The organism is Bacteroides sp. NGMCC 1.200775 (assembly GCF_040798045.1).
Taxonomy (GTDB): domain Bacteria; phylum Bacteroidota; class Bacteroidia; order Bacteroidales; family Bacteroidaceae; genus Bacteroides; species Bacteroides hominis.
The window spans coordinates 461,374-576,716 of sequence record NZ_JASCQK010000003.1; the positions used below are offsets into that span (position 1 = coordinate 461,374).

Genomic DNA, 115,343 nt, shown 5'->3' on the forward strand with positions numbered 1-115,343 from the left:
TCGGAAGCAAATACGGTGATTTATGAGAAAGATTAACGAGATTTTTTATAGTTTACAGGGAGAGGGGTATCATACAGGTACCCCTGCTGTTTTCATACGTTTCTCAGGGTGTAATCTGAAGTGTGACTTTTGTGATACCCGGCATGAAATCGGTGAAATGATGACAGACGAAGAAATTGTAAATGAAGTAAAGAAGTATCCGGCTGTCATGGTGATTCTTACTGGGGGAGAGCCTTCACTTTGGATTGACGATGCCTTTATCGATTTGTTGCACGGGGCGGGCAAGTATGTGTGTATCGAAACCAATGGAACGAAACCTTTGCCTGCTGCTATCGACTGGGTAACTTGTTCGCCTAAGCAGGGTGTCAAATTAGCTTTAAACCGGATGGATGAAGTTAAAGTTGTTTACGAAGGACAAAATATTGACGTTTATGAACAGCTTCCTGCCGAACATTTCTTCCTTCAGCCTTGTTCTTGTAATAACACCGCAGAAACGGTGGATTGCGTGATGCGACATCCCAGATGGAGACTTAGCCTGCAAACGCACAAACTGATAAATATTTTGTGAGCTACGGAAGCTGATACGAGGGCTGCATGTCATAAGCTGCGCATTATGAGTGGCTTTGCTGTCCCCGTACGTATTTCATTGTTGATAACTCGTGGCTTATGACTCGTGACTTGTAACTAATTAATGATATATTATGAAAGTAGGTTTGTTTATCCCCTGTTATATCAATGCCATCTATCCGCAGGTAGGGGTGGCATCATATAAATTACTGAAGAGCTTAGGGGTGGATGTCGATTATCCTCTTGATCAGACTTGTTGCGGACAGCCCATGGCAAACGCCGGTTTTCAAGATGAATCTTTAAAGATGGCTATCCGTTTCAATGATTTATTTCAGAAGTATGATTACATTGTAGGCCCGTCTGCCAGTTGCGTGGCTTTTGTGAAAGAAAACCATCCCGGTATTTTGGCTAAAGAGGGTCATCAATGCCAGAGTGCAGATAAGATTTACGACCTCTGTGCCTTTATTCACGATGTGATAAAACCTACGAAAATCCCTGCTCGTTTTCCCCATAAAGTCAGTATTCATAACAGCTGTCACGGTGTACGTGAACTTTTTCTATCTGCTCCGAGTGAATTGAACATACCTTATTTCAATAAATTGCGCGATTTGCTCCAGATGGTCGAGGGGATTGAAGTGTTTGAACCCAGCCACGTGGACGAATGTTGTGGTTTCGGCGGTATGTTTGCAGTCGAAGAGCAGGCTGTATCCGTCTGCATGGGACGTGATAAGATACGGCATCACATGGAGACTGGTGCCGAATACATAACCGGAGCCGATAGCTCCTGTCTGATGCATATGCAGGGTATCATTGAGCGTGAACACCTGCCTATCCGAATTATTCATGTTGTAGAAATATTAGCATCACAATTATGAGTACCAAGCATGCAAAAGCTGCCGAGAAGTTTCTGGAAAATCCGGTGATGGCAGCATGGCACAATGAGACCCTTTGGATGGTCCGTGCCAAAAGAGACAAGATGAGCAAGGAAGTACCCGAGTGGGAAGAATTGCGTGACAAGGCATGTGCGTTGAAACTTTATTCCAACAGCCACCTTGAGGAACTCTTGCTGGAATTTGAGAAAAACGCCACAGCCAACGGAGCCATCGTTCATTGGGCAAAGGATGCGGAAGAGTATCGTGCCATTGTTTATGAAATATTGAGCAGTCATGGAGTGAAACATTTTGTGAAAAGCAAATCGATGTTGGCGGAAGAGTGTGAACTAAACCCGTTCCTGATAGAGAAAGGAATAGACGTTGTGGAGTCCGATCTCGGAGAGCGTATTCTTCAGTTGATGAATCTGGCGCCAAGTCATATTGTGCTTCCGGCTATTCACATCAAGCGTGAACAGGTGGGAGAGCTGTTTGAAAAGGAAATGGGAACGGAGAAAGGTAATTTTGATCCTACTTATCTGACCCATGCCGCCCGAAAAAGCTTGCGGAACATCTTTCTGAATGCGGAAGCTGCTATGACGGGAGCCAACTTTGCCGTAGCATCCACTGGAGATATAGTGGTTTGCACGAACGAAGGAAATGCTGATATGGGGACATCGTGCCCGACACTGAATATTGCTGCTTTCGGTATGGAGAAGATCGTGCCGGATATGGAGGCTTTGGGAGTGTTTACCCGTTTGTTGGCGCGTTCGGCAACAGGGCAACCTATCACTACCTATACCTCTCAATATCGCAATCCCCGTGAAGGAGGCGAATATCATATTATCATTGTAGATAACGGACGAAGCGCTTTGCTTGCCCATCCCGATCATATCAAGACTTTGAATTGCATCCGATGCGGTGCTTGTATGAATACTTGTCCGGTGTATCGCCGGAGCGGGGGATATTCCTACACCTACTTTATTCCCGGTCCTATCGGTATCAATCTGGGTATGGCACATGATCCGGAAAAGTATTATGATAACCTGTCAGCCTGTTCGCTGTGTATGTCTTGTTCGGATGTTTGTCCGGCAAAGGTAGACCTGGCTGAACAGATTTATAAATGGCGGCAGGATCTGGATAAGATTGGAAAAGCTAATACGGGTAAAAAAATAATGTCCGGTGGCATGAAAGTATTGATGGACCATCCGGCTCTATTCAATGCGGCTCTTTGGGCTGCTCCGGCAGTTAATTATCTGCCGCGTTTTATCAAATACAATGACTTGGATGCTTGGGGTAAGGGTCGCGAACTGCCTGAGTTTGCCAGCGAATCGTTCAACGAGATGTGGAAGAAAAATAAAGTGCAAGGAAAGGAGGAAAACAAATGAGTAGTAAAGAAGAGATATTGGCGAGTATCCGTAAAAATACGAAGAACCGTTATGAATACCCTGATTGGCAAATCAAAACCACTACTTATCCGGATGTGGTTGCCAAATTCTGCGAGATGAGTTTTGCTGTCGGAGGTGAAGCTATTGTATTGGGGGAGGGAGAAGATATCAATGCTGTCATCCGTCGTACTTACCCTGATGCTGCCAGTATTGCTTCCGATCTGGAGGAAATCACCTGCGCTACATTCAATCCTGATTTGCTGACTCGCGCACAAGATCTGGATGGAACCGATATAGCTGTTGTTAAAGGCGAAATTGGGGTGGCCGAGAATGCAGCTGTCTGGATTCCCCAAACGGTGAAGTACAAAGCGCTCTATTTTATAGCCGAAAAACTGGTGATTGTTTTGGACAAGAACCGTATTGTGAGCAATATGCATCAGGCTTACGAGCTGATAAAAGATGAAAAATATAAATTTGGTACATTTATCTCCGGCCCTTCAAAAACTGCTGATATAGAGCAAGCGTTGGTGATGGGAGCGCACGGTGCGAGAGATGTATTGGTAATATTGAAGTGATGAGGGAATGTTTATCTGTGGTGAAACAGATTTCTGCAATATCCTCTTATACAAATATATGTTTGCAAATAAAGTAAAGAAAGTGGCTGCCATTCACGACCTTTCCGGTATGGGAAGGGTTTCTCTGACAGTCGTAATTCCTATTCTGTCGTCTATGGGGTTTCAGGTATGTCCGTTGCCTACGGCCATCCTTTCTAATCACACGCAATATCCGCATTTCACTTTTCTTGATCTGACGGATGAAATGCCTCGTATTATTGCCGAGTGGAAACGTTTGGAGGTGGAGTTCGATGCTATCTATACCGGTTATTTAGGATCACCCAGGCAGATTCAGATTGTATCTGACTTTATCCGTGATTTTCGCCGGAAAGATAGCTTGACGGTGATAGATCCTGTCTTGGGAGACAATGGTAAACTCTATTCAAATTTTGATGAAGCGATGGTGGCAGAGATGCAGCAGTTAATCACACATGCCGATGTGATAACCCCCAATCTGACGGAACTTTTCTATCTGCTCGGCCGTCCGTATAAAGAGACCAATACCGATCAGGAATTAAAGGATTATCTGCATAGCCTGTCGGAAAAAGGGCCTGAGGTGGTGATCATAACCAGTGTGCCTGTGTTGGATGAACCTCACAAAACTTCGGTTTATGCTTATAACCGGACAGGAAATCGCTATTGGAAAATCACTTGCCCTTATCTGCCTGCCCATTATCCGGGTACGGGAGATACATTTACGAGTGTCATTACCGGAGCTTTGCTGCAGGGAGACAGCCTTCCCATTGCTTTGGATCGTGCTACCCAGTTTATCCTGCAGGGAATTCGTGCCACTTTCGGTTATGAGTATGATAACCGTGAAGGTATTCTGTTAGAAAAGATACTCCATAATCTTGATATGCCAATTCAGAGTAGCAGTTACGAGCTGATTTAAATGTTTTCCGGAGTACATCTATTCATAAAAAAGCACTGCTCCAAAAATGAAACAGTGCTTTTTGCCCTTTAAAGATGCATCTTTATTTTACTTCTTCACCTTTTTCGTTCATTACTACAGTTGTCTCTGTACCGTCTTTCTGTGTAACGACTACTTTGTAGAGTTTGCCGTCTTCTTTAGCTGTTACTGATGCTTCTTTGATAGTCGATTCAGGATAAGCTTTTCCGAGGGCTTCGGTTACTGCTGCAGGGAGATCTTTTACTTCAATCTTTGTATACTCGTCTTGTGGAGCCTGTGCAGTCGTTACTACTGCGTTAGCGTTTTCTACGTTCTGTGCGAATGCTACTGAGCTACCTAATCCCATAACCAATGCTATTGCTACTAATACCTTTTTCATAATTGTAAGTTTTGAGTTAATAAATGAGGTTTGTTTTTCTGTAAGCCGTTTGCTTACGATAATAGTAGTGCAAGCGGTGTGCCAGAATAAAGGTATATGTATTATTCTGCTGATTATTAGATTGTTATATTCAAAGGTCTAAACCTCAATCTGTGGAAATTGGGGTTTTGGGGTGTGGATAACGTGGAAAACTTCCACAGTATCAGATACCTTTGGCAGTTTCTGCGAGCCGTATAAATTCTCTTTTATATCCCTTTTCGTCGTTTTCCAAGCCGGTCTTTGCCAAAGAAATCACTTTGTCATAATTGGCATTTCCCTTGAATTCAGAATCTCTCAGCAGTTGTCCGAACATGGCTACTGCGGCTGCGAAACGAAAATCGGCGGAAACCCGGTTGTTTTTAGAGTCAGTCAACGCCTGTTCTATCTTTTTGCTGGTATTGCCGTCCGGTGTTTTGTAGCGTAGTTTGACGGTTAGTAATTCATTAGAGTCGTTGACAGAGGTGGCAGTCTTTTGTTTCTTCTGATATTTCAAATCGTCCACTTTTCCGGTAAAATCACTTTTTACCCCTACAGGAATCACTTCATAGAAAGCTGTGACTGTATGTCCGGCTCCCATTTCTCCTGCATCTTTTGTGTCGTTGTTGAAGTCTTCATCTGCCAGCAAACGACTTTCATAGCCAATCAACCGATAGGCTTGTACCTGTGTCGGGTTAAACTCCACTTGTAGTTTTACGTCTTTGGCGACCGTATGTAAAGTTGCTCCGAACTCGTTCACCAATACCCGGTTGGCTTCTTGCAGATTGTCGATATAGGCATGATTGCCGTTTCCCTTTTCGGCAAGAGTCTGCATCTTGCTGTCTTTATAGTTTCCCATCCCATATCCTAATACGGTGAGGAATACACCGCTCTTACGTTTTTGCTCAATCAGTTTCTCCAGTTCCTGATCCGATGATACGCCCACATTGAAATCACCATCGGTACAGAGGATGATGCGGTTATTGCCACCGGTTATAAAATTTTTTCGGGCAATTTTATAAGCCAGTTTAATTCCTTCTCCTCCCGCTGTAGAGCCTCCTGCTTCCAGTTCGTCAATGGCTTCGCGTATTTTTTGTTTATCGCTTCCCGGTGTGGATGCCAGTTTCTCTCCGGCAGCGCCCGAATATACCACGATTGCTACTTTATCTTTATCTCTCAGATTGTTAACTAATAACTTTAATGATGATTTTACCAGATCCAGACGTTCGGGACCATACATCGAACCGGATACATCGATCAGGAAGATTAGGTTCGAAGCAGGTAAGTTTTCGGTAGGAATTTCTTTTGCTTTCAATCCGATGCGGACTAACCGATGCTGTTCGTTCCAAGGACAAGTACCTATTTCTGATGTGATTCTTACCGGATCGTTCCCTGTTGGTTGTGCATAATTGTAAGAGAAGTAGTTTATTAATTCTTCTGTACGGATGGCATCAGCCGGAGGTAGCTCTCCTTTATTAAGGAATCGGCGCATATTGCTATATGAAGCTACATCCACATCGATCGAGAAAGTAGATAGCGGATTATCCCACACTTTCTTAAATCCATTTTCCTGTATTGCTTTATATTCTTCGGCAGACATCCCTACGTTGTATAACAGGCTGTGATTCATTGCGATGGGGGTAGCACCGCAAATCATTTTTTGTGTTTCTACCCCATAACCTATCACTACGCATTCTTCCAACTGTTGTGTATCCGTTTCCAAGGCGACATCTAAACGGACAGAAGTCACTTTTATTTTTTGAGTGCGATATCCTATGAAAGAGAATACTAAGGTTGCTCCTTTGTTTGCACGAATGGAATAGGTACCGTCTGTGCCGGTAATGGTTCCGTTCTGTGTACCGTTTATTACAACGGAGCAACCGGCCACCGCTTCTCCGCTTTCAGCGTCTGTAACTATACCTTTTACTATGAAAGGCTGTGCACTGACTGCTCCCCATGAAATTACTGTCATTAGCAGTATAAGCATCAAAGCTCTGAATTGATTCGTTTTCATACTTTTATTGTTTTAAGTGGATAAATTTGATTCCTTGTTTTACTCAATAGATGCAATTCTCTTATAGATTCCATAAATAGATTCCTCTTTTTTTTAACTTTGCAAAAAAAATCCTGTTTTTCAGAAGAAACATATCGGAACAGACGGACGAGGAACTATTGCAGCATTATATGAAGTCCGGTGAAACAGAGTATTTCGGTGAACTTTATAACCGTTATATTCCGTTGTTGTATGGCGTGTGTCTGAAGTATCTCAAAGATGAAGCCCGGGCTCAGGATGCGGTGATGGAACTTTTTGAAGATTTGCTTCCTAAAGTCACCCATTATGAAATAAAAACTTTCCGGACCTGGATATACCGGGTAGTAAAGAATCATTGCTTGCAAATATTACGGAAAGACTCTAAAGAGATTTCATTGGATTATACTGTTCATATTGTGGAATCCGATGAATTTTTGCATCTTTTATGTGAAGAGGAAAGTAATGCGGACCAATTGGAAGCTTTGCATCATTGTCTGAAGAAACTTTCTGAACCCCAACGCGTCAGCATACGGCATTTCTTTATAGAAGAAATGTCTTATGCCGATATAGTTGCGCAAACCGGTTTTACGCTGAATAACGTAAAGAGCTATATCCAGAACGGAAAACGTAATTTGAAGATTTGTATTAAAAATCAGCTTAAGGAATGAAACTATTAGACTACATACGGGGAGCCCGCAAAGGAAAAGAGGCGCATCGGCTGGAGAAAGAGGCTATGCGTGATCCTTTTCTGGCCGACGCGCTCGAAGGTTACAGCCGTGTAGGGAATGGAGCCGACGAGCAGATTGAGGAGTTGCGCCGTCGGATTAGAGCCCGTGCTGTGCGAAAGCGTAACCATGCTGTGGTCTGGAGTATCGCCGCCAGCCTGCTGATTGGAGTTTGTATCGGCTCTTATTTCCTTTTTCAGGAGAAACCTTTGTCGGATGAAGCACGGATGGCAATGGAACAAGCGGTTCATCCGAAACCCTTGTCGGTATATGAGGAAGAGAAGAAAGATGAGTTGGCTGAGGCGGTAATAAAGGATTCGGCAGGCCCGTCGAAGAAATTGATTTCAGAGAGTAAGAAGAAAAAAATGCTTGCACCTTCATCTGAGGTTCCTCAAATAATGACTCAGGAATTGATGGAAGAAGCGCTGGAAGCCACCATTGACGACGAACCTTCGGCTATGGACAAAAAAATGGTTATGAGAGCTTCGGTGGCTAATGATAGTAGTTTTAACGCTAAAGTGGCTGTTGTTGGTAAGGTGCGTGGTAAAGTGACCGATCCCAGTGGTGAACCTCTTGTTGGTGCCACAGTCAGGGTGAAAGGGACTAATCAGGGGACTATCTCAGATGAAAATGGTGATTTTACTTTAAAGACAGATGGGAATCGGGAACTTTCAGTCGATTATATCGGTTATGAATCTGTTGTCCTTCCTGTTGATACGACTAAAGATTTATTGATAGCTATGAACGTAGATGATGCTACACTTGACGAGGTTGTAGTGGTAGGATACGGTTCGCAGCCGAAGAGTAGCGTTACAGGTGCTATAATGAGCTTAAAGATGTCAGGTACACCGCAACCGTCTATAGGGCGAAAAGCTTTTCGGAGGTATCTGAAAGAGAATCTGGTGCATCCTTCCGACAAAGAGTGTGCACGTGCCAAGGGAAAAGTGATTCTTACTTTCCGGGTAGATAAGGATGGACGTCCGGAATCCATTAGTGTTAAAAAGGGACTTTGTGCTTCGGCCGATAAAGAGGCCATTCGTCTGATTGAAGAGGGACCTGACTGGACTATTGGTGATGAACCGGTAGAGGTGAGTATCCGTTTCTGATAAACGAAAATCCCGCTTAGGTCACCTGACTTAAGCGGGATTTTTTTTGCACGGGAGGAGAGGCTCGAACTCCCGACACCCGGTTTTGGAGACCGGTGCTCTACCAACTGAGCTACTCCCGTGTTTGCGGCTGCAAAGGTAGAATAAACTTCTGAATTGGCAAGCTTTTATGCAAAGAAGTTGCTAATTATTTTAATTTTTCCCATTCTTCGGGTTTGAAGCCTACCAATACGAAATGGTCTGTTACTACTAATGGCCGTTTCACCAGTTTGCCGTTAGTGGCCAAAAGAGCGATCTGTTCTTCTTCGGTCATTGTCGGGAGCTTGCTGCTGAGCTTCAGCTCTTTATATACTACTCCGCTGGTGTTGAAAAACTTCTTAACGGGTAGTCCGCTCAATGGAATCCAGGCTTTCAACTCCTCTGTCGTGGGATTATCTTCCACTATAAGGCGGTTGGTATACTCAATTTTGTTTTCCGTCAGCCACTTTTTGGCTTTTTGGCAAGTACTGCATGCAGGATATTGCAAAAAAAGAGGTTTCATATTTATTCTATATTAAGCATTTGTAAATCTTGATACATGACACGGTAAGCTGCCGCTTTTTTATCCAGTGCCAATGGGTATGCCCGTGAAGAAGAAGGCATCCGGTATAGTCGCATCGGACGTCCTTCAAAAACAAATTCAGAGAAATCTCCCACTTTGGGTTCTCTCACTTCGAATTGTGTCCGGAGAGTGTCTGTTGCCTTTTGTCCTGTTGTGACGATGGCTTTGCATTCCGGAATTAACCTGAGGAGCCGGCTTATGTCAGTGGGCTGCACCACTTCCAGAAACTTATCGGAAGCATTGTCCTGTAATCGTCGGATGGATGATGCGGTATCGAACAGTGCTATTCCTTTGTCGTTAAGGAAGTCTGTTATCCGTTCACGACAAAAGGCCTTCCTGTTTTCGTTCAGAAAATAATCCTTGTTGTTGAAGAATAAAAGTCCGACGATTCTCCACATATCATTGTTCAGGTTCGGGTAATAAAAGTCCATTGACCATCGCTTTTTCTGGGGTGGAAAACTTCCCAGCATCAGCAATCGGGCATTGGCCGGGAGAAAAGGTTCTAACGGGTGGTTTTCTATTTCTATGTCCATTATTCGCTATTTGATTGGGAACAAAAATAGTGATAATATCTATTTTATAGAAACGTACTCCCACGATTTTTAATTACTTTTGCGCCTTAATTCAAAAAACATTCAACATGAGAAGAACCGCTATTGCTATTTTCTGTCTGTTTATCTTGTCTGTCGGCGTCGGGTTAAAGGCACAGAACATCCAGTTGCATTATGATTTTGGACGTTCTTTGTATGATAAAGATTTAAAAGGTCGTCCTGTACTAACCTCTACTGTGGAGAAGTTTCATCCCGACAAGTGGGGAAGCACTTATTTCTTTGTCGATATGGATTATACCTCGGACGGAGTGGCTGCCGCTTATTGGGAAATAGCACGTGAATTGAAATTCTGGAAGAATCCATTTTCGGTACATGTGGAATATAACGGTGGACTTGCCAAAGGTTTTTCTTATAATAACGCCTATTTGGGTGGTGCAACATATACTTATAATAATGCTTCTTTTTCACGTGGATTTTCATTGTCGGTCCTGTATAAGTATATTCAGAAACATCGTTCTCCCCATAACTTCCAGTTGACCGGGACCTGGTACATGAATTTCAGCAGGAACCTGCTTACTTTCTCCGGATTTGCTGATTGGTGGCGCGAAGAGACAGCTTATGGCAAAACGATTTTTCTTACCGAACCTCAGTTTTGGGTGAATCTGAACCGTATAAAAGGTATCAGTGACAAGTTTAATCTGAGTGTAGGTTCAGAAGTTGAGCTGAGTAATAATTTCGGTGGACGCGATGGTTTTTATGTCATCCCTACACTGGCGCTAAAATGGACAATAAACTAAAAAACTGATGAAAACTGATTTGATATACGGTATTGAGGACCGTCCGCCGTTTAAAGATGCTTTATTTGCGGCATTGCAACATCTGCTTGCTATTTTTGTAGCTATTATTACTCCTCCGTTGATTATTGCCAGTGCTCTGAAACTGGATGTAGAGAAAACCGGATTTTTGGTATCGATGTCTCTTTTTGCTTCGGGAGTGTCTACTTTTATCCAGTGCCGACGTTTTGGCCCTATCGGGGCGAGACTGCTTTGTATACAAGGCACGAGTTTTTCGTTTATTGGTCCCATCATTGCTACGGGGCTTGTAGGCGGACTTCCTCTTATTTTTGGTGTCTGTATGGCGGCAGCTCCCATTGAAATGGTTATTAGTCGTACCTTCAAATATATGCGCAATATCATCACTCCGCTGGTTTCGGGTATTGTGGTATTACTTATCGGGTTGAGTCTGATAAAGGTAGGCATTGTTTCTTGTGGAGGTGGTTATGCTGCGATGGATAATGGAACATTTGCTTCTTGGGAGAACCTTTCGATTGCAGGTGTGGTTTTGCTCAGCGTTTTGTTTTTCAATCGTTGCAAAAATAAATATTTGCGTATGAGTTCTATTGTGCTGGGACTTTGTTTAGGATATGGGCTCGCTTTTGCTTTAGGAAAAGTGGATATGAGTGCTTTGAATGTAGAGATGTTGATGAGTTTTAATATTCCTCAACCATTTAAATACGGACTTGATTTTAATGTGTCTTCTTTTATCGCTATCGGGCTGGTGTATATGATTACAGCTATTGAGGCGACCGGAGATGTGACGGCGAATTCAATGATTTCAGGTTTGAAGATTGAAGGTGATGACTACCTGAAACGGGTTTCGGGTGGTGTGATGGCCGATGGTTTTAATTCTTTCCTGGCAGGTATTTTCAACTCTTTCCCGAACTCTATTTTTGCGCAGAATAATGGAATTATTCAGCTGACAGGAGTAGCCAGTCGGTATGTGGGTTACTATATAGCGGCAATGCTGATTCTTTTAGGATTATTCCCGATTGTAGGAGCTGTTTTTTCGTTGATGCCGGACCCGGTGTTGGGCGGAGCTACTTTGCTGATGTTCGGAACAGTGGCAGCAGCCGGAATCCGCATCGTTTCGTCACAAAACATCGGACGTAAGGAGACATTGGTGCTGGCTGTCAGTCTTTCATTAGGGCTGGGAGTGGAATTGATGCCTGATGTATTGAGTCAGGCTCCCGAAGCTATCCGCAGTATCTTTTCGTCAGGCATCACTACCGGTGGCTTGACTGCGATTATAGCAAATATCGTAATTCGGGTGAAAGAGGAAGAAGAACGATGAATGATGAACGGGACTGTGTCAAAACTCACCACAGAGTACACAGAGTAACATAGAGACGATTTTAGGTTGTTGATTATCAATAAAAAGACTCTGTGATACTCTGTGTTACTCCGTGGTGAAAGAAGTTTCGACACACCCTCGTTTATCGTTTATAATACTTCCAGATTACTCATCCGGTCTGTTGTGTGGAATTCAAATTCCGGATATTCATATAGTTTGAAGCGGGGCTCTGTTTCTCCTTCCGTATAGCTCCAGATGCTGGCATAGTCTTCCGGATCTTCCCCCATTTTGCTTAATTGCCTTAAATAAGCTGCGAGCGATTTATTTTCCACGATATATATTTTCCCCAACTTGTCAATAATAGAACTGTGGCGTCGGGTACTGTCATGGTCAAAGCGAAGGATGCGTTTACCTTCTTCGGTGATTCCCACCAGGTTGAATGTCATGCTCTTGCCGATAGCAGGCAGATTGAGTACGCTTCGGTCTGTAGCCATGAACGGTAGATGGTGTTTCTTCATGAAACGGCGTATACGGGCGGCTGTGTCTTCACCTGTTTCGAGAAGAGAATATAGTTCGTCAGCTTGTTCCGGAGTTAGTTTACCAAATGTTTTTTCCTCATGCTGTTCCTGCATCGACCGGCTGTTAGGTGTGAATACAGCATAATTTTCATTGAATCCTTTGACAGAGAAGGTATAGTAACAGACCACTCCCAGCGAGTTGAGCACTTGGCGTAGCCTTGTGGTATGTCCTCGTCGGGATGCTGCCACGGTATATACGAGCTGATTAGTGATAAGCCATCCGGCGGAAAGGATTTTCCGGATGGCTTCCCGGGTTTGTGGTGTCACCTCCAACGGGCTCTGGAAGTGGGTTTGAATTATAAATTGCTTCATTCCGATGGCAGAGGCTTTTTCTTTGAATTCTCTCAGAATCTCTATCAGTTCGTCATTGATGCGCATAGGCAGGTAAGCCAGTAATCTCGATCCTAAACGGACACGCTGTAATTCAGCGTATTTTTCTCCTTCCGGACGTTCTTGGTTTGCTTTCCGTTTTCGTGCGGCCATGCGATATACGGCTTCAAGAATGTTTCGCAAAGTCTTGTTCTGACTCATCAGAGCATCTCCTCCGGTAATCAATATATCTCGTAACTGGGTGTCTTCTTCAAAATAAGTCATCAACCTGCGTAGTTTCTTATCCCAACTTTCTTTAGGGCGGAGCGCGTCGAATTCAAAATTCAGTCGTTCGCTTTGGAAGTCGTACATACGTTGACATGAAGCGCACAGTCCTCCGCAGGCACGTCCCATTGTATCGGGAATCAGGATAGCTACTTCCGGATAGCGACGGTGAATGTTATGCCCGTCCGGTAATAGCCATCCCGCAGCGTTCGGTTTTCCGGCTTCTACAATATCTTCGCGCTCCCAGGCACGGATATTGCCGTAGGTTTCCACCAAACGGGGTGAATAGAGGATGTAGCTTCGGATAGCTTCGTCATTGTATCCTTCACCGTTGGTGTTGAGCAAAGAAAGATAATAGGGCGTGGCGAAGAAAGGCATCCCTTTTTTACGGGCTCTGGACAATAAATACATTGTTTCGCTGGAAAGAGAATTTCCGAGGAAGCGGTTGAGTTCGGCAGGAGTTTTGATAGCCATCGAAAGGTGGAAGCGGAAATCATCCCACCACCGGCAGACCTGATGGTATTTCTCCTCATAACTCAATCCTTCTTCAAAGTGGAACCGGGAGGATGGCTTTGATTTCCGGTTCTCTATTTTCTGTATCAGCAGATGCAGCATTCGTTCTTTGTTTTCGGTGCGTAGCTCTATCACGTCTTCGTCCAGTCCGGTGGCCCAGCGTTCGGTTCTGTTTTTGATTCGTTGCGGAGAGGGTAGGGGCATTTCCGGGTCCTCCAGTCTTTTGAAGAGGTTATACAGATCCAGGAACAAGTCAGTAGGCATTTCTGCATTTTCCAGATTCCCGGTCAAGAAGCGTCGGAGAAGGGATAAGGTCTGTATTTGCATATCCTGTTCGTTAGACAATTCATGAACTGTCTTTCCGTCGTAGTTGATAAGGAGTCGAATTTGCTCACCCGCTTTGTTCCCTCCGGATATGTGAGAAGCAAGGAACTCTTGCAGGTGGCTTTTAAAGTCTGTGTCATCAAGACTTTGCCGGGCCATTGCTGTGAGTTCGGGTAACTCCTGACAGTATAGTTGATGGATTTGGGAAAGTGTGAGTGAAAGCATTTTCTTTTGTTTCATACGCGATTGTTTTTAAGTTGTTAAAATTGAAATATTTGCATAAATATAATAAAAAAAGCGGAGGTTTTCTACCTCCGCTTTGCTATTCGTGCTATTCTTTACGATTCTTTTTTGTTTAATAACATTCAGCTTTTCATTTTGTTTTTGCTTCTTCGTCCTTGTGTTTAGGCTCCTTTTTAGCCAACAAGACAATGTTATAAACGTACTCTGACATCCATTGTTCCGAGAATCCGAGACGTTCTTTGTATTGACGTACAGCCGCTGCCGTTTTGTGTACGTCATCTGCTTTCCATACCGTTTTGGTACATACATCATGTACTGTTTTTTCTGTCATGGAGCGCAGGGCCTTTTTAAATATGGCCGGCATACGGAATTTCCATTGCATCAGGTTGCCCATCAGCATCATCAGGTCGCTTGAGAATCCCTGATACATGAAAAGGTATGCTTGTACATCGTTTTGCGTACGGCAGTTTTTTTTGATAGATGTGTCTATCTCTTTAAAGAATGATTCACTGATGCCGTAATCCTGCATCAGCATCTTGCGGGATGCCGATTTCTCGGCTAATCCTAACTTACCTCCTTGCGTGGCTACTTTGAACAAACGTTTGAAGTTGGCTACATCCGGCAGGAAGCGGATATTTGTGATACCCAAATTTACTGCAATTACAGATTGAAAATATACACGTGTCAGTGATACGAAGTCTTCGACATTGCCCACTACTTTTGCGTCAGCGTCGGCTTGTTTTTTGAATAAGTTAGCGAATATGCTCATAAGTCATTTGGTCAATTTATAGATTGAGGCTGCAAATTTACTAAATAACTTGTTAAATTGCTACAGATTATATGGATAACATCTATTCTTTTTGAGGTACTTTACCAACATTCGATGTCCTGCTCTATGTCTTTCATTTTGTTTTTGGTGAATACCGGACTTTGGATGCCCGCTTTCTTCTGTTCACGATAGTCCTGCAATAAGCGGAAAGCATATTTTCCGAGGAAGGAAATTGCTATCAGGTTGCAGACAGCCATTAATCCCATGGTAATATCTGCCAGTCCCCATACGAAGTCGAGTGTGGACATGGCACCTACCCATACCATGGCGCCTACCAATATCCGGTAGAGGTATACCACCCATCTCCTGTGGGTAAGATAGCGGATGTTTGCTTCACCGTAATAATAATTTCCAATGATACTGCTGAACGCAAAAAAGAAGAGAGCGATTGCCACAAAAATACCTCCGAGGCTCCCTATTTCATTGTTCAGTGCATGCTGGGTAAGTTGCACTCCATTGGTCGAACCGTCGAGCGGAGCACCACTGAAAAGAATGATAAATGCCGTACACGAACAGATGATAAGTGTATCTGTAAAAACTCCTAAAGTCTGGATCAGGCCCTGCTTGACGGGATGTGACACGTATGCTGTGGCGGCTGCATTGGGTGCGGAACCCATACCGGCTTCATTGCTGAACAGGCCCCGTTTGATGCCTTGCATCAGAGCAGCTCCCATACCGCCTCCCAAAGCTTGTTGCCAACCAAAAGCATGACTGATGATGGTTTCGATAACACCTGGCAGATGCGTGATGTTCAGGAGTACAATGGCCAGTGCCAGCCCTACATATCCCAGTGCCATAATGGGGACAATGATGCTGCTTACTTTGGCGATGCGCTGGATGCCTCCGAAGATGATCAATAAAGTGAGTCCGGTCAGGATGATTCCCATCGGTATGTGGTTGATGCCGAATGCATGCTCTACGGCCGCACAAATGGTATTACTCTGTACCGAATTGAAAGCGAAACCGAAAGTAATGGTAATTAGTATGGCAAAAAGAATTCCCATCCATGGCTTCTTCAATCCCTTCTTCATGTAATAAGCAGGACCTCCTATAAATGATTCCTTTCCTTTTTCTTTATATAACTGTGCAAGGGTAGATTCGACAAAAGCACTTGATGCTCCTAACAAGGCAATGACCCACATCCAGAATATCGCACCCGGTCCGCCTACGGCAATAGCTGTAGCTACGCCTGCAAGATTTCCTGTCCCGACACGACTTGCCAGTGATATGGCGAAAGCCTGGAATGAAGAAATATGTTTTTCTCCGTTCTCCTCTTTTCCGCCGGAATCTTTCAGAAGACGTAACATTTCGCCAATCATCCGGAATTGTACGAAACGGGTTTTAAGCGTGAACCAAACGGCGCACCCCAACAGCATTGCAATAAGGATGTAGGTCCATAATATATCGTTAATCAGATCCATATCTTTGTTAATTAAACCATCGGTGCATTGTTCTATGGTTCATCCGGCCGATACGTAGTTGAACCATCGTTTTAATAATGTTGATAATCAGTAGATTATATTTACCTGCTTTTTTCTCGGTATGTAAATCCATTTACTTCGGCGTGTAAAAGCATTTACCTCGGCATGTAAATCCATTTACCTCGGTATGTAAAAGCATTTACCTCGGCATGTAAATGGAACTGGCATTCAAGGCAGCAGATGCTCTCCCTTAGGGTGCGCGTCAAAACACCGTATTCTCCGGCCCCCCCTTCTATTTCAGTCGGAAGTAGAATTTGTGGTTTTCGAATATTGGTTCCACAATGTCGAACCGGATTAACTTAGCCAATAAATGCTCTGCGGCCCGTCGGGAAATACCTGCTTGCCGGCAATAGCGATTCAGTGAGAGTGAGGTGTTTTTTTCCAGTAAGTCGAGTAATAACTGTTCTCGCTCGGTATATTGGATCAGTTCACCTGCCGGATTTCCGCTTTGCTGCCAAATGCGCAGATGTACCGGAGTAGCCAGGATATTCTCGTCTTTAATGCGGATATATGCCAGTGGTTTACCGGTTTCATCCTTGGCATAAACAGGCTTGTTCTCACTTTCCTCTATTTGTACGACTAATACAGAACGTCCCTCGACGTGAAATGTTTGCATGGAATAATGCACTTTCGGCTGACAGTAAAGTTGGGCAGCTGCTTCTATCATGTATTTTTCTTCGTCCGAACGTACACCGGCAATTTTCCCATTGTCTTTTACTCCGATCAACAACCGTCCTCCATCGGTGTTGGCAAAGGCCGACAGTGTTTTGGCAATCTTGCGGGCATCGGATATTTCAAATTTAAAGTCTTGTTGCTGATGCTCCCCTTCGGCTATCAATGCGTGTATGTAATCAGTATCTGTAAGCGGTTTCATGCTTGCAAAAGTAGATAAAAAAGACTAAACCTCATTTTTTTGCCGATTTTTAGCCGATAATTTCAAAAAAAATATCGTTTTTATGCGTTTATTTCGGGAAAGGATGTATTTTTGCCCATCATTATTAACGAAGAAATAAATAAGGATTATGAAAGAATTAGTAGAAAAGATTGCTACTTTGGTAGCTGAGTTCAACAAAGATGCAAATGCTCAGATCGAAAATGGTAACAAAGCTGCAGGAACTCGTGCCCGTAAAGCTTCATTGGAAATCGAAAAAGCAATGAAAGAATTCCGTAAAGTATCTTTAGAAGAATCAAAGAAGTAATCTTACGAATAGAAGAAAATGAAAAGCCGGTCTCAGTTTTGTGACCGGCTTTTTTATTTTACAGAAACTAAGCTTGTATCTATTGGCAGAAATAGTAAATTAGCAGGTATCCTCTTTTTTTGCAGATACTGTTTCCTCTTTTATTTCTGAGGTAAAAGTTTCAAGTATTCTCCATATCCTTCTTCCTGCATTTTCTCTTTGGGGATGAAGCGTAAGGATGCACTGTTGATACAATAGCGCAATCCTCCTTTGTCTTTGGGACCATCGGTGAAAACATGTCCCAGATGTGCGTCTCCCGTTTTACTCCGTACCTCCGTCCGCACCATTCCGTGTGATGTATCCGTCTTTTCTTTCACTGACTCTTTTTCGATCGGTTTGGTGAAGCTGGGCCAACCACATCCGGAATCGAACTTATCTGTTGAAATAAAAAGGGGCTCTCCGGTGGTGATATCTACGTAGATGCCATCTCGTTTTTCATTCCAGTATTCGTTATGGAAGGCTGGTTCGGTTGCATTCTTTTGTGTGACGGCATATTGTTCGGCTGTCAGCTTGTTGCGAAGTGTGGCATCATCCGGCTTTTTATAACTTGCCTGTGGTGTTTCGGCACCCTGTGCATTGGCCTTCTTTGCCAATTCAAAGAGTGCCGGATTTATGTGGCAGTATCCTCCGGGATTCTTATCCAGATAATCCTGATGGTATTCCTCTGCTTTATAGAAATTGGACAAAGGCTTCACTTCCACTATAATAGGTTTAGAGTATTCTTTGGCCAATTCACCGATGGCGCTCCGGATTGCAGGCAGATCTGCTTCGTCCGTATAATAGATACCGGTGCGGTATTGTGTTCCACGGTCATTTCCCTGCCGGTTCAGGCTTGTGGGATCAATCGTTTTAAAAAACAGGTCAATCAGAAGTTTCAGTGACACTTCTTGTGGGTTATAGTCCACTTTAACGGTTTCCGCAAAATTGGTTTTCCCTGTACATACCTGTTGGTAGGTTGGGTTGGCAATGTTTCCATTGGCATATCCGGTCTGGGTTGACTTTACTCCTCTGATTTGTTTCAGGAAATGTTCAGTTCCCCAAAAGCAGCCGCCCGCAAAATATATCTCACTCTGATTTTTCATACTTTTTTTCTCCTGTTTTTGTTGATAAATCCATTGTACGCCTTGTGCATAGCCGGTATAAATGATACCTGCCAACAGCACGACAAATATAGTGAACTTCTTTTTCATAATCCTTGGTCTCTTTTATAAATAACAAATGAACATCAATTTCTGATTATTAAGAACTGTTGTATCCTTCCATAAAGTGGTTAAAAAGAGATTATCTTTTGTTCTTTCAAGGGATTGTGCTTACTTTTGGCATAAACATTCTCTTGCTTTGCAGCAGAAAAAGAGTTCAGTATGGCAAAACAACAATTCAATAAACTAATTTGGCTGGTGGATACGATCTTTCGGAACGGACCTGTGACATTCGCCGAAATCAACCGTCGCTGGCGGGCGGGAGACGGTAGCCGTGTGGATATTCCTTTGCGGACTTTCCACAACCATCGACAAGCTATCGAGGAGATGTTCGACATCAACATTGAATGCGATAAGCGGGATAATACCTATTATATAGCAGATGCCGAGGGTATGTTGGGCGATAAGTTGAAGATGTGGTTACTGAATAGTTTTTCATTAAACAATGTACTGCAAGAAAATGTAGATATGAAGAACCGGATTGTGTTTGAAGAAGTTCCTTCAGGAATACAATTTATGGATACCATTATCAATGCTATGCGTAGCGGGAATGTGCTTGTTATGGAATATCAGGCATATAATTGGGAGCAATCCAAGAGTGTATTGCTTGAACCTTATTTCCTGAAACTTTTTCGGCACCGTTGGTACCTGGTAGGAGTGAATCGGGAATATAAGGCTTTCCGTTCTTATTCTCTCGACCGGGTCAGGGAGATCAGCCTTTCAGAAGATACTTTCAGTTTTCCGCGTAAATTCACTCCCCAAGATCATTTCCGCAATAGTTTTGGTATCATTCGAGATGAGAGTCTGGTTCCTCAGCGCACAGTACTTAGGGCCACAATTTCGCAGGCACCATATCTGAGAAACCTTCCTTTACACTCCAGTCAGAAGGAAATTGCTGTTACCGAGAATTACGTTGATTTTGAGTTGTATATATCACATACGTATGATTTTGTACAGGAGTTGTTGTCTAAGGGAGCGGCATTGGAGGTGTTGGAGCCCCGGTCATTAAGGGATACGATAAAAGATGAGATAAGAAATATGCAAACCCTTTATCACTTATGAATGCGAATGTACTTGAAAAACTGAAGATACTGGCAGAGTCGGCCAAGTATGATGTTTCTTGTGCTTCCAGTGGTACGGTGCGCTCCAACAAACCCGGCATGTTGGGCAATACTGTGGGAGGCTGGGGCATCTGCCATAGTTTTGCGGAAGACGGTCGCTGCATTTCGCTATTAAAGGTGATGCTCACCAACTATTGTATATATGATTGTGCTTATTGCATCAATCGGAGAAGTAACGACTTGCCCAGAGCTACGCTTTCCGTATCCGAGCTGGTAGATCTGACGATTGAGTTTTATCGCCGGAATTATATTGAAGGACTGTTTTTAAGCTCTGGTGTGGTGCGTAACCCTGACTATACCATGGAGCGTCTGGTACGTGTGGCAAAAGATTTGCGTGAAGTGCACCGTTTTAATGGATATATCCACTTGAAAAGCATTCCCGGAGCCAGCCGTGAACTGGTGAATGAAGCCGGGCGTTATGCCGACCGCCTGAGTGTGAATGTGGAGATACCTAAAGAAGAGAATCTGAAACTGCTGGCTCCGGAAAAAGATCATAAGAGCGTGTTTGCACCGATGCTTTATATCCAGCAAGGGGTACTGGAGAGTAGTGAAGAACGGAAAAAGTTTCGCTATGCTCCTCGTTTTGCTCCGGCAGGGCAGAGTACACAAATGATTGTCGGTGCCACAGCCGAAACTGATAAGGATATCCTTTTTCTCTCTTCGGCTCTTTACCAACGCCCTACGATGAAACGGGTTTATTACTCCGGTTATGTATCAGTGAATACATACGATACCCGTTTGCCGGCACTTAAGCAACCTCCTCTGGTACGCGAAAACCGCCTTTATCAGGCGGATTGGCTGATGCGTTTTTATCAGTTTAAGGTTGATGAAATTGTGGATGACGCTTATCCCGATCTTGATTTGGAGATAGATCCCAAGTTGTCTTGGGCGTTGCGTCATCCGGAACAGTTTCCTGTCGATATCAATAGAGCGGATTATGAAATGATACTCCGTGTTCCGGGAATAGGAGTGAAATCAGCTAAATTGATTGTTGCTTCTCGCCGCTACTCAAAGTTGGGATATTATCAACTTAAAAAGATAGGTGTGGTCATGAAAAAAGCACAATACTTTATTACTTGCAGTGAATTGCCTGTACGGACAGTGAATGAGATGACGCCACAGACCGTACGCAGCCTGTTGCTGCCTAAGCCTGTTAGGAAAAAGACGGATGAAAATCAGTTGTCGTTTGTTTTTTCCGATTGAGATTGTTATGACTCTTTTTATTTACGATAAAACGCTTGATGGCTTGTTGACAGCAGTATTTGATGCTTATTACCGCAAGACTTTCCCCGATGTTTTACTTACGGATGGGGAGGCGTTGCCACTTTTTTATGATGAAGTTTTTACGGTTATTACCGATGACGAAAAGGCAGGACGTGTCTGGCGGGGATTGCAAAAAAAAGTATCGGCGTCTGCACTTTCGGCCATTACCTGGTGTTGGCTGTCGGAATTGCCCGAGGTGGGTTTACTCCTGTTCCGGTACATCCGTAAAGCCATTGATTCCCCTGTATCCATTGAAACGAATTTTGGTGATCCGGATGTACTTGCCCTTTCCAGGATATGGAAACGAGTGGATTGGGAGCGGCTGCGTATGTTGCAGTTCGTACGCTTTCAGAAAGCAGCGGATGGCACTTTCTTTGCTGCTTTTGAACCTCAGCACAACGCATTACCATTGACGGTTGCTCACTTTAAAGATCGGTTTGCCGATCAGCGGTGGCTGATTTATGATATGAAACGGCGTTATGGGTTTTATTATGACCTGCATACAGTGGAAGAGGTGACGTTTGATCAGGATACCCCAGCCGCCCACCTGGTTACCGGTATGCTCGACGAAAGTCTGATGGATAAAGACGAAAAACTGTTTCAGCAGCTTTGGAAGACTTATTTTAAATCTATCACGATCAGAGAGAGGCTGAATCCCCGGAAACACAAGCAAGATATGCCGGTACGTTATTGGAAGTATATCACTGAGAAACAGAAATGACCTTATTCAATCCGTTCTACTGTCACCTCGGGAAACTCCTGTATCAATGATAATAAATGACCTTCGTCATTGTTCCGTTTGGACTTAATGACCATAGTCACCTGATAAGTTTCTATTCCTCCGTGTTCTTGCTTATCCATCTGATACGACACTATCAGATAATCCTTGGAGTTAAAACGGTCCGCTATTCCTTTCAATACTTGTTTATTGTCGGTGGAGAATGTAATCATTGAACTTTTCATCCCTATACTTTTGAACAAGTAGCTTAATACTTCAAGACCCACGAGAGTCAGTACCATGGCGGCAATGCCTATAACGTACATGCCCGCACCTACTGCCAGGCCGATTCCCGCTGTCGCCCAGATACCGGCCGCTGTGGTCAGTCCCCGCACTATCTGCTTTTGGAAGATAATTGTTCCGGCACCGATGAAGCCAATGCCACTTACTACCTGCGCCGCTACACGACTTGGGTCGAGTGTAACACTATCCTCTTTTATTATCTCTTGAAAGCCATATTGGGAAACGATCATTATCAGTGCACTTCCCAGTGAAACCAGGAAGTGTGTGCGATAGCCGGCTTCCTTGGCACGGTATTCTCTATCCAGACCGATGACAGCACCCAAGATGCCGGCAACCAATAATCTTAATACAAAATCGAAGTTCAACATTATACGAAAATCTCCTTTCTGTCTTTATTCCAATAATTTATTCGTAACCTAAAGATACGATTGTTTTTAGAAATAACGTATATTCGCAGCTAAAAGATTATTTCTTTCGGAAAGACTATATATTCAGTACTGCATAAAACTTAAAACACACAATGAATAAAAGACTTTTTTATTTGATTGGCTTTGCCATAATATTGGCAGTTGAAATCATAATCGGTATGTATGTTCACGATCGTTTTGTACGTCCTTATATGGGTGATGCATTGGTTGTTGTGTTGATTTATTGCTTTATACGGATTTTTATTCCGAAAGGTTTATCTCAATTACCTTTCTATGTATTTGCTTTTGCCTGTTTTATTGAGGTTCTTCAGTACTTCCAGTTAGTCGATGTGTTGGGAATAACGAACCCTGTGACCCGTATTATACTTGGGTCTACTTTCGATTTGAAAGATATAGTCAGTTATGCCGGTGGATATGTATTTGTTCTGTTGGTGGAACGTTTTTGGGGTAAGAAAGGAAAATAAGAACAGTTTTTCTGCTTGTTTTGTAAATTCTTTGAAATAAGTAGGCTTCGTTTATAAATTATTATGTAATTTTGCTGCATGTTATTGTTTGAATGTGAACTAATTAATCTTGTTTGTCATGAGTCAAGAGAATCCTTCTTCCAAATTGGATGTGGAGTTTATTTATTTGCCTGTCGTCAATTATTCCATGCAGCAAAACCGGATACCTGTTGTACGGTTGTTTTCTATCAAAAATAATACGGAACATCCACTTGCGGATTTAAAGGTATCTTTGATTTTTGAGCCTGAGTTTGCAGCAGCTTCACCTGTGATGGTAGAAAGGTTATCTCCCGGTGAAATGATCAAAATAACCACATTGAACCTACTTTTGGATCCTTCTTTTTTCATTCGGCAAACCGAACGTTTTTCCGGTGCTATCGGACTGATTGTTTCTTGTGATGAAGAAGTAGTCTTCCAAAGTAAATATCCCATTGATATATTGGCCTTCGATCAGTGGGGAGGTATTCAGGTGTTGCCCGAACTTTTGTCGGCGTTTGTGGTCCCCAATCATCCCATACTTACAGGAATTATTTCTCGTACAGCATCCATTCTGAAAGAGTGGTCAGGTAGCTCCTCGTTGGATGCTTATCAGAGTTGTAATCCTAATAGGGTAAAGATACAATTAGCTGCTTTGTACGAGGCTGTTAAGGAGCAGCACATTGCTTATTGTACACCTCCTGCCAGTTTTGGAGATGCCGGGCAGAGAATCAGACTTTCGGATAATGTGCTTTCCGGCAAATTGGGAACTTGCCTGGATATGTCCTTATTGTATGCTTCGTGTGCCGAAGCTATGGGATTGCATCCATTACTGGTGGTTATTCAGGGACATGCTTTAGTGGGATGCTGGCTGATTGACGGAACATTTCCTGATGCGGTGAATGATGATCCTTCGCTGTTGACAAAACGAACTGCAGACGGGATCAACGAAATTATTTTACTGGAAGCTACCTGCATGAACGATGGAAAAAATGTGACTTTCGATGCAGCAGTCGGATTGGCTAATGGTAAAATGTTAGCGGTGAACGATTTTATTTGTTTTATTGATGTGGCACGTAGCCGTTTTGCCCATATCCTGCCTTTGCCTCAGAGGATAATGCATGGGAAAGCATGGATCGTAAATCCGGAGATGATTCAGACACCGGAAGACGAGTCGCACGTCAGTTACAGCAATGCCCCGGAAGAGATTAAGCAATATGATTGGGGAAATCAGGACTGTTACGTGGAAGTCACCAAACAACTTTTATGGGAGAGAAAGTTATTGGACTTGAGTCTCCGTAATAATTTTCTGAACCTTCGCATTACCCGAAATGCTCTTCAGGTGATTTCGGCGGATGTGGATAAGATGGAGGATGCTTTTTCTGACGGAACGGAATTTCAGATCTTGGGCAAACCCTCTGACTGGGATAATCCATTGTATGATTTCGGACTTTATGGAGCTTTGACGGAATCTGATCCGATGCTCGGTTTGATTAAGCAGGAATTGACACAGAAAAGATTGAGAACCTATTTGAACGAACAGGATCTGAAAAAGTCGCTTACTTATTTATACCGTTCTTCCAGAGTAGCTCTGGAGGAGAATGGGGCAAACACCTTATATCTTGCTCTGGGCTTGTTGAGATGGTATGAAACCGAACATAGTGAGCGTCCCCGCTATGCACCTATCTTGCTGCTTCCTGTTGAGATGATTCGCAAGTCTGTGTCCAAAGGGTACATCATCCGTGCCCGTGAAGAAGAGAGTATGCTCAATATCACTCTGTTGGAGATGCTGAGACAAAACTTCGGCATTACTATTTCCGGACTCGAATCGTTGCCGAAAGATGAGAATGGTGCCGATGTGAAACGTGTCTTTTCTATTTTCAGGAAGGCAGTGATGAATGAGAAACGCTGGGATGTGGAAGAACAGGCTATTTTGGGTACTTTTTCGTTCAGTAAGTTCATTATGTGGAATGACATTCATTCAAATGCTGAAGAGTTAAGTAAAAATAAGATAGTCGGGAGCCTGATGAGTGGTAAAATGGAGTGGGAAGTTGCAGATGTCGATGCCAGTGCCATAGAGCTGGACCACACTTTGACGCCTGCTGATATTGCTCTGCCTGTCAGTGCGGATTCATCGCAGCTTGAAGCGGTTTATGAAGCTGTGAGTGAAAAGAGTTTCATTTTACACGGCCCCCCCGGAACCGGTAAGTCGCAAACCATTACGAACATTATAGCCAATGCATTGTATCAAGGCAAACGGGTGTTGTTTGTGGCCGAAAAGATGGCTGCACTTTCTGTGGTACAAAAAAGGCTTACAAATATTGGCTTGGCTCCTTTTTGTCTGGAATTACATTCCAATAAAGCACGTAAAACAGATGTGCTCAGACAGTTAAAAGAGTCAACAGAGATTTTCCGGTATAAAGAACCGGAAGAGTTTAAGGAAGAGTCGGAGAGACTGTTTAAAATGCGTCAGCAGATCAATGGATATGTAGAGGCGCTGCACCGGGTATATCCTTGCGGTATTTCCGTTTATGAAGCGGTCACACGTTACAGTTCTATTGACGAAAAAGAAGAAATAATGATACCCGCTTTTCTGCTTACCACATTGACCAAAGAACAGTTGAACGAGTGGAACCATGCTGTGGAAGAATTGGTGGGAGTTGGAAAAGTAAGCGGACATTCTTATCATCATCCCCTCACCGGAATTAATATAAAGGAGTACTCTTCGCAACTGAAAGAGGAAACGGATAAGCTTTTGAAAGAGTATATAACTCTTTTACAGGTGATGGAGAAAAAGGTGGGAAAGTGCTTTTCAATATATGGAATAGGTAATAAATATACGGAGAAGTTGTTGGAGAGTCTGGTTCGGTTTATTCGTATCTTAATGCAACTTCCGGGGATGACTGCCAATTTGGTATTGATGACCGAGCCAAATGAGAATGTTGAGAAGATACGCCGTATCATTGAACATGGGCGAAAAAGGGATGCTGTCTACAGTTTGCTGAAACAATCGTTTGAAGATGCTTTTTTTACTTTTCCAGCACAGCAAAAGTTGGCGGAGTGGAAAGAGATTACACAAAGTTGGTTCCTTCCCCGTTGGCTGAAGCAACGTAAGTTCTGTAAAGAGATGTCTCTCTTTTCGTTGCAAGGGCGTATAGGCAAAGAACAGGTACTTCCGGTATTGCAGCAATTGCTTTCTTATCAGCAAGAAAAGCAGGAAGTGGACAGCAAAAGCAGTTGGCTGCAGAATTTGTTTGGTGCTAAGGCCCATTCAGGCGAAGAGCAGTGGGCTGATATAGAAGCGATGAGTGAGGGACTGCTTCAGTTGAACAGATTGTTGATGGGATTAGCCGAAGATGCGTCATCAGTACGCTTGGTTAAGGAGAAGTTGGCAGAACAGCTTTCAGAAGGCTATTCTTCATTCCGGCAAATGAACAAGGAACAACTTGAGGGAGTGGTACAGGACTGGGAACGTGAAAAGCAATTGGAGGAATCGATGCTGCAACTGCTGGGTATTTCCAAAGAGGTGCTTCATGTCAGTGAAGACAATTGGCTGGCGGGAGCGTTACATCAGTGTGAAATTTGGGCAAAGAACACGGATAAATTGAAGGACTGGTATCGTTGGCTGAATGTGTCCCGTCGGTTCGAAGCTTGTGGCTTGGAGTCTGTATTTACAGCGTATACGGAGTGTAACCTGCCTACCGAACGGATGATGAATATTTACTTGAAAGGATTTTATCGTAGTTTTACGGAATATGCCATTGGTACGGAACAGGTACTGCAGTTCTTTAGTGGAGAGTTGTTCAATGACAGCATTCTCCGTTTTCGTGAACTGAATGAACAGTATCAGGAATTGATAAAGAAAGAACTTTATGCAAAATTGGCTTCTAACATTCCATCGTTTGTGTATGCGGCTGCCCAAAGTTCGGAAGTGGGAATTTTGCAGAAGTGTATCCGTAGTAATGGGCGTGGGGTACCTATCCGTAAACTGTTTGATTCTATCCCTAATTTATTGCCACGCATGTGCCCATGTATGCTGATGAGTCCTATGTCTGTAGCGCAATATATCGATGTGAACCATGATAAGTTCGATTTGGTTGTATTTGATGAAGCTTCCCAAATGCCTACATGCGAAGCTGTTGGTGCCATTGCCCGTGGAAACCATGTGGTCGTTGTAGGTGACCCGAAGCAGATGCCGCCAACCAGTTTCTTCACCAGCAACTCTGTAGATGAAGAGCATATCGAGATGGAAGATCTGGAAAGTATCCTGGATGATTGTCTGGCTTTGTCTATGCCTTCCAAATATTTGTTATGGCATTATCGCAGTAAACATGAGAGCCTGATTGCTTTTAGTAATTCACAGTATTATGATAATAAATTGTTGACTTTTCCGTCTCCTGACGATCTGGCTGCAAAAGTTACGCTGGTATCTGTTGAGGGATATTATGATAAAGGAAAAAGCCGGCAGAATCAAGCTGAGGCACAGGCTGTAGTCGACGAGATTGTTCGTAGGCTTTCCGATCCGAAGCTGAGTCGTCAAAGTATTGGAGTGGTAACATTCAGTTCTGTACAGCAGACTCTGATTGAAGATATGTTGTCGGATGTTGTTATGCAAAATGCCGATTTGGAGAATCTTGCTTTTAACCGTGAAGAACCTGTTTTCATTAAGAATCTGGAGAATGTACAGGGAGATGAACGGGATGTCATTTTGTTTTCAGTAGGTTATGGTCCGGATATCAACGGACGGGTCAGCCTTAATTTTGGTCCGCTGAACCGTGATGGTGGTGAACGTCGTTTGAATGTAGCGGTATCTCGTGCCCGGTATGAGATGAAAGTCTTTTCTACATTAAAGGCTGATCAGATTGACCTGAAAAAAACATCTTCCGTAGGAGTGGCAGGTTTGAAATACTTCCTCGAATATGCCGGTAAAGGCACCGGTGTTTTGAATCACTCTAATGCAATGGCGTCCGAGAGTATTGATATCGGTACACTGGTGGCCTCAAAGCTTCGTGAGAGGGGGTATCAGGTAAAAACTAAAATCGGATGTTCCGGATTCCGGGTAGATGTAGGTGTTGTCGATCCGGATAATTCTTCCCGTTATTTGCTCGGAATTTTGTGTGACGGTGAAAATTATCGGGCTGCGAAAACTGCCCGGGATCGGGAAATTGTGCAAAGCAGTGTCTTGAAGATGCTGGGATGGAATATCTGTAAGGTATGGACAATGGACTGGTGGGAAAATTCTCAAAAAGTGATTGACCGTATAGAGGGAGAATTGGAGAAAGCACGTTGCAGTAAATCGGAGATTCCGGCATCGGTTTCTCTTCCTGTTCCTGTATTGAATCAAGGACAGAAAGCCGGATTGCTATGTAGTGCACAACCTTGTTTGGTAAACGTTCCGGAACAGGTGATTCGGGAGGGAGTAAAGTCTGTGGAATCGGAGATCTATGAAACAGCTTCTTTGGTTTCAGTGAATCTTTCTTCCTGGGACTTTATGATGCCTCGACGAGAACCCCGTATCAGAAAACAGTTGGATGAAATTATGCATACAGAAGCGCCTATCAGTCGTTCATTGTTGAGTAACAGAATTTTCAGTGCTTATGGAATTCTTCGTAAAACAGCCCGTTTGATTGCCTGGATGGATGATATATTGAGTAGAACCCCTTATTACAAGCAAGAAGTTGACGGACTGACTTTTTATTGGAATACGAAAGAGGAAGCAGAGGCATATACTAAATTTCGTATTGATTCCAAACGTGAGGTGGCAGATTTACCTCCACGTGAGGTGGCCAATGCAGCTCTGAGTATATTGGAACAACAAATAGCTTTACCTTTGACTGACTTAATGAAAATAACTGCCCAGTTATTAGGTTATGCTCGTTTCGGACTGAATGTGGAGACTGCTATGCGTAGGGGAGTCCAGATGTTGTTGGACAGGGAAGAGGCTAAAATTGAAGGTGACAAGATACTTATGAAGTAGTCCGGCGCGGTTCGTTAGTCTGGGATTCTTGTTGGGGTGTTTCTTCGTTTTTTAGTTTATGTCCGCAATATTTACAATATGTTGCATTCTCTTCATGCCCCGTTTTGTGACAGTTGGGACATTGCAAATCTTTAAGTTTTTTGTACTCTTTCATCATAGATACAGAGACGATACCTGTGGGTACGGCAATAATAGTGTAGCCGATCAGCATAACGCAGGCGGATAGGAATTTGCCGAGGGCGGTAGCGGGGGTAATGTCTCCATAACCGACGGTGGTCATGGTGACGATGGCCCAGTAAATACTGTTCGGGATATTATTGAATTGTGTATTGGGCTGAGTTCCCTCGATCATGTACATCAGCGTACCGATGGCGACGACGAGGATGACGACAAAGAGAAAAAAAACGGCTATCTTTTTACTACTTTCTTTGAGTGAGGTGAGCAATCGTTCGCCTTCAAGCCAGAAGTTAAAGAGCTTGAAGATACGGAATACCCGTATGATGCGGAAAGCACGGATGATAAGCAAGTAACGCGCACCGGGCAGAAAGAAGGCAAGATAGAGCGGTAACGTAGCGAGCAGGTCGATGATACCGAAAAAACTGAAGATGTATTTCTGTGGTTGAGGCGAACAGTAAATACGGGTGACGTATTCAAAAGTGAAGAAAGCCGTAAAAAGGTATTCGAGTACGATGAACGGAGTCGAAAGCCAGGAAGGAAGACCTTGCAGGCTTTCGATAATGGCGAGCAGAATACTCAATAGGATACATATGATAAGGGCTACATCGAATGCCTTCCCTGCGGGTGTGTCGGATTCGAAAATAATGACGTACAACTTACGCTTCAGAGCCTGGTTGTGCAGAAAACGATAGAGCCAAGAATCACTTTTCAATGTGTTAATATGTTAATGTAACTGCCAGAGTCAATTATTAATCAATTACCCATTTCCGTTCGTATGGAACGGTCTTTTTCGGGTCATAATTCATACCTTCTTGTGTGGGTATATGGATAACGTATTTCTTTCCGGTTTTGTTTTTCAGTGAAGAGCCGCGTAACCAGGGATTAGCGTCACGTAATTGGGCATAGGTGATGCCTTGTTTCTGTGCAAAGTCGCTCAGGTCACTGATTTCGGTATTTACCGTCACTTCTTTGTAAGGAATGACGGGATAGAGATGCTCCCGTTTCAACAAGAAGCCAAAGCGTTGCGGGTTGCCGAATACCTCTTTCACGGCCAGCAGGCGGAACATATAGCGGGAAGTCTCTTCTACCAGCCAGAGGTCCATGGCATGATCAGCCAGCTGCTTGTCCAGTTGCGAAGAAATGCGTCCCTGTCCGGCATTATAGGCAGCGGAAACGGCCATCCAGTCACCATATTTGGCATAAGCCTGCTTAAAATAGCGACAGGCGGCTGCAGTGGCTTTCTCGATGTGGTAGCGTTCGTCTACGTTATCGTTGACTTCGAGACCGAATTCGCGGGCGGTGGCGGGCATAAATTGCCACAGGCCGGCGGCACCTGCCGGGGAGCGTGCGATAGGGTTGAGACTGCTTTCTATCACCATCAGATATTTGAAGTCGTCGGGGATACCGTTGGCTTTCAATAGTGGTTCGATGATGGGGAAGTAGCGGTTGGCGCGTTTCAACATCAGCATGGTGGTGGAGTGCATATAAGTGAACGACATCATTTCACGGTCCATGCGTTCACGTCGGTCGTAACGACGGAGGTCGATGGTGTCGCCATCGAAGATTGCTTGTTCGGGGACGGTAGGCGGAGTGACACAGTATGGTACTTCCGATTGTACAGAATGTTGCTCGCTGAGGCAAGTGCTCCCCACGAGGACAGGAATACTGATACCGGCGCCCAAGGCGAGGGCAGTAGTGAAGATATAGTTGATAGATATATGTTTCATGACAGTTTTTTTATTAGTTGGTGGGGTAAAGATAACCAAAAGGATTAAACCAAAAAGGATATTCATACGTTAATTATATGTAACGGGGCTCGAAAGTGTCCATCCCGATACTTATTTTCGCAACCTCAAAAACGCGCATGAAGAAGTTCATATTAATCATCCTTACGTTATTATATGCTGTGGTGTCATCAGGCATTACAGTCAACGTTCATTACTGCATGGGCCGTATGGCAGATGTGGAATGGGGGAGTGCATCTGCTTGCACCATGTGTGGACAGAAGAAGACTTCGGATTGTTGTAAGGATGAGGCACATTACATCAAGCTGGCGGTAGATCAGGACGTGAACCATGTGGTGGTGACGAACCTGGTACCTGTGGTGACAGAACTGTTACCGGTGCTCTATGCAGGGTTTCTGTCGTTGGAGGTGGAAGATACCTGCCAGAGTTTTATTGCTTTTGATTCTCCACCCAAGCAAACGGGAGTTCCTCTGTTTGTTTATCATTGTACTTATTTGATTTAGTATTCACTTTACTTCCTTTCCGGAGAGAAGAAAAGAAGTTATTCCCCTCTGATTTTCAATGTGGGACAGGAATTGGTATACCCTTTTGATGCATTTCATTAGGGAATATCCTATTCTCTGGGACATTCTGTCAGGGATTCCCATATCCTTTTGGGCATTCCAAGTGTTTACTATTATACAATAAATATCTTTCTATATGATCAACAAAATAATCCGTTATTTCCTCGAAAACAGGGTAATAACCATGCTCCTGCTGGCGCTGGTCGTGGTCTGGGGAGTCTCTACCGCACCCTTCAACTGGCATGGGGGCATCGTGCCGAGAAACCCGATCCCGGTGGATGCCATCCCCGACATCGGTGATAACCAGCAGATTGTGGCCACGGAATGGATGGGACGTTCGCCCAAGGACATCCAAGACCAGATTACATACCCGCTTACCACCTCGCTGCTGGGCATACCGGGGGTGAAAACCATCCGTAGCTCGTCCATGTTCGGGATGTCGTTTATCTACATCATCTTTGAGGATGATATCGAGTTCTACTGGAGCCGTTCGCGCATCCTGGAGAAACTGAATTCGTTGCCGCCGGGCACGCTGCCCGAGGACGTGCAGCCTACGCTGGGCCCGGACGCTACGGCGCTGGGGCAAATCTACTGGTACACGCTGGAGGGGCGCGACCCGAAAACGGGACGACCCACCGGAGGCTGGAACGCCGAGGAACTGCGGACGATACAGGACTTTTATGTGAAGTACTCCCTGTCCGCCGCCGCGGGCGTGTCCGAAGTAGCATCCGCGGGCGGGTTTGTCAAGGAGTACCAGATAGAGCTGAACCCAGACGCGATGTACTCGTTCAACGTGTCGGTGATGGACGTGATGAACGCCGTGAAGAAGAGCAACCTCGACATCGGCGCCGAGACGATGGAGGTGAACAAGGTGGAATACCTGATCCGTGGGCTGGGTTACGTGAAGAATGTGGCGGACATCGAGAACACCGTCGTCACCGTCCGGGAGGGGGTGCCGGTGCGCATTTCCGATATCGCTTTCGTGAACATCGGGCCGGGCACGAGGCGCGGCGGACTGGACAAGGAAGGTGTGGAGGCCGTGGGCGGCGTGGTGATTGCCCGCTACGGGTCGAACCCACTGGAAGTGATCGACAACGTGAAGGAGAAGATTCGTGAGATGGATGCCGGTCTGCCGCAAAAGACGCTGGCGGACGGGACGGTATCGAAGGTGACCGTCGTCCCCTTCTACGACCGGACGGGACTGATCAAGGAGACGATCGGCACGCTGGAGTCGAGCCTTTCGCACGAGATACTGATCTGTATCATCGTGATTATCGTGCTGGTGCTCAACCTGCGGGCGTCGGTGGTGATTGCGAGCATGCTGCCCATCGCGGTGCTGGCTACATTTATATTGATGCGGTACACGGGGATTGAGGCGAACATCGTGGCTCTGTCCGGTATCGCCATCGCCATCGGGGTGATGGTGGACGTGGGGGTGGTGTTCGTCGAGAGCATCATCCGGTATATGGAGATGCCGGAGAACCGGGGGATTACGAAGGGGAAGGCGCTGGCTGGACTGATATACAAGGCGGTGAGCGAGGTGTCGGGGGCAATCGCTACGGCGATGATTACGACGATTGTCAGTTTCCTGCCCGTGTTTGCCATGCAGGCGCAGGAGGGGAAGATGTTTTCGCCGTTGGCTTACACCAAGACGTACGCGCTGGCTTCGGCTTTCGTGCTGGGGCTGATCCTGTTGCCGACACTGGCTTATTTCCTCTTCTCGGTGCGGATCGACTCGAAGATGATCCGGCGGGGGATGAATTACGTGCTGATCGGGATGGGCGTTGCGCTGTGCTCTATCTACGGCAGCATCCCCGCGCTGGGGCTGACGGCGGTAGGGGTGAACAATCTGCTGGCGGGGCGCTGGAAGAATCCGAAGATAGCCAACTACGTCAACATCGCCATCGCCCTGCTCGTGGCGCTCTTCTACCTCTCCGAAGAGTGGTTGCCTATGGGACCGGGGCGGGGGCTGACGGTGAACGTGCTCTTCGTGGCCGGTTGCGTGGCTATCATCCTGGCGATGCTCTGGGCGCTGGTCATCTTCTACGAACGCATCCTGCGCTGGTGCCTGGCCAACCGTTGGAAGTTTATGATGATCCCCGTGGCGACAGTTGTCTGCGGGTTCTTCATCTGGCGGGGCGTCGGGCAGGAGTTCATGCCGAGCCTGAACGAAGGCTCTTTCCTGCTGATGCCTACCAGCATGCCGCATGCGGGCATCGAGCAGAACCTGGACTATGTGGAGAAACTCGACAAGCGCCTGGCCGCCATCCCGGAGGTGGAGACGGCCATCGGCAAGTGGGGGCGGGTGAACTCCGCCCTCGACCCGGCGCCGGTGCAGATGTTCGAGAATACGATCAACTACCGTCCCGAATATATCCTCGACGAGGACGGGCGGCGGGCACGTTTCCGGGTGGACGGGGACGGGGCGTTCGTGTTGAAGGACGGGGGCACGTATAATCCTGCCGACGGTTTCCGCCTCTTGCCTGCCGACAGCCTGGTGGCCGACCCCCGGGGCGACTATTTCCGCCAGTGGCGGCCGGAGATCAAGAACGCCAACGACATCTGGCAACAGATTGTCAACGTCACCCACCTGCCGGGGCTGACTTCGGCGCCGAAGCTACAACCCATCGAGGCGCGGCTCGTGATGCTCTCCACAGGCATGCGGGCGCCGATGGGGGTGAAGGTGTATGGCCCCACGCTGGAGGACATCGAGCAGGGGGGTAAGCTGATCGAACAGGCATTGAAGTCGTCTCCGTCCGTCATCCCCTCGTCCGTGTTCTACGACCGGGCGGTGGGCGCTCCTTACCTCGAGATTAAGCTCAACCGGGAGTCAATGGCACGCTACGGTGTAGCGGTAGGTGACCTGCAAGAGGTGCTCGGAGCTGCCGTGGGAGGGATGGCGCTCACCCGCACGGTGGAAGGCCGCGAGCGTTTCCCCATCCGGCTGCGCTATGCCCGTGAGCTGCGCGACAGTCCGGAGGCGCTCTCGATGCTGCTCGTTCCCACCGCCACCGGGGCGCAAGTGCCGCTCAAGGAGTTGGCGGACATCGAATATTCGCGCGGCGCGCAGATGATCCAGAGCGAAAACACGTTCCTGGTGGGCTACGTCATCTTCGACAAGCTCTCCGGCCGTGCCGAGGTGGACGTGGTGCACGAGGCGGGGGCGATGCTCGACGCCAAGGTGAAGAGCGGCGAACTGGTGCTGCCCAAGGGCGTCTCGTATAAGTTTGCCGGGAACTACGAGCAGCAGCAGCGTGCTACGGACAGGCTGATGATTGTCGTCCCGCTGGCGCTGCTCATCGTGTTGCTGGTGCTCTACTTCCAGTTCCGCACGGTGACGGCTTCGCTGATCCATTTCTCCGGCGTGTTTGTCGCCTTCGCGGGCGGGTTCATCTTGCTGTGGCTCTACGGGCAACCGTGGTTCATGAATTTCAGCATCGCCGGTGAGAACATGCGGGATCTCTTCCAGATGCACCCCATCAACCTCAGCGTGGCGGTCTGGGTGGGCTTCATCGCCCTCTTCGGCGTGGCTACGGACGACGGGGTGCTGATGGGGACGTACATCCATCACGTCTTTCTGGAGCGTGACCCGAGGACCCGACACGATATCCGTGAGGCGGTGGTCGAGGCCGGATTGAAGCGTGTCCGCCCTGCGGCGATGACAACGGCGACGACGCTGATCGCGCTGCTTCCCGTGCTGACATCCACCGGAAAAGGGGCGGATATCATGGTTCCGATGGCTATCCCGACGTTTGGGGGGATGCTGATACAGTCGATGACGATGTTTGTGGTTCCGGTGCTGCAATGCTGGTGGCGTGAGGCGGTGGAGCGTAGACGGGAGAAGAAACGGAAAGGAGCATACGGTGAGTAGTATCCCCCCATAATATATAGGGGCTGAGTACCCCTCGCATATGGGGTCCGTATACTCCCCACATATGGGGGCTATATACCCCCCGGGTAAGTCTCACCTTTTTGCATAATAGTATTTCATAAGTAAACGATCATATAATAATGAACAGAAAATATAAATATCCATTGGTCATAGCAATTAATATTTTGCTTTGTCCCGCTGTTATTCCCGTTTCTGCGCGGCAATCCGCTTCACCTACCGAAGGACAGCAACCGGTCGACAGCTTGTCGGTTTATCTGGAACAGGCTGCCCGCAATAATCCGCAAGTAAATGCGGACTTCATGCTCTATAAAGCTTCATTGGAGAAGATTCCTCAGGCAGGTGCCTTTTCCGATCCCGAATTAGAGATCGGCCTTTTTATCAAACCCATGGAAACCTTGATGGGTAAACAGGTGGCCGACTTCACCTTGATGCAAATGTTCCCTTGGTTCGGTACCCGTAAAGCAGCCCGTGGTGAGGCTTCCGAGATGGCACGTATGGCCTATGAACAGTTTCGTGATACTCGCAACAACCTTTGGTATGAGGTCAAAGCCCAGTGGTATCAGCTCTGTAACCTCAATGAGCAATATCGCACGATGAAGACTAATATTCATCTTCTCTGTCAGCTTGAACAATTGGCGCTGAATCGTTTTTCTGCTTCGTCGGCACAGGCAACCTCTTTGTCTGTCTCATCTTCTTCTGCTTCTGCTGCTAAATCGATTTCCTCGATGCCACTTGCGTCAGCTTCCGGTAACGACATGGCCGGTATGGGAGGAATGGGAAATGCGGCGTCTGCCATCGCTTCTGGAACTTCAATCGGTACTTCTTCCGGTGGTATGTCTGGTATGGGTGGAGGATCGATGGGGAGTGCTGCTACCGGTAGCATGTCCGATGTTCTTCGTATCCAGATGGAACGTGCAGAACTGGAAGATAACCTTGCCACTCTTCAGTCCGCCCGTCTGACTGCTGAGGCTCGCTTTAATGCCCTGCTCAACCGGCCGTCTGATGTTCCTGTCCATGTACCTGACTCTTTGACACAGCGTTTCTACCGCATAGATGAGCATATTCTGATCGACAGCATTCTTACACATAATCCTATGATTACTATGCTTGAGGCAGAAGGTGAAGCTTTTCGTGCCAAAGCAAAAATGGAGCGTCGTATGAGTTATCCTATGATCGGTATCGGACTGCAATACTCTTTGGTCAACAAGGTGGCCGATCCCATGGGGATGCCCGACATGAATGGTAAGGATATGGTAATGCCGATGTTAAAAATCAGCCTTCCTTTGTTCCGACGTAAATACAATGCACAACAACGGGAGAGCCATAATTACCGCGTGGCAAGTGAATTGAAGCGTGACAATATACAAAACCAGTTGCAGGCCGAATATATAAATGTCCGTCAGCAACTTGATGATGCTGCCCGTAAAGTGTTGCTCTACGAACAGCAGTACTCTTTGTCACTTTCCACGTGGCAGCTGATGGTACGTGAATTTTCCGCCGGGCGTCAGTCGCTGACTGACGTCATCCAGGTGGAACGCCAGATGCTTGATTATAAACTGAAAAAAAGTGAAGCTATAGCGGCTTATAATACTATGGTAGCGGCTATGGAAAAGCTAATAGCCCGCTGATAATATAGATATAGAACCACTAAAAACGATAACCATATGAAAAAGATATCAGATATTCTTCGTAAAAAGCAAGTACTTTATCCATTGATAGCCTTTGCCGGCTTTATCTTGGGGTGGCTTTTGTTCAGTCCTTCCTCTTCATCGGGAACTACCGAAGGGATACTGTCTGAACCTCCTATTCACGACACTCACGGATCATCCCATGACCTTGTACAGGACGAATCCGCTGTCTGGACCTGTTCCATGCATCCTCAGATCCGTCAGGATAAACCGGGTAAATGTCCTATCTGCGGTATGGATCTGATCCCTCTCAAGAAGAATGTAGCCTCCGGAAGTGATGACGCTATCGATCCCAATGCCATTCGGATGTCCGAAGAAGCTATGGCACTTGCTGATGTCCAGACCACCCGTGTCAGCCGGAGTAATCCTGTGAAACAGGTTCGTTTGTACGGTAAGATTATTCCTGACGAACGTAGTCTTCAGTCACAGACTGCTTATGTTGGCGGGCGTATCGAGCGACTTAATATTGAGTTTACCGGTGAGACTGTACGTGCAGGACAAACCCTTGCAACTCTCTATTCGCCTGAGTTATTTACTGCCCAGCAGGAATTACTTGAGGCCATCCACATGCAGCAACCTGCCCTTGTGCAGGCTGCGCGTGAGAAACTTCGTCTTTGGAATCTGACAGATGCCCAGATCGATGCCATCCGCGATTCCGGTCAGGCATCTCCTATGGTAGAAATCAAATCTAATACGAGTGGTATCGTCATAGCCAAGCGTATCAATCAGGGGGACTATGTTTCACAAGGCAGTGTACTTTTTGACATAGCTAATCTCTCCCATGTATGGGCTGTTTTCGATGCTTTTGAGGCAGACCTTCCGTTCCTTACCAAGGGGGACCTCGTGGAATTCACTCTTTCTGCTTTTCCCGGTAAGAAGTTTTCCGGTCGCATCTCCTTCATAGATCCTATCATCAATGCTACCACCCGTACTGCCCGTGTTCGCGTGGATGTAGCTAATTCCGCTCAGGAGATGAAACCTGAAATGTATGCCACTGCCCGGGTTTCTGCCCCTTTGAAAGGTTATAAAGATCAGATTATTGTTCCCCAAACTGCCATTCTCTGGACTGGTAAGCGTGCTGTGGTCTATGTACGTCAGCCTGGTACGGATATTCCCACCTTCCTGATGCGTGAGATAACTCTTGGTCCTTCCCTTGGTGGAGCTTATGTGGTTCTCGATGGACTTTCTGATGGTGAAGAGATTGTTACTAACGGAGTTTTCTCTATTGATGCCAGTGCGCAGCTTGAGGGCAAACGCTCCATGATGAATGAGAACGGTTCGGGTACTGCTCCGATGGTCGGACATGGAGGACATAATATGTCTGGTACGCATGACAGTCATGCCGGCTCTCAGAACAATGAGCATACTATGTTCACTGTTCATGGTTCCTGCGGTATGTGCAAGGAGCGTATTGAAACAGCTGCTAAACGTGTTCCCGGTGTCCGGACCGCATACTGGAATCAGGAAAAACAAATGATTCACTTACAGTTTGATCCATCTAAAACCTCTGCAGATGCCGTAGCCAAAGCTATTGCTAAAGTTGGTCATGATACCGATAAATACAAAGCCGATAAGGCTGTTTATGATACCTTGCCCGGTTGCTGTAAATACCGGGATAAGTGATACTCTCTTAAAGTAAAGAACGGATGGGGCTGTGTCGAAAGTCTTTTCACCACAGATTGCACGGATTTTCACAGATTATCAATATGGATAATTAATGACTTGAAATTCACTCTGTGTCATTCTGTGGTGAGTTTCGACACACACCCATTCTTTTTATAGGATGCTTTTAACTTAATATATGCCGAACTTTTTCTTTTCCCAATTGTTGTAATCCAGCAAACATCTTCCAGATGTAGTACTATGCAATTGATCGGATAATAGACCTATATAATAGATTTAATTATAAAACAACTCAAAACCATCTTATTCATAATCATTACGGAATGACGAAAAAACATCGGAAAGAGAGCCTTGATGCCCTTTTTAGGGAGAAGGTATTACTGGAAATGCTGAAAGTGGCAGGGGTCGGTATGTGGACGTACAGTACCGAAACGGGGAAATTGCGTTACATTGGATTTGCCGATACGATACACCGGCACGACGAATTGCAGTATGTGGATCCATTGGATTATCTGAAACTGATGAATGGGGAAGATGCACAAATAGTCACTCAATTTATGGCTGCCCTCCATGCCGGACGTCCTCCTCAGGAGGGTATTCGCTATAAGGTGCATGGTAATGGAGAGGACTTCTATCTCGAAAATCATGTCGTGACCTGCCAACCGCTCGGCAACGGGTTTTATTACCTCAAAGGATATGTCAAGAATATTACCGCACAGGTGATGGAGATGAATCGACTGCATATCGGGAAAGAACGTACCGAACAGGCGGATCGGTTGCGTTCCGCTTTTTTTTCCCATGTCAGCCGGGAACTTCGGGGACCTCTTCAGGCGATGGAAGAGCTTGCGTCGCGGATGGTGAATGCCGGAAGCCGGGAAGAACGGGAAGAGTGCTTCCGACAGATACAGGAGAGTAAACGGGCGGCTATGAAGATGGCCGATGCGTTGCATACGGTATCACAACTTCCCGCCAGTACGTATGAACCTTATCATTCACCTATGCGGCTCTGCCTGATGTATCGCGACTTGCTGGCGGAAAACGGTTGTATCCACAACTCCGAAGACGGGGAGCAGGAGGCTAACTTTCTGTCGTTGCTCTTCTCGTAATGAAAAGGACACAAAAAGCTTTGGAGAATGAAGGACTGACTTCTTTTCAGGGTTGTTCTGAACTTTTTTTACCACAGAGTAACATAGAGTCTCACAAAGAAACTTTTCTTTCTTACATATCCGGATAAGTAGTAAATTAGAATTCTGTGCCTTCTGTTGTGAAATCGTATTGCTTGACTCCCCACAGGGTACATAGAGGCTTTCTTTCTCTTGCTTGACTATATTGGTTAAAACTCTGTGAGATTCCGTGTTACTCTATGGTGAATTGGATTCTAATCGTTGGGATATAAAAAGTCTTGGAGAATGAAACGCAAACTTCCTTTTAGGGTTGCTCTGCTTCTTACAGACTAATCGTATAAATCACTCCCGGCTGGAAAGTGCCGGAAGTGGGCTTCACCAGGTACGTCCGTTTTAGCAGCGAAAGCAATAGGACGACTTCCACCTTATAACTTGCCACGCCGGCAGGAACCATCACGGCATCGGTCACTGACCCCAATAGAGGAATAGTCAGTGCAATGTCTGTTACGGAGCTGTCATAAGTGACACCTCCGCTGCCGATGTTAAGCGTTCCTTTATTGGATACCCCTACCAGTTTGATGCTGGACAGCGAACCCAGAAGGGAAGTGTTCAGCCGGAGCTGGGTCAGCACATGGTTGAACGTGAGGCTGACGGGCGAAGTGCTGGTGCTTCCCGTGGGAGTGCTGACGGCATACATCACATCCTCCGCTCCTGTCAGTGTGAAATGGTAGGTGGGGGCGATGCCGTTGTCCGGTGCGATGATGTAATTGTTGCCGGTGGTTGCCGTTGTGCGGGGATAGTAACCGTAGAAGATGACCCGCTTTCCTCCCAACGGATAATAAAGCTTGGGATTGAAGGAGATCTGGTTGCCGCTGATGCCACTGGGTGTCAGGTTTAAGGCGAAAGGAGTGGGTGTCCAGGGATATTGCCCGGCAGTACTTCCTTCCCTGACTGCGTAAATGCCGACACTCGACAGGTTGGAAGCGTCTATCGTGGTGACAGGTGCCCGTGTGGGCAGTTTTTCTTCCGCGATTGCCATCCGTATGGGCACGGGTTCTTCAGGTGGCAGACAGTCGTCTGCTACTCCGTAGCTGCACCCTTGCGAGAGCAGCATCCAACCCATCAGAGTGAGGATAGCCCGTTTCATCGTCCTTTCTTTTTTGGCGTGGCACAGATTGCGCAGATAAGTAAACTTCACAGTCACTTGCGTAGATTCCTATATCCTGCAAGGCTTTGGCTGTACCGTTCAGGCATGTTCCACAGTCTCCTGCGTAAACCTTATACTGTGCAATCTGCGTATTATGAAAGTATATTACTGTAACGAGGATGATCCTTGTCCTCCTACCTGCCAGGCTGTTACGCTGATGGCGGCTGTGATTTCTTTAGGCGTGAAGGTCAGCGTAATCAGGTGCGACTTTCCGGCCTCGGTGGTTATGGAGATGGTAGTTTCGGGATAGGTCACTCCGTCGTTTGTGGTAACGACAACTGACAGGGCTTCACCGCTTTTCACCATCGGATAATTGCTTACCGTTGCCCCGGCCGTTGTGATGGGGAAGGTTCCCGAAAGCGTAAGATCTTTGGTGGTGTACGTCATGGCGGCCGTATTCAACGTGGCAGGTGCCTTCTGTTGTTTGATTACGAGGCTGGTCACGTTGACGCCCGATGCGGGATATCCCGTGCCGGATACGAACTTGAACTGCAATTGCGTCAGCAGGTGGTTGAAGATGAACGACAAGGGGGTGGCAGTCGCTTTTGTTCCGGAAGCCTGGGCGGTGATCATCACATCCTCTGTTCCGTCGGCTGCGAGTGTCACGCTCTTTCCTGCGAGTGTCCCTGCCGGATAGTAACCTTTGATATAGATGGTCGAACTATTCACCGGGTAATAACGTGCCGGACTGAAAGAGAGCGCAGACGTCGGTGTGGGGGAGGCTACGAATGTCACGGTAGAGTTCCATGCGTTCGTCGTATAGTCTCCATCGGTGGTGGATGCCACGAACGAGGCTGTAATGTTATCATTCGTCGACACCGGTGCACGGGTTGCCACGCCCAGGATGCCGGCATTTAATTTGATCTCCGTGGCATTTTCTTCAGGCTGGGGATTTACGGTGGTGCAGTCATCCTCCGAGGAGCAGCCCGACAGGGCCATCGCGCAAGCTATTACAGCAAACATTAACTTTTTCATACTTCTGTTGTTTTAGGTTATCACACATTAGAATTTACTATTTAGAAATTAAACATCTAAGATAATGCGGTAATAACAAAAGAGGTAGGGGTTGGTTCTCGAAATTGGCACAAGATAATTGAAGACAGGCCGGAAAGGTATATATCCGGTTCATCGCTCTTAGCGTCCGGAGCGATGCGGGTATGAATCCGATTGTTTATCGTTGGGTCAGATACACCGATCCATCCAGATTCTTGTACTTTGCGTCTTTGTAGATCTCTTCCAGCCATGCGGCATATTTTTGGATTACCGCATTCGATTCTTCAGACAGGTTCGCTCCTAAAACGCCGCTCCCCAATACGCCCGGGTTGCTCTCTGCGATGTCTTCCTTTATCATCTTCAGGGTCAGTTCTACTCCCGTCGCGTTTCTGATATTCGCTTCCGGTAAGCTTTGGGCGATTAATTCCTCCAGATGCCGTTTATCCTTCAACGTTATGTAGCCGTACCAAAGGAAACATCGCATCCCTGCCTTGGCTGCTTCTATGAACACATCCAGATAAGTACGGTCGTTTCTGCCGGGTTTGTCTATCTCGTAAGGATCGATGTGGAGGAACGATGATGCGGGGAGGGAAGAAAGCAGTTCAAGAGTCCCCTCGATGGAATCACGATTGAACAAGGTTATGCATTCTTTCAATCCTTTTGTGGCGGCATACTGGCTTACGTTCTCCAAGGGAGCCGATTCGATATCGAAGAAAATATAGCGTGCCGTATCTCCTAAGATATTCATTGCCAGTCCGGGTGAGCCGATGTAGCGGTTTGCCTGCATTGCTTCGCTCTCCTGCTGATAATAGGCCGATCGGCGGAGCGCCCCTTTGGGGTGATGGTATTCAGCACGCTCGGGCATACATTCTTTTTCTGCGGCTCCGGCTTTCTTCAGAAAGTGGTAGATGCCGTACTCCTGTTCGGGCGTTCTTTCCAAGGCGTATTGCGCGCAGGCAGCATTGGTTTCTACGTAGACCTGCGGCTTTTCGATGCGTAGCAGTTCACATAAAAGGAGATGTTTCAGCACATCCGCCTGCTTTCCGAAGTGTGTATAAGTCATGTCTTTCTCGTTAAGAGGTTATTCATAAGTTCGGTTGCAATATTCGTTAAATGTGGGGAGAAATGCAAGCCTTTGACCGTTTATTCGTTTTATAAGCGTATTTTTGCAGGGATTAAAAAAAAGAGAGACATGCAGGAGATAAAAGTGATCGCATTCGATGCGGACGATACGTTATGGGACAACCAGGTGTTTTACGACGAGGTGGAGAGTGAGTTCTGCCGGTTGCTGAGTGAATATGGAACGGCGGAAGAGGTCTCCTCCCGCCTGTTCGACATAGAGATGGAGAATATGGATATCTATAAATATGGCGCTAAGCCGTTTACCCTTTCGATGGTGGAGGCAGCCGTGACGATCAGCCGCAACCGGGTGCCGGCCGAAGTGATCGGACGCATTGTGGAGATGGGAAAAGAGCTGTTGGAGATGCCCATCCGTCTGCTCGGCGGGGTGACGGAAGCGCTCGAAACCTTGAAAGACGATTATAAACTGGTCGTGGCAACCAAAGGCGATCTGCTCGATCAGGAACGGAAACTACAGCGTTCGGGCATTGCCCATTACTTTGACCATACGGAGATTATGACCGACAAAGCACCGGAGGATTATCAGCGGTTGATCTCTTCACTGGACGTCGCTCCGCAATCCTTCCTGATGGTGGGCAATTCGTTGAAATCGGATGTGCTCCCGGTACTGTCATTGGGTGGGCAGGCCATCCACGTACCGGCTGAGGCGATGTGGAAACACGAGGAGATTCATCCGTCGGGGAAGGAGTATCTGATGATCCGTTCGCTGGCGGAATTGCCGGAGGTGCTGAGGGGATGAACTTCCCCCTCAATGCGAAACCATCTTCAGCCCGATTATTGAACTGATCAGCATCACTATAAAGAAGAGCCTCCAAAAACTGGCGGGTTCCCTGAACACAAGGATACCTACGAGCACCGTACCCACAGCGCCTATCCCTGTCCACACGGCATAAGCTGTGCCGATGGGCAGATTCTGGGTGGCTTTCACCAGTAGTAGCATACTTATAAAAGTTGCGATCAGGAATCCGGTGAACCACAGGTACATTTCCGTTCCGGTTGTTTCTTTCACTTTCCCCATGCAGAAAGTGAACAGCACCTCAAAGCATCCGGCAATCGTTAGGATAATCCAATTCATATCGTTTGTTTTTTGATGGCAAAGATCGCTAATAATCGGGAAGAAACGCTTAACAATTGATAAAAAAAGACTTAACCGTGCTACGCCGTAGATGAAACAAGGATCTGTTGTGTTGTTCAATTGATATTTTTATGTCTCGTTTGTGGCCGGCGTTACATTCTGTGGACGGGATAAAAGTTCTCGCCTCTTCGTTCATGGAATACCGGGTAGATGCCTACAATTCGGGCTATGGCTTTGAAGTGCTTTCTATATATTGGTTCACGATCTGCTTGGTATGCTCTATCAGTTCGGTTCCGCCATAGTCGCCATGTCCGGGCACGACGTAGCGGGCCGAGGGGAACTTGGCTTTTACCTTATCGAGAGTTTTCGGCCATGCCGTCACGTCCGCGTCCGAGATGTTGCCGATGCTTGTCGCCTGGTTGTCTTTAAGCATACATCCGCCAAAAAGGATATTCTCTGTCGGCAGCCAAACCACGATATTGTCGGTCGCATGTCCGCCTCCTAAATAATAACATTGGAGAGGCATGCCGTCCAAGCTGACGGTCAGTGAATCGGTGAATCCATGTTCCGGTACGGGCAACCCTTTTTCCTTGGCGAGGTCTATCGTCATCTGGTTTGCATATGATTGGACACCTTTCTTTTGCAGGTAACCCAGTCCGCCAATACAATCGCCGTGCCAGTGGTTCGGGATAAACGTGGTGACTTTGGCATGCAAAGAGTCCGCTACCCAGTTGACCAGCGTTTCCGTTTGTGCGTCATTGATCGGTGTGTCCAGCAACGCTGCCTGATGGTTGTTGATAACAATCATTCCGTTGGAAGGTACCATACCCCATCCTTCGATTTCGGCGAGGGATACATAAGTGTACACTTTGTCCGAGAGTTGGGTGATACTGATATCATCGGATATTTTTACGCTTTTCTGTGCCATAACTGCGACAGGGAAAAGCATGGAGATAAGGATAAATACTGTTTTCATTTTATTCTTTTATATGCTGTATTCAAACTAACATTTATATTTTATAGTTGTTTTTCCGATGTTGGGAAAGTTTAGTAATGATACTTCTTTTTATAAGTTCGTGTGCCGTCTGGATACTGTTTCTTTTTCTTTCTTTTATGATCTCTAAGCATTATCCGGCCACAGCCGCAAGCCCCTCTATATCTCCTTTCATAATGGCAGGTAGGGCTTGGCGGATCTTCTCAACTTCCCAGTCCCACCATCGTAAGCTTTGCAACCGGAGGATGGTCTCCCGGTCGAAACGCGGACGTATTTCTTTTGCCGGAGTGCCGCCTACAATTGTATAAGGAGGCACGTCTTTGGTTACGACTGCCCGGGAAGCGATGATGGCTCCGTCTCCGATGTGTACGCCTGCCATGATGACGGCTTCGTAACCGATCCAGACATCGTTGCCGATGACGATGTCCCCCTTGTTGTCCCAGGCGGAAGCGACATCTTTCTTGTCCAAATTCCACTCCTCGAAGAAGAGGGGAAAGGTGTAGCCCGACAATGATTTCAGACTGTGGTTAGCACTGTTGAAAAGGAACTTAGCTCCACAGGCGATGGAACAAAACTTGCCGATTATCAGGCGGTCTCCGTTGATCGGGTAGTGATACAGCACATTGTTCTTTTCGAACAGGGTAGGGTCGTTGACAAAATCGTTATATATGGTATAGTCCCCAACCGTGATGTTAGGATTCCGGATGACCGTATTCAGATAGATTGTCTGGGAGTCATTGGTACGTGGATAAGTTTTTGCGTTCATGATTTTAGTTCTGATTTGTATTCCATAGGTGTAAACCGGATGCCGTTCTCGGTTTTCTCTCCGGTGACGGCGGTGAAGCCCAGCTTGTGATAAATCCCGACGGCATAGGGAGAAGAGTTGACGGTAATCGTCTCTGCGTGCCCGCTTCGTATCGCAGTCTCGAACAGCCGCTTGCCGATGCCTCGCTGCTGATACGTTTTGCGCACAAAAAAGAGGGAAATGTGACTGCCGGAACTGCGGAGAGCGATCATTCCCGCAAGTATGTTGCCATCGAAAGCACCGTATACTTCCATTTCTCCCACCATTTCTGTGTTGTCGATAAAACTTCGGAAATGATCTGTCCCTTCCTGCGGATAGTCCGGTCCTTCAAATTCGATAAATACTTCCCAGGCAAGGTCCATCGCCATCCTTTTTTCTGATTGAGCTAACTTTCTGATTTCCATTTCTTTTGTGCTTTGTAAAGTCAAGGTGCAACAAAAGTACAAATAAATCCGTGATTCGAAAGAACTTCTTTACTTTTGTGCCGTACAACAAGAATACATCCATAAAACAAACCCTGCTCCCCGCACAAAGGATATGAAAGAAGAAATAAGAAAGTTACTTGCCGGAAAAATACTTATGGTAAAACCAAGCGGGAATATGATACGGTGGATTGTAACCGATGCCGGACCATTTGTCCCATGCGACTGTTAAAAGATCCACCAGAGCAGGAGTGCCAGTACTGCCAACACAGCCAGAAAGATCAGTGTGGAGCGGAGATAGTATTGCGTTTCCGCCTTTTCTTTTTCCCGGGTGGCTTTTTCTATCTTTTCCAGCTCCTCAACAGTAATATTCGGATTCTGAAGCGTTCCTTTCCGGTACATTTTACCTTGGAGGTCCTTCATCCGTTCCCGGCGCAAAGTAAGCAGATCCCTGTTTTCCTTATTGCGCCTGATCATATCAAAAACAAATCCCGAGAAGCTCATATACAGCAGTTTTTATTAGTGAATTAGCATTACGAATACAAAAATAGAAAATAATTCGGGATTCTCTTTGCTTATTCGTAACCTATTGCTTTTTAGCCCTTTTAAAATTTTACTGTCTTTTTTAAATCTTGCTGTCTTTTTAAGGATTGGCTGTCTTTTAGCCCTATTACCTTTTTAATTTAAGCTCTCTTGCTTTTTAAATCTCCTGCTTCTACTGCTTATCATTCTTTAATACCCAAATCTCTGTTGTCTCCTGTCATTTCTCCGCCCATTCCAGAATGGTCGGACTCTTTACATTCACCCCGAACAGGTGTGCTTTGGCGAGAATATTCCGTGCCAATTGCGCTTTATATTCTTCGGGTGCATACCTGAAATAAGTTTCTGCCGCACGTACATGCGCAGCGTCATGGATAGGAAACTCCCTCAACTCAGGAATACCGAACTCAGAAGTATCTAACTCTTTACGTTCATTGCTCGTCAGCTTATCGGACGGCTTTCGGATGAAATCGGACATAATAATAAGGATTTGATGTTAAACTTAGAGATAGTAACAAAAAAGAGAGGATTATGATTACATAGAGGTCGGGATTTACGGTTAATTTACTATGTCTGCAACCGTTAACTCTGAAAATCACTATCTTTGCGGTTCTTTATTAGACTTCATTATGGACAAAGCGAAAAAGATCAGATACGTCTTCTCTGCCTTCATGGTTATTCTGATGGTAGGTCTGGCGGAATGGGCAGGGGAGAAAGAAATTATTTTTCCGGAGATGGCAGCACTCACTATAGGTATGTGGGTGATTGATAAGAGAGTTTGGAAAGTCAGGCGTTGGCAAATGATATGGATGATGACGGCAGGAGCCGTTGCAGGAGTTTGTATCGTGCGTTATTCTCCTTTGCCGTTGCTCTGCAATTTATGTATGGCTTTTACCTTTGCTGCCTGTTGCCTGATGTTCAGCCGGACCACATTGATCCCATTGATTTCGGCTTGCATGCTGCCTGTGTTGCTGCATACTGAGACATGGATCTATCCGACAGCCGTATTTTTCCTTACCGTGATTCTTGTCAGCGGGCAGAGACTTATGGAAAAAGCTGGTTTGCGTAAAGAAACCAATTATGCCGTACCGGAGCGTGAGTGGAAAAAAGAGAGTTGTCGTTGGGGAGCTTTGCTATTTTTTGTTTCTCTGGTCGCTGCCTTTTCGCTTTTCTGCGGATATGCTTATTTCATTATTCCTCCGTTGATTGTCACCTTTACCGAGATTGTCAATTCTAAAGCGGGCTTCAGAAACCGTCCCATGCAGGTGTTTCTGTTTTTGGTGACCGGAGCCAGTCTGGGTACTGCCTTTCAGATCGTCGGACACTCTTATTTGCATTTGCCTGAAACGATTGTCGCCTTGTCTGTCATCTGTTGTTTGTTTGCCATCTTCGAATGGACCGGAAAGTATTTTGCTCCTGCCGGTGCGTTGGCACTGATACCGTTGATTATCCCACAGGAAGGAATACGTTGGTTACCTTTGCAGGCTGCCATAGGTGCCGCTTTGTTCATTACTATTGGCATGCTTGTTTTTCAGCAATGTTATAAATGGAGCAAGGCTCAGTTAGTGTTTTGCTTTACACCTACCCTGTTGCGGAGGTATCTGAACCGTAGAAGGAAGGAATGATGGGGGTATTGCAGGCCCGGTACGGATCATTATCGCCCCATCTTGTCACGGCGGCAAGCCAGCATTTCGGCAAAACGACGCATATGTTGCTGGTTAGTGCCGCAGCAGCCCCCGCAGATTTTTAGCGGGAAATCCCACAAAAGTGTCATCAGCCTGTCTGCCAGTTCTTCCGGTGGAGAGGAAATCAGATGCTCACACCCGTTCAGTTCTTCCGGACTGAGGTTGGCCGCATTGGCCTGGATACCTTGGAAGCGCTGACGCACCAGAGGAGTGTCATTCCGGGGATGGAGCAATGCCTGATGCAGGATATCGGGGTGTATACAGTTGGCCATATAACATAGAGGCCGGGTGGAAGTCTCCTTTTCGATAGCATCAATGGCGTCATGGATAAAGGTTCCGTCTATCAGGCGTCCGTCACGGCATACCATAAAACTGATAATATAAGGTAACCCGGTTGCCGCCATGGCATTCGCCATTCCGATGGCTTCTGTCAGCTGAGGCATGATGCCGGCAAACAGATAGTCTACTCCTGACTCCGCCATCGTGCGGACTGCCGGAAAATGAAATTCCATCGCTTCTTCAACGGACAGGCAATAACGTCCGTCGTACGCGTCGCCGCGGCATCCGGCTAACCCACCGATGTAAACCGGAATGGAAGTTCCGGTGCGGAACCTGGAAAGGAAAGATACGTTATCTGCCAATACATTCTTATGCCGGTAGTCCGATTCTGCGATTTGTTCCATATTGGCTCTGCGGGTAGGAGTCATCAGCATTAGCGGCAGGCGGAAGTCTGCGGCAATTTGCACATACTGGCGATAGATTTCCGCCAGTATCTCACGGTAAGAGTCATTGTAAATCAGGGCGGCATGGACGATATGTTTGTCCAACGGGATCTGGAATTCGTGACGCAAACGTTCTACAATAGCGCCTTCGGTGAGAATGAAAGGAGAAGTCCGGAATGATTCTACAAAAGATAGCTGATCCATAAGAATGACTTTAGAAGTTTTACTTTACATCCGGAGACAAATATAGGATTAATCAGCTCATTCCGGTTATCTGTTCCTGCTGTGTTCACATCCTTTTGTAATCTTTCAGAAAAACAAGAGACTCGGCTTTATTTATAGTCCTTTATAAACCCTTCCATCAACCATTTGGCAAGTGCCTGCCGATTGGAAGGGATCACCAGACGACGCTGGTCGAGAGTATTCTGGATGTTACCCAGTTCAACGAATACAGAGGCGGGTGTGGTGTGTGCCAGAACATACAGGTTGCGTCCGCTTACGGTGCCCGAGAAGCCACGGTTGGGCTGGTGCTTGCCGTATTTGGATTCGAAAGTTGCTTTCATATTCCTGGCGAGACGTTTGCTTTCGGCCTTGCGGTTGGAGTGATAGAAAAAGACGTCGGTTTGGGTGCCTTTGCTGCGGCTGTCTACATGGATGAAGATGGCCCGGCAGTACTTGAATTTCTTGCGATCCTTCCGGTAGAGGGTGTTGATTTTATCGCAACGCTGCTGAAGGCGTTGTACCTGGTTCAGAGGGATGGGAGAGCCCATGCAGGTTTCCCGTTTGCTGTTGGACAGGTAGGCCTCGTCGCGGATACCGTCTTTGGCATCCTGAATGATGATGCGTACCTCGGCACCTTCCTGCATCAGGTTGCGTGCCAGGCGCAGGGCGATGTCATAGGCATATTCGTCTTCGTGAAGTTCGTGTTTACCAACACGGCCTATGGCACCGGGGTCGGGGCCGCCGTGTCCGCTGACCACATAGAAACAGGCACCGGCAAGGCGGTCGGAGGTTACCTTGACATTAGCCAGCCATTTCCCGAACAGCGGTTCGTTGACTTCCGTACGTTTGGACCGGTGTGCAGACCCCGTTTCGGATTCTTTCTCAGGGGTGGTGTCCGATGCCTTTTTGACGGGAGGAATCAGATAAGTGACACCCATCTTCAGAGTTCTGCTTTTGCCTAATCGGGTTTTGTTGAGTTCGATAAAGTCATCATAATATTTCTTTGGAGCACGGTTGTGGCGCAGGAGGAAGGAAGAGATTCCCTCACCGGATTTAGGAGTGGCTTTCTGCTGTGCCCATAAAGCAGGGGCAGTAAATAAGGAACAGAAGAACAGGAGAAGACAGAGTTTCCTTTTCATATTGCTACGTATAAAAGATGCAGGCTTGGCTGCTGTACCTAATTGTTTGACTTCTATGGTGAATTTTTGCTTTTTCGCCCGCAAAGATAGCCTTTTAAACCAATAATTTTCTCTACTTTTGCGTCGATATAACTTTTTTAAGGCAATATAATCGTAAACTCAATAACATTATGGCAAAACAATTCAAGCCCGAAACCCTGTGTGTACAAGCAGGATGGACTCCGAAAAAGGGCGAGCCGCGCGTGCTGCCCATCTATCAAAGTACTACTTTTAAATACGAAACCAGTGAGCAGATGGCCCGTCTGTTCGATCTTGAAGAGAGCGGTTACTTCTATACCCGCCTGCAAAATCCGACGAACGATGCCGTAGCTGCCAAGATTGCCGCCCTTGAAGGAGGTGTGGGAGCCATGCTGACTTCCAGCGGCCAGGCTGCCAATTTCTATGCCATATTCAATATCTGCCAGGCAGGCGATCACTTCGTCTGTTCGTCGGCCATCTATGGCGGAACGTTCAACCTCTTTGGGGTGACAATGAAAAAACTGGGCATCGACGTCACATTCGTTAGCCCCGATGCCGATGAAGAAGAGATTTCGGCTGCTTTCCGCCCGAACACGAAAGCGCTGTTTGGTGAGACAATCTCCAATCCGTCGCTCGAAGTGCTCGACATTGAGAAGTTTGCCCGCATTGCCCACAGCCACGGAGTGCCCCTGATCGTTGATAATACCTTCCCGACACCGATCAACTGCCGTCCGTTCGAATGGGGAGCGGATATCGTGGTGCACTCTACCACCAAGTATATGGACGGACACGCCACCAGCGTAGGCGGCTGTATCGTGGACAGCGGAAACTTTGATTGGGAAGCCCATGCCGATAAGTTCCCGGGACTTTGCACACCGGATGAATCGTATCACGGACTGACTTATACAAAGGCTTTCGGCAAGGGTGCCTACATGACTAAGGCAACTGCTCAACTGATGCGTGACCTGGGCAGTATCCAGAGTCCGCAGAATGCCTTCTTGCTGAATTTAGGTCTGGAGACATTGCACCTGCGTATGCCCCAGCACTGCGGCAATGCACAGAAGGTGGCCGAATACCTTGCACAGAACGATAAGGTGGCTTGGGTGAACTATTGCGGTCTTCCGGGTAATAAATACTACGAACTGGCGCAGAAGTACATGCCGAATGGTTCTTGCGGTGTAATCTCTTTCGGGTTGAAAGGCGGACGCGAGTTGTCCATCAAGTTCATGGACTCGTTGAAACTGGCCGCCATCGTCACCCACGTGGCCGATGCGCGTACCTGTGTGCTCCATCCCGCCAGCCATACGCACCGGCAGCTGACAGACGAGCAGTTGATCGAAGCCGGTGTCCGTCCGGACCTGATCCGTCTGTCCGTAGGAATCGAAAATGCGGATGACATTATAGCGGACATCGAACAGGCACTGAACGCATAACCCCTTTCCCTCGTCTTTTTTTACATCCTGTTTTATCCCTGTCCGATGAAGCAGGATGTTTTTGTTTCTTCTTCTCTTTCCTTTTCCTTTTTACTGCTTTCTCACTTTCTTTATCGGGTCTTTACAAACATTCTTATCTCGGGACAACGGTACTGAGATGAAAATGTTTGCAAAGGGAGTATAAAGAAAAGAGGGTTTACCACAAAATGGCACAGAGTAGCACAGAGTGGATGTCAAGTCGTTGGTTATCGGCTTGACTCCCTCTGTGTTACGCTGTGTTACTCTGTGGTGAGTTCCTCTTCTTAACTTCTCTCTCTTCCTCCCCCCAATGCCTGATACAAGGTGATGACCCCCTGGATTTCAGTAAACCGGTTGGCCACTTGCGAGAGTTGCGCATTGAGCAACGTCTGCTGTGCGGTGAGCACTTCCAGATAAGTCGTGTTGCCATGCTTCATCAGCAGTTGTGTGCTGCGGGCGGCGTTTTCGAGGGAAGCCACCTGCTTCTCGAAGTAGTTTGCCTTGTCCCGTGCCGTCTGATATTGCACCAGGGCATTGTTGACCTCGCTTCCGGCGTTGAGCAACGTCTGTTCGAAGCTGAGGCGTGCCTCCTCCTGTTGCGCTTTGGCTATGCGGAGCTGGGCGATGTTCGCTCCCCGGTTGAACAAAGGCTGCGTCAGCGAGGCCACGGCGGTGGCAAGGAACTTGCCCGGGTTGACGATCATCGCACCTGCCGAGTTTGTCCAGCCGGCGCTGCCGCTCAGCGTGATCGAGGGGTAGAAGGCGGAACGGGCGGCATTGGTAGTGTAGAATGCCTGTGCCAACGACTGTTCGGCACTGCGCACGTCGGGGCGGTTGGCAAGCATCTGCAAGGGCACGCCCACCGAAAGGTTCTCCGGCAGGCGCTGCTCGGCGAGGCGTCCGCGGGGAAGGGTGCGGGGGACGTCGGCAAGGAGGAGCGAAAGGGCGTTCTCCACCTGGTTGAGCTGTTCGCGCAGGTCGAGCAGGGTGGTACATATATTGTAGTATGTGGCCTCAGTCTGCGAGAGGGCGGCTTCGGTCACCATTCCGGCAGCTTTCATGGCGCGGGTGGTGGCGACGCTCTCTTTCCAGGCGGCTTCGGTGGCGGTGGAGATCTCGATCTGGGCGTCGAGCATCAGCAACGTATAGTAGTTGTTGGCGACGGCGGCAATCAGTTGCGTCTGTACCGCCTGTTCATAATCACGGCTCTGCGCCACGACAGCTTGTGCACGCCGCTTGGCGTTCGTCAGCCGGCCGAAGATGTCGATCTCCCAACTGGCGCTGACGGGCAGTGAGTAGGTTTGCGAGGCTTTCCCGCCGTCGAAGCTGCTGGCCGTTCCCTGCGGAGAGAGGGAGAAGGCGGGCAGATAGGAGAGTCGGGCGGAGAGCAAGGTGGCTTCGGCCTCTTTCACGCGGAGGTGGGCCGTACGCAGGTCGGTGTTGCGCACGAGGGCGGTGTCGATCAGCGTGCGGAGGCAAGGATCGGTGAAGACCTCCTGCCAGGGGAGGCTGCCGAGGTTGGAGGCGGAGTCGGAAGGATTCACGCCTTCTTGGCCGTAAAGGCCGTCGGGAACCTCGGTAGCGGATTTGTATTTGGAGTAAATGCCGCAACTGCTGAGTGCCAGCGTGGCGGCAAGGGATATGATTAACTTTTTCATGATTGCTTGTTTTATGGGAGCCTCCCTCCCCCGGGTTCCTCCGGTGGAAGAGGAGGGGAGGGGGCTGCTAATGATAAATAGGGTTGAACGGGGGAAGAACTCTTTTCACCACTCCATATCACAGAGTGATATGGAGTGGTACGGAGTCATACAGAGCGATACGAAGTAAAGTATCGCGGAGTAGTACAGAGTATCACCGGGTAGAGTATCACCGGGTGAATCTTGCTCTTTTGATCATTCATACCAATAACCTGTCTTCCTCTGTGTCACTCTGTGTTCCTCTGTGGTGAAAAGAACCCTTTATTCCTTCAAAGCCCCTCCTTTCGCTTCCTTCTTTTCCCGGTCGCTCACTGCGATCTCTTCCTCGATCTGCCAGTCGTGCGTCGGTTCGGCCTGTACCGGACGAATGCGTTCCTGCAACCACTGGAAAGCGATGAAGAGCGACGGCACGATGAACAGCAGTGCCAGCGTACCGATGACCATACCGCCCACGGCGCCCGTTCCCAACGAACGGTTACCGTTTGCCCCTACGCCACTCGCCACCATCAGCGGGAACAACCCGAAGATCATCGTCAGTGCCGTCATCAATATCGGGCGCAGACGGGCTTTTGCGGCGCTCAGCGCGGAGGCTATCAGCCCCATGCCCGCTTTGCGGCGTTCGGCGGCATACTCGGTGAGCAGGATGGCCGTCTTGGCCAGCAGACCGATCAGCATAATCAGTCCCGTTTGCAGGTAGATGTTGTTCTCCAGACCGAACAGGCGGGCGAAGAGGAACGAACCCATCAGTCCGCACGGCACGCTCAGGAGCACCGCGAAGGGGATCAGGAAGCTCTCGTAGAGCGCGCTCAGAATCAGGTAGATCATCAGGAAGCAGATGCCGAAGATGATCGCCGTCGTGCCGCTCTGCTCCGTCTCCTCACGGGTGATGCCTCCGTAGTCGTAGCCGTAGCCCTTGGGCAGGGCGGTGGAGGCTGTCTCCTGTACGGCACGGATGGCGTCACCCGTACTGTAACCGTCCGCCGGCATGGCGTTCACGGCGATGGAGTTGTACATGTTGAAGCGGCTCAGCGACTCGGCTCCGTACGTGCGGGTCAGCGTCACGAACTGGCTCAGAGGCGCCATCTCGCCGTTCGACATCCGCACGAAGGTGTTGCCCAGCGAAGCTTCGTCGAGGCGGTATTGCGGGTCGGATTGGATCATCACCTTATATACTTTCGAGAAGCGGTTGAAGTTGGACACGTACTGCCCGCCGTAGTAGCCCGAGAGGGTGCTCAACACCTGGTCGGGGGTGATGCCCGAGCGCTTGCATTTCGACGGATCTATCTCAACCAGCCATTGCGGGTAGCGGACGTCGAACGTGGAGTAGGCCATGGCGATCTCCGGACGCTGGTTCAGCGCGCCCAGATACTGCTGCGTGGTCTGGAAGAAGGTGTTCACGTCGCCTCCCGTCTTGTCCTGCATGTGCAGTTCGAGGGCGTTACCCATACCGTATCCGGGGATCATTCCCGGTGAGATGGCAAATACGGTGGCGTCCTTGATGTCGCCCGTCCGTCCGTATACCTGGCCGATGACCGACTGCACGTTGTCTTCCTTTCCGGGGCGTTCGTCCCACGGTTTCAGTTTCAGGATCAACATACCGAACGAGCTTCCCTGGCCCGCCAGCAGTCCGTAGCCCGCCACTTTCTGCACGTGTTCCACTTGCGGGATCTGTTCCATGCGCTGCTCGATGCGCTTCATCACCTCGTCCGTCGTGCGCAGCGAACTGCCGGCGGCGGTGCTGACGTTGACAAACACCACGCCCTGGTCTTCGTCGGGCACGAGGCTGGTCTTCGTCGTATTCATCAGCACCACCAGCAGGGCGATACTTGCCACGAGGAGTCCGCCCGTCAGCCAACGGTGCTTGATGAAGAAGAGCACGATGCCCTTGTAACGGTCTATCACCACGTCGAACGCCGCGTTGAACGCTTTGCGGAAGCGGGCGGCGAAGTTCTGCTTCTGCGTGCCGTCCTCGTTGATGTACGGTTTCAGCAGCAGCGCGCAGAGGGCGGGGCTCAGTGTCAGGGCGTTCACGGCGGAGATGCCTACCGCTACGGCCATCGTCAGTCCGAACTGCGTGTAGAACGTCCCCGATGTGCCGGACATGAACGATACGGGGATGAACACCGCCATGAATACCAGCGACGAGGTGATGACGGCGTTCGAAATGCCTTTCATGGCGTCGATGCTCGCCATGTAGGACGATTTGTAGCCCACGTCGAACCGTGCCTGCACGGCCTCGACCACCACGATGGCGTCGTCCACCACCGTACCGATGACCAGTACCAGCGCGAACAGCGTGATCAGGTTGATACTGAATCCCGCCATCGCCATGAAGGCGAACGTACCGACGAGCGACACGATGATGCCCACCAGCGGGATCAGCGTCGAGCGGATGTCCTGCAAGAAGATGTATACGACGAGGATCACGAGCAGGATGGCTTCGAGCAGCGTCTTCACCACCTCGTGGATGGAGGCGTAGAGGAAGTCGTTGCTGGACATCAGTTGCGTCAGTTCCACTCCGCGGGGGAGGTCTTTGCGCGCCTCTTCAAGGAAGTCGTTGATGCGGTTGTTCACCTCCGTAGCGTTGGAGCCTGCAGTCTGGAAGAGCATGCACGAGATACCGTTGTGCCCGTCCGTCGTTCCGCTGTAGGCGTAGCTTTCCTGTCCTAACTCGATGGTGGCGATGTCCTTCAGTTTCAGCACCTGCCCGTCGTCGGTGGAGCGGATCACGATCTCGCCGAACTCCTCCGGGGTGATGCGGCGGCCTTTGTACTTCATGGTGTATTGGTACGTCTCGTCGGAGTTCTCGCCGAACGATCCGGTGGCAGACTCGATGTTCTGTTCCGCCAGCACCGCCGAAACGTCCGAGGGGATCAGGCGGTATTGCGCCATCACGTCCGGTTTCATCCAGATGCGCAGGCTGTAGTCGCCTCCCATGATCATCATGTCGCCCACGCCCGAGATGCGGAGAATCTCCGGCTTGAGGTTGATACTGATGTAGTTGGCCAGGAAAGCCTCGTCGTAAGAGTCGTCCGGGCTGTGGAGCGAGAACATTTGCAGGATACTCGTCTGCCGCTTCGAGGTGGTGACACCCACCTGGTTCACCTCCGAGGGGAGCTGTCCCGTGGCTTTGGAGACCCGGTTCTGCACGTTCACCGCCGCCATGTCCGGGTCGGTTCCCTGTTTAAAGTAGACAGTGATGGAGACCGTTCCGGCGTTGGTGGCGCTGGAGGTCATATACGTCATGTCCTCCACTCCGTTGATGGCCTCTTCGAGCGGGGCGATGACACTCTTTTGCAACGTCTCCGCGCTGGCTCCGAAGTAGCTGGTGGAGACCATGATGGTTGGCGGGGCGATATCCGGGTATTGTTCGACGGGCAACGTAAACAGCCCGATGATCCCGACCACGACGATGGTGATGGAGATAACGGCCGATAGGACGGGCCGTTCGATGAATGTTCGTAAGTTCATAATTATAGGGTTATATGTTTCCTTTGTGCCACTCTGTAGTGAGCCTTGTTCTTTGTTTTATTGCATACGATGAGCGTTCACCGTTCCTCGTTCACCGCTTTGATCTCCGTTCCTTCCCGGAGCAGTCCGACGCCTTCGGCCACGATCACGTCACCGGTCTGTAGCCCGCTCTCCACGATGTACTCCTGTCCGCCGTTGACGCGCGTCACCTGTACCGGAGCCGATTGCGCCTTGCCGTCCACTACCTTATATACAAATACCTTGTCCTGTACTTCGAATGTGGCCGCTTGCGGAATCACCAGCGCTCCCGTCTTCTCCGTCGGCACGATCACGTTTCCGGCGCCGCCGCTATGCAGCAGCCCTTCCCGGTTGGGAAACACCGCCCGCAGGCTCACCGTTCCCGTCGTGCGGTCTATCACCCCGCTGATCGTCTCGATCCGTCCCGCCTGCGGATAGTCCGAACGGTCGTTCAGTTGCAGGCCGATTTCCGGCATCTGTTTCAAGGCTTCCTCCTTCGATCCGTAACGGCGGATCAGTCCTAAGAGCTGGTTCTCCGTCATTGAGAAGTAGACGTACATGTCCGAGTTGTCCGAAACGGTAGTCAGCGGTTCCGGCAGGCTGGCGCTCACCAGTGCTCCCACCCGGTAGGGCAGCGTGCCCACTACTCCGTCCACCGGACTCTTCACCAGCGTATACGATAAGTTGTTGCGTGCGTTCACCTCCTGTGCCTTCATCTGCGCCAGTTGCGCCTGCGCTGCCAGGAGAGAGTTCTTTGCCGTGCTCAGGTCGAAGGCGGACACTACGTTCTGCCTGTACAATTCCTGCTTGCTGTCATACGTCAGTTGTGCTGTGGCCAGCGACGCCTTTGCCGCCTCCACGTTTGCCAGGGCAGTCTGCAAGGCAGCCTCGTAAGGCACTTGGTCGATGACGAACAGCGACTGTCCCCGTTTCACCCGTTCCCCCTCGCTGACACACACCTGCGTCAGCGTGCCGCCTACCTGCGGATAGATCTCGATGTCTTGTCGTCCGCGTATCGTTGCCGAATACGTACTCGATAGCGTCCGGTCGGCAGGCGCGAGGGTCATCACTTTGTATCCCGACTCCACGTTTGCCTGCGGTGCTTGCTTGCATCCCCCGACGGCCAGACAGCAGGCCAGTATCACGGCCTGTTTCACTTTACTTACCTTTTCAATCATAGTTCCTATTTAATTTTGTCGCGGCAAAGGTAGAGCGTTTTCCCCTTCGGCAGCTTTTCATACCCGCCCCACTATTGTTCATAATCGGAACAACTTTTCGCCTAATTCACTAAAAAGACCTACCTTTGCAGGCGAAATAAAGAACACGATATGGAAAAAAGTAATCCGCTCACTCTCACTCTCGACCAGCCCTTCGTGGCAGGAACCGACGACTTCGCCCCTTTCTACAACCGGTTGCACAAGCTCAACTGTGCCATCATTCTCTACTGCCGCAGCGGTCATGCCACGCTTGCCATCGACCTGAAGAAATACGAGATCACCCCCAATACCCAGGTTGTCCTCCTGCCCGGCTCCGTCATCACCCTTGAAGAGAAGAGCGAAGACCTGCAGATCTCCTTTTTCGCCTCCCACATCGAGATGTTCCGTGAAGCCTGCATCCGCTTCGAACCCTCCTTCTTCCGCTTCCTCAAGGAGAAGCCCTGCTATACGCTCCCTCCCGAATTTACCGCCCCCATCAATGGTCTTCTGCACGCCACCGGCGCCATCTTCGCCGACACCGACCACCGCTTCCGCAACCAGATAGCCCGCAACCACCTGCAAAGCTTCCTGCTCGATGTATACGACAAAGTGCACCGCCTTTTCACCCATAAAGAGATCGAAGGCGGCAACCGTCCGAACGAGCTTTTTCATAAGTTCGTCACCTTGGTGCACGAGCATTGTTGTTCGCAGCGCGACGTTGTGTTCTACGCTGACCGTCTCTGCATTTCTACCAAATACCTGACGAGCATCTGCCGCTCCCTTATGGGCGGCTCAGCCAAAAAAGTGATTGATGATTTCACGGCCTTGGAGATCAAAGTCCTCCTCCAGTCCACCGATCTCAGTATCCAGGAGATAGCCGACCGCCTGAGCTTCCCCGACCAATCTTATCTTGGCCGGTATTTCAAACGTCACGAAGGGGTTTCGCCGATGGAGTACAGGGCGAGGTTGGCGGGTATAAAATAGGAGTTCTCTGGGAAATGCGTAGTTGCGACATCCGTCCCGGTAATCTTGATAATCAGCAGATTGTATTTACCTATATTTTTCTTTCAATGTAAAACCGTTTACCCCGGCACGTAAAGCCATTTACCCCGGCACGTAAAACCGGTTATCCCGGCACGTAAATGAAGTCGGCATTTAAGGTAACAGATGTCCCCCTGTAGGATGCGTATCCAAACGACGCATTCTCCGGATGGAACCGAAGTATCCGGCTCTTGTGTGTGATTGAATAAAAACAGGAAAGGCGGTTGCTTATGTATACCAGATCTCGTTATACACAGGCCTTGTCCGGCTTTCTGCCGGAGTCGCCTTCCATGCCTGTGAAGAGGTATCTCCACATCCTTTTTCAATTGGCGACTGTTCCAACAGAGTCGATTCCAGAACAACTTTTCTGCCCGGTGTGCTGTTGATAATGACTTCGGAATGACTGAAACTGAAATTCCGTGTAGTTTTCATTCCGGAGAATGCTTTCATTTCTTGTGACATAAGCGGTAGTTATTTATAGTATGGTAATGAATAACACCGGAGGTACGAAAGTGTTTGCTAAATGGCGTTGTTTTCTGTTAATTTAAAAGCAGGGATGCCGGTTTCGGATTAAATCTATAAGGAAAGCATGACGTAGTCCGGTTTGTATTACCTTTGCCGGTGAACTAAAGAAATCAGGCTATGTCTGTATTGTCAGAACCTTTGGGCATATCCGATGCCGCCTTGCAGCAATATGCCGGCCAACTCCGGAAAGAGGGACATACGTTTGAGACTTATCAATAATATCCGTGCCTGAATGGACGGACGGCAGAAGAATAGGATGCTGTGAAGGGATAATTGAAAAAAATACCCCTGTCCCTGTCACATAATTAAAAAGAAAGATGTAATTTTGCATGCCAAAAAACAACTTATCTTATGGCAGTTTACGTAGAAGAAGTATCAAGAACTTTCGGTGAATATTTACTTATTCCCGGTCTTACCACCAAACAGTGTGTACCTTCCAATGTATCTTTACGCACCCCGCTGGTGAAACATGCGGCAGGCACACAAGCAGCAATCGAATTGAACATTCCTTTCGTTTCGGCAATCATGCAGTCGGTTTCCGGTCCCGAACTGGCTATCGAGCTGGCACGCAACGGAGGACTCTCGTTTATCTTCGGCTCGCAACCCATCGCCAGTCAGGCGGAAATGGTGCGGAAAGTGAAGAAATTTAAAGCCGGTTTCGTGACCAGTGACTCGAACCTGACACCGGAACATACGTTGGATGATGTACTTCGCCTGCTTCGTCAGACCGGACACTCTACCATCGGAATCACGGATGACGGCACACCGAACGGACATCTTCTGGGATTGGTAACCAGCCGCGACTATCGCCTTTCCAGAGATCCGCTGGACAAAAAGATCAAAGACTTCATGACCCCTTTCGACAAGCTGATTGTAGGCGAAGTGGGACTGACACTGAGCGAAGCGAACCAGATTATCTGGGACCACAAACTCAACACTCTTCCCATCATCGACAAGGACGGCCGTCTGGCTTATTTCGTTTTCCGCAAAGATTACGACAGCCACAAGGAAAACCCTAACGAGGTGTCAAGCCCCGATAAGAAATTGCTGGTGGGTGCCGGTATCAATACCCGTGACTATCAGGAACGTGTACCTGCTCTGGTAGAAGCAGGAGTGGATGTGCTTTGCATCGATTCTTCGGACGGCTATTCGGAATGGCAATATGAGACTCTGCAATGGATCAAGCAGCAGTATGGGGATAAAGTACTGGTAGGTGCCGGTAACGTGGTAGATAAAGAAGGCTTCCTCTATCTGGCGGAAGCCGGTGCGGACTTCGTGAAAGTGGGCATTGGCGGTGGATCTATCTGCATCACCCGTGAACAGAAAGGTATCGGACGCGGACAGGCGACTGCCTTGCAGGACGTGGCTCGTGCCCGTGACGAATATCAGGCACGCACAGGCATCTATGTGCCTATTTGCAGCGACGGCGGACTGGTGCACGACTATCATATGGTGCTTGCCCTTGCCATGGGGGCCGATTTCCTGATGATGGGCCGTTACTTTGCCCGTTTCGACGAATCGCCTACAAAGAAGCTCTGCATCAAGAACAATTATGTGAAAGAGTACTGGGGAGAAGGTTCGAACCGTGCCCAGAACTGGCAGCGCTATGATATGGGCGGAACGGAATCTTTGAAGTTCGAAGAGGGAGTCGATAGTTACGTGCCTTATGCCGGTAAGATGAAAGATAATCTGGCTGCCACACTGAGCAAGATCAAAGCTACGATGTGCAGTTGCGGTGCCGTTACCATTCCCGATTTGCAGCAAAACGCCAAGATTACATTGGTTTCGTCTACCAGTATCGTAGAAGGCGGGGCACACGACGTGATTCTGAAGGAAAAAGGATAATAAACTTTTCATTATCCGCACACAGGCCATCCAATAAGTGCGAATAATATAGGACAGGCGGACGGATACGGGGTTTGAGATGACTGTATAGTTGTTGAAACTCGTTTCGGTCCGCCTGTTTCGTAGGTTTGACCTTATTTCTCTGCGTTCCGGAACTTCTGTGGGGTCATCCCCACTTGCTTCTTGAAAAACTTATTGAAGAACGCCGCGTTGTTGAATCCCAGGTTCAAGGCAATGTCTTTCACCGGAGTGGGTGTGGTTCGCAGCAGGGTTCGGGCAGCCAGGATCAGGATACTGTTGATGATTTCCATTGCTGTCTGTCCGCCCGATTCTTTCTTTATGATGTGGCAGAGGGTAGTTGATTTCATTCCCATTTCGGCCGCATAAAACTGTACCTGATGTTGGCGGGCATGATTCTCCTGTACCAGTCGGACAAACTGGCGAAAGACGGCGGAATGTTTGTTGGCGGGCGCTACCTGCGACAACGCTTTTCGCTGACTGAGCTCTGTGAACCCCTGTAGGAGTGCTTCAAGCATAGACTTCAGTGTGGCATGACTGAAAAGGAACGGAGCGTCTTTATGGATGTGTGTCAAAAGCGCGAAAGTCTGGACGTAGATGCCGAAAATTTTCGGGGACAATGGGAGCAAGGGGTGTTCGTTGATGATGTAGAACGTATGGATGATCGATCTGTCCAAGTGGGTTTCGTGGATGAACGCAAGTGAAAAGAGTACCGCATGCAGCTGCACATCGTCCGATGTCTTCAGCACTTGTACGAAACTTTCTGAGGGGATAGCGATCATCGTACCGGGACCGATATTGTATTGCACCAGGTTGATCATTGCCTTGACACGCCCCCGTATGCAGAGGGCAAATATGACGGCTTTTGTCTTTTTGAGTTCGGCACAATATGCCCACAGTGTTTCGCTGCTGATGCGGTCGGCAGTGGTGAAATTGGCCGATATATTTAATTCTGGAGTAAGCATGTTCTTTTGTTTGCTATAACGCTGAGATCCCTTTTTGGTTGCAAAAGTCATTATATTACGGTCTAATATAGTTAATGACTTGTTAATTCTGTACGGGGCTTTTCCTGTCATAGTTAAAAGTGGTCAATCCGTACACGATGGAATATTTTGTGAGAATAATAGAATATTATTTCCAACCCGATCCGTTGCCGATAACTGATATTAGTACGATCTTTGTGCCTTGACACAACTGAATTTATATGAACCGATCTTCATTCAACACCTTTGTTTTTCCTGTCTTTTTTTCTTCTTTGGCCATTGGGGACAATAGTCTGATTACGGTTATTGTTTTGCTGCTTATTGTCGTGTTTGCCTTGTGTGTGGCGGTGAAGTGCCTCTACGGGCAGAGGCGGGCGCTCAAAAAGGCGCTGGTGGGAGATGCCGTATGCAGGCAACTGTTTGATGTGTGGCCGCTGAGCATTCTTGTCCTCGGCGCTGACGGGAAGATAGAACGGATGAACAAGTTGTTGCTGGAAGAACTGCAACTGGATTTGAGGCAGGTTGCCGGGCGGCAGGCAGTTGACATCATCGAACTGATCCAGGACAAGGAGAACCTTTTGCCCCGGTTTCTGGAAGAGATACAGAGCGGAAAGCGCAACATTTTGTTTTCTACCAATTGCTTCATTCGCGAACCCCGTTCCAATATCAGCTTCCTGATTCAAGGCGGCATTGTGGGGATTTATGAAAGCGGGCGCTTGATCAAGATGATCGTCTACCTGCGCAATGTGCTTGAAGAACGGACGCAACGGCATGTGCTGAATATCGCCCTGAGCAAAACACATATCTTTTCCTGGTCGTTCGACATGGAGCGGAACCTGATGGTGATTGACCCGCGTTATTTCGACTACCTGAAGATTCCGACTCAAGATTATACACTGACCATGGAACAGTTTTCCGACTTGGTGCATCCCGATGACCGGAAGGTACTTTTCGATGCCCTTGCCGGGCAGTTGACGGGAAACTTGTACGAGGCACCCGTACCTTATCGTCTGCGCCGGGGAGACGGGGGCTGGGAGTGGTTCGAGGGGCAGTCTACTTATGTGGGGCAACTGTCAGATCTGCCGTTCCGTATTGTAGGTATCTGCATGAGTACGCAGCGGCATAAAGATATAGAGGACAGGCTGAACGATGCCCTCCGGAAGGCACAGCGGAGCGACCGGTTGAAGAGTGCTTTCCTGGCCAATATGAGTCACGAGATCCGTACTCCGCTGAATGCCATCGTGGGTTTTTCCACACTGCTGGTGAGCGAGCAGTCCGATTTAAGGCCGGAGGACATCGAGGAGTATGCTGCGTTGATAGAGAAGAACGGGCAGTTGCTGATGTTCCTGATTTCGGATATTCTGGATCTTTCGAAGATTGAATCGAACACCATGGAGTTTAACGTTTCGGTTTTCTCACTGAACAAGATGTTTGCCGACATAGCCCGCATGCAGCGTCTGAACGTGAAGCCCGGTGTAGAACTGATTGCGGATCTGCCCGCAGAGGATGTGTCGATTACTGCGGACCCGGTAAGGCTGGAGCAGGTGGTGAACAATCTGATCAATAACGCGATAAAGTTTACGAGCCGGGGCAGCATCCGGATAGGCTATCGCCGGAGGGGGGAGAAGGACGTAGAGCTGTTTGTCGAAGACACCGGGAAGGGAATGTCGGAGGAGGTGATCGCGCATGTTTTTGAGCGCTTTTATAAAGGAGATTCTTTTGTTCAAGGAACGGGGTTGGGACTTGCCATCTGCAAGACGATTGTGGAACATTTCGGCGGAGAGATTCGTGCGGAGTCCGAAGCGGGTGAGGGGGCGAGGTTTGAAGTCTGCCTGCCGGTAGGAGGAAAATAGAAACGGGGAGGACCCGAATGAAACGGGGAAAGTCACGTTGCGCGTTGTCCCATAACCGCTTGTGATTTCCCCGTTTCTGTGTTTATTTTAAGAATGCCCTCGGGCATGGAGTCAATACACGCTTGCCCCCTTAATCACGATCTTTTCCAGCAATTCCTGCATCTTTCCGATCACCGGTTCCGCTTCCAGCCCGTATTCGGCCGCCATCACCTGCATCTGTGGGAAAGTGGCCCATACACTGCCGTTCTTATCCTCCCAAACGGAGATCTTCAGCGGCAATTCGATCGAGATGCTCGGATTGTCCTGCATCAGCTTTGTGCCCACTTTCGGCGAACCGAAGACGATCACTTGGTTCGGGCGAAGCGTCAAGCCTACCTCTTCTGCGTTCTTTCCGTGGTCGAATTTGGCGAAGACAGGGATTCCCATTGCCCGGAGCGTCTGCTCGATGCGTCCCATGGTCTCGTCTACGCTGAACTGGCTCTCGTAGGTGTACAGTAGGTTGTCGTTGGCTCCCGTGCCCATCTTGGCGCTGTCGAAAGCGGCGGCAATGCGGCGTCCCAGGTTCGTCAGGTCCACTCCCTCTTTATTGGCGAGCAGGGTGACGCATACCAGTTCCGAAGCGTCGGTGAAACGGCTCAGGAAAGCCGAATGTCCCGATACGTCGCCTTTGATGTCCATCAGCCCGTTGTGGTTATAGAACTGCCAGCCTGCCATGGCGGGGACCACCTTGCCGTTGGCCAGCCGGGTGGGCTTGTACACGATGTCACGGTTTTCCGGTTTCTCGATCAAGGCGCTTCCCGCCAGTCCGATGTCCCAATGGGAAACGTTCTCTGCCGATGCCCAGATGTCGGAGAAACCTTTCAGTGCCGTAGGGCTGACAGCAGGCGCTGCGACGAGCCGGCCGTCTTTTTCAACGTATCCGGTCGTTGTTTCCGAGGGGTTGATATAGTCCCGGTCCTTCTTGAATGTTTGGTGCACGTTGCCCGTAGTGGTCACGTCCTCCTGTTTTACTTTCGCCAGGTCTTCTCCGAAGAAAGTCTGCCGCAGTCCCAGGTAGTCAATCTGATACTTCTTCACGAAATCGTGGTAAGGCATTTTGCCCGCCTTCTCGATGATGGAAGTCAGCAGCAGGAAGTTCGTGGCGCTCTGCTTCACATCCGTTCCCGGTTCGAAGGCCAGTGGCAGTGCGGCTACGGTCTCGATCAACTGTTCCGGACGATAATCGGCAGAGACGTCGAAACCCTTCTGCGCGCGGTAGTCGGCGATGCCCGAGCTGTGCTGCATCAACTGGAGGATGCTGACCGGTTTCCAGCTTTCCGGCACATCCTTCAGGTACTTGCCGACGGGGTCGTTCAGGTCGAGTTTGCCCCGTTCGTAGAGTTGCATCACCGCCACGGCAGCATATCCTTGCGAGATAGGGCCGATGGGCCAAAGCGTCTTGGCGGCGGCGAGGTTTCCTTTCGTGAAATCAGTCACTCCGTAGCCCACCACCCGGGGGATGTAAGGCGCCTGTACGATGGCAAGCGTCATGCCCGGTATTCCCTGTTCTTCCATAAAATCGTAAATCATCTGGTCGATGGCCTTGCCTTGGTAGGCAACGTGCACATTTCCCCTGCCGGCTTGCGGCAATTGGTTCTCATACTTCTTCATAATGGTTCCTCCGTTCTGTGCCGAGATCGTTGCCGAAGTCAGCAGTGCGACTAAAATTAATAAATTCTTTTTCATAACGTTCGCGGGATTGTTTTAGTTGTTTAAATCTGATGTTGCAAAGATCGGTGCTTATCGCTGCTCGGGAAAGAGCGATATCACACATTGAATAGGCAATTGTTCCCGAAGGCGGGGAAGAGTGGCGTTTCCACTCTCTAAAACCTGTTTGTTATAAGACTTTTATATATAAATAGGTATCTCCGTTTCCTCTTCTGATCCATTTTCTTTCCTCATAGGGTAAGATAGCATGATTTTCTTCTTATTCGGGAAGAATTGCTAACTTATCCGGCCATATGGCCCTTTCCTGTCCTGTGTGGAATGCCGATCTTTGCAAAGTCGGAAAACAAGCGGTACACCGACGCCGCACCCTGAGCTAAAAGGAGTATAAACGTCTAAAAACAAAAAAAGATTATGGAAGGTATCAACACCCCGTTCGTCATCGACGGACACACAGCGATTGTAATGACAGACCCGCAGAACGATTTCCTGAGCGAGAACGGTCTGGGCTGGGGCGCTTTCGGAGAGAATATACAGAAGAATGGCACGGTGGAAAACCTCCGCCGCATCTTCGAGGTGGCAGCCGCAAAAGGCATGCTGGTATTCATCTCCCCGCACTATTACTATAAGCATGATCACCAATGGCTTTTCGAAGGTCCCATCGAGAAATTGATGCACGACACGGGCATGTTCGAACGCCGGGGACAGTTGACCGGCGAGGGTTTCGAAGGTTCGGGTGCCGACTGGCTGGAACTCTACAAACCCTATATCGACGGGGGCACGAATATCATCGTCACGGCACCCCACAAACTGTACGGGCCGGAAAACAATGACCTGATTCTTCAACTCCGCAAGCGTGGGGTGAACAAGGTAGTGGTGTGCGGCATGTCCGGCAACCTCTGCGCGGAGTCCCATCTGCGCGAGTTGCAGGAACGCGGATTCGAGGCAGCCGTCGTCTTTGACGCCACGGCCTCTGCCAAGCTCCCCGGACTGGACGCCGATACGGCAGCGTTCATCAACTTCACCCTGCTGGCAGAGAAGGTCTACACCACCGACGAGTTCGTGGCAGAGATGCGGGAGCGGTGAGCGCGGGGTTATATAGACCGTTAATCGGGGGGGCTCTCTGAACGGAGTTCCTGAAAGGATAATCATCCCGAAAACGGCCTTCCGATAGACGGAAGATTCCCTTATCTCAACTTTCTCAATGGATGGGAAAAGCTGGGATAAGGGAATTCTTAGTATAAGTAATGACGGATTATGAACCGAATCTTACATTGGATAAACGATGACCCTGCTGTTGGGCAGGTCCGGAATATACATCGTTCCGGAGGCTACCGTGATATCTGCCGGGCCGGACAGCGGTTTCTCTGGGTTAATGTCGAGTGGCGTGATCTTTCGGGTATTCATGTCGACGGCACAAACTTGTGCGGGTGTCCAGTTGGTGATGTACATCGTTTTCTTGTCGGCAGAGAGGGCGATACCGTCATATTGTCCCGGGGTGGTGATGAACTTCTCCGGAACGGGTTTGCTCAGGTCGGTAATCTGATAGATGACATTGTTGTCCGTTGTCTTCCCGTCAGCGGGATAAGAGGCGACGTACATGGTTCCGTTTTCGATAATTAGCCCGTTAGGTCCGGCGATGCTCACCCATTCGGCAGGAATCCCTACTGCGCCCGGGTCACTGATGTCGATGCTGAAGATTTTTCCTGTATTGGTGACAGAAGCATAAAGTGTATTCCCTTCCGCCACGAGGTCGTTTACGAAAAGGTTGCCTTCGGGCAGCAGGACGACTTGCGGTGCTTTCTCCGGTGCTTGTAGGTTGTAGACTACGATTTTGTTGATGTCGCAGATGAACAGGTGCTCGTCACGAACAAACATTCCTTTCGGTCCGGAGAGGTTGCCGTCGGCAGGAATCAGGATTTCCGTCCGGTTATCTTTATGGTAGGCGATGTATCCCCTGCCTTCCGTGTTGAGTGGATTGAGCTGCTCCGTTCCGAAGTTGGCGATCAGGATACCTCCCTGATAGGGGTACGTGCTTTCGCAGAAACGAATGCTGTCACTGATGATCGTTGTTTCCGGTTGCTGTGCCTTTTCCGTCGGCTGGTTTTGTTTTTTGCTTTGGCAACACAGAGCGGTAGCCGAGAAGGTGATCAATAGGATGGGAGTAAAGAATTTAGTTTTCATAAGCTGATCTTGTATTTCATAAGATGAATTTCATGCAGCAAAGATACAGGCAAATAGAGAACGGGTTGTTGCCCGTTTGGTTCAGTCTCCGGTCTGTTTGGTTCAGGGTACGTTTACGAATGCTTCGTTCCGGCAGCTTCCCACACCTTATATATAGGTCTTCGATCATCTCCATTTCTCACTTCTCGTCCATCGTTCATCGCTTTTCGCCCATCATTCATCATTCCTCCCCCTATATTCAGTAGGTGTCATCTGATATTGCTCTTTAAAGAGCCGGGCAAAGTGTGCCGCACTTACAAATCCGCTCGCGTCCGTTACTTCTTCGATCGTTTTGTCCGACGTGTCGAGCAGATAAGCAGCGCGTTCCAGTTTTTTTCTGCGTATCCATCCGCGGGGAGCTTCACCATATTCCTGGGCAAATTCCCGCTTAAAGCTCGACAGGCTTCTGCCGGAAAGCATAGCCAGTTCGTTGACGGTGGCTGGGGAATACAAATGCCGGTCGAGCACGGCTGACAGTGCCGGGCTTTCGCTTCGTGCCGCATCCAGGAGGAAGGAAGCTATTAGTTGCCGGTAAGGACTGTCCAGAAGCAGGTATACCAGTTCGGTAAATTTCAGCCGGATCAGTTCGCACATAAACGGACTCTTACTCTTGCTGTATTCCTCCAACGAAGAAAACAGTTTCTCTATTTCCCGGTTGTGGGGAATGATCTTTATGGCTTCTCTTTTTGTCGGCATCCTTTCCGATATACGTTCCGGCAAACATCCGCTCAGTTGTTCGGCCAGTCCTTGCGCAACCCGTTTGCTGAAAAACAACATCAGGCTGCGGAACCCATGTTCGCCGGTAATGTATTCCGACATCACGTACTCTCCCCTTGGTATCAGAAACAGTTCTCCGGGGCGGATGTCAAACTGATTGCTCCCTACCTTGATCTGCTTCACCCCGGAGAGGATGTATACCAGGGCATGGTGCGTCAGGAAAGCGTCGAAGTTTTCCTGTGTGGTAGAGTTGACGTATTGGAGCAGGCGTATGTTCTTGTTTTCACCCGGCTGTGCCGGACGGAGAATGTCATCGGGGACGAAAAGGCGCTTAGTGGGCATAAGATGAAAGGTTTTGGAGTTAGCTGACGCAAATATAGGATAAAACTTCCTGAAAAATGCGGGGAGACGGGCGAAATCTTGTTCCGGTCGCCTTGCCCCGCGCATATACCCTCTCTCTGCTTGGTCCGCCTGCTGTGCCTACAGCGGCATGTTTCCGTGTTTCTTCGGCGGATTCGTCTGCATTTTGTTTTCCGTCATCTCCAATGCCTGTATCAAGCGTTTACGGGTTTGCTTCGGCAGGATGATCTCGTCGATGAATCCCAGTTCGGCAGCCTGGTATGGAGTGGCAAACTTCTCTTTGTAGGCATCCAGTTCTTTAGCTTTGCTCTCTGCGTCCGCCTTGCGGAACAGGATGTTTACGGCTCCCTCGGCACCCATCACGGCAATTTCCGCACTCGGGTAGGCAAAGTTCACGTCCGCCCCCGTCTGCTTGGAGTTCATCACGATGTAAGCGCCACCATAGGCCTTGCGGGTGATCACAGTCAGCTTGGGCACTGTGGCCTCGGCAAAGGCATACACTATTTTGGCACCGTGGCGGATGATGCCGTTGTTCTCCTGCGTATATCCCGGCAGGAAGCCCGGAACGTCTTCGAACGTAATCAGAGGAATGTTGAAACAGTCGCAGAAGCGGATGAAACGGCTTGCCTTGTCGCTGGCATCGATGTCGAGCACACCCGCCAGGTATGCCGGCTGGTTGGCCACGATACCTACCGAGCGTCCGGCTAAGCGGGCAAAACCGATGATGATGTTTTTGGCAAAGTTCTGCATCACTTCAAAGAAGTAGCCCTCGTCAACAACCCGTTCGATGATCTCTTTCATATCATACGGTATGTTCGGGTCGGCGGGGATAATGCTGCCGAGTGATGCATCTTCGCGGTTGATGTCATCGGTGCAGTTCTGCTTGCGCGTTTCGTCCATATTGTTTTGCGGGAGGAAGGAGAGCAGCTCGCGGATCGACATCAGCAATTCTTCCTCGGTGTTTGCTATGAAATGCGTTACACCACTCTTGCTGCTGTGCGTCATGGCACCGCCCAGTTCTTCTTTGCTGACTTCTTCGTGGATCACCGTCTTTACCACATCCGGTCCGGTGACGAACATATGGCTTTTCTCCTTCACCATAAAGATGAAATCCGTCAGTGCCGGAGAGTAGCAGGCACCTCCGGCGCATGGACCGAGGATAGCCGAAATCTGCGGGATCACGCCGCTTGCCATCGTGTTCTGGTAAAAGATGTCGGCATAGCCCGACAGGCTTTCGATTCCTTCCTGGATACGTGCACCGCCCGAGTCGTTCAGTGCGATGATCGGCGCGCCATTCTTCAAAGCCAGTTGTTGTACCTTGACTATCTTCTTGGCATTCGATGCCGAGAGTGAACCACCGTAAACGGTGAAGTCGTAAGCGTAGACAAACACTTGACGGCCGTCGATCTTTCCGTAACCCGACACCACACCGTCGCCCGGAACCTTGTTACGGTCCATGCCATAGTTGGTGCAGCGGTGCACCATCAGCTTGTCAAGTTCCACAAATGTTCCCTTGTCCAGTAACATATCGATGCGTTCGCGGGCAGTCATCTTTCCGCTCGCATGTTGTATTTCAATCTTGGCAGCGCCTCCGCCTTGGGAAGCGATACGGTCACGCTCTTCGAACGTGGCATAGGCTTTATTTACTTCTTCCATTGTCTTTCTATTATTCGTTATTCTAACGTTATCAGCGTCTGGTCTCCGGCGATATTATCACCTTCCTGTACCAGAATCTCTTTAATCCGGCAGTCCGAAGTCACCTTGTAGTTACTCTGCATCTTCATCGCTTCGATGACGATGACAGTTTCTCCGGCTTTCATCTCCTGTCCCACACTGACGGGGATTTTCACTACCTTGCCCGGCATGGGCGAAATGATGCGGTCGTTCTGTGTTTCTTCACCTTTCTTGCGCATCCGCAGATATTTTGCCTGACTGTCCACAATCTCGACATTGAAACTGCTGTAGTGTGTATTCACTTTGTAACTCTTTCCGTTCTCTTTGCGAATCAGTTGGGCGTTGGAGCTGCGTCCGTCCATCAGGATGTTGCAATTCCCGTTCTCTGCCATGACAACGTCCGCTTCGAACGTTTTTCCGTCGATGGTGAGTACCACTTTGTTATCTTCTTTGCTGACCAGTTCTATCTCGGCCACGCGATTCCCTATATGTATTTCCATACTCTTCTATATTCTTAATACCCCTTTGTGCAGTCCGAATTCTTTCCATTTGCTGATCGGGCGGTTGTCCGCAGCCAGTCCGCTGTTATTCTCCTCCAGGTTCATCAGGTAATCCATGTAAGCGGCGATCAGTGCGATGTTCTCTGCACGTTCGCTGGTACGGGTGATGCAGTGTTGGAGCACTTCCCCGTTTTTGCTGATGAATCCCGTATCGTAATGCCCTTCCACAAAGTCGGGAGTATCCATGATGGCGCGCAGATAACTGATGTTGTTCTTTACTCCTGTCAGCTTATATTCGTGGAGTACACGGCGCATTCGTTCGATGGCGTATTCGCGTGTGGTTGCCCATACAATCAGCTTGCCGATCATCGGGTCATAATAAATCGGAATCTCGTAACCTTCGTATACATAGCTGTCGATGCGCACCCCGATGCCGTTTGGCTCCGTAATCTGCTTGATGACACCCGGGCTGGGCATGAAGTTCATTTCTGTATCTTCTGCGCAGATGCGGCATTCGATGGCATGTCCGCGTTGCTGGATATCTTCCTGTTTCAGTTGCAACACCTGTCCTTCGGCCACTTTAATCTGCTCTTTCACTAAATCTACGCCGACTACCTCTTCGGTAATCGGATGTTCCACTTGCAGGCGCGTGTTCATTTCCAGGAAGTAATAGTTGCGGTGCTTGTCCACCAGAAATTCGATGGTTCCCGCTCCGACATAGTTCACGGCTTTGGCGGCGGCCACTGCTTTTTCTCCCATATCCCGGCGTAGTTCAGGAGTGACGAACACCGAAGGGCTCTCTTCCACAATCTTCTGGTTGCGGCGTTGCACCGAACATTCACGTTCGCACAGATGAATCACGTTGCCATGCTTGTCGCCCAGAATCTGGAACTCAATGTGATGCGGTTCTTCTACAAATTTCTCCAGGTAAACCGTGTCGTCGCCGAATGACGAAAGTGATTCGCTCTTGGCGGTTGTGTAGGCCTCTTCCACTTCATCTGCACGATGAATCAGCCGCATACCCTTTCCACCACCTCCCATCGAGGCTTTCAGCATTACCGGATAACCGATTTGATTGCAGAGTTCTACCGCTTCTTCAAGGCTCTTCAGGTTTTCTTGAGTACCCGGAACCACCGGTACACCGGCTTCTATCATCTTGATACGTGCCGAAATCTTATCTCCCATCGCCTCCATGGTTTCCGGGTCCGGACCGATGAAGATGATCCCCTCTTCACGACAACGACGGGCAAAGGTTGCATTTTCGGACAAGAACCCGTATCCCGGGTGGATGGCGTCTGCGCGGCACGACTTTGCCACTTCGATAATCTTTTCTATATTCAGATAACTCTCTTTCGATGCTGCCGGGCCGATGCAGTAAGCTTCGTCGGCATAGAGCACATGCTTCGCTGTTCGGTCCGCTTCCGAGAAAACGGCAATGCTCGTTATTTCCATCTCCCGGCAGGAGCGCATCACCCTCACGGCTATTTCGCCGCGGTTGGCGACTAAGATTCTTTTAATCATATTCATTTCTCAATTAAATGGAATACACATATTCATGCTTTCCACCCTGCGGACATGAGTCCACCCGATGAAAACACAGTATTTCTACGATTTGGGGCTTAACAACGATGCTTTCTTTCCTAACCCACGAGGTAAAAAAGCTCTTATTCATTGAATGGCAGGTCTTCTGACTGACTCTACATCTTATCGGACCTTCCCGACGTTTCTTTTTCCGTCAGTGGTTTGTAATTGGTTTATTGATAAGATGTTATATAGAGCTTCACAGCAGCGGGACTGTCCGGGATTTACACCCGATTCCCTTTTAATCTTCGTCCGTTGACCACGGATTCCGAACCAATTCGGGGACAAATATAGAGAAATATTGGATAGAGTGGATACTTTTTGCACGAAAAGTTCAATTTTGTGCAATGACCAACGGCGCTTTGTTTCAAAATAAATGTCATATAGACGAAACACAAATAGACTGTCGATTGTTCTTTTTTACAAATAAAAGAGCATAAACGGAATGAATTACTAACGAAATATACATGCCATGTCACACTTACCTACCTTAATTGCCGACCTTGCCCTAATACTGATGTCCGCAAGTATCATTACTCTTTTGTTCAAATGGTTGAAACAACCCTTGGTACTGGGATATATCGTCGCCGGATTATTGGCGGGACCTTACGTGCAGATTTTCCCGACTGTAGGTGATATTGAGAACATCAATATCTGGGCTGAGATAGGAGTTGTTTTTTTACTTTTCGCCCTTGGGTTGGAGTTTAGTTTTAAGAAATTAATAAATGTCGGGTCAGCTGCCTTTATCACGGCAACCACCGAAGTTATCAGCATGTTGCTGATCGGTTATATGGTAGGACATCTGCTAGGCTGGAGCACAATGAATTCTATTTTTCTGGGGGGGATGTTGTCCATGTCGTCAACAACGATTATTATCAAAGCGTTTGATGATCTCGGCTTACGTAACCAACGCTTCACGGGTGTTGTATTCGGGACATTGGTAGTTGAAGATCTGATCGCTATCCTGATGATGGTCATCCTTTCTACAATGGCAGTGAGTAAGGAGTTTGTAGGTGAAGAGCTGTTGATGAGTGTGTTGAAGGTTGTTTTCTTTCTGATCCTATGGTTCCTGATTGGGATATTTATCCTTCCGTTCTTTTTGAAAAAAGCAAAACGGCTGATGAATAACGAAACCTTACTGATCGTTTCGCTGGGACTTTGTCTGGGAATGGTTGTGTTGGCTACCCGTACAGGATTCTCGGCTGCACTGGGTGCTTTCATTATGGGATCTATCCTTGCCGAGACGGTTGAGGCCGAACACATAGAACATATCATCCAGCCGGTGAAAGATCTTTTCGGAGCTATTTTCTTTGTCTCTGTCGGTATGTTGGTCAATCCGGCTGTCTTGGTGCAGTATGGCTGGCCGGTGGTCATCATTACTTTGGTAACTCTTGTGGGTAAATCCATATTTTCTTCATTGGGAGTTTTATTATCCGGTGAACCGTTGAAGGTTTCCGTCAAGTCAGGATTCAGCCTTGCCCAGATAGGAGAGTTCGCTTTCATTATCGCAGGGCTGGGGGCTTCACTCAAAGTACTGGATAGTTTTATCCCTCCGATTATTGTTGCGGTATCGGTGATTACTACATTCACAACTCCTTATTTCATCCGGTTGGCAAATCCGTTTGCCGAATGGCTTTATAAAATACTTCCGCCTAAAACCAGGAAAAGTCTGGATCGCTATGCTTCCGGTAAGAAGACGGTCAATCATGACAGCGATTGGAAGCGGTTGTTGAAGACGATTGTCGGAAGAGTGATTATCTATAGTGTCCTTCTCACGGCGATTTGGTTATTGTCTGTGCAAACCGTTTATCCCACGATAAACGAGATGTTCGATGCTCCCGGGCGATGGGTAAACATAGGGATGTGTCTGGTCACACTTCTGTTGATGACACCTTTCCTGTGGGCACTTGTTTCAGATAAGTATAATTCCCCGGATGTATTTTTAAAGTTGTGGAATGATGATAATTACAATCACGGACGGTTGGTCGCGCTGATTTTGTTTCGTGTGTCGGTTGCCGTCTTTTTCATTGCAGGGGTCGTTATCAGTTACTTCAGCCTCAATTATGGGATAGGCATTGTGATAGCCGTTGCCGTATTGGCATTGATTCTTATTTTCAGGGAGAACCTCACGCAATATTCGCATCTGGAAACACACTTCCTGACCAATCTGAACGGAAGGGAAGAAGCTGCCCGCAAACGTTATCCTCTGAAAAGTCGTTTTAACAGTGAGTTTAATGACAAAGATGTTGAGCTGACTTCCGTTTGGGTGTCTCCTTATTCGTCTTATATCGGTCAGTCATTGGATGAACTCCCTTTCAGGCGGGAGTTTGGTGTCAATATAGTAAGTATTGTCAGAGGGGAGCGGAGAATATACATTCCACAAAGTTCCGAACGAATTTATCCGCAGGATAAGTTAGTAGTGGTCGGAACAGGCGGACAGCTGCAAGAGTTCCGGACGGAACTTGAGAACAGACAGGATTTGCCGGATGAAAAGAACATAAAACAAGATGTGACGCTTCATTCATTCACGGTAGATGAAGATTTTCCGTTTCTGAACAAAAGCATTGCCCAGTCCCGGTTAGGAAAAAGATATGATAGTCTCGTCGTAGCCCTTGAACGAGAGGGTGAATTGGTTCCGGTGAATCAGGCTATAGTTTTCCAATTGGGAGATTTGGTTTGGGTGGTAGGAGACAGGGAGAAGATCAGGCAGTTTTTGGTGCGGAAGAAGTAAGAGTGGTAAAGAGCAGAGGAAAGGAAAACGGCTGAGGCGAAAATTTGCATTTTGACAGATACACAATGAAGTATCATTCTGTATTTTCAATACGGTCTGTATTCGTTTCTTTCCGGCCTCGTTTGCGACTGCTTCCGAAAAGACTCTTATTTTCCCATCAGACAGAATCAAAATGATGTGATTTTACCTTTTTATCAAGCATATGGTTGGTGATCCTTGTTTTTAGACATCTTCTGTCGTTGTAGGTCGGATTGAACCTTTAAAATGATAGTTGACACATATCCCTTCTGAAGCCTCCGATAATTTCAGGAAACTTGTATTTTACGCCTTCTTTTTGCGTTATTAACTTCTTTCGGACAAAAGATTAGCTTCTTCCGAACAAAAGACTAACTTCTTTTCGGGAAAACACTTACTTCTTTTTGGAAAAGAGTAAGGTCTTTTGTTATATGAAATAGCATATTTACTCAATATGATGCAACTTTCTGTATGTAAATGTCATATCTATGCGTTGTATTCTTCTGCTGCACCGGTTTTTAATATAAAGTGTGTTGTTCAAAAAGGGAAAATAGTTTCTTTTTGATATTAAAATAGAGATATATGCATCTGTTTGTTTTTAGGCTTTTAAAACTCTGACTTTCTATGAAAAGTTAGTAGATACTATAATATTATTATTAAGTATAAAAGTTAAGATGCCGGTTGTTGATTTCTACTTTCATTGGCTATATTTGTGTATGTCTAAAATATAAAGTACTATGAAGTCCATTTTATTATCTGTTATTTCATTCTTATTAGTCATGAATGTCTGTGGTAAGAATGATGTGGATATGAGAACTTATTTGAAAAAAGTTCTAAGTAATCTTGATAAGGTAGAATCAGCTTCTTATCATGAACAATCTCAGTCCTGGCAACCCGGTGATACGACTGCTATAACTAATTCTTTTCGGTTTATTAAAGAATACACTAATCCTTCTGATTCGACTATCGGTGCAAGTTATGTGGCTCTTAACGCCAAAGATACGACGCGATTTGAATTTGGTTATGATGGAAAAGTGAAAATGATAAGTTTTCATGAGCATAAAGGGATTATGATCGATGATTTCACGACCAGAAAACTTCCTTTCAGGTTGGTGGGTCCTCCGTTTTTCTGTTACAGCCGGAATATCATCGGATATGCTTTGAGTACGGGGGATAGCATCACAACCGAATGGAAGGATTTAGGAGAAGCGTATTACTTCAAGTTGGTGATACATGAAGACAGACAGGTTGAATTTTTTGGAAAAGCGTACTACATACCGAAGCCTCCTTTTGACTTGGGGGACCCGACCTCGATTTACGAACTGTGGATTAATAAATCGGATGATTTGCCTTATAAAGTCCGCAGGGAAATGTCGCATCAGATTTCTGCCAATATATGTTCGGATATAGTGTTGAATCAATTGTCGATAGCCGATTTTAACTTATATGATTATTTGCCCCAAGACTATGAAATCCGCAAGTATGGTGAGAAAGGAAAGACTACCCAACTTTCGGCAAGAGAACTTATAGGGAAGAAAGCTCCCGACTGGATGTTGAAAGATATGTACGAGAATCCGGTGTCATTATCTAATCTTAAGAGTAAAGTGCTTTTAGTGAATCTGACCGGTATCGGATGCGGTGCTTGTCATGCATCCATTCCCTTTCTGAACGGGCTGAAAGAGAAGTTCAATGCCGATGAATTTGAAGTGGTTTCTATAGAAACCTGGGGACGCAAACCTCATTCGCTGTGGACTTATGCGGATAAGAACCAGATAAACTATAGATTCTTATGTGGTGATGAAGGCATTGTCAAGTCATACCGGACATATGGCGCAGCACCTTTCTTCTTTATATTAGATCAGGACCGCGTGGTCAGAAAAGTCATTCAGGGATATGGAATGGAGAAAACCGATAAAGAGATAACGGACGCTATCAAAGCATTGTTATGATGAAATGTATTTGCGGTTGGAGTTTATTCCAGCCGCAAATCGTATAAACAGGCACGTACCTCTTCCGGGCTGCCGATATGTTTCCCTATGTCATCTGATAGCTTCACGCATTCGCGCCATTCCTGATTCAGGTTCATCTTGCACTGCGATAGCTTCATGACGATGTTTGATGGCTTGAATCCGGTATCATTAGTCAGGTTTGTGCCGATACCGAATGAACAGCGGATTTTTCCCCGGCAATACTCCTGAATGTCCAGTGCTTTGTCAAAGTCCAGTGCATTGCTGAATACGATTGTCTTGGTAGTCGAGTCAATGCCTAACTCTTTGTAACGGGCAGTCAATCGGTCGATAAACCTGAATTCATCGCCTGAGTCACATCTTACACCATCAAACAATTTGGCTTGTTTACGACTCAGGTTGCTTAAAAAGATGGCAGATGTATAGGTGTCGGACAAGGCGATGCCGAGGTCCCCGTCGTATACATTTACCCAATTTTCAAGAGCCATGTAATTGGCGTGTTTATAACCGAATTGTGCTCCATGAAACATGAACCATTCATGCGGATGTGTACCCATGGGTTTCATGCCGTATTTCATGGCGAAATGGCAGTTGGAGGTGCCGATGCAATAGCGGGCTGTTTGTCTCAGGTGTCCGATGACTTGATCCTGCACGTCGAATGAGAAGCGTCTCCGTGTTCCGAATTCAGAGAAAAACAGTTGATGCTTGTTAGACAGTTCTGCCTTTTCGGATAGTTTACACAAGATATCTCCCATACTGGCGATATTGCCGGATGATTGATTCTTTATCTCGGAAACGATGGCAAGTAAAGGTACTTCATAAAGCGTTGCCTTATAAAGGTAATCACTGATCTCTATGTGGAGGTGTCGATTTTCGTCCAAACGGACTTCTATTTTTTCCGGTTGGAAACGGAAAGAAGAGAGCCATTCCCAATAGACTCTGGGGAGGAAACGGCAGTTCTTCACCATGTACTCCAGTTCTTCTCCAGTCAGTGCTACATGCGATAAGCGACTGATTTCAGTTTTCAGTCTTTCTACAAACTCGTCGCTGTATTCAGTTTCATCCCTGTCTTTGAAACTGAAAGTGCCCATCGCATACGGGAATAGTTTAATGTAAGCATACGAGGTAGTGAATTTGTAAAGGTCTGTATCGAGTATGGTACGAATAATCATTGGATTCTTTTAATTGGTAAAACGATATTTCAGATTTAAAATGTAGGGCGAAGATACTAACAATTGTCCAAAGGTTTAGGTTTTATAAAAGGAAGTTTTTAGGGCATCAGCACTTCATGAAGATTTTTTCTTGGCGAGTAGGGCATTGGACTGCTATATCCCATACGGAGTAAAACACACGGTATTTCAGTTTTTTTATTGTTTAGCAGTTCTCTTTGCATTTGTTCAGAGAGGATTTCCACTTCGCATGGCTGATTGATAAAAGCGGTGGACACACCGATTTCCGTTGTTTTCAGCAGAAAGCACTCTAAAGATCTTCCCAGATTAATCCAATCTTTCGGAGTATCTTTCTCGGCACAGAACAGCATGATGTGTGAAGACGATCGGAGCTTTTTTTCATCACTTTTATTTTGTATGTTGGGAGTCAGACAAGCATTCATGATGCGGCGAGATAACCATTGTGGTAAGTTAGGTGCACCAAAAACGGCATAACTTAAACCATCTTTAGTCGATTCTGCATGCTTCTTATTGAATCTCATCCAGTTTTTCAACTCATTCTTGAAGTGGAAGTCGGTCATCTGGATTGTATTTCCCCTCAGAACATAGTAACGAACTTTGTCGAACTCAGGCGTTCCGATTTTCCAGCAATGGAGGTGTACTGTTGCTGCTTTCGGTATTGAAAGCAACTTGTGTATCATTTCTTCCGGAATCAGTTGTCCTGTATATATACTTCTGTTGGTTTGCCGCTTGCCAATTTGTACAATGATAGAAGAAGGGGTAATTACGCCTGCATTGGGCTGGAGTTTTACTGTGATATTTCCATTATCTGCAATGTTTACTTGGGCTGAATATCCTTTAGTTTGTGCAGCCAGGCACAAATTTTCAGTTGCACATCCCAGGGAGATGAACATTTCACGCCGGTTTCCATCTACAATTGATAGTGTTTTAGTTTTATCCGGATGAATCTCAATACCTGCTTCTACGATACGAAATAACCAAGGTTGGGTGTTATGTCCCGAAGGAGCTTTAGTGGCTTGTTCTATCATGAATAGATAGTCATCTGTTATTGTTTCCATAATTAATAGGTCGATCTGAGATCATTATTGCTGTATTCTATTATATCTTTATTGCATCCGTTGAGTAATATTGCCAGTATGCAAATTCCAATCGTTATCATCTTTTTCATTTTTTGTTATTGCTTTTCTAACCATAGGTCCACTAATATGTTGATTCCGTCTTCCAGTTCTTTCCAACCGCTCTCTTCCTGAAGTTTGAGACCATTGAAGGTAGAACAGTTTTCTTCCAGCAACGTGAGATAACTGATGGCTGCTGTAATGATAGTGGCAAGGGCTGCTATTTCTTTTTGCGGGTGTTTTGACAGTTTGCTTACAGCATCTATCAGCCAAATGCCTTTGGCTTCTCTTTTCTCGCGGAGGTCTTTTATAAAATTGTTGTCTGACGTGAGTTCCCATCTGTATAGCCGTTTCAAAGTGTAGCTTTTTCGCATTATTATGATTTGTTTCCGGAACATCTCTTTGATGAATTCACCAAGGTGGTTTTTATCCGGTAGTGCTCCGTCAAAGTTAATCCAATAATCATGTTGGCCGATATATGCTGCTATCAGACCTTCTAAAGAGTTGAAATAACGGTAGATCAACATTTTTGATACTCCTGCTTTTGCTGCTACTGCATTGATGCCTAATCCTTCGAAACCTTTCTCTTCGATTAATTCGTCTACTGCTTTGATGAGGATTAGCTCTGTTACCTGTCTGTTTTTGATAAACTCTTTTTCCATGGCTTTATATTATTGTTACTGATCGGTCACAAAAATATGTTTCTTATCGGTAACATCGAGAGGAAAAGAGAAATATTTTTCCCAAACAGCATTTTTCTACTGTTTGGGATATAATATGTTTGGGGTAAAAGGAGAATCTTTTATGCCAGGTTTACCGTTGGATTGTGTATGGTCAGCCCGCCGTCTACTACTATTGTTTGCCCGGTAATGTATCGTGCGTCTTCGGAAGCCAGAAAAGCAATTGTTGCGGCGATGTCTTGCGGTTCTCCTAAATATGGTGTCGCACATTGTCCGAGAAATACGTTCCGTATATCTTCATTCAGGTTGTTTAATGCTGCAGGTGTGAGAATCAGTCCCGGGGCTACAGCATTGCATCGTATGTTTTTCTTTCCTGTTTGTGTCGCAATGTATTTGGTCAGATTGATGACTCCTGCTTTGCTTGCTCCATAAAGAGTGCCGTTCGCATCAGCTGTAATTCCACTGACTGAGGCTACGTTCACAATATTGCCACCGCCATGTGCGTTCATTATGGGGATAACCAGTTGGGACAGGTACATGGTACAAGATAAATTAAGATGGAAAGCTTCGTCGAAGTAATCCATGTCCAGTGTCTCAATGTCGGTATCCCGTTTAGGATTTGTACCTCCTACGTTGTTTACCAATACATCTACCTGCCCGTATTCTTTTATGGCAAAGGCGATCAACTCTTTGCAACTCTGCAATTCTGTTGCAGAAAAATAGATCGGGCGTACATCTGCTCCTAAAGCATTGAGTTCGGTAGCAAGTTGTTCTGCTCTTTCTTTTGAATGGTCGGCTATAACAACTTTCCCACCTTCGGATACAATGCGGCGTGTGGTTGCTTCGCCAATTCCACCGGCAGCGCCCGTGATAACAGCTGTTTTATTTTCAAATCTGTTCATATAGGAGTGTTTTTGAAGATTATTATCCTCAAAAACAGTTTATTGGGGAATTTGTTATCCGAATAAACCCTCTTTAGCACCATTTGCCTGACTTTAGCATCTATGTATCTTCTATTTCGCTAAATCTTTATAAGTCTGTTAAATGTTAACAAAAGAAAGGCTAAATGTTAACATCATGGCTCTTCTATTAAACCATGTTATAAGATATCCTGTTTTGCTTTGCAAATTTGCAAAATTACCAGAAGTCCGTATCTTTGCAATGTGTTTTTCATAGTATTAGATTTAAGGTTAACAAAAGATTGGCTGTCTGGGATAGATAGCCTTTTTTTATTGCCATATAGAAGTGGTTAGCATTAAAATACTTATTATTAAATTATTGGTGAATAGGGAATTAACCGGGTAAAAGGCAGGGATAAACAAAATAGTGGATAACCTCTATTCTAATGTAAGCTGTTATGTAGGCAAAAATTAGCCTACATAAGTTTTGGTACAATCTCAAACTATCGTTACTAATAAGGATTAATTGCTTTTTATCGGCTTCTATTTGCCCGATGCAGCATACATAGCTGCCTGAATGATAGATTGTTGCAATTTAATCGGTAGAAAAGTTGTTTTTGAGACCTCTGAGACTTGTTTTTGAGGCTGTTTTACACTCTTTTCTTAATGAATCAGAACCATGAGGAAGTTTTGCATCCTCAATGAAGCTCACCTATCTTCTATCCGACTACAAAGGTATAAAATTCCGTGATGTTTTCGCCAAGAATGTCAACTAAATGCAAGATATTCTCATGGATAATGTTTGCTGACCAAAAGAGTAAAAATTGGTTGAAGCCTTTTCCCTTTTCTTCCCTTTGCTTGACTTAACTTTATTGCCCGTGTATATTATAACGGTCATTAAAGTCAAGTTGCTGGTGTGAAGTCATATCTTTTTCTTTTGGCAAGCAAAATAGTTCTTTGATATGATGAGTGTATGAGTAATAATTTGCATCTATATTACGAATAATATATTGTTTGTAGATAGGTGTATATAGCACTTACAAACCAAATTATGACATTTAGTCTTTGGAGTTTCTGCTCAAAAAGAGTTATGTGCATGGTTAATTATTTAATGACGTGCATTTTCTATGTACAACACATCATTAAATAAATAAAAAGTATTACTTTTGCATATTATATGATAGGTTGATTATGACAAAGTCATCGACATAGTCGTTTTGTACCTTAAAATAGATAACAAAATATGTCAAAGAATACAATGGGAACCAAACTTCCCCGAAAATTGGAGCAAAAGATGCAGATTGTAGGCGAGCAGATTAAGCTAGCTCGTTTACGTAGGAATCTGAGTGTGGCTCAGGTTGCTGAACGTGCCACCTGTTCACCGCTTACTGTGTCCCGAATAGAAAAAGGGATTCCTACTGTTGCAATAGGGATCTATCTACGTGTTTTGTACGCATTGCAACTTGACGATGATATTCTATTGCTTGCCAAAGAAGATAAAATGGGAAAAGCTTTGCAAGATTTGAGTTTGAAAACAAGAGAACGTGCATCCAAGAAAGGATAATCTATGAAAAAGTTGTATGTATATGCCGATTTCGATTGGCTCAAAGAAATGGAACTCATTGGCGAACTAGGCTATGAGTCTCTTCGTGGTGCGGACAGCTATAGTTTTACGTTCAATAATGAATGGTTAAGGCAGCACAGCGATTTGTTTTTGAGTGACGACCTAAATAATTACCCGGGACAACAATATACACAACCGGACAAGGATATATTCGGATGTTTTTCCGATGCTTTACCGGATCGTTGGGGACGTACTTTGTTGTTGCGTCGTGAGCAAATTGCAGCTGCGGAAGAAAAACGACTAGTACGGAGATTGTCATCCTTCGATTTCTTGACTGGTATCGATGATTTCTCCCGAATGGGTGGATTCCGTTTTAAGGAAGACCTCAATGGCGAATTTATCAATGTGAGTGAATCATTGAAAATTCCACCTTTGACGGATATTCGGGAACTGATTGCGGCCAGTGCCGAGATAGAGAAATGTGAAGAAAACAATATGCTCCCTGATAGGAAATGGATTGCACAACTTGTGCAACCGGGAACGTCATTAGGAGGTGCAAGGCCTAAAGCCAATGTTGTAGATACAGATAAGGTTCTTTATGTGGCCAAGTTTCCATCGCGCAAGGATGACTATGATGTTGGGCTTTGGGAGCATTTCAGTCATTTGCTTGCCACAAAAGCAGGGATAAACGCTGCAAAAACCAAAGTGCTGGCAACTGGAGAGAAATATCATACATTGCTGTCACAACGCTTCGATAGAACCCAAGAAGGAAAACGCATTCATTTTGCATCTGCCATGACCTTATTGGGGCTGAGTGATGGTGACAATGCAACTACCGGGCATGGCTATCTGGATATAGTCGACTTTATTATTCAGAGCTGTACCGATGTGGAACGAAACCTACAGGAACTATACCGTCGTGTGGCTTTCAATATATGCATAGGCAATAGTGACGACCATTTCCGCAATCATGGTTTCCTTTTGACTGCAAAAGGTTGGACACTTTCTCCTGCATACGACATGAACCCCACTTTGAATGAGTATCAAAGTCTGCTGGTTTCATCAACCTCTAATAAAGCAGAGCTGAGTATTTTGCTGGATGCTTGCGAAGGCTACATGCTAAACCGTAAAACAGCAGAAAAGATTCTTTCGGAGGTGATTGAAGCTGTAAAAGGATGGCGCGAATTGGCAACACGATTAGGAATTTCCAAGAGAGAGATGGATGTGTTTGCCGGAGTGTTGGATGCAAGGTGGAACGATTGCGTTTGATTTACAGGAATAGAATATTGTTGGTAAACTGTTGCTGTCCATGCTTTTATAGGGCGGTGATGGATAAATTTTATTTATATGAAAAAATCAGATATATTTTGGCAGACATATTTGAGTCTCGAAAAAGAGTTCATTAATGTTTCTAATTTCATATTTATAACGGATGAAATTACAACTCATGAGAATGGTAAAGAAATTACTAAACCATGTAATTCCCAATTGGAGACGTTTTCACCCCATATAGCAGATTTACTTATACGATGCTGTGTCCAAATAGAAGCAATTTCTAAGGAACTGTATTATGACAATGGCGGGTCAAAACCACGTGGAGATAAAAGCTTGTTTTTTGATGAGGATTGCTTAAAACTTATTGATATAAAATGGGCGATACATGATAAACGAGTTTTGGTTGTTGCTCCATTCTTCAATTTGACCAAAGAAGAAAATCTAGTTCTAAGACCATTAAAGAATGCCCATAAAAGAGCTGGTACATTTTGGGAAAAAGCATATCAAGCTGTAAAACATGATAGATTTGCTTCTCTCAAAGATGGCAATATAAAAGCTCTTTTACATTCGATGGCTGCGCTTTATCTATTAAACTTATACTATAGAAATGACTCTTGGATTGTTAAATATCAAGAATTATCCAAGAGTGATTTTAGTATGGGGTCTTCAATCTTTGCAGTGAAACAACCAGAGGTTGGTCAATTATGGTATGGCAATACCCCAACCATAAGTGAAAGCCCTTATGTCGTAAGATACCAAGCAGAAGATTACAAACGAATTGAGGCAATGCAAAAAGCCGATAATGAAGCATTAAATCATTATTGGCAGCAACAGCCAGAAATCAGGGAGCCTGAGTTTTTGGCAATACTTGCATCAGAAAGGAAAAAACAAGAATTGGATCCTACTCATAGAATCTTATATCTTTGGGAGTTGGGTATTTATCGATTAAAAAAAATGTTACCCACAAATCTGCCGTTTGAGGAAAGAAAAGAAAAATTTATCAAGAGCGAGGCTTGGAATTGTTGGGTAAATCAACATAACATTCATTTAAATCCTGAAGAAATAACGGAAAATAATATTGATGAGGAGATTAAGAATGTCGGTAGGCGATGGGGCATGGATATAGAAAAGCAGTATAATACCATGAGTTGGATTCATTTAGCGATGAATGGTGCTATATGTAAAGTATATATACCATGATTCATTTTAAATTGAACGCTACATGTTAAAGTTCCTGTGTCGTGAGTTGTCGACATTGGGTGTTAAAGAACCGCAATACCATTTCGTTGCCTTTATCATGAAAGCAATTGTTTGCGTGAAGGTTTTGGAGAAGGGACAAGAAACTAACATTCCGACCAAAAGAGATCAGCAAACGACCAGTTAGGGCATGACAATGGCATAACTGGGGCGCAATAGGGGCATAACAAGATACTTTCTCTATAGCAGAAAACCCTCATTAGTATTTCTACATTAGCGAAGCAATGCGAAGTTTCGGAGAAAGCAATGAGGGTAACACTGGAGCGCATGAAAGTAGGGAATGTTATAAAACGAGTTGTGGTAAGTTTTTTGGGACATTGGGAAATCCTTTTATCAACATCTAAGGAAACAAAATAATATGAATTATGGCAAAGAAAGCAACAAATAGGAAAGATGGCAACACGATTTGGAATTTCCAAGAGAGATGAATCTTTTGCCGGAGTGTTGGAGGGGCGATGTAAGGTGGAATAATTGTTTTGGTGTGCCAAATCACCAAGTAAAAATGCGCCAAATTGCCAAGCGACACGAGGTAGAGGGTTGATTTATATGTAGTTGAGCTATAGGGTGTGGGCGAACTTTGTATTATGCTGTGCGAACATAATGTTTGTGCAGCATAATTTTTTTTGAAAGGTGAAATTCATTGATGGAACGGATAAAAACGATACATGTGTTCTTTTGCATATCTTTATGCCAACTGTAGTCATTCCTTTAAACGATGTTTTTGTTGCTTATCTACTTGGTTATATGGGAAATTAAATGTATCTTTGTTTGCAATATAACGAGTATAATTTGAATACTGATGTCGAACAATCAACAAATAATGATGAATAGGATTAAGGCAGTACTGGCTGAAAGGCAACGAACCAATAGATGGTTGGCAACTCAAATGGGCAAATCAGAGAACACAATTTCAAGATGGTGTTCCAATAAGTCGCAGCCCTCTATTGCCCAACTGCAAGAGATAGCAAAATGGTTGGATGTTGACGTCAGAACACTAATCACACCCACTAAAGAACAGTAAGAGAATATGGAACAAGCTCAATATAATCAGCTATTTTCTTTCATCTGGAATATTGCGACAGATGTACTTGTGTATGCCTTTGATAAAGGCGAATACAAGAAAATCATTATGCCAATGATGGTGTTGCGTCGTATCGATGTGCTTCTTGAACCAACAAAGGCAATCTTATTGGCTCAAAAGAAAATGCTTGATGATAATAAAATTGCCAATCAAGATCCAATATTGTTTAACACCACAGGATATCCTTTCTACAATACTTCACTTTTTACAATGAAGACCTTGAAGGGGGAGACCGATCCATTACGGCTAAAGATGAATTTTAATGATTATCTTAACGGTTTCAGTAAAGATGTTCAGGATATTCTTGATAAGTTTCATCTCCGTCAAATGGTTGATAACCTTACGGAGGCAGAACGTTTAGGGAGTATAATTGAAAAATTTACAGATGATAAGATAAATCTTAGCAATAAGCCTGTTCTTGATGATAATGGTAATGTGAAATCTCCTGCTCTTGATAATCATACAATGGGTACGATGTTCGAGGAACTACTCAGAAGATTTAATGAAGAAAACAATGTAACGGAGGCCGGTGAACATTTCACGCCTCGTGATTATGTAAAACTGCTTGCAGATTTGGCTGTTATACCAGTTGCAGACAAAATTAAAGACAATACATACACGGTGTATGATGGTGCTTGTGGAACAGGTGGTATTCTTACTATTGCACAAGATCGCATTAAAGAAGTTGCTAACGAAAGAGGCAAGAATGTTCAAGTGCTGATATATGGGCAAGAGCTTCAACCTGAAACTTTTGCGACCTGTAAAGCAGACCTGATGATTTCAGGCGATATTCAGGCATTTCAGTATGTACATGGTACAGAGATGCGTGAATACATAGCGTTCGATAGTACCATTTCACGAGATGGACATCCTGGCGAAACTTATGACTTTTGTATCTCTAATCCTCCATTTGGTACTCCTTGGAAGGAGGATCTCAAAAAGCGAGGATTAACTGAGACTGAGAAGAAAAAGTTTACTGACAGTCGCTTTACATTGATTGGGGAAGATGACATGGGAATATCATTTATCCCTGATATTGGCGATTGTCAAATGATGTTTCTTGCCAATAATCTTTCACGAATGAAAAATGCCACAGAGTTAGGTACTCGTATCGTGGAGGTTCATAACGGCTCTTCTCTCTTTACAGGCGATGCTGGTAGTGGTGCAAGTAACCTTCGTCAATATATTATTGAAAATGACCTGTTGGAAGCAATTGTGGCTATGCCAGAAAAAGACTTCTACAATACAGGTATTGGTACATTTATATGGATTGTAACAAACCGCAAGGAAGAACGCCGTCGCGGTTATGTTCAACTGATTGATGCAACTGATATTAAGTCTCCGTTGCGTAAGAATTTGGGAGAGAAAAATTGTGAAACAACCGAATCCGACCGACAGCAGATTGTAAAATTGCTTACCGACTTTGCAGAAACACCGCAAAGCAAGATTTTCCCGAACAATGAGTTTGGCTATTGGAGTGTGAAGGTATGCCGTCCTCTACGCCTTTGTTTTGAGTATAATGAGGAGCGTGAGGCTGAAATGTGCCGCAAGGAGAAGGATGCTGCTATTTGTTGCGAAGTAATGACCTTTGTCAAGCAATATGACCATTCGTCTGATTATGATTTCAATACTTTGCAAGAACTATTAAAGGTTGCAGTAAAAGGAATGAAGAGTAAACCTAAGAAAAAGCATGTTGATTTACTCCAGAAGTACTACACAACGACTTGTCTGGACGCAGAAATCGTTCTTGATTCAGATGGTCGCCAAGTTGCAGATAAAGCATTGGAAGATACTGAGATAGTTCCATTCCGTTATAAGGGCGGTATTGATGAATTTTTGCAGAATGAGATATTGCCATATACTCACGATGCTTGGATTGATGAAAAGTCTATACAAGTTGGATATGAACTCTCATTTACAAAATACTTTTATAAGCCAAAGGCGTTACGTTCCATTGAGGATATAACACGAGATATTCGTGCTGTTGAGGAACGCACCAATGGTATGTTGGATGATATTTTGGGTAAGGTATGAGACGGTACGATGAATATAAAGATACAGGTATAGGATGGTTGCCAAAGTTGCCAAGTCATTGGAAAAAACGAAAATTAAAATACTGCTTTTCTGAACGTTCAGAGAAAAACCATCCAGAAGAGCAAATGTTGTGTGCAACACAGTCTCATGGTGTGATTCCACAATCAATGTATCAGAATCGAGTTGTGGTCGTAAACAAAGGCTTTGAAGGTCTTAAGCTTGTAAAAGTGGGTGATTTTGTAATTAGTCTTCGCTCTTTTGAAGGGGGAATAGAATATGCGTATTATCAAGGTATAATAAGTGCTGCATATACTATCCTTGCACCAATAGAAGAACAATTTACAGATTATTTCAAAGTATTATTCAAAAGCTTGCCGTTTATACAGTTATTGCAGACATGTGTAACTGGAATACGAGAGGGACAAAATATTAATTATCCCTTATTAGGACGGAAATTTATACCTATTCCACCTCCTACTGAGCAAGAGAAAATCGTGAGTTATCTTGAAAGTAAAATCCTATGTGTAGATGCGTATGTTCGAGAGAGAGAGAGAGTTACAGCTGCTTAATGAACTAAAAGAGGCTGAAATTGCTAATGTCATCACACGAGGTTTGAATCCCGATGTGAGGATGAAGGATAGTGGTATTCCATGGATTGGCTTGATTCCTGAACATTGGGAGATAAAACAACTTCGTAGTTATCTGAAGATGATAACTATTAAGAATAAACCTAACGAACAACTTTTATCTGTTGTGCGTGAAAAGGGTGTAATTATTCGAGATATAGAATCAAAAGAAGAAAATCATAATTATATCCCTGACGACTTGAGTGGTTATAAATATGTTTCTGTGGGGCAATTTGTTATTAATAAAATGAAAGCATGGCAAGGCTCTTATGCAGTTTCAAAATATAATGGCATTGTTAGTCCTGCATACTATGTTTGCGAATTAAATTTTCCACATAAAGAATTTTTTAACATAGCAATTAGAAGTAAATTCTATGTTCCATTTTTTATTCAGTACTCTAAAGGTATCAGGGTCGGACAATGGGATTTGTCTCCTATTGGTCTAAAAAGTATTCCTTTTTTTGAACCTCCACACGAAGAACAGCAAGCTATTGTTGCCTATATCGAAGATAAGTGTAATAAGATCAACTCCCTTATTGGAGAACTTGAAGCAGAAATAGAATACTTGAAAGAATATAAACAGAAACTTATTGCAGATTGTGTAACAGGCCAAATAAATGTGCAATCTGAAATATAAATAGATGAAGTTATGGTAACTGATACATCAGAGAAAAATCTTGAAACTATCCTTGTGAGCTATTTGTGCGATTCGCAGGGTTATGAAAAGGGTATTTCAGAGGATTATAGCAAGGACTATGCGCTCGATACTGAACGTGTAAAGCGATTTATTCTCTCTACACAGAAAAAGAAGGCTGAGAATACGGCCTGTTTTGTGAGCGAAGTATCAGAACGCAAGTTTTTTGCCGAGTTGAATAAACAACTTGCTTCTCGTGGTATTACTGATGTGTTGAGAAAAGGATTTCGTTACATATCGGAGCTCTTCGATATGTACTATCCATTGCCGTCTGAGTTGAATCCTACAGCTCAGGAAATGTATGCAAAAAATATTTTTTGTGTAACAAGACAATTGTTCTATAGCAGGGACAATTCGAATAGTATTGATGTAATGGTTTCGTTGAATGGAATGCCAGTGATGACAATGGAACTGAAAAACCATTACACCAATCAAACCGTTGAGAACGCCATAAGACAATATCAAACTGACCGTGATGCGAGTGATCCGCTACTTGCGCCTAAAAGATGTGCCGTACACTTTGCTGTTGATGATGATAATATCCGTATGTGTACTTGGCTTTGCGGTAAAAGTTCTTGGTTTTTACCATTCGATAAAGGTGCCAATGGTGGTGCCGGTAATCCTGTTAACCCCAATGGTCTGCGCACATCATATCTTTGGGAGGATATATTAAAGAAAGAGTCTTTGTCGGATATACTTGAGAATTATGCACAAGTTGTAAAAAAGAAAGATGAGAAGACAGGCAAGGAGAAGATTTCTGTTGTGTGGCCGCGTTATCATCAATTAGAGGTTGTCCGACAATTATTATCCGAAACGCGAGCAAAAGGTGTAGGTCAGCGTTATTTGATTCAACACTCGGCAGGTTCGGGTAAGTCTAATTCAATAACTTGGTTGGCATATCAACTTGTTGGCTTGCTTGATGGTACAGAGCCTTTAATGGATAGTGTCATTGTTGTTACAGACCGAGTAAATTTGGATAAGCAAATTCGTGATAACATCGCTGCATTCAAACGTTTGTCTAATCTTGTAGCTTGGGCTGATAGTGCTGAAACATTGCGTAAGAATTTAGAGAGTGGAAAAAAGATAATTATCACAATAGTACACAAATTTCCATTCATCCTTGAAACCATTGGTTCGGAGATGAAGCATAAGCGTTTTGGCATTATCATAGACGAAGCACATAGTAGCCAAAATGGTTCAATGTCTGCGAAAATGAACATTGCCCTTAGCGGTAATGTAGGAGAGGATGGTGAAGACTTGGAAGATAAGCTGAATGCTATTATCGAGGGGCGTAAGATGGTGAAGAATGCGAACTATTACGCATTTACGGCTACGCCAAAGAATAAAACGCTTCAGATGTTCGGAACTGCGTTTGAGCAGCCTGATGGTGAAATCGGACATCGTCCATTCCACGAGTATACAATGAAGCAAGCAATTGAAGAGGGCTTCATTATGGATGTACTCAAGCACTATACAACATATAACAGCTACTATAAGATCGTCAAAGCTATAGAGTCTGACCCTGAGTTTGAAAAGAAGCAAGCCCAGAAGAAACTTAGAGCATTCGTAGAGAGCCAGCCTGAAACAATTCAGCAGAAGGCTTCTATTATAGTGGAGCATTTCCATAGCCAGATTATTGATAAGGGCAAAATGGGTGGACAAGCTCGTGCCATGGTGGTAACAAGTAGTATTCTTCGGGCAATAGAGTTTTACTATGAAATCAGTCGCTTGCTTGAAGAACGTAAGAGCCCTTATAAGGCGATTGTAGCATTCTCTGGTAGCAAGAATTATGGTGGCAAAGATGTTACAGAATCTGACGTAAATGGTTTTCCGTCAAAAGATATTGAGGGTAATATGGAGCGTGAACCGTATCGTATCTTAGTTGTTGCAGAGAAGTTCCAAACTGGATATGATCAGCCATTGCTTCATACGATGTATGTGGATAGAGTCCTAACTGATGTAAAGGCCGTTCAGACCTTGTCTCGCTTGAATCGTTGCCATCCCAAAAAACGAGATACTTTTGTACTTGATTTTGCCAACGACGCAGAAAGCATTAAAAATTCGTTCCAGCGATTCTATAAGACTACAATATTGTCAAAAGAGACTGACCCGAATAGGTTGAATGACCTCATTCAAGAGATTGAAAGCGCTAATATATATTCTGAAGAGGATATATTTATACTCAATGAAAAATATTGGACGGGGGCTTCTCGTGAGGAGATTGACCCTATAATCAACAATTCTGTAGAGCGATTCAAAGAGCTTGATGAGAATATTCAAATCAGATGCAAAAGTAGCATTAAATCCTTCTTGCGTACATATCCTTTTCTCGCAGCCGTTTTGCCTTTTAAAAGTGTGGAATGGGAAAAATTAAACACATATTTCTCATTGTTGATACACAAGTTGCCAGTGTTGAGAGGCGAGGATTTTACCGAAGGGCTCATTGAAGCAATTGATTTTGATCAATACCGAATTGTTAAAGGTGAGGAGCAAAAAATTGAACTGGAAAACTCTGATGCCGAGATTGAGCCAACTCCTGTGGGTACACTTAAGGGTAAAGCAGAACTCAATATGGCGAGATTGAGCGAGATATTGGATGAGTTTAATGGTATTAATTGGCTTGATAAGGAAAAAGCGAAGCAACAACTTGAGGAGTTGCCTGTGCGCTTGCAAGCTGATGAAGCATTTGTGAATGCCGCTCGAAATAGCGACAAAGAAACAGCTCAACAGCAATGTAATATGTCATTGATGATGATTATTGCACGAATGCTTAATGAGAATACAGAATTCTGTAGAAATTATCTCGACAACCCTGATTTTATGAATTTCATCAATCAGAGAGTATTTAATGCAGCATATGAAAACGCAAATAAATAAGATATCATGAAACTCGGAAAGATTAAACGTATTAATGACCTGCGTTCTGTTTGGCAGCATGAAACGAAGGACTTTAGTAAATGGCTTGCCCAAGAATGCAATTTGCAGCAATTAAGTGATGCGATTGGAATTGATATCGTCTTAGAAGAATGTGAGTCTTCTGTTGGAAGTTTCAATGTAGATCTATATGCTATTGAGGAGGGTACAGAAAGACGTATTATAATTGAAAATCAGCTTGAAGACACCAACCATGATCACCTTGGCAAGCTTATCACTTATGCGTCAGGGAAAGGTGCGGAAGTCATTGTGTGGATAGTAAAACGCGCGCGTGACGAACATCGTCAAGCAATAGAATGGCTGAATCAAAATACTGGTGTTAAAATAGGCTTTTTTCTCGTAGAAATTGAATTATGGCAAATTGATGATTCTGCAATTGCTCCCCAATTTAACGTAGTAGAACGTCCTAATGACTGGGCTAAACAAATGAATAATGTCGCTAGTTTAAGCGAGACCAAACAGCTGCAACTCAATTTTTGGCAACAACTATCAGAGTATATTAAATCAAATGAATCCTTTGCCAAGGAATTTTCTGCGAGAAAAGCACAGCCACAACATTGGTATGACTTGAGTGTCGGAAGTTCATCATACCATGTTAGCTTAACTGTAAATACGCAGAAAAAACGTTTAGGTGCTGAAATATACATACCTGACGACAAAGATAAATTCGCCATCTTCAAGCAGTATGCACAAGAAGTAGAAGAGTCAGTAGGCGGCAAGGTAGAATGGAGAGAAGCGGACAAAGCAACTCGCATTATTACTCTTTATTCTTATGATATAAGTAATGAAAGCCAATGGAACTTTGCATTTGAATGGTTGATGAACAAGGCTTTGATATTTAAAAGAATTGCAAAGCAGTTTGATAAATAGATGCCTAAGGATATATTAGATATTTTCTCGCAAATTAGAATCATTGTAAGCTTATGTTGATTAAAACGGATATTTCGAGTGATTTCTTAAACTTATTTACCAAAATCTTTGAAAATGAAGTATTGGAAGGTGGTAATAGGTTGAATGTTTTTATGTTGAAAATATCTAACAATCAGTTTAATTATGGTAATCTAAGCGAAGAATTAGAAAATGCATTAATAACGTATGCTTTATCTAGGCATACATGTAATGAATTAATAGAACAAAAGAAGTTTGGAAATTTAGCTTCACAAGCAAGAGAGAAATTAAGACGTGCTAAAAGTAACACAGGAGAATTAGGAGAACTTCTTTTGTATTGCTTGTTAGAGTCGCACTTACATGCTCCCAAGCTGCTTACAAAATTAGAATTGAAAACAGCTTCAAATGAGTATGTTAAGGGAGCTGATGGCGTTCATTTGTTAAAGATTGATGATGCATCATATCAAATGGTTTTTGGAGAATCGAAACTACATGGAGATTTGAAAAGCGGAATTATTTCTGCGTTTGAATCTATCAAAACAATGTTAGACAACGACCTCGACAAAATGAGATATGAAGTTCATTTGGTAAATACGAATTTGTTAAAAGAGACAGTATCGGAGGACTCGTATGAAATATTAAAGAAAATCTTAATACCAAGTGAGAATGATGAAAATCTAAATCTTGATAATTCTTTTGGAGTCTTCCTAGGTTTTGACATTTCAATGTCAGATGATGAACGTCGTGTTAATAATGCTGAATTTAGAACTAATATATCGGAAAAAGTAAAGTCTAGTATAAATAAAATAGTGCCGACAATTAATGAGCTGTTGAAGAAGAACGAGTTTATCGGCTACAACTTTTATTTTTACATTTTACCATTTTCTGACTTGGATAAGACTAGATCAGAAATCATAAACAGGTTGAAAAAATAATAGCTATGATTCTGGCAGATAAGATTGCACAAGAGATAATGGGTAGCGAGTATTTTCAATCGCTTTTTGTGATATGTATGGAACGTTCATATTATCAAATACTGAATTTATGTAAATCAATACAATATAAAGAAAAAGAGTATAAAGATTTATTGAGATTTGCCGATTTATTATCAGCATCCTCTTTTTCTGAAGCTCGTAGCTATGCGTACCATATTATAACTTTCTTAAATAGTTCATATAAGAATGAACCATATTATAGAATGGTATCTAAATCTGTATATTATAATCTTGGTAATTTTCCAGCAGTTAATTATTTAACTAAAGAAGATTGTAATGAGGCTGTACTTCCATTAGATAAAATGATACAAATAGATGCTAAGAAAGCCTTACAAGAGGTTCCAAATTCAGATGGAATATACTTTACTGATACTCAATATGATTTATATTCGGGGTTAAGTGAATCCAGGGAATTTAGCTTCTCTGGACCGACATCTATGGGCAAATCCTTTATTATAAAAGCATTTATAAGTAGAATAATACACAATAGACCTCCTGAAAATTTAGCGGTAATAGTTCCTACTAGAGCTCTTATCAGCCAGTTTACTCTCGAAATAAAAAAAGACTTGGGTATACAACTGGAACGTAATAAATATAAGGTTGTTACAAATTCAAATATATCAGAACTTATTCTTGAAAATAATACAAATCTAATTCTCGTGTTAACTCCAGAACGGCTGATTAGTTTTTTGTCTCAAAACGAAAATCCTTCAATAGGTTTTTTATTTGTGGATGAGGCACATAAAATAGCACAAGACGATACTAGGAGTATAACAACATATATTGCTATAGAGAAGACACTAAAAAAATATCCTACAACCAAACTTTATTTTTCATCTCCTAATGTCTCTAATCCGGATATTCTGTTAAAGTTGTTCAGAAAAGATGAGCAGAATTCTTTTAAAACAGAGGAGACCACAGTTGCTCAGAATCTTTTTTTCTCTGATTTGAGTGAGAGGAAATTTTCATATTTTTATGGTAATGAGTTTCTTCCAATATCCACTAAAATCCCGGAAAGTGCCAGAACGGTAAATGGCTTTCTTGTAACTTATGGGAGAGATAGTAATTTGGTGTATTGTAATAGTGTAAGACGTACAATTGCTTATGCTACTCAGTTTGCTAATACAATATCCATAGATGATGCAACTAGAACAAACAATAAATTAAAGAAAGCATCTAAAATTATTGGTGATTATATTCATCCTGATTACTATTTAGCAAGTATCATAAAAAAGGGGGTAGCGTATCATTTTGGCAATATGCCACAATTGATACGTAATCTAATCGAGGATTTATACAAGAATGGAGATATAAAATATATTTTTTGCACCTCTACATTATTAGAAGGCGTAAATATGCCTACGCAAAATTTATTTATACTCGATAATAAGAAACATCGGTCAGAACTCAAATCCATTGATTTTTGGAATCTTGCAGGGAGAGCAGGTCGTATGTCTCGAGAATTACAAGGAAATGTTTTTTGTATAAAACATAATGAATGTGATTGGAAAGGAAGCGCATTTTTTAAAAGTAAAAAAGTTGAGCTTATCCCAACTGTATACGACCGGATAAATAAAAATTTGAAAAGAATAGAAAATCAAATTAAGAATAATGAAATAAAGACAGGAACAGAGGAAGAAAAAAGAATTTTGCGTTATATAGCCAATATCATTTGTATCGATACTTTGGAACCGAAAAGTGGGTATCAAAGTCCAATTATAGAAGAGCTAATAAAAAGAAATAAGATTCAGATATTAGAATTGGCCAAAAGTAAAAATTCTAATATTGAGGTGCCATTTTCGTTATTAGACTCAAATGAGTCTATCGACATCAGTATTCAAAATACAGTATATAAACAGTTGCTTGAATTACACGCTGATAAAAAACAAATTACATTATCTGGCAATGTGGATTATGAGAATTGTCTAAGAATTCTTGAAAGGTTTTATCATCTATATAATTGGGAGAAAACAAACATTAAGGAATTGAATAATGTGAATAGCCTAAAGTATTATGCATTTATTATGAATCAATGGATTAATGGAGTAAGTCTCAATCAAATAATATCAGACTCTATTAAATATAAAGAGTCCAATCAATCATTTATACGACTGCCTTCTGGTGCTAATGAGATATTTAGCTCAAGAAAGAAAGAGCATGTGAATATTTTGATAGGTGAGATTATTCGAGATATAGAAAAGGTTATTAGATTCCATTTCGAAAAATATTTCAACCATTACTTCTTAGTATTGAAGCATATTTTGGGAGAAGATAACGCAGGTGATAATTGGGCTGTATTACTTGAATATGGAACTCGAAATAGAATTGTGATAGCATTGCAGAATTTAGGCTTGTCAAGATATACCGCAAATATAGTGTATGATAAATGTCGAGCAGCTTTAATAGTTGAAAATGGTAAGCTAAAAGGGTTTGAGAAGTCTTTAATTTTAAGTATGCTTCGACAAAATTCATTGGAATATGACGAAGTCTACGAATTATTATAAAAGGCAATAATACTTATGTCACAAGATATTCAATTCATATTATATAACCTTCCGGAAAAGAAAGGTAAGGTGCAGGTAATCATCAGGGATGAAACCATTTGGTGTATCCAAAAGGCGATGGCTCAACTTTTTGGTGTGGATATGACTGTCGTTTCCAAGCATCTCAAAAATGTATTCGAGTCGTCAGAGCTACAGCAAGATTCAGTATGTGTAAAATTTGCACATACTTGGCGATATAGTTTTGTATCGATTATTGTATAATTTATGGCAAAGAATATAGAAATAAGAAATAGTACAGCAGAATTTCTCATCTTTATGCTTGAAGGTCAAGAGGATGGGATTCAAGTGATGTATAAGAATGAGACCATTTGGGCAACACAAAAGGCGATGGCGCAGCTTTTTGATTGCTCAACTGACAATATTGGACTGCACTTAAAAAATATATTTGCATCTGGGGAACTTGTCAAAGATTCAGTTACCGAGAAAAACTCGGCAACTGCCGCAGACGGGAAGAATTATCAAACAATGTTCTATAATCTTGATGCCATTATCAGTGTTGGATATAGAGTTAATTCTGTTCGTGCCACTCAGTTCCGGCAGTGGTGTACGTTTGTACTCCGCCAGTTTGCTATCCGTGGATATGTGCTTGATCATAAGCGAATGGAGAACGGGGCTTTCTTAGGTGTAGATTACTTTGAACATTTGCTTGCCGAAATAAGGGAGATAAGGCTGAGTGAGCGTCGTTTTTATCAGAAGCTCACGGATATCTATGCTACGGCAATAGACTATAACAAGGATGCTCCGACAACCCGTCTTTTCTTCAAGAAGGTACAGAACAAAATGCACTATGCTGTGCATGGGCATACTGCTGCGGAGTTGATAGTCGAACGAGCCGATGCGAATAAGGAACACATGGGATTGACCACTTGGGAAAACGCTCCGAATGGAAAAATTGTCAAAACAGATGTGTCTGTAGCAAAGAACTATTTGCGAGAAAAAGAATTGGAAGAAATGGGTAGGATAGTCAATGCATCGCTTGATATGGCGGAAAGTATGGCAATGCGTCATATACCTATGACAATGGAAGATTGGGCAAAGCGAATAGACAAATTCATTAATTTATTTGATGGCCCGATATTGCAGGATGGCGGAAAAGTTTCTGCCGAATATGCCAAAGAGTTTGCTGAATCTGAGTTTGAAAAGTACAGGATCATTCAAGATCGTCTTTTCCAATCTGACTTTGATAGATTTGAAGATAATAGTCTTCCTGCATTAGATATTGAATAATTATAATGTCATTTTGAGGTTGGCAAAATTGCCTTTGGGATATGGCAGATTCATGTCGTTAAATTAGCAAGTGTTCGGACAATAGTTCTGTATTCATCATCTAGTATCTGCATTTATGGTGGCCGACGTTACTCCAGGATACCACTTAAAAGCAAGAATAGAGTTCACAAAAGAGTTCATAAAAGAACCAGTAGGGTTCATAAAAGAGTTCGTAAAAGCACTACTGAAATACACTCCAAAACCGCAATAATGCCAAATTCAGCTTGCAGAGGATTGGCAAAGTCTCACGAGCGATAAATCGCTTGGGGTATTGAGTTACCCTAACTCAATAAGGTTTGTATAATGGGCAAGCCCTGTGAGCAATTAAGTATACAAATTTCGTTTTTGTCGAGAAAGGCATACCGATGGCTGGCGAAAAGATAAAAGGCTTAAATAACGCTATTTTTCATCCAATCAGCTTGCTGGAAGATTGGCATTCTCAAACGACCTATTGGTCGCTTGGGGTATTAGGCTCCCCGTACAAGATAATGTTTGTACAACGGGCAAGCCCAATCAATGGCAGCGACCAGTTCCGTGGATTATCATGAAACCAGTCGTTGCACTTAGACTTTGACTTATATACGAATGGACACTTTTAGAATAAAGTCAAGTGGAGAGTCAATAATGGTAATCCGGCATGAACCGATAAATGCCACGGCTTTCCTGAACCACCATCCGTTTGTTCGTGAGAAACTGAATTATCTTCACAATCTTGTTGTGATTAAATTTCGTTCCTGCCAGTTCGTAGGCAGTGGTCAGTTCTTCTTCCAAAGCCTTATATCCCGAAATAGTTTCTCTTCCCTCAAAAGCCAGTTCGAGAGCCTCGCGATGGATTGTTTCGTGGATGTCCCTATAAGGGGAGAAGGGTTCCTGTTTGGGACGACCTACGCTCTTTTTTGTCGGCACATAGTCTGGCAGAAGTTCGGGAAGTGATTGGTCATTGATGCAGAAGGCAAATGGCAGAAAGTCTTTGGAACGGGTATGCACACTTTCCACTTTGCTGATGTTGTTGTCGTCCTTGTCTTTTTCGATTTGGATGACAGTCTCAGCCTTGTTGTTGATTTCCGTGCCAATGTGTCCACGGGCATTTTCATCGCTTTTGTTCTGATGAAGGATGGTGTGAAGATGAATCTGGTATTCGTCAGTCCACTGCATGAGTTTGGAGATTACGCATGTGGCTTCGCTCGGAGAATTAATGTCATAGACCAAGTCGCGGATTCCGTCAATCACCACGAAACCGAGACCTTCAATCTGACTGATTGCATCATCTATGATAGCCAAACGCTCCTTGGGGTTGAACTTGCGTAGTGCGAGAAAATAGAAACGGTCGCAATCCTCATTAGCCGGCAACTCTGCCAGTTTCATGATACGATGCATCACAATCATACAATGGTTTTGACTTTGTTCTGTGTCGATGTAAAGGATGCGGTTCTTTCCTTCAGGGAAGTCCGTTGTGTAGTTAAGAACTTCCTTCCCTGACAAAGCTGCTGCCACCATAGCTGACACATTGAAAGTCTTTTTGCTTTTAGCCTTGCCTATGGATGCACTGAAATTTCCCAATGTCCCGATAGGTACTCCGCCTATTTTCAGAACTTCCGGCTCCTGCTCGTACTCTTTTCCCAAACTGAGCATGGTATCTTGCCATCTTGTAGCGACCTGAGCAAGATTCTCAATGGATGTTGGCGTTCCCATAGCCTACCAGTCTTTAGGGTTGGCTTTGTGACGTGTAGCTGCAAGCATTCGGGCGTGTTCTTCCTCTATGCTTATAGGCGTTTCTCCTTTTCTTCCGCTTTCCAACCATTTGTCCAATTCATCCCGATAGACAAACAAGTGTTTTCCTTGTTTGATGATTGGAATACCACCATGCTTGGCTTTGTAATAAAAGGATGATTTCGAGATACCTAAATACTCGCAGACTTCATCAACGGTCATTGGAACATGGGTGTCCTTTTTTACTTCGTTATGCTGCTGATGAATTTTTTCCGCCAGCAACGTTTCCATACTTGCGATTCTCTCGCAAAGTTCTCCTACCACTTCAGGCAGGTCATTAAAGGTCAGTTTGTCTTTTTGCATATATAACATTGTTTTTGTTAAACATGCTGCAAACCAACACAATGATGTAATGCTGACAACTATCAGAAGGCAATAATATTTCAGTCTGTGTTGAATAACCCTAATCGGTTGAATTTGCTTTTTATTCTTGGGCTTCTTTCATACATTTGAAGTGATAATCTCCGGTTTTAGGAATATCAAGGGCTATTTTGCAAACTCCGCATGTCCGGAGATTTTTAGATAGATATTTAATCGAAGCATCTTTTAGTTCATGTGGGAATATAGTATGTATGAATGTTGCTCTATCTATAAGAGAAATGCCCAATCTCTCCCCGATGTTCCATACGAAATGCATCAGGTCAATAGAACGGAGGGAATTATCTACTTTTGAACGGATTGGCTTGTATAAATCAGACTGTCCGTGCGCAAAATACTCTATGTTTTCATGTAGAATTTCAAGATCTTCTTTTGAAAGAAATTCCGTCATTACAAATGTGGTATATTCATGAATGACACGCTTAATGTCTGCCTGCCTTTCGGCTTTTTTACGTTCAATTTCAGCTACACGTACTTCATAATTATCCATATAATCTTGTTTTACAACACTTCCCGCAACTAAATTTACCGGATTTATGTCCTTGTCGTTTGGACACTCCAGTTCAATCTCCTTAATTTGTTCAGTTAGTTCAACAGGAAGAGGTTTTGCTTGCTTGCCAAAAGACAAACTCAATTCATTCTTTGTAATGAATCGGAAGAAGAAATGCTTAAGTACTCCACAGGCGAGTATCATTGCCGTAATATATAGAATAACTGGAGTGGAATATTCCATCAGGTTGATATGGCAACTGAGATATAAATAGGAGTCTGTTGCCCAGTAAAGGATGACACTTACTGAAAGTATGAAACTAGTTCTTTGAGGAGAGATTTTAATACTATTCGTCATAAACTGATACTATTTGAGTTTTACAATAAGACAAATGTATATGCAGATTTCCAAATAGTTGCTGTTTGTAATAGATAATCGTTCAGAATTTAGGAAAAAATATGCTCAGAGTATGATTTGATGCAAAATATCATACTCTGAGCTATAAAAATGGGATTATTTGAACCTTAATTCTTACTTGCGGATTAAAGAGATTCTGTTGCTGGCTTCACGCTTGTTACTGTCCACAACTTTCATGTACCGTTGTGTCGTGGTGATACTTTTATGTGCCATGTTACTTTGAATGGTACGTATGTCTGTGCCAGCTGCTCCTTGAAGTGTTGCGTATGTTCTTCGATAGGAGTGGAAAGTGATATTCTTGGTGATACCGGCTTCGCGAATCCACTCTTTCATGGGTTGCTGTGTCCAACTTCGTTTCAATCCTTTAAATACTAATCCGGTTTTTTCCGGAGAATAGCCGATTAATTGCAGGGCTTCGTCACTGATTGGAATGATGTCCTCTGTTTTGGTCTTTTGGGTAATTGTATGGACACATTTTCCTCCAGCTGCAAAGTCAATGATTTCATGCCATTGCAACGATAGTATGTCGCTGATTCTAAGACTGGTCAGACATGAAAACAATGCCGCTGTTTTCAGAATTGGCTTTTTGCAAGGTGTTTCTGCCAATTTGTATAGTTCTTCCACACTTAGATAATCTTTTGGAGTATCTTCTGTTTCGATTTTATCCAAAAAGTCATTGATATTGGTTTTGATTAGCCGATTGCGATAAAGGATTTTCAAAAGTCCCCGGAATGTTGACCAATAGCCGGAAGCAGAGTTCTTTGAAATGCGACCGTCACGCCTGAGTTGCTTGGCATTTAGCAGATACTCACGAAACTTATTGCAAAGGTCAATATCAATTTCTTCAAAAGTACATTTGCCATGAACGAAGTTGTAGAAATGGTGGTACACAAATTCCCACTTTTGGTCATGCTTACGAAGCTGCTTGCGGTAGTATTCCAAAAAATCCGCTTTGAGTTTGTGCCTGTCAAAAAAATCATACCTGTCATTTACGATAGATTCAAAGCGTTTGCATCGGATGGCTTCTGCCTTTTCCGACATAGTGGCATTGAAGTTACGTTCGCGCTCATTCTTGGGATTGGCATAAATATAAATGTTCAATCCTTCGTGGCGGATGGTCTTCATTGTTTCTTGGTCACGATAGCCCGGATAATAATCCAGATAGTAAGAAAGCATCCCGTTTTTCAAAGGACGTGTTCTCAATGTTACTGTTTTACATTCTAACATGGTTACAATTATTATTAGTTTATACTTGATTTGCTGCAAATGTCCGGAATGGCTTGACACAGACAATGCTCATTCTTAGAATCATTTTCTGGTCTGCCTAAATTCAGACTTAGGCTTATTTTCTGACACCCATTACATGATCAAATTCCACTTTCAGGAATCTCACGAAACGACCTTTCTTCTCACGTTTGATTTCGTGAAACTGCAAAATGCCATAGACAGAATCCCGTGTGAGACTGTATTTCTTCATGGCTTCCTGTACGGTATAGTATTCCGATGAATCATCTTCTGTTGTTTTCTTCGACAGATCAAAGTGCAGTTTGGAATAGAATATCTGACCATGTTCTTTCTTTGAAGGGATGTTGTTCCGATAGACATGGGAGCGGATGGCAACCCGACTCATCCCATACTTTTGTTCTATCTCTTCGGGAGTGTACCATTCGGTCAGATCATTATCTGTCTTGTATTTGGCAAAAGCAGCATCAATATGCTTTTTGCTGTAATAGTTGAACTGACGGATTTTTACTTTTGGCACATTATGCTCCCGTGTATAAGTCCATACCCATTTGGTGTTGACCTTGTATTTTTTGGCAATTTCTTCAGCAGTGTAATATTCAGCAATATCAAATTCGACTTTTGACATCACACGTTCATAAGGTTTGGATTTAAGCAAAAGTTCTATATCAGCTCTTCGAATAAAAGACATTCGTGAACTAATCCGACTTGCTCTCAACTTATTCTCTTTGACTAATTTGTAGATGTACTGACGAGAAACTCCCATCAATTTAGCTGCTTGTGAAAAGGTAAAGTACTCTTGATTTTCCAGCATCTTCTTTACCTCCAACAATTCTTGACTCTGAATGAGCTCCATTCTTCGCTCTTTCATACGATGTTTGTAGCCTCGTTTAGAACATTGAGGACTACAATAATTAGTGGTGGTTTTCTGAGCTATAAAAGGTTTACCACACCATTGACAAATTCTTTTTACTTCCATGTTGTTTTCTCCATATTTTTAATGAAACCATAAAGATTTAATTTCCCTTTTTGTCTCTCTACGTAAACCATTGTTCACCCATGTCGCCAAATGCGTCAGTGTGACATCGGGGACAAACCCCAATTTGTTTCGCGGTAGAAATACGGTAGAAAAATATGGTGAACAACACTATCCAATCGCTATGAACTGGATTTGGGATAAATAAAAAAGCCGCTGAATTTCAGCGACTTCATTATAGTTGGTTCTAATTCGTTGCGGTTAATTGCGATATATCATTTTCCGATGCAAAAATGTGCAAATATATTCTGTAGCACCATATCATTGGTTACTTCCCCTGCTATATCGGATAAATGGAAAATACATTCACGTATGTCTTGTGAAAGAAAATCCCCGGAAATATTCGCGTCCAACCCTTCTTGTACCCGGTGAATTGCATCCAATGCACGTGTCAACGCTTCGTAATGACGGACATTCGTTACAATAACATCATTCTGTGTGACTGTTGGTAAATGGGCAGCTGCTACAAGTTTTTGTTGGAGTTCATCCGTGTGCTGACGTTGTTTCGCAGAAATAAAAATAGATTCTATTTCCGAACCGACATGCTCGGAAAGTTGTGAGGTAAGTTCATTTTTCTGAGTTTCATTTATCAGTTCTACCTTATTAAAGACTAAAATCAACTGTTTGTGTTCACAACGAGGAAGAATCTTATCGGAGAGTAGTTTTAGCTGTGAGATTGCGTCTGCTGAATCAATTATCCATAGTACAATCTCTGCCTGATCGAGCTTTTGAAAAGTTCGTTCGATACCCAGACTTTCAATCATATCGTTAGTTTCCCGAATGCCGGCTGTATCGATAAAACGAAAAGTGATGCCAGCTATATTTACAGTATCCTCAATGACATCGCGTGTTGTGCCGTGAATGTCACTGACAATTGCCTTATCTTCGTTCAACAGAACATTAAGTAAGGTAGATTTTCCTGCATTGGTTTCTCCGATAATAGCTACCGGAACACCATTCTTTATAGCATTTCCAACACTGAACGAGTCTACCAGGCGTGCAATCACCTTCTCAATTCCGTCAGCTAACTGGCGCAAGGCAGATCGGTCGGCAAATTCCACATCTTCTTCACTGAAATCTAATTCCAGCTCAATCATTGATGTGAAGTTCAATAGTTTCTCGCGCAATATTGCCAATTCCTTGCTAAATCCGCCACGCATTTGACTCAGAGCAAGACGATGGGTGGCGGCAGAAGATGAGGCTATTAGGTCGGCTACAGCTTCGGCCTGACTTAAATCCATCTTACCATTGAGGAAAGCTCGTTGAGTGTATTCTCCCGGCTGTGCAGTACGGCATCCGTTTTTTATCAGCAATTGCATTACTTGCTGTAGAATATAGGATGAGCCGTGACAAGTGATTTCAGTACTGTCTTCCCCCGTATAGGAATGTGGGGCCCGGAAAAGGCTGACGAGAACCTCGTCTATCAGTTCTTCTCCGTTATAAATTCGGCCGAAAGTTAGCGTATAAGGCTTTTGTTCACTCAGCAGCTTTCCGGGTTTAGCCGGAGTAAAAATACGACTGGTGATGGTTATTGCTTCAGGACCGGAAACACGAATGCTTCCGATGGCTCCTCCTTGAGCGGTTGCTATGGCGCAAATTGTGTCTTGATTCATTATCTATTTCATTTTGAGTGGCAAAGATAGAGCTTTCTCTGTAAAAAACAGAGTAAACAGATAGAAGTTATGCTTTATTATTTTATCTTTGCTCGCATACAGCAAGACAAATTTTATGGCTATGGGACACGCAAAAGATTCATTTTCGGGGATGGAGAATATTGAAAAATTAAAAGAGGATTACCAGAAGATCACTTCTGTTTTGGCCGGACATCAGATTGCATTCTGGGAATACGATATTCCTACGGGCGAATGTAATTTTACAGATGAATATCTTAGTATCTTGGGTTTAAAGGAAGCAGGAATTGTTTTCAGAGAAATTAATGACTTTTATCGGTTTGCTCATCCGGATGATGTTACTTCTTATCAAACAGCTTTTAACCGCATGCTTGAGTCGGATACAAAGACTTCTCAAATAGTAGTGCGTTGCTTGGGAGAGCATGGAGAAACAATTTGGCTTGAAGATAATTTCATTGCGTATAAGAAGAATAAGGAGAATGGTTCTGATAAAATTATAGCATATACTGCCAATATTACTTCACGCTGTGAAAAAGAAGTGCAGATCAGACAGCTTGAAGAGCGAAACCGGAAAATTATTGAGGCACTCCCTGAGTTTATATTTATTTTTGATGATAATTTCTTTATCACGGATGTATTGATGGCACCCGGTACGGAACTTTTACATCCGGTAGAAGTCTTGAAAGGAGCAGATGGGAGATCTATTTATTCAGCGGAGGTCAGCGAATTGTTTATCAGTAGTATACGTGAATGTCTGAAAAGTGGAAAACTGAAAGAAATAGAATATCCTTTAGATGTAGAAACCGGCAGACATTATTTTCAGGCGCGTATTGCTCCGTTTGAGGGGAATAAGGTATTAGCTCTGATTCATGATATAGGTGACCGGATACGTCGCTCGCAAGAATTGCTTGATGCTAAACGGCGGGCAGAAGAGGCGGACCGGATGAAATCGCTGTTCCTTGCTAATATGAGCCATGAAATACGTACTCCTTTGAATGCGATTGTCGGTTTTTCGGAGATAATAGCTCTGACTGAGGATGAAAAGGAGAAAGAGGAGTATTTAGGGATTATCCAGCAGAATAGTAATCTATTGCTGCAACTGATCAATGATATTCTTGATTTGTCACGCATAGAGTCTGGTAAATCGGAAATGCACTGTCAGTTGACAGAAATAAGCGGGCTGGCAGATGAAGTGTATAAGGTACACCGTCTTAAAATGAAGAAAGGGGTCGAACTAAATGTGATTCGTCCATCAGATGAAATCTGGATTTCGACGGACAGAAATCGTGTAACACAGGTATTGTTTAATTTCTTATCGAATGCAATTAAAAATACGATTGAGGGGAGCATCACCTTTGGACTTGTAAAAGAGGAAGAATGGGTGAAATTTTATGTGGCAGATACCGGTTGTGGCATTTCTAAAGAGAAGCTCCCTTTGATATTTACCCGTTTTGAGAAGTTGAATGATTTTGTACAAGGTACAGGATTGGGTTTACCTATCTGTAAAAGTATTGTGGAACGGTTAGGAGGTCGGATCGAAGTGGAATCCGAGCTTGAGCAGGGGAGTACTTTCACTCTTTATCTGCCCAATAAGCAAGAGCAAAAAGTAACGGTTGCGGAAAGAGGAAATGCAACCGTCACTGTGGGACTGAGCAACCGGCAGAAGAAGATACTGATAGCGGAAGATGTGGAGTCTGGTTATCTGCAGATTAATGCCTTTTTGAAGAAAGAATATACAATTCTTTGGGTGCCAAATGGAGAGGAAGCAGTAAAAAGTTTCATGCGTGAGAAGCCCGATCTGATTCTGATGGATATCCGAATGCCGGTGATGAATGGTATTCAGGCGACAGCTAAAATTCGTGCAATTTCGCAAGAGGTACCGATTATTGCGGTTACAGCATATGCATTCTGTCCGGAAGGGGAGCAGGCTATTGAAGCAGGGTGTAACGAAGTGATTGCGAAACCTTATCCTCTGGAAAAGCTGAGAGAAACTATCAAAGCTTATTTGCGGGAGGGAAGATAAGCCTGTTTTTCGATGCAACAATTTATGATATAGTGTGTTATGTAGAAAACAAATAATACTGTATAGATAAATTGGATTATGAAGAAAGTTGTGATAATCGGAGCCAGCGGCTTCGTGGGTTCGGCTATTCTAAATGAAGCTTTGAACCGTGGATTTCATGTGACGGCGGTAGTTCGTCATCCTGAAAAAATTAAGATTGAGAATGAGAATCTGGAAGTGAAGAAAGCCGATGTCTCTTCATTAGATGAAGTTTGTGAAGTTTGCCAAGGTGCCGATGCCGTGATTAGTGCTTTTAATCCGGGTTGGAATAACCCTAATATATATAAGGAAACCATTGAGGTCTATCTAACGATTATTGATGGTGTGAAAAAGGCCGGAGTCAACCGTTTTTTAATGGTGGGAGGGGCCGGTTCATTGTTTATTGCTCCGGGTATTCGTCTCGTTGATTCGGGAGAAGTTCCCGAAAAAATATTGCCCGGCGTGAGGGCTTTAAGTGATTTCTACCTTGATTTTTTGAAAAAGGAAAAAGAGATTGATTGGGTCTTCTTCTCACCGGCAGCAGATATGGCTCCGGGAGTACGTACCGGAAGATACCGTCTGGGTAAGGATGATATGATTGTAGATATTGTGGGTAACAGTCATATTTCCGTAGAAGATTATGCCGCTGCCATGGTTGATGAACTTGAAAAGCCGGAGCATCATCAGGAACGTTTCACCATAGGGTATTAAACGGACGGTATCTCTCAAGATAATTAAGATAAAGTATTGCACATCCCCGGGCGTCGGAAAGGGCTTCGTGGTGCTTAAGTTCAATTCCCTCCCGTTCGCAGCAAGCACTCAGATTGACTGGTTTATATCCCAAAGAACGGTAGATTCGGCAGGTACATTCCCAATGTTCCGGAAGTAATAGCTCGTCATAGTCCAGTCTGTACATCTGCATGGTGCGTTTTAGTACATTACGGTCGAATTGCTCATTATGTGCAACTACTACTTTTCCTTGCAACCGCTTTTTTATTTCAGGATAAATGGCATGAAACCCCGGAAGTGATTCCGTCATTTCCGGGGTTATTCCATGTACGAGGATATTTGCACGCCAGTATTCATTCTCCGGTGGTTGAATCAGGCTGTAATATTCATCCGTAATTTCTCCGTCGGTAACGGTGACAATACCTACGGCACAGGCACTTTCCATGTATCCTGTGGCTGTTTCGAAATCGATGGCGGCAAATGATAGATTCATCAGATTCGGTCAAGAACAGTTTTTATTAGTGTATCGATGGTATTTTTATAGCCCGTATTCGCTTCTTTGATCAAACGGTTGGCTATAACCATACAGACTGTCATGGCTTTGTGTCCCATCAGCTTGCCGAGGCCGGCAAGAGCGGAACTCTCCATTTCAAAGTTAGTTATTTTATAACCCTTGTATTCAAACTTTTCGATTTTGTCATTTTGGTTGGGATCTGCCAAAGGAACACGAAGTTCACGTCCTTGCGGTCCGAAAAAACCTCCCGCTGCAATGGTAACTCCACGTACCATATCATCTTGAGCAATACGGTCAATCAATTCAGCATTGGCATCAATCACATAAGGGGCAGGAGCGCATATATTGCCAGACCAACCCATGTGGTTCAGAAATGCCCGCTCAAAAGGAAGATCGCAAACGGCATTGCGTCCGGCATAAAAATTCAACAGACCATCAAAACCGATTGATTTTTCGGAACAGACAAAAGTTCCAACCGGTGTATTGGGTTGCAGTCCCCCACAAGTACCGATACGGACTAATTCCAATGACCGAAGGTGCTCTTTCTCTTCCCGTGTCTGAAAGTCGATATTTGCCAGAGCATCCAGTTCATTAATCACAATGTCGATGTTGTCGCAACCGATACCTGTAGATACGACCGTTATTCGCTTGCCTTTGTAAGTTCCGGTTATAGTCTTAAATTCGCGGCTTTCCACTTCGCATTCTTTGTTTTCGAAGTGAGAAGCTACGAGAGCCACCCGTCCGGGATCACCTACCAATATAACTTTGTCTGCCAACCATTCCGGCTTTACATGCAAATGAAATACCGAACCATCTTCATTAATGATTAATTCGGAGGAAGGAAAATACTTTTTCATGTTATTGAAAGGTTTTAGTTTTATAAATAAGTTCACCACAAATTACATAGATTAACCACTCTTTTTAAGAGATTATTCTTCTCCAGTCAGTTGTGGTATGCTGTGTAGTTTGTGGTGAATGATTTCTCTTTAATCACCCAGTGGTTTGCTGGTAGATCCGCCAATCGGCTTAGCTATATTTTCACGCATTGAGGTGTCAGCCTGGATGTTTTTCATCTTATAATAATCCATAATACCAAGATTTCCATTGCGGAAAGCTTCAGCCATGGCTTTGGGGACTTCTGCTTCTGCTTGAATCACATTAGCTCGGGCTTCTTCTGCTTTGGCTTTCATTTCCTGTTCGGTAGCCACAGCCATTGCGCGACGCTCTTCTGCTTTGGCTTGCGCAATATTCTTATCGGCATTTGCCTGGTCTATCTGTAGAGCAGCGCCAATATTCTTACCTATATCAATATCGGCGATATCAATAGAGAGGATCTCAAAGGCAGTACCTGCATCGAGTCCTTTGCGTAGTACCAGTTTTGAGATAGAATCAGGATTCTCAAGTACTGACTTATGGTTTTCAGAGGAACCGATTGACGAAACGATACCTTCGCCTACACGTGCCAGGATTGTATCTTCACCGGCACCACCCACCAATTGACGGATATTGGCGCGTACCGTCACACGTGCTTTGGCTATCAACTGGATACCGTCTTTGGCAACAGCTGTTACGGGAGGTGTATCAATAACTTTCGGATTAACTGACATCTGTACGGCTTCGAAGACATCACGACCTGCGAGGTCAATAGCAGTAGCCATCTGGAATGGAAGTTCAATATTGGCTTTTGATGCCGATACCAGCGCATGAACTACCCGTTCCACATGACCGCCTGCCAGATAGTGTGCTTCAAGTTCGTCACGGGTTATGTTACTCAATCCCGCTTTATGTGCTTCGATCATACCGGGTACGATGATGTAGGGCGGAACATTACGGATACGCATCAGGAAAAGTTGTACCAGTGAAATATTAACTCCCGATACTTTGGCTGATAACCACAGGAAGAAAGGTACATAATGAAAGAAGAGAACCAGGAAGATAATACCTCCTGCTATCAAGAAGATAGTCAGATACATGGGTTCGACATTCATAATTGTGCTTGATTTTAAATGAATATTAGGATTTTAGTTTTTCGACAAAGATTATTCCATCAGTGATCCGATTGACTATAATCGGAGTTTTTTCATTCAGTAAACCATCCATTGATTTTACTTCTATGATATTCCCATTGATTTCAGCATTGCCAATCTGAGCCAGGCGGGTAATTGTGATACCCGTATCGCCCACTTTTACTTTTTCGGCAGCACTTCGGTCTATTTTGGATGTTATATCTTTCTTCAATGCGAGCTTATCCAGAGTTTTCGATCGCATAAACCAGACAAGCGAACCGATGCAGGCGACTCCTGAAATGATAAGTGTTGTGAATCCCGCCCCTGTCCCCAGATTGACAAAAGCGTAATAGTTGGCATAGATGATGCAAACCAAAGCCGAAATACCGGCAAGGCTGATACCCGGAATCACAAACAGTTCAACTAAAAAGAGTATTACTGCTGCAACAATCAATGCAATGATGATCAGTACATCCATAATTGGGTTATTTTAAATTTTGTTTTTCTGCGTTCCGGACTTCGATAGCCTGTTTATCCAGTTCTTTCGACATTTGGAATATCCTTTTCTCAAGATCACGGATAGCCGGAGCCATTTTCGTTTGTTCGTCTTTGTTAGACCGTGCAAATCCCTCACGTTGGTTAGTTAGTTTGTTAGTTTGCTGACGGTAGTCTTTCTCCATCTGTTCGTATTTCAAATACAGTTGTTTGGCTTTAGGAGATTTGAAATCCGTCAAATGATGATAGGTAGAATGGTCGTCAATAACAAACTCAAAATCGAAGTTTTGTTGTATGTCAGGTTTGTGGTTAATAGCTGCTTCAAGGCGTTGGCGGGCATTATCCACTATTTTCTGATCTTTCCAGGTACTCTCCAAAGAATGGAGTTGAGCTAACCCGATTATTTCTTCCGGATTCATTGCTTCGTAATTATAGGTCCGTTTGGATTCATTGGGTACGAAAACGTATATACAAACCTTGTCCTCGGGTTGGTGACGGTCGGAAGCGAACCATCCCAGGTTATTGTATTCATCGATGACATACATATAATCGTTGTAAGGAGAGTTGAAAGGCATTCCTACATTTTCCGGAACCAGATAGGTATCAGTATTAGTGTTATATCGGGTTACAAAAATATCGTATCCTCCCATAGAACCATCACCGTCGGAAGCATAATAGATAGTCACTCCATCCGACAATACGTATGGGTAATTGGCGTTTCCCGAGGCATTAATACTTCCCGGAAGTGGTTTCCCTTGACTCCATTCATCCAACATTTTGGTCTTGGACAGGATATTCAGGTTTTCTTCTCCTTGTTCGCTGTAATAAATGCGATTTCCGATTTCTGTTTCATAAACCGTTCCCGGATGATAACCTTTGGTTTTGAAATAATCATTGTAAGTGAAAAGTTTACCTGCCTCTTCACTTATTTTATAAGCTTTCAAGAAGTCGACCTTGTCTACTACAAAGCTATCGATGACACATACGTCTTCTACTCCTTTCAGCATGCGAAGATTTCCTTTTGCCTTTTCCAGCAGTTGTTCCGCTTCTTCTATGGGTTTCTTCCGTTTTGATAGGTCAGCTATGTATGTTTCATAGCAGTCTACCGCATCCTGAAACCGGTATAGATCATTGTAAGTTTGCGCAAGGTACAGCTGCCCGCTCGGAATTCGCTTTTTTACTGCAGTTTCCAGATACTTCAACGCTTCGGCTGCATCACCGGTTTTAAGACAACATACGCCATACCATAGATTATAATTACCGTTTGCCGGTTGCGATTTAACATATTTCTGGAAAACGGGTTTGGCTTCAGCATATTGTCCTTTACCGTACATGGCCCTTGCTTGTTCCAAGGTTTGTGCCGATACGCTTGTCAGGAGAAAGCATAATAGAAAGAATAGAATATTTTTTTTCTTCATAAATGGTCTCGGGTTATTATTCGGAAGTTCAAAAATACAAATTAATTGGAAATAAACCTTTTTTCTCTTCTTCTATTATGTTAATTCTTCTTTAAATCATTCTTTTCTCTTACTTTTGCAGCCGATTTTTAAAAGAGTTATGGCACAGATTACGGAAGAAGAGAAAACCATTCGGCGTATCGAAAAACGGTTTAATAAAGGGATAGTTCAATATGGACTGATAGAAGAGGGAGATAAAGTGCTTGTCGGTCTTTCGGGAGGGAAAGATTCTTTGGCATTGGTGGGATTATTAGGTAAGCGTTCACGTATTTTCAAACCTCGTTTTTCGGTGGTGGCAGTACATGTGGTTATGAAGAATATTCCCTATCAGAGTGATTTGGATTATCTTCGTGCACATGCTGAAAGTTATGGAGTCCCGTTGGTTGTTTATGAAATCTCATTTGATCCTTCTACTGATACCCGCAAATCTCCTTGCTTTCTTTGTTCGTGGAATCGGAGAAAAGCCTTGTTTACAGTTGCCAAAGAACAGGGGTGCAATAAGATTGCTCTCGGACATCACATGGACGATATTCTGGAAACACTATTGATGAATATTACATATCAAGGAGCATTCAGCACAATGCCTCCACGGTTAGTAATGAATAAGTTTGATATGACTATTATTCGTCCGATGTGTCTGGTGCACGAAGCAGACTTGCTGGAACTCGCGCAGATACGTGGATACAGGAAGCAAGTAAAAAACTGTCCATATGAATCGCAGTCGAGCCGTAGTGATATGAAAGGAATACTCCGCCAATTGGAAAAGATGAATCCGGAAGCCCGATATAGCCTTTGGGGAAGCATGACGAATGTACAGGAAGAGTTACTGCCTAAAGAAGTAGAATTTTAATTTCAAATATAAGTATGAAAGGTGTTTATGCAATTTCGTTATTGATTGTTTCCAATATTTTTATGACTTTTGCCTGGTATGGGCATCTGAAACTGCAGGAGACAAAAATGATCAGTAATTGGCCTCTGTATGGCGTGGTTTTGTTTTCATGGGTCATTGCGCTGGCAGAATATTCTTGTCAGGTTCCGGCCAATAGATTGGGGTTTAGTGGGAACGGGGGACCATTTTCATTAATGCAACTCAAAATAATACAAGAAGTGATCACTTTGATCATATTTACTGTCTTTTCTACTTTACTGTTTAAAGGAGAGTCATTACATTGGAATCATGTGGCTGCTTTTGTCTGTTTGATAGCGGCTGTATATTTCGTGTTTATGAAGTAGGCAGTTTGCGTCGGTATCTCCCGAAAGAATATCTCCGGAGAAAGAATATACATATTTCTCCGGGGATATTCTTTTTATTTATCAAGATATTGTTCCATGTTTTTTGTGAAATAGCTTTTCAACTCCCCTTTTTCATCACTGTAGATAAAATAAGCACCTATGTTTGGGTGTGATTTTGTAAATGCCTCCGCTTCATCCAATCCCATTACCATAAAGGCTGTAGCCAATGCGTCGGCAGTCATGCAATCCTCTGCAACTACGGTTGCCGAAAGAATGTTGTGTTGTACCGGATATCCGGTACGGGGATCGATGGTATGGGCATA

Annotated in this window: 97 protein-coding genes, 1 tRNA gene, 1 pseudogene and 1 riboswitch (2 of these 100 only partly in view); of the genes and pseudogenes, 48 read left to right on the forward strand and 51 right to left on the reverse strand. The window is 45.0% G+C overall.

The genetic code is table 11. The annotated features are described in order from the left end of the window. From QK890_RS11115 to QK890_RS11140, 6 genes are all read left to right on the forward strand, one after another. On the forward strand, window positions 1–36 hold the 3' end of the coding sequence (locus tag QK890_RS11115) for a 6-carboxytetrahydropterin synthase (protein WP_005781027.1). 297 nt of this gene lie to the left of the window's left edge; the window shows 36 of its 333 coding nt (coding positions 298–333); the start codon falls outside the window, past its left edge; its stop codon occupies window positions 34–36. After that, on the forward strand, window positions 23–568 hold the full coding sequence (locus QK890_RS11120; protein WP_032535463.1) for a radical SAM protein: 546 nt from the start codon (window positions 23–25) through the stop codon (window positions 566–568). Before QK890_RS11115 ends, QK890_RS11120 begins: the two co-directional genes overlap by 14 nt. Window positions 569–701: 133 nt before the next feature. Then, window positions 702–1,442, forward strand: coding sequence for a (Fe-S)-binding protein (locus QK890_RS11125; protein ID WP_005781023.1), 741 nt, complete (start codon window positions 702–704; stop codon window positions 1,440–1,442). After that, window positions 1,439–2,824, forward strand: a complete 1,386-nt coding sequence (locus tag QK890_RS11130; RefSeq protein ID WP_005808113.1) for a lactate utilization protein B — start codon at window positions 1,439–1,441, stop codon at window positions 2,822–2,824. Before QK890_RS11125 ends, QK890_RS11130 begins: the two co-directional genes overlap by 4 nt. Next, a complete protein-coding gene (locus tag QK890_RS11135) occupies window positions 2,821–3,399 on the forward strand; it encodes an LUD domain-containing protein (protein WP_005781018.1) in 579 nt (192 codons plus the stop codon). Before QK890_RS11130 ends, QK890_RS11135 begins: the two co-directional genes overlap by 4 nt. Window positions 3,400–3,457: 58 nt before the next feature. Next, on the forward strand, window positions 3,458–4,330 hold the full coding sequence (locus QK890_RS11140) for a pyridoxamine kinase (protein WP_032539526.1): 873 nt from the start codon (window positions 3,458–3,460) through the stop codon (window positions 4,328–4,330). An 82-nt stretch (window positions 4,331–4,412) separates the two neighbouring features. On the opposite strand, the gene QK890_RS11145 is transcribed toward QK890_RS11140, so the two are convergent. Next, window positions 4,413–4,727, reverse strand: coding sequence for a hypothetical protein (locus QK890_RS11145; protein ID WP_032531638.1), 315 nt, complete (start codon window positions 4,725–4,727; stop codon window positions 4,413–4,415). Between the two features lie 202 nt (window positions 4,728–4,929). Further along, entirely contained in the window at window positions 4,930–6,756 is a 1,827-nt protein-coding gene (locus tag QK890_RS11150; protein ID WP_367627339.1) for a von Willebrand factor type A domain-containing protein, read from the reverse strand. Window positions 6,757–6,866: 110 nt separating this feature from the next. Here QK890_RS11150 and QK890_RS11155 point away from each other — a divergent pair, with 110 nt between their 5' ends. Together QK890_RS11155 and QK890_RS11160 are read left to right on the forward strand one after the other, a co-directional pair. Further along, window positions 6,867–7,442, forward strand: coding sequence for an RNA polymerase sigma factor (locus QK890_RS11155; RefSeq protein WP_032531659.1), 576 nt, complete (start codon window positions 6,867–6,869; stop codon window positions 7,440–7,442). Continuing rightward, window positions 7,439–8,605 (forward strand): energy transducer TonB, encoded by a 1,167-nt coding sequence (locus tag QK890_RS11160; protein ID WP_032539523.1) that lies wholly within the window; start codon window positions 7,439–7,441, stop codon window positions 8,603–8,605. Before QK890_RS11155 ends, QK890_RS11160 begins: the two co-directional genes overlap by 4 nt. 49 nt (window positions 8,606–8,654) lie before the next feature. Here QK890_RS11160 and QK890_RS11165 read toward each other — a convergent pair. The 3 genes from QK890_RS11165 to QK890_RS11175 all read right to left on the reverse strand — a co-directional run bounded on the left by QK890_RS11165 (window position 8,655) and on the right by QK890_RS11175 (window position 9,739). Further along, window positions 8,655–8,727, reverse strand: a tRNA-Trp gene (locus QK890_RS11165). Between the two features lie 65 nt (window positions 8,728–8,792). Then, on the reverse strand, window positions 8,793–9,146 hold the full coding sequence (locus QK890_RS11170) for an arsenate reductase family protein (RefSeq protein WP_005781008.1): 354 nt from the start codon (window positions 9,144–9,146) through the stop codon (window positions 8,793–8,795). Window positions 9,147–9,148: 2 nt separating this feature from the next. Then, the gene (locus QK890_RS11175) at window positions 9,149–9,739 is read right to left on the reverse strand and encodes a uracil-DNA glycosylase family protein (protein WP_005781007.1); all 591 of its coding nucleotides are present in this window, start codon (window positions 9,737–9,739) and stop codon (window positions 9,149–9,151) included. Between the two features lie 107 nt (window positions 9,740–9,846). On the opposite strand from QK890_RS11175, the gene QK890_RS11180 reads away from it, so the two are divergent. Further along, a complete protein-coding gene (locus QK890_RS11180; RefSeq protein ID WP_005781006.1) occupies window positions 9,847–10,554 on the forward strand; it encodes a DUF5020 family protein in 708 nt (235 codons plus the stop codon). A gap of 7 nt (window positions 10,555–10,561) precedes the next feature. Then, window positions 10,562–11,887 (forward strand): nucleobase:cation symporter-2 family protein, encoded by a 1,326-nt coding sequence (locus QK890_RS11185; protein ID WP_005781005.1) that lies wholly within the window; start codon window positions 10,562–10,564, stop codon window positions 11,885–11,887. Between the two features lie 149 nt (window positions 11,888–12,036). Here QK890_RS11185 and QK890_RS11190 read toward each other — a convergent pair whose 3' ends face one another. The 4 genes from QK890_RS11190 to QK890_RS11205 form a co-directional block, all read right to left on the reverse strand. Beyond that, window positions 12,037–14,136, reverse strand: a complete 2,100-nt coding sequence (locus QK890_RS11190; protein WP_032539521.1) for a KamA family radical SAM protein — start codon at window positions 14,134–14,136, stop codon at window positions 12,037–12,039. Window positions 14,137–14,269: 133 nt separating this feature from the next. Further along, window positions 14,270–14,908, reverse strand: a complete 639-nt coding sequence (locus tag QK890_RS11195; protein ID WP_005808096.1) for a hypothetical protein — start codon at window positions 14,906–14,908, stop codon at window positions 14,270–14,272. Window positions 14,909–15,009: 101 nt separating this feature from the next. Continuing rightward, complete coding sequence (locus tag QK890_RS11200) at window positions 15,010–16,389, reverse strand: sodium:alanine symporter family protein (protein ID WP_032539519.1); 1,380 nt, start codon at window positions 16,387–16,389, stop codon at window positions 15,010–15,012. 292 nt (window positions 16,390–16,681) lie between these two features. Continuing rightward, window positions 16,682–17,323, reverse strand: coding sequence for a helix-turn-helix domain-containing protein (locus QK890_RS11205; RefSeq protein WP_005781000.1), 642 nt, complete (start codon window positions 17,321–17,323; stop codon window positions 16,682–16,684). Between the two features lie 148 nt (window positions 17,324–17,471). Between QK890_RS11205 and QK890_RS11210 the strand changes: the two genes are divergently transcribed. After that, window positions 17,472–17,648 carry a histone H1 gene (locus QK890_RS11210; RefSeq protein WP_005780999.1) on the forward strand — a complete coding sequence of 59 codons (177 nt, stop codon included), beginning with the start codon at window positions 17,472–17,474 and terminating at the stop codon, window positions 17,646–17,648. 140 nt (window positions 17,649–17,788) lie between these two features. Here QK890_RS11210 and msrB read toward each other — a convergent pair whose 3' ends face one another. Then, window positions 17,789–18,877 carry a peptide-methionine (R)-S-oxide reductase MsrB gene (gene msrB / locus QK890_RS11215; protein ID WP_005808092.1) on the reverse strand — a complete coding sequence of 363 codons (1,089 nt, stop codon included), beginning with the start codon at window positions 18,875–18,877 and terminating at the stop codon, window positions 17,789–17,791. Window positions 18,878–19,048: 171 nt separating this feature from the next. Between msrB and QK890_RS11220 the strand changes: the two genes are divergently transcribed. Genes QK890_RS11220 through QK890_RS11230 form a run of 3 tightly spaced genes read left to right on the forward strand, consistent with a single transcriptional unit; the run spans window position 19,049 to window position 21,991 of the window. Further along, complete coding sequence (locus tag QK890_RS11220) at window positions 19,049–19,948, forward strand: YafY family protein (protein ID WP_032539517.1); 900 nt, start codon at window positions 19,049–19,051, stop codon at window positions 19,946–19,948. Then, a complete protein-coding gene (locus QK890_RS11225) occupies window positions 19,945–21,210 on the forward strand; it encodes a putative DNA modification/repair radical SAM protein (RefSeq protein WP_005780995.1) in 1,266 nt (421 codons plus the stop codon). Before QK890_RS11220 ends, QK890_RS11225 begins: the two co-directional genes overlap by 4 nt. A 7-nt stretch (window positions 21,211–21,217) precedes the next feature. Further along, entirely contained in the window at window positions 21,218–21,991 is a 774-nt protein-coding gene (locus QK890_RS11230; RefSeq protein ID WP_032531658.1) for a TIGR03915 family putative DNA repair protein, read from the forward strand. A gap of 2 nt (window positions 21,992–21,993) precedes the next feature. Here QK890_RS11230 and QK890_RS11235 read toward each other — a convergent pair whose 3' ends face one another. Beyond that, on the reverse strand, window positions 21,994–22,662 hold the full coding sequence (locus QK890_RS11235) for an MgtC/SapB family protein (protein ID WP_032531631.1): 669 nt from the start codon (window positions 22,660–22,662) through the stop codon (window positions 21,994–21,996). Window positions 22,663–22,811: 149 nt separating this feature from the next. Here QK890_RS11235 and QK890_RS11240 point away from each other — a divergent pair, with 149 nt between their 5' ends. Further along, window positions 22,812–23,183 carry a DUF2809 domain-containing protein gene (locus QK890_RS11240; RefSeq protein WP_032539516.1) on the forward strand — a complete coding sequence of 124 codons (372 nt, stop codon included), beginning with the start codon at window positions 22,812–22,814 and terminating at the stop codon, window positions 23,181–23,183. A 118-nt stretch (window positions 23,184–23,301) separates the two neighbouring features. Further along, window positions 23,302–29,175: a DUF3320 domain-containing protein gene (locus tag QK890_RS11245; protein ID WP_032539515.1), complete on the forward strand. Its 5,874-nt coding sequence runs from the start codon at window positions 23,302–23,304 to the stop codon at window positions 29,173–29,175. Here QK890_RS11245 and QK890_RS11250 read toward each other — a convergent pair. Both QK890_RS11250 and QK890_RS11255 read right to left on the reverse strand, forming a co-directional pair. Further along, window positions 29,165–30,064 carry an ion transporter gene (locus QK890_RS11250; RefSeq protein WP_032539514.1) on the reverse strand — a complete coding sequence of 300 codons (900 nt, stop codon included), beginning with the start codon at window positions 30,062–30,064 and terminating at the stop codon, window positions 29,165–29,167. The genes QK890_RS11245 and QK890_RS11250 overlap by 11 nt on opposite strands. A gap of 37 nt (window positions 30,065–30,101) precedes the next feature. Next, window positions 30,102–31,079, reverse strand: a complete 978-nt coding sequence (locus QK890_RS11255) for a lytic transglycosylase domain-containing protein (RefSeq protein ID WP_005780989.1) — start codon at window positions 31,077–31,079, stop codon at window positions 30,102–30,104. Window positions 31,080–31,216: 137 nt separating this feature from the next. On the opposite strand from QK890_RS11255, the gene QK890_RS11260 reads away from it, so the two are divergent. The 5 genes from QK890_RS11260 to QK890_RS11280 all read left to right on the forward strand — a co-directional run bounded on the left by QK890_RS11260 (window position 31,217) and on the right by QK890_RS11280 (window position 39,969). Continuing rightward, on the forward strand, window positions 31,217–31,600 hold the full coding sequence (locus QK890_RS11260; RefSeq protein WP_032531627.1) for a hypothetical protein: 384 nt from the start codon (window positions 31,217–31,219) through the stop codon (window positions 31,598–31,600). A gap of 196 nt (window positions 31,601–31,796) precedes the next feature. After that, window positions 31,797–35,531 carry an efflux RND transporter permease subunit gene (locus tag QK890_RS11265; RefSeq protein ID WP_032539513.1) on the forward strand — a complete coding sequence of 1,245 codons (3,735 nt, stop codon included), beginning with the start codon at window positions 31,797–31,799 and terminating at the stop codon, window positions 35,529–35,531. A gap of 137 nt (window positions 35,532–35,668) precedes the next feature. Continuing rightward, window positions 35,669–37,180 carry a TolC family protein gene (locus QK890_RS11270; RefSeq protein ID WP_032539512.1) on the forward strand — a complete coding sequence of 504 codons (1,512 nt, stop codon included), beginning with the start codon at window positions 35,669–35,671 and terminating at the stop codon, window positions 37,178–37,180. A 36-nt stretch (window positions 37,181–37,216) separates the two neighbouring features. Then, a complete protein-coding gene (locus tag QK890_RS11275) occupies window positions 37,217–38,863 on the forward strand; it encodes an efflux RND transporter periplasmic adaptor subunit (protein ID WP_032531624.1) in 1,647 nt (548 codons plus the stop codon). A 323-nt stretch (window positions 38,864–39,186) separates the two neighbouring features. After that, complete coding sequence (locus QK890_RS11280) at window positions 39,187–39,969, forward strand: hypothetical protein (RefSeq protein WP_005780981.1); 783 nt, start codon at window positions 39,187–39,189, stop codon at window positions 39,967–39,969. Between the two features lie 340 nt (window positions 39,970–40,309). Here QK890_RS11280 and QK890_RS11285 read toward each other — a convergent pair whose 3' ends face one another. From QK890_RS11285 to QK890_RS11295, 3 genes are all read right to left on the reverse strand, one after another. Then, complete coding sequence (locus QK890_RS11285) at window positions 40,310–41,134, reverse strand: fimbrillin family protein (RefSeq protein WP_005808068.1); 825 nt, start codon at window positions 41,132–41,134, stop codon at window positions 40,310–40,312. A gap of 165 nt (window positions 41,135–41,299) precedes the next feature. After that, window positions 41,300–42,169: a fimbrillin family protein gene (locus tag QK890_RS11290; RefSeq protein WP_367627340.1), complete on the reverse strand. Its 870-nt coding sequence runs from the start codon at window positions 42,167–42,169 to the stop codon at window positions 41,300–41,302. A 196-nt stretch (window positions 42,170–42,365) separates the two neighbouring features. Beyond that, window positions 42,366–43,250, reverse strand: coding sequence for a hypothetical protein (locus QK890_RS11295; protein WP_015083752.1), 885 nt, complete (start codon window positions 43,248–43,250; stop codon window positions 42,366–42,368). A gap of 129 nt (window positions 43,251–43,379) precedes the next feature. On the opposite strand from QK890_RS11295, the gene QK890_RS11300 reads away from it, so the two are divergent. Beyond that, a complete protein-coding gene (locus tag QK890_RS11300; RefSeq protein ID WP_015083751.1) occupies window positions 43,380–44,066 on the forward strand; it encodes an HAD family hydrolase in 687 nt (228 codons plus the stop codon). Window positions 44,067–44,075: 9 nt separating this feature from the next. Here the strand turns inward: QK890_RS11300 and QK890_RS11305 are convergent, their stop codons facing one another. The 6 genes from QK890_RS11305 to QK890_RS11330 all read right to left on the reverse strand — a co-directional run bounded on the left by QK890_RS11305 (window position 44,076) and on the right by QK890_RS11330 (window position 47,641). Further along, complete coding sequence (locus QK890_RS11305; protein ID WP_005780971.1) at window positions 44,076–44,402, reverse strand: multidrug efflux SMR transporter; 327 nt, start codon at window positions 44,400–44,402, stop codon at window positions 44,076–44,078. Between the two features lie 226 nt (window positions 44,403–44,628). Beyond that, on the reverse strand, window positions 44,629–45,378 hold the full coding sequence (locus QK890_RS11310; RefSeq protein ID WP_015083750.1) for a subclass B1 metallo-beta-lactamase CfiA2: 750 nt from the start codon (window positions 45,376–45,378) through the stop codon (window positions 44,629–44,631). Between the two features lie 151 nt (window positions 45,379–45,529). Then, window positions 45,530–46,162: a CatB-related O-acetyltransferase gene (locus tag QK890_RS11315; RefSeq protein ID WP_220575980.1), complete on the reverse strand. Its 633-nt coding sequence runs from the start codon at window positions 46,160–46,162 to the stop codon at window positions 45,530–45,532. Then, complete coding sequence (locus QK890_RS11320) at window positions 46,159–46,605, reverse strand: GNAT family N-acetyltransferase (RefSeq protein WP_032539510.1); 447 nt, start codon at window positions 46,603–46,605, stop codon at window positions 46,159–46,161. The genes QK890_RS11315 and QK890_RS11320 overlap by 4 nt, the downstream gene beginning before the upstream one ends. A gap of 246 nt (window positions 46,606–46,851) precedes the next feature. Continuing rightward, entirely contained in the window at window positions 46,852–47,127 is a 276-nt protein-coding gene (locus tag QK890_RS11325; protein ID WP_005780965.1) for a hypothetical protein, read from the reverse strand. 256 nt (window positions 47,128–47,383) lie between these two features. Further along, the gene (locus QK890_RS11330) at window positions 47,384–47,641 is read right to left on the reverse strand and encodes a hypothetical protein (RefSeq protein ID WP_032539509.1); all 258 of its coding nucleotides are present in this window, start codon (window positions 47,639–47,641) and stop codon (window positions 47,384–47,386) included. Between the two features lie 151 nt (window positions 47,642–47,792). Here QK890_RS11330 and QK890_RS11335 point away from each other — a divergent pair, with 151 nt between their 5' ends. Next, window positions 47,793–48,788, forward strand: coding sequence for an HPP family protein (locus tag QK890_RS11335; protein ID WP_122143131.1), 996 nt, complete (start codon window positions 47,793–47,795; stop codon window positions 48,786–48,788). Between the two features lie 29 nt (window positions 48,789–48,817). Here the strand turns inward: QK890_RS11335 and QK890_RS11340 are convergent, their stop codons facing one another. After that, on the reverse strand, window positions 48,818–49,774 hold the full coding sequence (locus QK890_RS11340; protein ID WP_367627341.1) for a homocysteine S-methyltransferase family protein: 957 nt from the start codon (window positions 49,772–49,774) through the stop codon (window positions 48,818–48,820). A gap of 128 nt (window positions 49,775–49,902) precedes the next feature. Further along, window positions 49,903–50,931 (reverse strand): N-acetylmuramoyl-L-alanine amidase, encoded by a 1,029-nt coding sequence (locus QK890_RS11345; RefSeq protein ID WP_032537684.1) that lies wholly within the window; start codon window positions 50,929–50,931, stop codon window positions 49,903–49,905. A gap of 170 nt (window positions 50,932–51,101) precedes the next feature. On the opposite strand from QK890_RS11345, the gene QK890_RS11350 reads away from it, so the two are divergent. Next, complete coding sequence (locus tag QK890_RS11350) at window positions 51,102–52,382, forward strand: O-acetylhomoserine aminocarboxypropyltransferase/cysteine synthase family protein (RefSeq protein WP_005782776.1); 1,281 nt, start codon at window positions 51,102–51,104, stop codon at window positions 52,380–52,382. A gap of 302 nt (window positions 52,383–52,684) precedes the next feature. On the opposite strand, the gene QK890_RS11355 is transcribed toward QK890_RS11350, so the two are convergent. The 3 genes from QK890_RS11355 to QK890_RS11365 all read right to left on the reverse strand — a co-directional run bounded on the left by QK890_RS11355 (window position 52,685) and on the right by QK890_RS11365 (window position 58,764). Next, window positions 52,685–54,058 (reverse strand): TolC family protein, encoded by a 1,374-nt coding sequence (locus QK890_RS11355; protein WP_032539506.1) that lies wholly within the window; start codon window positions 54,056–54,058, stop codon window positions 52,685–52,687. Window positions 54,059–54,358: 300 nt separating this feature from the next. Beyond that, window positions 54,359–57,568: an efflux RND transporter permease subunit gene (locus tag QK890_RS11360; RefSeq protein WP_005808032.1), complete on the reverse strand. Its 3,210-nt coding sequence runs from the start codon at window positions 57,566–57,568 to the stop codon at window positions 54,359–54,361. Window positions 57,569–57,645: 77 nt separating this feature from the next. Next, entirely contained in the window at window positions 57,646–58,764 is a 1,119-nt protein-coding gene (locus tag QK890_RS11365; RefSeq protein WP_032531612.1) for an efflux RND transporter periplasmic adaptor subunit, read from the reverse strand. Window positions 58,765–58,914: 150 nt separating this feature from the next. Here QK890_RS11365 and QK890_RS11370 point away from each other — a divergent pair, with 150 nt between their 5' ends. Continuing rightward, on the forward strand, window positions 58,915–59,766 hold the full coding sequence (locus tag QK890_RS11370) for a helix-turn-helix domain-containing protein (protein ID WP_005782765.1): 852 nt from the start codon (window positions 58,915–58,917) through the stop codon (window positions 59,764–59,766). 285 nt (window positions 59,767–60,051) lie between these two features. Here QK890_RS11370 and QK890_RS11375 read toward each other — a convergent pair whose 3' ends face one another. Beyond that, window positions 60,052–60,285, reverse strand: coding sequence for a hypothetical protein (locus QK890_RS11375; protein ID WP_022011580.1), 234 nt, complete (start codon window positions 60,283–60,285; stop codon window positions 60,052–60,054). Window positions 60,286–60,699: 414 nt separating this feature from the next. On the opposite strand from QK890_RS11375, the gene QK890_RS11380 reads away from it, so the two are divergent. Further along, a complete protein-coding gene (locus QK890_RS11380; protein WP_022011579.1) occupies window positions 60,700–62,193 on the forward strand; it encodes an IMP dehydrogenase in 1,494 nt (497 codons plus the stop codon). Window positions 62,194–62,327: 134 nt separating this feature from the next. On the opposite strand, the gene QK890_RS11385 is transcribed toward QK890_RS11380, so the two are convergent. Then, window positions 62,328–63,176, reverse strand: a complete 849-nt coding sequence (locus QK890_RS11385) for an AraC family transcriptional regulator (RefSeq protein WP_032531656.1) — start codon at window positions 63,174–63,176, stop codon at window positions 62,328–62,330. Between the two features lie 239 nt (window positions 63,177–63,415). Here QK890_RS11385 and QK890_RS11390 point away from each other — a divergent pair, with 239 nt between their 5' ends. Further along, a complete protein-coding gene (locus QK890_RS11390) occupies window positions 63,416–65,047 on the forward strand; it encodes a PAS domain-containing sensor histidine kinase (protein ID WP_005808018.1) in 1,632 nt (543 codons plus the stop codon). Window positions 65,048–65,158: 111 nt separating this feature from the next. Here QK890_RS11390 and QK890_RS11395 read toward each other — a convergent pair whose 3' ends face one another. Further along, complete coding sequence (locus QK890_RS11395; RefSeq protein ID WP_005821486.1) at window positions 65,159–66,772, reverse strand: serine hydrolase; 1,614 nt, start codon at window positions 66,770–66,772, stop codon at window positions 65,159–65,161. Between the two features lie 393 nt (window positions 66,773–67,165). On the opposite strand from QK890_RS11395, the gene QK890_RS11400 reads away from it, so the two are divergent. Further along, a complete protein-coding gene (locus QK890_RS11400; RefSeq protein ID WP_005782753.1) occupies window positions 67,166–67,837 on the forward strand; it encodes an isochorismatase family protein in 672 nt (223 codons plus the stop codon). Window positions 67,838–68,020: 183 nt separating this feature from the next. Here QK890_RS11400 and QK890_RS11405 read toward each other — a convergent pair whose 3' ends face one another. The 5 genes from QK890_RS11405 to accC form a co-directional block, all read right to left on the reverse strand. Continuing rightward, window positions 68,021–68,935, reverse strand: a complete 915-nt coding sequence (locus QK890_RS11405) for a YncE family protein (RefSeq protein ID WP_367627342.1) — start codon at window positions 68,933–68,935, stop codon at window positions 68,021–68,023. A 213-nt stretch (window positions 68,936–69,148) separates the two neighbouring features. Then, window positions 69,149–70,033: an AraC family transcriptional regulator gene (locus QK890_RS11410; protein WP_005821482.1), complete on the reverse strand. Its 885-nt coding sequence runs from the start codon at window positions 70,031–70,033 to the stop codon at window positions 69,149–69,151. A 138-nt stretch (window positions 70,034–70,171) separates the two neighbouring features. Further along, window positions 70,172–71,707 (reverse strand): acyl-CoA carboxylase subunit beta, encoded by a 1,536-nt coding sequence (locus QK890_RS11415; protein ID WP_005782746.1) that lies wholly within the window; start codon window positions 71,705–71,707, stop codon window positions 70,172–70,174. 17 nt (window positions 71,708–71,724) lie between these two features. Further along, window positions 71,725–72,225, reverse strand: a complete 501-nt coding sequence (locus QK890_RS11420) for an acetyl-CoA carboxylase biotin carboxyl carrier protein subunit (protein ID WP_005782744.1) — start codon at window positions 72,223–72,225, stop codon at window positions 71,725–71,727. Between the two features lie 6 nt (window positions 72,226–72,231). After that, window positions 72,232–73,746 (reverse strand): acetyl-CoA carboxylase biotin carboxylase subunit, encoded by a 1,515-nt coding sequence (accC, locus tag QK890_RS11425; protein WP_005808006.1) that lies wholly within the window; start codon window positions 73,744–73,746, stop codon window positions 72,232–72,234. Between the two features lie 138 nt (window positions 73,747–73,884). After that, window positions 73,885–74,099: riboswitch (cobalamin riboswitch) on the reverse strand. A 179-nt stretch (window positions 74,100–74,278) separates the two neighbouring features. On the opposite strand from accC, the gene QK890_RS11430 reads away from it, so the two are divergent. Both QK890_RS11430 and QK890_RS11435 read left to right on the forward strand, forming a co-directional pair. Continuing rightward, window positions 74,279–76,537 carry a cation:proton antiporter gene (locus QK890_RS11430; protein ID WP_032539504.1) on the forward strand — a complete coding sequence of 753 codons (2,259 nt, stop codon included), beginning with the start codon at window positions 74,279–74,281 and terminating at the stop codon, window positions 76,535–76,537. A gap of 752 nt (window positions 76,538–77,289) precedes the next feature. Further along, complete coding sequence (locus QK890_RS11435) at window positions 77,290–78,501, forward strand: peroxiredoxin (protein WP_032539503.1); 1,212 nt, start codon at window positions 77,290–77,292, stop codon at window positions 78,499–78,501. A gap of 23 nt (window positions 78,502–78,524) precedes the next feature. Here QK890_RS11435 and pncB read toward each other — a convergent pair whose 3' ends face one another. The 4 genes from pncB to QK890_RS11455 form a co-directional block, all read right to left on the reverse strand. Next, a complete protein-coding gene (gene pncB, locus QK890_RS11440; RefSeq protein WP_005782737.1) occupies window positions 78,525–79,691 on the reverse strand; it encodes a nicotinate phosphoribosyltransferase in 1,167 nt (388 codons plus the stop codon). A gap of 98 nt (window positions 79,692–79,789) precedes the next feature. After that, window positions 79,790–80,767 (reverse strand): hypothetical protein, encoded by a 978-nt coding sequence (locus QK890_RS11445; protein WP_022011574.1) that lies wholly within the window; start codon window positions 80,765–80,767, stop codon window positions 79,790–79,792. 116 nt (window positions 80,768–80,883) lie between these two features. Next, entirely contained in the window at window positions 80,884–81,486 is a 603-nt protein-coding gene (locus tag QK890_RS11450; RefSeq protein ID WP_005807998.1) for a TetR/AcrR family transcriptional regulator, read from the reverse strand. A 140-nt stretch (window positions 81,487–81,626) separates the two neighbouring features. Beyond that, on the reverse strand, window positions 81,627–82,406 hold the full coding sequence (locus QK890_RS11455) for an SDR family NAD(P)-dependent oxidoreductase (protein WP_005821471.1): 780 nt from the start codon (window positions 82,404–82,406) through the stop codon (window positions 81,627–81,629). A gap of 1,240 nt (window positions 82,407–83,646) precedes the next feature. Between QK890_RS11455 and QK890_RS11460 the strand changes: the two genes are divergently transcribed. The 14 genes and pseudogenes from QK890_RS11460 to QK890_RS11525 all read left to right on the forward strand — a co-directional run bounded on the left by QK890_RS11460 (window position 83,647) and on the right by QK890_RS11525 (window position 99,542). Next, window positions 83,647–83,967, forward strand: a complete 321-nt coding sequence (locus tag QK890_RS11460; RefSeq protein ID WP_009291750.1) for a helix-turn-helix domain-containing protein — start codon at window positions 83,647–83,649, stop codon at window positions 83,965–83,967. A gap of 3 nt (window positions 83,968–83,970) precedes the next feature. After that, entirely contained in the window at window positions 83,971–85,236 is a 1,266-nt protein-coding gene (locus QK890_RS11465) for a type II toxin-antitoxin system HipA family toxin (protein ID WP_129644155.1), read from the forward strand. A gap of 78 nt (window positions 85,237–85,314) precedes the next feature. Further along, the gene (locus tag QK890_RS11470; RefSeq protein WP_009291752.1) at window positions 85,315–86,442 is read left to right on the forward strand and encodes a hypothetical protein; all 1,128 of its coding nucleotides are present in this window, start codon (window positions 85,315–85,317) and stop codon (window positions 86,440–86,442) included. Between the two features lie 22 nt (window positions 86,443–86,464). Continuing rightward, complete coding sequence (locus QK890_RS11475; protein ID WP_367627343.1) at window positions 86,465–86,626, forward strand: hypothetical protein; 162 nt, start codon at window positions 86,465–86,467, stop codon at window positions 86,624–86,626. 672 nt (window positions 86,627–87,298) lie between these two features. Further along, window positions 87,299–87,520: a helix-turn-helix domain-containing protein gene (locus QK890_RS11480; RefSeq protein WP_009291754.1), complete on the forward strand. Its 222-nt coding sequence runs from the start codon at window positions 87,299–87,301 to the stop codon at window positions 87,518–87,520. Between the two features lie 6 nt (window positions 87,521–87,526). Then, entirely contained in the window at window positions 87,527–89,614 is a 2,088-nt protein-coding gene (locus QK890_RS11485) for a class I SAM-dependent DNA methyltransferase (protein ID WP_009291755.1), read from the forward strand. Next, on the forward strand, window positions 89,611–90,183 hold the full coding sequence (locus tag QK890_RS11490) for a restriction endonuclease subunit S (protein ID WP_129643788.1): 573 nt from the start codon (window positions 89,611–89,613) through the stop codon (window positions 90,181–90,183). The genes QK890_RS11485 and QK890_RS11490 overlap by 4 nt, the downstream gene beginning before the upstream one ends. After that, window positions 90,143–90,877 (forward strand): restriction endonuclease subunit S, encoded by a 735-nt coding sequence (locus tag QK890_RS11495; protein ID WP_009291757.1) that lies wholly within the window; start codon window positions 90,143–90,145, stop codon window positions 90,875–90,877. The genes QK890_RS11490 and QK890_RS11495 overlap by 41 nt, the downstream gene beginning before the upstream one ends. 12 nt (window positions 90,878–90,889) lie before the next feature. Continuing rightward, window positions 90,890–93,811 carry a type I restriction endonuclease subunit R gene (locus tag QK890_RS11500; RefSeq protein ID WP_009291758.1) on the forward strand — a complete coding sequence of 974 codons (2,922 nt, stop codon included), beginning with the start codon at window positions 90,890–90,892 and terminating at the stop codon, window positions 93,809–93,811. A gap of 6 nt (window positions 93,812–93,817) precedes the next feature. Beyond that, on the forward strand, window positions 93,818–94,738 hold the full coding sequence (locus QK890_RS11505; protein WP_009291759.1) for a DUF4268 domain-containing protein: 921 nt from the start codon (window positions 93,818–93,820) through the stop codon (window positions 94,736–94,738). A gap of 53 nt (window positions 94,739–94,791) precedes the next feature. Next, on the forward strand, window positions 94,792–95,691 hold the full coding sequence (locus tag QK890_RS11510; protein WP_009291760.1) for a DUF1837 domain-containing protein: 900 nt from the start codon (window positions 94,792–94,794) through the stop codon (window positions 95,689–95,691). 5 nt (window positions 95,692–95,696) lie between these two features. Beyond that, window positions 95,697–98,255, forward strand: a complete 2,559-nt coding sequence (locus QK890_RS11515; protein ID WP_129643785.1) for a DEAD/DEAH box helicase — start codon at window positions 95,697–95,699, stop codon at window positions 98,253–98,255. 15 nt (window positions 98,256–98,270) lie between these two features. Further along, window positions 98,271–98,483 (forward strand): annotated as a pseudogene (locus tag QK890_RS11520) (hypothetical protein); the annotation flags it as partial. Window positions 98,484–98,519: 36 nt separating this feature from the next. Beyond that, window positions 98,520–99,542 (forward strand): virulence RhuM family protein, encoded by a 1,023-nt coding sequence (locus QK890_RS11525; protein ID WP_009291763.1) that lies wholly within the window; start codon window positions 98,520–98,522, stop codon window positions 99,540–99,542. Between the two features lie 657 nt (window positions 99,543–100,199). Here QK890_RS11525 and QK890_RS11530 read toward each other — a convergent pair. From QK890_RS11530 to mnmE, 6 genes are all read right to left on the reverse strand, one after another. Continuing rightward, window positions 100,200–101,273: an AAA family ATPase gene (locus QK890_RS11530; RefSeq protein WP_009291764.1), complete on the reverse strand. Its 1,074-nt coding sequence runs from the start codon at window positions 101,271–101,273 to the stop codon at window positions 100,200–100,202. Between the two features lie 3 nt (window positions 101,274–101,276). Beyond that, complete coding sequence (locus tag QK890_RS11535) at window positions 101,277–101,654, reverse strand: helix-turn-helix domain-containing protein (protein ID WP_009291765.1); 378 nt, start codon at window positions 101,652–101,654, stop codon at window positions 101,277–101,279. A gap of 121 nt (window positions 101,655–101,775) precedes the next feature. Then, window positions 101,776–102,576, reverse strand: a complete 801-nt coding sequence (locus tag QK890_RS11540) for a hypothetical protein (RefSeq protein WP_129643782.1) — start codon at window positions 102,574–102,576, stop codon at window positions 101,776–101,778. A 174-nt stretch (window positions 102,577–102,750) separates the two neighbouring features. After that, the gene (locus QK890_RS11545) at window positions 102,751–103,863 is read right to left on the reverse strand and encodes a site-specific integrase (protein ID WP_009291767.1); all 1,113 of its coding nucleotides are present in this window, start codon (window positions 103,861–103,863) and stop codon (window positions 102,751–102,753) included. A 115-nt stretch (window positions 103,864–103,978) separates the two neighbouring features. After that, window positions 103,979–104,857, reverse strand: a complete 879-nt coding sequence (locus tag QK890_RS11550) for a helix-turn-helix domain-containing protein (RefSeq protein ID WP_129643779.1) — start codon at window positions 104,855–104,857, stop codon at window positions 103,979–103,981. A 272-nt stretch (window positions 104,858–105,129) separates the two neighbouring features. Continuing rightward, the gene (gene mnmE, locus QK890_RS11555; RefSeq protein WP_032539937.1) at window positions 105,130–106,527 is read right to left on the reverse strand and encodes a tRNA uridine-5-carboxymethylaminomethyl(34) synthesis GTPase MnmE; all 1,398 of its coding nucleotides are present in this window, start codon (window positions 106,525–106,527) and stop codon (window positions 105,130–105,132) included. A 121-nt stretch (window positions 106,528–106,648) separates the two neighbouring features. On the opposite strand from mnmE, the gene QK890_RS11560 reads away from it, so the two are divergent. After that, a complete protein-coding gene (locus QK890_RS11560; protein ID WP_367627344.1) occupies window positions 106,649–108,568 on the forward strand; it encodes an ATP-binding protein in 1,920 nt (639 codons plus the stop codon). A 78-nt stretch (window positions 108,569–108,646) separates the two neighbouring features. Continuing rightward, window positions 108,647–109,297, forward strand: a complete 651-nt coding sequence (locus tag QK890_RS11565; protein WP_044300727.1) for an NAD(P)-dependent oxidoreductase — start codon at window positions 108,647–108,649, stop codon at window positions 109,295–109,297. Here QK890_RS11565 and QK890_RS11570 read toward each other — a convergent pair. The 5 genes from QK890_RS11570 to QK890_RS11590 form a co-directional block, all read right to left on the reverse strand. Next, window positions 109,281–109,808, reverse strand: a complete 528-nt coding sequence (locus tag QK890_RS11570; RefSeq protein WP_044300728.1) for a 3'-5' exonuclease — start codon at window positions 109,806–109,808, stop codon at window positions 109,281–109,283. The genes QK890_RS11565 and QK890_RS11570 overlap by 17 nt on opposite strands. Then, window positions 109,808–110,686 carry a nucleoside phosphorylase gene (locus tag QK890_RS11575; RefSeq protein ID WP_005807914.1) on the reverse strand — a complete coding sequence of 293 codons (879 nt, stop codon included), beginning with the start codon at window positions 110,684–110,686 and terminating at the stop codon, window positions 109,808–109,810. The genes QK890_RS11570 and QK890_RS11575 overlap by 1 nt, the downstream gene beginning before the upstream one ends. A gap of 129 nt (window positions 110,687–110,815) precedes the next feature. Next, the gene (floA, locus tag QK890_RS11580) at window positions 110,816–111,817 is read right to left on the reverse strand and encodes a flotillin-like protein FloA (protein WP_005807912.1); all 1,002 of its coding nucleotides are present in this window, start codon (window positions 111,815–111,817) and stop codon (window positions 110,816–110,818) included. Between the two features lie 25 nt (window positions 111,818–111,842). Further along, window positions 111,843–112,313, reverse strand: a complete 471-nt coding sequence (locus tag QK890_RS11585; RefSeq protein ID WP_022011354.1) for an NfeD family protein — start codon at window positions 112,311–112,313, stop codon at window positions 111,843–111,845. A 7-nt stretch (window positions 112,314–112,320) separates the two neighbouring features. Then, window positions 112,321–113,748 carry a tetratricopeptide repeat protein gene (locus QK890_RS11590; protein ID WP_032539932.1) on the reverse strand — a complete coding sequence of 476 codons (1,428 nt, stop codon included), beginning with the start codon at window positions 113,746–113,748 and terminating at the stop codon, window positions 112,321–112,323. Window positions 113,749–113,887: 139 nt separating this feature from the next. Here QK890_RS11590 and QK890_RS11595 point away from each other — a divergent pair, with 139 nt between their 5' ends. Further along, a complete protein-coding gene (locus QK890_RS11595) occupies window positions 113,888–114,637 on the forward strand; it encodes an ATP-binding protein (RefSeq protein ID WP_367627345.1) in 750 nt (249 codons plus the stop codon). 14 nt (window positions 114,638–114,651) lie between these two features. Further along, window positions 114,652–115,020, forward strand: coding sequence for a DMT family protein (locus QK890_RS11600; RefSeq protein WP_005782624.1), 369 nt, complete (start codon window positions 114,652–114,654; stop codon window positions 115,018–115,020). A 74-nt stretch (window positions 115,021–115,094) separates the two neighbouring features. Here QK890_RS11600 and QK890_RS11605 read toward each other — a convergent pair whose 3' ends face one another. Beyond that, window positions 115,095–115,343, reverse strand: the end of a protein-coding gene (locus QK890_RS11605; protein ID WP_234060144.1) for an FAD:protein FMN transferase. 768 nt of this gene lie beyond the right edge of the window; the window shows 249 of its 1,017 coding nt (coding positions 769–1,017); the start codon falls outside the window, past its right edge — the gene reads right to left on this strand; it ends in the stop codon at window positions 115,095–115,097.

Excerpts from the sequence above, each read along its gene's own strand:
- QK890_RS11385 (WP_032531656.1), bottom strand. The coding sequence starts at position 63,176 with ATGCTTACTCCAGAATTAAATATATCGGCCAATTTCACCACTGCCGAC.
- QK890_RS11380 (WP_022011579.1), top strand. The coding sequence starts at position 60,700 with ATGGCAGTTTACGTAGAAGAAGTATCAAGAACTTTCGGTGAATATTTA.
- QK890_RS11415 (WP_005782746.1), bottom strand. The coding sequence starts at position 71,707 with ATGGAAGAAGTAAATAAAGCCTATGCCACGTTCGAAGAGCGTGACCGT.
- QK890_RS11575 (WP_005807914.1), bottom strand. The coding sequence starts at position 110,686 with ATGAAAAAGTATTTTCCTTCCTCCGAATTAATCATTAATGAAGATGGT.
- QK890_RS11600 (WP_005782624.1), top strand. The coding sequence starts at position 114,652 with ATGAAAGGTGTTTATGCAATTTCGTTATTGATTGTTTCCAATATTTTT.
- QK890_RS11420 (WP_005782744.1), bottom strand. The coding sequence starts at position 72,225 with ATGGAAATACATATAGGGAATCGCGTGGCCGAGATAGAACTGGTCAGC.
- QK890_RS11185 (WP_005781005.1), top strand. The coding sequence starts at position 10,562 with ATGAAAACTGATTTGATATACGGTATTGAGGACCGTCCGCCGTTTAAA.
- QK890_RS11550 (WP_129643779.1), bottom strand. The coding sequence starts at position 104,857 with ATGGAAGTAAAAAGAATTTGTCAATGGTGTGGTAAACCTTTTATAGCT.
- QK890_RS11485 (WP_009291755.1), top strand. The coding sequence starts at position 87,527 with ATGGAACAAGCTCAATATAATCAGCTATTTTCTTTCATCTGGAATATT.
- QK890_RS11475 (WP_367627343.1), top strand. The coding sequence starts at position 86,465 with ATGTTAAAGTTCCTGTGTCGTGAGTTGTCGACATTGGGTGTTAAAGAA.
- QK890_RS11275 (WP_032531624.1), top strand. The coding sequence starts at position 37,217 with ATGAAAAAGATATCAGATATTCTTCGTAAAAAGCAAGTACTTTATCCA.
- QK890_RS11305 (WP_005780971.1), bottom strand. The coding sequence starts at position 44,402 with ATGAATTGGATTATCCTAACGATTGCCGGATGCTTTGAGGTGCTGTTC.
- QK890_RS11510 (WP_009291760.1), top strand. The coding sequence starts at position 94,792 with ATGTTGATTAAAACGGATATTTCGAGTGATTTCTTAAACTTATTTACC.
- QK890_RS11470 (WP_009291752.1), top strand. The coding sequence starts at position 85,315 with ATGAAAAAATCAGATATATTTTGGCAGACATATTTGAGTCTCGAAAAA.
- QK890_RS11430 (WP_032539504.1), top strand. The coding sequence starts at position 74,279 with ATGTCACACTTACCTACCTTAATTGCCGACCTTGCCCTAATACTGATG.
- accC (WP_005808006.1), bottom strand. The coding sequence starts at position 73,746 with ATGATTAAAAGAATCTTAGTCGCCAACCGCGGCGAAATAGCCGTGAGG.
- QK890_RS11295 (WP_015083752.1), bottom strand. The coding sequence starts at position 43,250 with ATGACTTATACACACTTCGGAAAGCAGGCGGATGTGCTGAAACATCTC.
- QK890_RS11160 (WP_032539523.1), top strand. The coding sequence starts at position 7,439 with ATGAAACTATTAGACTACATACGGGGAGCCCGCAAAGGAAAAGAGGCG.
- QK890_RS11285 (WP_005808068.1), bottom strand. The coding sequence starts at position 41,134 with ATGAAACGGGCTATCCTCACTCTGATGGGTTGGATGCTGCTCTCGCAA.
- QK890_RS11500 (WP_009291758.1), top strand. The coding sequence starts at position 90,890 with ATGGTAACTGATACATCAGAGAAAAATCTTGAAACTATCCTTGTGAGC.
- QK890_RS11465 (WP_129644155.1), top strand. The coding sequence starts at position 83,971 with ATGAAAAAGTTGTATGTATATGCCGATTTCGATTGGCTCAAAGAAATG.
- QK890_RS11435 (WP_032539503.1), top strand. The coding sequence starts at position 77,290 with ATGAAGTCCATTTTATTATCTGTTATTTCATTCTTATTAGTCATGAAT.
- QK890_RS11480 (WP_009291754.1), top strand. The coding sequence starts at position 87,299 with ATGTCGAACAATCAACAAATAATGATGAATAGGATTAAGGCAGTACTG.
- QK890_RS11320 (WP_032539510.1), bottom strand. The coding sequence starts at position 46,605 with ATGGAAATCAGAAAGTTAGCTCAATCAGAAAAAAGGATGGCGATGGAC.
- QK890_RS11280 (WP_005780981.1), top strand. The coding sequence starts at position 39,187 with ATGACGAAAAAACATCGGAAAGAGAGCCTTGATGCCCTTTTTAGGGAG.
- QK890_RS11205 (WP_005781000.1), bottom strand. The coding sequence starts at position 17,323 with ATGAAACCGCTTACAGATACTGATTACATACACGCATTGATAGCCGAA.
- QK890_RS11180 (WP_005781006.1), top strand. The coding sequence starts at position 9,847 with ATGAGAAGAACCGCTATTGCTATTTTCTGTCTGTTTATCTTGTCTGTC.
- QK890_RS11565 (WP_044300727.1), top strand. The coding sequence starts at position 108,647 with ATGAAGAAAGTTGTGATAATCGGAGCCAGCGGCTTCGTGGGTTCGGCT.
- QK890_RS11315 (WP_220575980.1), bottom strand. The coding sequence starts at position 46,162 with ATGAACGCAAAAACTTATCCACGTACCAATGACTCCCAGACAATCTAT.
- QK890_RS11310 (WP_015083750.1), bottom strand. The coding sequence starts at position 45,378 with ATGAAAACAGTATTTATCCTTATCTCCATGCTTTTCCCTGTCGCAGTT.
- QK890_RS11170 (WP_005781008.1), bottom strand. The coding sequence starts at position 9,146 with ATGAAACCTCTTTTTTTGCAATATCCTGCATGCAGTACTTGCCAAAAA.
- QK890_RS11535 (WP_009291765.1), bottom strand. The coding sequence starts at position 101,654 with ATGCAAAAAGACAAACTGACCTTTAATGACCTGCCTGAAGTGGTAGGA.
- QK890_RS11360 (WP_005808032.1), bottom strand. The coding sequence starts at position 57,568 with ATGAACTTACGAACATTCATCGAACGGCCCGTCCTATCGGCCGTTATC.
- QK890_RS11400 (WP_005782753.1), top strand. The coding sequence starts at position 67,166 with ATGGAAGGTATCAACACCCCGTTCGTCATCGACGGACACACAGCGATT.
- QK890_RS11560 (WP_367627344.1), top strand. The coding sequence starts at position 106,649 with ATGGGACACGCAAAAGATTCATTTTCGGGGATGGAGAATATTGAAAAA.
- QK890_RS11135 (WP_005781018.1), top strand. The coding sequence starts at position 2,821 with ATGAGTAGTAAAGAAGAGATATTGGCGAGTATCCGTAAAAATACGAAG.
- mnmE (WP_032539937.1), bottom strand. The coding sequence starts at position 106,527 with ATGAATCAAGACACAATTTGCGCCATAGCAACCGCTCAAGGAGGAGCC.
- floA (WP_005807912.1), bottom strand. The coding sequence starts at position 111,817 with ATGAATGTCGAACCCATGTATCTGACTATCTTCTTGATAGCAGGAGGT.
- QK890_RS11195 (WP_005808096.1), bottom strand. The coding sequence starts at position 14,908 with ATGAGCATATTCGCTAACTTATTCAAAAAACAAGCCGACGCTGACGCA.
- QK890_RS11325 (WP_005780965.1), bottom strand. The coding sequence starts at position 47,127 with ATGAGCTTCTCGGGATTTGTTTTTGATATGATCAGGCGCAATAAGGAA.
- QK890_RS11220 (WP_032539517.1), top strand. The coding sequence starts at position 19,049 with ATGGCAAAACAACAATTCAATAAACTAATTTGGCTGGTGGATACGATC.
- QK890_RS11495 (WP_009291757.1), top strand. The coding sequence starts at position 90,143 with ATGCGTATGTTCGAGAGAGAGAGAGAGTTACAGCTGCTTAATGAACTA.
- QK890_RS11260 (WP_032531627.1), top strand. The coding sequence starts at position 31,217 with ATGAAGAAGTTCATATTAATCATCCTTACGTTATTATATGCTGTGGTG.
- QK890_RS11390 (WP_005808018.1), top strand. The coding sequence starts at position 63,416 with ATGAACCGATCTTCATTCAACACCTTTGTTTTTCCTGTCTTTTTTTCT.
- QK890_RS11570 (WP_044300728.1), bottom strand. The coding sequence starts at position 109,808 with ATGAATCTATCATTTGCCGCCATCGATTTCGAAACAGCCACAGGATAC.
- QK890_RS11350 (WP_005782776.1), top strand. The coding sequence starts at position 51,102 with ATGGCAAAACAATTCAAGCCCGAAACCCTGTGTGTACAAGCAGGATGG.
- QK890_RS11230 (WP_032531658.1), top strand. The coding sequence starts at position 21,218 with ATGACTCTTTTTATTTACGATAAAACGCTTGATGGCTTGTTGACAGCA.
- QK890_RS11505 (WP_009291759.1), top strand. The coding sequence starts at position 93,818 with ATGAAACTCGGAAAGATTAAACGTATTAATGACCTGCGTTCTGTTTGG.
- QK890_RS11370 (WP_005782765.1), top strand. The coding sequence starts at position 58,915 with ATGGAAAAAAGTAATCCGCTCACTCTCACTCTCGACCAGCCCTTCGTG.
- QK890_RS11515 (WP_129643785.1), top strand. The coding sequence starts at position 95,697 with ATGATTCTGGCAGATAAGATTGCACAAGAGATAATGGGTAGCGAGTAT.
- QK890_RS11150 (WP_367627339.1), bottom strand. The coding sequence starts at position 6,756 with ATGAAAACGAATCAATTCAGAGCTTTGATGCTTATACTGCTAATGACA.
- QK890_RS11595 (WP_367627345.1), top strand. The coding sequence starts at position 113,888 with ATGGCACAGATTACGGAAGAAGAGAAAACCATTCGGCGTATCGAAAAA.
- QK890_RS11240 (WP_032539516.1), top strand. The coding sequence starts at position 22,812 with ATGAATAAAAGACTTTTTTATTTGATTGGCTTTGCCATAATATTGGCA.
- QK890_RS11530 (WP_009291764.1), bottom strand. The coding sequence starts at position 101,273 with ATGGGAACGCCAACATCCATTGAGAATCTTGCTCAGGTCGCTACAAGA.
- QK890_RS11590 (WP_032539932.1), bottom strand. The coding sequence starts at position 113,748 with ATGAAGAAAAAAAATATTCTATTCTTTCTATTATGCTTTCTCCTGACA.
- QK890_RS11410 (WP_005821482.1), bottom strand. The coding sequence starts at position 70,033 with ATGCCCACTAAGCGCCTTTTCGTCCCCGATGACATTCTCCGTCCGGCA.
- QK890_RS11455 (WP_005821471.1), bottom strand. The coding sequence starts at position 82,406 with ATGAACAGATTTGAAAATAAAACAGCTGTTATCACGGGCGCTGCCGGT.
- QK890_RS11450 (WP_005807998.1), bottom strand. The coding sequence starts at position 81,486 with ATGGAAAAAGAGTTTATCAAAAACAGACAGGTAACAGAGCTAATCCTC.
- QK890_RS11365 (WP_032531612.1), bottom strand. The coding sequence starts at position 58,764 with ATGATTGAAAAGGTAAGTAAAGTGAAACAGGCCGTGATACTGGCCTGC.
- QK890_RS11130 (WP_005808113.1), top strand. The coding sequence starts at position 1,439 with ATGAGTACCAAGCATGCAAAAGCTGCCGAGAAGTTTCTGGAAAATCCG.
- QK890_RS11255 (WP_005780989.1), bottom strand. The coding sequence starts at position 31,079 with ATGAAACATATATCTATCAACTATATCTTCACTACTGCCCTCGCCTTG.
- QK890_RS11335 (WP_122143131.1), top strand. The coding sequence starts at position 47,793 with ATGGACAAAGCGAAAAAGATCAGATACGTCTTCTCTGCCTTCATGGTT.
- QK890_RS11395 (WP_005821486.1), bottom strand. The coding sequence starts at position 66,772 with ATGAAAAAGAATTTATTAATTTTAGTCGCACTGCTGACTTCGGCAACG.
- QK890_RS11245 (WP_032539515.1), top strand. The coding sequence starts at position 23,302 with ATGAGTCAAGAGAATCCTTCTTCCAAATTGGATGTGGAGTTTATTTAT.
- QK890_RS11375 (WP_022011580.1), bottom strand. The coding sequence starts at position 60,285 with ATGTCACAAGAAATGAAAGCATTCTCCGGAATGAAAACTACACGGAAT.
- QK890_RS11120 (WP_032535463.1), top strand. The coding sequence starts at position 23 with ATGAGAAAGATTAACGAGATTTTTTATAGTTTACAGGGAGAGGGGTAT.
- QK890_RS11460 (WP_009291750.1), top strand. The coding sequence starts at position 83,647 with ATGTCAAAGAATACAATGGGAACCAAACTTCCCCGAAAATTGGAGCAA.
- QK890_RS11345 (WP_032537684.1), bottom strand. The coding sequence starts at position 50,931 with ATGAAAAGGAAACTCTGTCTTCTCCTGTTCTTCTGTTCCTTATTTACT.
- QK890_RS11355 (WP_032539506.1), bottom strand. The coding sequence starts at position 54,058 with ATGAAAAAGTTAATCATATCCCTTGCCGCCACGCTGGCACTCAGCAGT.
- QK890_RS11265 (WP_032539513.1), top strand. The coding sequence starts at position 31,797 with ATGATCAACAAAATAATCCGTTATTTCCTCGAAAACAGGGTAATAACC.
- QK890_RS11300 (WP_015083751.1), top strand. The coding sequence starts at position 43,380 with ATGCAGGAGATAAAAGTGATCGCATTCGATGCGGACGATACGTTATGG.
- QK890_RS11330 (WP_032539509.1), bottom strand. The coding sequence starts at position 47,641 with ATGTCCGATTTCATCCGAAAGCCGTCCGATAAGCTGACGAGCAATGAA.
- QK890_RS11490 (WP_129643788.1), top strand. The coding sequence starts at position 89,611 with ATGAGACGGTACGATGAATATAAAGATACAGGTATAGGATGGTTGCCA.
- QK890_RS11190 (WP_032539521.1), bottom strand. The coding sequence starts at position 14,136 with ATGAAACAAAAGAAAATGCTTTCACTCACACTTTCCCAAATCCATCAA.
- QK890_RS11125 (WP_005781023.1), top strand. The coding sequence starts at position 702 with ATGAAAGTAGGTTTGTTTATCCCCTGTTATATCAATGCCATCTATCCG.
- QK890_RS11340 (WP_367627341.1), bottom strand. The coding sequence starts at position 49,774 with ATGGATCAGCTATCTTTTGTAGAATCATTCCGGACTTCTCCTTTCATT.
- msrB (WP_005808092.1), bottom strand. The coding sequence starts at position 18,877 with ATGAAAAAGAAGTTCACTATATTTGTCGTGCTGTTGGCAGGTATCATT.
- QK890_RS11545 (WP_009291767.1), bottom strand. The coding sequence starts at position 103,863 with ATGTTAGAATGTAAAACAGTAACATTGAGAACACGTCCTTTGAAAAAC.
- QK890_RS11525 (WP_009291763.1), top strand. The coding sequence starts at position 98,520 with ATGGCAAAGAATATAGAAATAAGAAATAGTACAGCAGAATTTCTCATC.
- pncB (WP_005782737.1), bottom strand. The coding sequence starts at position 79,691 with ATGATTATTCGTACCATACTCGATACAGACCTTTACAAATTCACTACC.
- QK890_RS11585 (WP_022011354.1), bottom strand. The coding sequence starts at position 112,313 with ATGGATGTACTGATCATCATTGCATTGATTGTTGCAGCAGTAATACTC.
- QK890_RS11290 (WP_367627340.1), bottom strand. The coding sequence starts at position 42,169 with ATGAAAAAGTTAATGTTTGCTGTAATAGCTTGCGCGATGGCCCTGTCG.
- QK890_RS11540 (WP_129643782.1), bottom strand. The coding sequence starts at position 102,576 with ATGACGAATAGTATTAAAATCTCTCCTCAAAGAACTAGTTTCATACTT.
- QK890_RS11145 (WP_032531638.1), bottom strand. The coding sequence starts at position 4,727 with ATGAAAAAGGTATTAGTAGCAATAGCATTGGTTATGGGATTAGGTAGC.
- QK890_RS11175 (WP_005781007.1), bottom strand. The coding sequence starts at position 9,739 with ATGGACATAGAAATAGAAAACCACCCGTTAGAACCTTTTCTCCCGGCC.
- QK890_RS11140 (WP_032539526.1), top strand. The coding sequence starts at position 3,458 with ATGTTTGCAAATAAAGTAAAGAAAGTGGCTGCCATTCACGACCTTTCC.
- QK890_RS11405 (WP_367627342.1), bottom strand. The coding sequence starts at position 68,935 with ATGAAAACTAAATTCTTTACTCCCATCCTATTGATCACCTTCTCGGCT.
- QK890_RS11225 (WP_005780995.1), top strand. The coding sequence starts at position 19,945 with ATGAATGCGAATGTACTTGAAAAACTGAAGATACTGGCAGAGTCGGCC.
- QK890_RS11210 (WP_005780999.1), top strand. The coding sequence starts at position 17,472 with ATGAAAGAATTAGTAGAAAAGATTGCTACTTTGGTAGCTGAGTTCAAC.
- QK890_RS11200 (WP_032539519.1), bottom strand. The coding sequence starts at position 16,389 with ATGGATCTGATTAACGATATATTATGGACCTACATCCTTATTGCAATG.
- QK890_RS11445 (WP_022011574.1), bottom strand. The coding sequence starts at position 80,767 with ATGGAAACAATAACAGATGACTATCTATTCATGATAGAACAAGCCACT.